This is a genomic window from Pseudomonas sp. MYb2 (assembly GCF_002979955.1).
In the GTDB taxonomy this organism is placed as follows: domain Bacteria; phylum Pseudomonadota; class Gammaproteobacteria; order Pseudomonadales; family Pseudomonadaceae; genus Aquipseudomonas.
Window position 1 is genome coordinate 1 of sequence record NZ_PCQC01000009.1, and the last position, 114,565, is coordinate 114,565.

Genomic DNA, 114,565 nt, shown 5'->3' on the forward strand with positions numbered 1-114,565 from the left:
GGATTGATGGCATGCCACAAAACTGTGGGAGCTGGCTTGCCAGCGATGGCGGTGGGTCAGTCGATGGTGATGTTGGCTGGGCTGGCCCAATCGCTGGCAAGCCAGCTCCCACAAGGATTTCTGGTGTGCCGGAGATTGTCGGTATTCCACAAAACCTGTGGGAGCTAGCCCTGCTGGCGATGGCGGTCGGTCAGTCTACTTTGGTGTTGGCTGATCTGGCGCTTTCGCGAGCAGGCTCGCTCCTACAGTTTTTTGTGTGTTTTAGAACGCGTAACTGGCCTTGAGGCCGCCGTTGAAGCCATGGCTGTCGCCACCGCCGTTGGCGCCCACTTCTGCGCCGAGGCTGAGGGCGCCGAGGTTGGCCATGAGGTTGACGCCACCGCTGAACTGGTCGCGGTTGTCGAAGGCGGCGCGTTGTTCGATGTCGAGGCCCAGCAAGTGGCTTTGGCTGTCGACCTGGTTGTCGCCCAGTGTGCGTTCGTAACCGACTTGCACGCCGGGCACCAGTTGCCATGCGCCCATCGCCATTGGGGCGAAGGCGACGTTGAGGTTGGCGACGGCGCTGCGGCGGGTGGCGCTGTTGTCGTCGACGTCGAGGGAGAGTTCGCTGCCCGTCTCTGTGAAGCCGTTGAGGTCTAAGTGGCTGACGCGCAAACCCAGGCTTGGCTCGAAGGTCATGCCGTTGACCGGGGCGCGGTAGCCGAGGGCGACGGTGGCGCCGCTGAGGTTGCCGTGGGTGTCACCTTTTGCGGTGCCGAGGCCGCCGCCGAGGTCGCGTTTGCTGTCGTAGTCGATGTAGCCGGCGCTGGCGTTGGCGTCGAGGAACAGGCCTTGTTCGAGGCTGGTGAAACCGTAGCGGGCGCCGACGTTGAGGAAGGTGAAGTCGGTGTCGGCTTCGCCACCCGCGCCGCCGACAGTGCCTTTGCTGTAGCCGAATCCGCCGCGTGCGCTGAGTTGTTCGCTGAAGCGTTGGGTGATGCCGACCATCAGGCCTTGGCTGTGTTCGTTGCTGCTGTCGGCGTGGGCCGAGCCGTCGGTGCCGAGGTAGCCGGCGAGCGCGGTGGTCCAGAGGCGGTATTGGCCGACTTTGAGGTCGCTGCCGCTGGCGAACGGTGCGGCGGCTTGTTCGATCATCGCGTTTTGCCGCAGCAGGTAGCTGGCGGCGTCGGCGTGGACCTGACCGCCGACCTGGGATTCGACACCGCCGAGGGTGCCGGCATCAATGGCCGATTGCAGGTAGTAGTTGTAGGCGCTGTAGGTGCCAGACAAGTTGGTGTTCTGCAATTGGCGGAGCAATTCGGCACCGGCTGCGGCGTTGCCGATCAGCCCGGCCTGGCCCGGCAGGCTGTTGTATTCGACCAGTTTGCCGCGCAGGACGTAGATGGTTTCCTGCGACAGGCCGAGGCCCTGTTTGAGGTAGTTGTCCATGCTGCCGTATTGCGCGGTGACTTCGTCGAGGCCGGCCTGCAGGTAGCTGGCCTGAACGCCGAGCAGTGGCTCATACACGGCGGCCATACTGGCGGGCATCGCTTTCAACGTGGCGGCGACGCGGGCGGCGGTGTAGTCGTTGGTGGCGAGGTAGTTGGCCATGATGGTCGCGTTGTCGACACCGGCGATGCTCTGCAACACGGCGGCGGTCCAGCCGGTGCGGTCCTTGCCGGCAGTGCAGTGGAACAGTTGCGCGGCATCGACGCTGGCGAGTTCATTGAACAGCTTGCCGAACTGGCCGCGCATGCCGGCGTCGCTGACGAAGGCACGGTTGGTCTGCTCCATCATGGCGATGGCGTCGGCGGCGCTTTTGAACGAGACGGTGGTGATGTTCGCGCCGGAGGTGGTGCTGCCGATGATGTCGATGTTCTGCCAGGTCGCGCCGCTGATCATTGTGTCCGGCGTGGCGGCGATTTCGCTCGGGGTGCGTAGGTCGTAGACGGTTTTGATGCCGAGGCCGTTTAGGATCGCCAGGTCTGCCGCGGTCGGGGTCACGGCGTTGGCGCGGTAGAACACCCCGGCACGCATGGTGCCGTCGTGGGCGGTGGAGTACGCGGTGGTGGTGCCGGCGACATCACGGAAATTGTCCATGCCCTTCAGGCGCGGGGTGTCGAGCAGAACCGGCTCGGCGGCGTTGGCGGCGGCGATGGACAGGCTAAGTACGGACAGCGAACACAGCAGACGTTGGAACACGGTGCAGCCTCATTTCGATTAGCGTTGGGCTGCCTACTATCTGCACCGGATTTAGACCGAATATGACAAATTCGCGCTGCACGGAAATGCCTGCGCGAATGGGCCGTGGGGTGCGTGAATTGTCCATAGGGTCGGATGGTGGAGTTCGAGCGGCGACACTGTGGGAGCGAGCTTGCTCGCGAATGCGGCAGGTCAGTTAATGTGAGGTTGGCTGACAGGGCCCCTTCGCGAGCAAGCTCGCTCCCACAGGGTTCTTCGGGATGCTGGATATCTGGGTTTTCACACAAAAACTGCAGGAGTTCGGGATTGCTGGATATCCTGGATTTGACACAAATTTTGTAGGAGTGAGCCTGCTCGCGATAACGGTGGGTCATTTAGCAATGATGTGGCTGATAGACCGCGATCGCGAGCAGGCTCACTCCTACAGGGTTCTTTGGTCTATTGGAGATCTGTGGTTTGCCGCAAACCTGTGGCAAACCACAGGGATTGAAGGCCGGCAGTGGAATAGTTGATCTACAACAATATCCGCCGATCCCGGCGGCGTTATTGTGCAGTGGCTGAAAACAGCCGTGCTGTGCGCACGTCACAGGCCTTGTGGCCAAGGTGGCGCCAAATGAACAAAAAACGCATTGTCTGGGGGAGCGTTCTCCTGGGCCTTCCGTGTGTCTTGCTTCCGCTCCTTTTGATGGGTTACGTCGCCTGGATGTTGAATCTGGCGGCGGCGCAGCAGCGCCTGGAAACCCTCGCGGCGGTGGCCTCCAGCCGCGCCAATGGCACCTTCAGCGAAGCAGCCGGTGCGCTGAAGAGCATCGCCGGTTCGAACCTCGCCCCCTGCACGCCCGAGAGCATCGACGAGATGCGGCTGCTGACCATCAACACCCTGTCAGTGAAGTCGATCGGTTACGTCGAAGAAGAGATTTACGCCTGCGGTTCGTGGGGTACGGTCGGCCAGCATGCGGTGCCGTGGCAGGAAGACTTCATCACCGCCGACGGCGTGCGCGTATCCCTCGATGTGCAGTCGCGCATCGTCGCGGCCAAGCCGATGATGGCTCTGCAATACGCCGCGTTCAATGTGCTGGTCGATCCACAGCAGTTCCTGCATGTAACGCTCGATGAGGATCTGCATCTGGCCGTCGGCACCGCTGCCGGGCAACTGGTCAGCGCCTCGCGCCCCGGCGCGGAACACTTTCTCGCTCGGGTGCATTCTGGTCCGCACTCGGGGCTCGACGACGGCTACCTCTACACCCTCGTGCACAGCGGCGACTGGGTGGCGATCGCCGCGCTGTCCCGCCATGAGCTGATGCAGGGCTTGGTTCGCCGGGAAATGCTGATGCTGCCCATCGGCGGTTTACTCGCCGGCGTGCTTGTGTTGCTGATCGTGCGCCGCACTCGCCAACGCCTGTCGCCGCTGGCCGAATTGCAATTGGCGGTGCGCAACCGTGAGTTCGTCGTTCACTATCAACCGATTATTCGCTTGGACGACGGCGCCTGCGTTGGCGCTGAGGCACTGGTGCGTTGGCAGCACCCGGACGGTACGCGGGTCTGCCCCGATGCGTTTATCCCCCTGGCCGAGCACAGCGGTTTGATTCTGCCGATCACCGATCAGGTCATCGACAATGTGATGCGTGACCTCGGCCCGTTGCTGGTCAAGGAGCGCGGCTTGCACGTGGCAATCAACCTGGCGGCCAAAGACGTCAGCAGCGGCCGCTTTCTGCCGAAGCTGGAGGCCGCATTACGCCGCGCCGATGTGCAGCAACAGCAGATCTGGCTGGAAGCCACCGAACGCGGTTTCGTCGAGATCGACGCCGCGCGCACGACAGTCAATCGTGCCCGCGAGCTGGGCTATCTGGCGGCCATCGACGATTTCGGCACCGGTTTTTCCAGTCTTCAGCATTTGCAGCAATTGCCGCTGGATGTGCTGAAGATCGACAAGTCGTTCGTCGATAACATCGAGCAAGACGCGGCCACCGGATCAGTGACCGGCCACATCATCGAAATGGCCAAGAGTCTGCGTCTGCAGATCGTTGCCGAAGGCATTGAGACCGAAGCGCAGCGCGATTACCTGCGCGGTCACGGTGTGCAGTTTGGTCAGGGCTGGCTGTTTGGTAAGGCTATGCCGGCGGATGAGTTTTGGCGGTTCTATAGAGAGCGCGCGCACGTAGAGCACGGAGCGCTGGAAGCAGCGATACCGGTCTAAGCTCGAACTAAGCTCGAAGAACCTTGCGCATGAGCCAACGTCTGCTTCGCGCTTCAGTTGGTTTTGCCGACAACCGTTATTTGCGTAATCCCTACCCGCTCTGCATGTTCGAGAATCTCCTCGGCCGTCGAATCCGCAGTGGGCATGATCAGGCCATTTTCCGCGTCGCCCAGGTGCAACTCGAGCAGATGCATCGCGGCCTCGTGCTCGGCCAGCTGCTGTTCTTTGAGTTCAAGCAGAAAGGTGCGAGGCTCGCCGTTGAATCGGTAATCGATGTGATAGGTGTACATGATGTCATCCGCGTCAGTAGAAAAAGGCAACTGATTATCCTGACGCGGTGGTCAGTTTTTAGTTCAAATTGAATAGCCTCTCCGGTCAATCTGGATTTCATAGCAAACTTTTCGCGCGCCGGGGCGTCCTTTTCTTAAACCCCTTACCGGCTGCTTGCAGCCAAGGATCGGCGATGACCTTTTTTATTTTCCTTCTGGCCTGCGCAGCAGCGGCAGCCACCGGCGTGATGTTCAAACCGGGGCCGTGGTACGAAACACTGAACAAACCCGGTTTTACCCCGCCCAACTGGGCGTTCCCCGTGGCCTGGACGATTATCTACCTGCTGCTGGCCTGGGCCGGTTACCGTTTGAGCCTGATCCCCGGCAGCCAGACTGTGCTGGCGCTGTGGGCGGCGCAGATTGCGTTGAACACACTGTGGACGCCGGTGTTCTTCGGCGCGCATCAGGTGCTGGCGGCGATGGTGATTCTCACGGTGCTGTGGTTGGTGGTTGCGGCAATGGTGGTGCTGGCGATACAACTGGACCTGATCACTGGTCTGATCCTGTTTCCGTATCTGGCGTGGCTGTGTGTGGCCGCCGCGTTGAATTTCTCCATCCTGATCAAGAACCGCTGATGACCAATGCCAATTGGGGGACCGAAACACCGTGGCCGCAAGGCCCGCGCGAGTTGGCGCAGGTGCGCGCCTTCAACCGCAAACTCGCCTGGCTGCCGCGTTTCAAGATCCGCAATCGCCTGACGCCACGCTTGATTCAGGCACTGTTGCGCGTCAGTCAGGTCGGCGGTGCAAGGAAGTTGCGCGAGCATGGTCTGACGGCTGAGCAGAAGATGCTGGGGAATGTACCGGTGCGGATCATCCGCCCCAAAGGTCCGGCAAAAGGCGTGGTGCTGGACTTCCACGGTGGCGGCTGGGTGATCGGCAATGCGCAGATGGACGACAATTTCAACATCGCCATCGTCAACACCTGTCAGGTGACGGTGGTCTCGGTCGATTATCGATTAGCGGTTTCGACGCCGCTTGAAGGTCTGCTGGAAGACTGCCTCAGCGCCACTCGTGGGGTATTGAGTGATGCCGAATTTGCCGGTCTGCCCGTCGTGGTGGTCGGTGAGTCGGCGGGCGGTCATCTGGCCGCGGCGACCTTGCTGGCGCTCAAGCAGTGGCCGGAGTTGCTGCAACGCATCAGCGCCGCGCTGCTGTATTACGGCGTCTACGACCTGACCGGAACCCCAAGCGTACGCAGCGCGCCTGCCGACACACTGGTGCTGGACGGCCCCGGCATGGTCGAGGCACTGCGCCTGCTCACCCCGGAGATGACTGACGAACAGCGCCGTCAGCCACCGTTATCACCTCTGTACGGCGACTTCAGCGGTTTCCCGCCCGCCCTGCTGTTTGCCGGTGAACTCGATCCACTGCGCGACGACACCCTCGACATGGCCAAACGCTGGGCGCAATCGGCGCCGGTCGACATGTACCTGCTGCCCTCCTCGCCCCACGGCTTTATCCACTTCCCCACGGCCCTCGCTCAGGGCGTTCTGGCCTACAGTCGGCAATGGATTTCGGCGCGCATCGAGGCCGTTAAGGTGCCTGACGAACTGGCGTAAACGTTCAGGCTCAGGCGAGGTAAAAGAAGTACAGCGCCAAACCCAGCAACTGCATGATCAGCAGGATCGCAAGCACGTGATTGCAACCTTTCCACGCCTTGCTCACCGGGCGGTTTTTTGCCACTCGGTAACGCAGATAACTGTCGAGTGAAAGTGACGCCGTGGGGAGTTAATGATTAGCGGCTACCTGCTACCCAACTCATTTATCCTGAATGAGCTGCAAGGCGCGATCAAAGTCGAACAGTTCCACCTGCGCCGCGGCGAGTGCCAGCCGTTCTGCCAACGCTCGATCGAGTGGCATATTGCGCAGTGCCACCAGCACGTCCGAAGCCGCCGTATCACCTTCGTCCAAAAGAACAATAAGCCTGTTCAGTTGCTCGCTGATTGCCGAGTCGTCCAGCGGGTAGCCATCCATGGAGGCCGGCGTGTTTGTTTTAAGGTCGGCCAGAGCCGCCAGGGTCGGGAGCAAGCAATGCTCGACCTGCATCGCTAGCGCTTCCACTACCGTAGCCGGCTCGCCGTTCTGGCAGGCCTGTTCTAACAACGTGCAAGCCTGCGCCACAGCCTTGGCGCCGATGTTGCCAGCGGTGCCGCGCAAACTGTGCGCCAGCCGTCCCGCGGCACCAGAATCCGGATCGATTCGTGCGGCCTGGAATTGCCCGGCAAAGTCTGTCTGAGTATCGCGAAACTTGCAGAGCAGACGTAAGTAGAGATCCCGCCGCCCCATGCAGGTGGCGAGACCCGCCGCCAGATCAATGCCCTCAAGACGATCTGGCAAGCCATCGGCGAAGACTGCGTTCAGTGGTGCTTGAGCGGCTCGTGGCTTGATCCACTTTGCCATTGTGGCGAACATGGTTTCGACATTCAGTGGCTTGGAGATATGGTCGTTCATGCCGCATTCGAGCGCACGCACGCGGTCACCGTCCATGGCGTTGGCGGTCATGGCGATCACTGGCAGAGTGCTGAAGCGCGGTTGCTGGCGAATTTGCCGGGTGGCCGTGTAGCCATCCATCACTGGCATCTGGCAGTCCATCAGCACGCCATCGAAGTCGCCATCCTCGCCGAGGATATCCAAGGCCTCTTGGCCGTGCGTGGCGAGTCGCAAGCGTATTCCGACACTTTCCAGCAGCTCGCTGGCCAATTCCTGATTCAGTTCGTTATCTTCGACCAGAAGCAGCCGCGCTCCCTTGAGACTGGCGACGGTATCGGCATTCTGTAGGGAGCGTTCGCCAGCCCGAGTATCGCTGTTCGTGTCTCTGCCCAGCACGACACCGATGGCTTCGAGTAACGAGGACGGCGTAACGGGTTTGGTCAGTATCACCGGCAACTGGAGGCCCTGGCGTTCGGCTTCTTCGCGGGCTTCTTCGCGGCCAAAAGCGGTCACCATGATGACCGATGGTGTGCGCATCAGACTGGCGGAATGCATTCTGCTCACGGCCTCCATGCCATCCATGCCGGGCATCCGCCAGTCCATCAAGACCAGATCGTAAGGCAGGACCTTGTGCTCGGCGTCGGCCAACATGCGCAGCGCCAGACTACCGCTCTGCGCGACATCCACTTCCAGGCCAAAGCTGCGCGCCATGCCCGAGAGAATTTCACGGGCACTGGTGTTGTCATCCACGACCAGTACCCGCATACCAAGCAGTTCGCCGGCCTTGAACATACGGCGCGGCTGCACGTTTTGCTGCACGCCGAGTTGCACCTGGAAATGGAATGTGGAGCCGATCCCCGGTCCACTTTCGACCCAGATTCGGCCGGCCATCAGCTCCACCAGTTTCTTCGAGATAGACAGCCCCAACCCGGTGCCACCGTATTTGCGGGTGATCGAACTGTCCGCCTGGCTGAATGACTGAAACAGGCGTGAACACTGCTCGACGGTCATGCCAATGCCTGTGTCGCGGACCCAGAAATGCAGTTGCACACTGTCCGTATGCGCCCCCACTTCTTCCACTCCGACCACGATCTCGCCGTGCTCGGTGAATTTGGCTGCGTTGTTGCCCAGGTTGATCAGCACTTGCCCCAACCGCAGAGGATCGCCCAGCAGTGCCGTGGGCAAGTCGGGCGGGATCTGGAACAACAACTCCAGGCCCTTGTCCTCGGTCTTCAGGCCAATCATCGAGGTGAAGCTGTCGAATACGTCCTCCAGGCGGAAAGGCACGTGTTCGAGGCTCATCCTGCCGGCCTCGATCTTGGAGAAGTCGAGGATGTCGTTGATGATTCCCAGCAGGTTCTCCGCTGATCGGTGCACCTTTTCAATGTAGTTGCGCTGGCGTTTATCCAGTTCTGTACGCAGCGCCAAGTGGCTCATGCCGATGATGGCGTTCATCGGTGTTCGGATCTCATGGCTCATGTTGGCGAGGAACTCGCTCTTGGCCAGCGTGGCCTCTTCCGCTGCAGCCCTAGCCTCTGCCAGTGCGGTGACGTCGATGTTGATGCCGGTTGCGCGCAATGGCTTGCCGTCAGGTGTGCGTGAGAAGCGATTCAGCGAGCGGAACGTGCGCACCTGCCCGTCGTTTTTACGCACGATCCGGAAGTCGAACTCGACGCGATCATCGCCACTCTGAACGGCATTCTCGAAGGTGCTGCTGACTCGCGCCACATCCTCGGGATGCACCAGCGCCTTCCAGTGCGCCAACGAGCCACCGAAGCCGCCAGCCTCAAGTCCGAACAGCGTTTCAAGCTGAGGAGTCCAATAGTTTGTGCCGCTGACCAGATCGACATCGAATAACCCGATGTCACCGGCCTCTTGTGCCAGGTTCAGGCGATCGCTGGCAATTCGCAGCCTGGCTTCCATCGCCCGGCGCTCACTGACATCGCGCACCGAGGCGCACACACAGACGCCACGACCCTCGAGGCGGGGCAAATGGGAAAGGCCGATTTCCACGGAGAACAGGCTGCCGTCTTTGCGTACTCCGCTCAAATCGTCCAGATCGCCGCCCATCTGCCGGGTTCCGCCGCTGGCAATGAAGCCGTCGCGTAACCTGACATGCCGCTCGCGGGCAGCCTGCGGTACCAGACGCTCGATGCTGGCGCCAATCAGCTCGCCGGGGGCGTAACCAAACAAGGTGTCCATTTGCGGGTTGGTCATCAGGATGCGGCCGTCGGCTCCCAGCACCAGCATGCCGTCCGGTGCTGCCTCGATGATGCCGCGGTACCAGGCCTCGGTGGCGCGCAGTTCTGCCTGCTGGGCCTCCAGCTCTCTGGCCTGGTGTTCCAGCAGCAAGGTTTGCGCGCCCATTTCGTCAGCCTGGCGCCGTGTTTCCTGCAGCAGCGCTTGGGCTGCCTCGCTGCGTTCCATAATGGCCATCGCACCGGCCAGCCTCGGCAGGACTTCTTGCAAGAGCAACGCCTCTTTCTCCTCCAGCGAGTGAAAGCCAGCCATTTCCACAACCCCGAGCAGACGCTCGCCACGCAGCACCGGCTGCACCATCAGATGGCTGGCGGCTGCTGCGCCCAACTGCGCGCGCACATGCCAGAACGATTCGGGCAGATCATCAAGCTGACGGGGTTGGCGATCCAGTGCGCACTGGCCAAGCAACCCCTCACCGAGTTCAAGCTCGGCGGGCAAGGGGTGCTCACTGTCCACCGCATAACCGCCGACTAATTGCAGGCGCGACGCGCCCTCATAAAGCACGTAAAGCGCCCCTTGGCACATGCCCAAACGGGGCGCGATGCGGCTGAAAAAAGCCTGGGCCAACTGCTGTGGCGTCTCTGCCTGTTGCAGATCCACTTGCAGGAGCGAGGCATGGCCTTTCACCCAACGCTGGCGTTCAAGTTGACAAGCCTCCACTTGCAGCGTGGCAATGGCCCGCGCCAAGTCGCCGGTTTCGTTGCGCAGGTCGGTGTGGGGGATCTGGCCGTCCAGCTTGCCCGACGCCAATTCATCAACCGCCACGCGGACACGGTTGAGCGGCACACGAATGGAATAGCTGACCAGCCAGGTCAACAGCAAAGCCAGCGTTGAACCGCCCAACAGCAAGACATAGGTGATCATGCTGCTGCGCTGGGCGTACTCAGCGAGGTTCTTCGCCGTATCGTGGATGTCGGCTTCCTTGTTTTTCTCGATCTGGTTGAGCAACCCGTCGCCGCCCTGTTCCAACGCAAGAAAATCCTTACTGTTGAGCAACATCAAGGCCTGACCCAAGGACCCCTTGCCGGCGAACTCCAACGCTTCATCGCCATCTTTTTGCAGACGCTGTAATACCCGTTCGAATTCCAGCAGGCTGCTGATGCTGCTCTGTCTGCGCAGTGTTGGACGCACCTGCGCCAACGCTTCGAGGAGGCGCTCTTGGGCGCGGTCCATCTGCGCCCTGGCGCTGATGCGGATGTCGGCGTTATTGGTCGCGATCGCCCGTTGCATGGCCAGCAACAGATGCGGTAGTTGCACCCGAACTTCCTGCACATGCTGGATACCGGCAAGATCCTGTTGGTACAACTGCTGCATTTCATGCCTGAGCGAATACTGGGTGCGCAGGCTTTGCACGCCGAGTATCAGGATCAATGTCATCAACGCCGCGAAGCCGATGATCAATTTGCTGCGCAGGGACAGGCGCTCGAGCATCTCGAACAGTCTGTTCATAAACGGCCTCTTTCAGCTGGATGTGCAGAGTGATGCGCGGGGCTCAGGGACGATCAGCAATTTGCTCAAGCAGGGCTAACTGCCTGGCCATGTCCTGGTCGCTGTCGGCAAATCGCTCGGCAATTGCGCGAAACTGTTCGGCATTGGCGAGAAACGCGTCACAGATGTCCGGATCAAAATGCGAGCCGCGGCCTTCGCGGATGATTTTCACCGCCTGCTCGTGGGGCATGCCGGGTTTGTACACGCGGCGACTGATCAGCGCATCGTAGACATCCGCCACGGCCATCAATCGGGCGCTGATCGGGATGTCATCGGTGGCCACACCTTGTGGATAGCCACTGCCATCCCATTTTTCCTGGTGGCCGTAGGCAATTTCCTTGGCCAGATGAAGGAAGTCGACGTTTATTCCCAACTGATCCTCGGCGTGCTGGATGGCGTCGCGTCCCAATGTGGTGTGGGTTTTCATGATCTCGAACTCTTCGGCGGTCAGCCGTCCCGGTTTCAGCAGGATGCGATCAGGAATGCCAATCTTGCCGATATCGTGCAGCGGTGCCGATTTGAAGAGCAGTTTGATGGTGTCCTCGTCGAGGAAGTCCCGGAAGCGCGGGTGATTGCGCAACAGTTCAGCCAGGCGTTTGATGTAGTGCTGGGTGCGGCGAATGTGGTTGCCGGTTTCGTTATCACGGGTTTCAGCCAGCGAGGCCATGGCGTGGATCGTGACATCCTGGATGGCAATCACCTCGCGGGTGCGCCGTTGCACTTCCTGCTCCAGAAAATCGTTCTGATTGCGCAGGAAATCGGCAACGGCCTTGAGCTTGATCTGAGTCTCGACCCGGGCCATCAGAACCGGGGGAATGATCGGCTTGGTGATGTAATCCGCAGCACCGAGGCTCAAGCCGCGAATCTCGTCCTGCGTAGCGGTCATGGCGGTCAGGAAAATGATCGGTATGTGGCGAATGCGAGCGTCAAGCTTGAGCTGCTCGGCAACGTCATAACCGGACAGGCCCGGCATCATGATGTCCAGCAGGATCAGGTCGGGAAGCGGGTCTGCCTGTAGCAGGCGCAGGGCCTTTTCGCCGCCGTTGGCGGCCTTGACCCGATATTTGTCCTTGAGCAACTCTGCGATCAGCATCAGGTTATCGGGTGTATCGTCGACCACCAGAACGGTCGCTGATGGGTAAACGTCCTGCATGCTATCCATGTATGTTGGCTCCCGAGTCCGCAATTCAAGAGCTGGCGTACTTACGCCAGTCTCTTGCTGGCAAGCGTAGCTAGAAACGCCGCAATCGCTAGGTGAAGATCGGCAGGTTGGTTCGAAGAGGCACGCAATCGAATGTCTGCTATTGGCCGAAAGCAGTGGTTGGCAAGCCACTACCGACTACATGCCGTCATTCCACTGGACAACACTCATTCGATCAGCATCATGCTGTGGTCTGTGGACCAACGCCTTGATGGCCATGCCTTTTCAACCCATCGGCACCGCAAACACCGCACTGGCCCGCGCCACCGTTCGCTCCCCGACATGCAGGCTGACGGCGGCGAACGCCAGTTGGCGTCCTTTTTTCGAGTATTCCAGACGCACTTGCAGCCACTCGTTCATTTTTACCGCGCCGAGATAATCCAGGGTCATGCTCGCGGTGATCAATGGCTGTGGCGGGTCGCTGGAAAATGCCATGGCGTAACCCATACCGACATCGGCCAACGTCGCCAATACGCCGCCATGCAAGGTGCCCCGGCCATTGGCATGGCGTGAGTCAGTCAACAACCCCAGTTCCAATTGCAGCCCACTGCCCTTCGCGTAGATCGGACCAAGCAGATCAAGCAGCGGACTGCTGCGGGTAAACGGGGCGAAACCTTCGGGAATTGCGCTGGCGTCCATGATTCCTCCTTGTGCCGGTGACTCACCGGCTTCATTGACCTGAACAGGAGGGTTTATGGCCAACCGCCTGATGGCGCAAGAACTATACGGATGCGGAATCGGCAGTGATAAACCGTGAGTCCTGAATAGCGGCACTGACACGCAAGGAGATCTTGATATTTTGCTGCCCCCGAAACCGGCCAAGACTCAAGGAGGAAGAATTGCGGATCTACATTACAGGCGCTTCGTGTGCGGGCGTGACGACTTTGGGTCAGCACCTCGCCCTACTACTGGGCATACGCCAGGTCGATGTCGACGATTTCTTCTGGATGCCTACCAATCCTCCGTTCACAACCAAGCGTTCGGTCAGTGAGCGTGTTTCATTGATGCAGCAAGAACTCGGTGACGACGATTGGGTGCTGACGGGTTCTTGTATTGATTGGGGGGATGCGTTGATTGCCCATGCCGATCTGATTGTGTTCGTTGTCACACCAACGTCCGTTCGCCTCGAACGGCTGGCGGCACGGGAAAAGCAACGCTTTGGAGAGCGGATTGCACCGGGTGGCAACATGCATGAGATACATGTCTCCTTTCGAGAATGGGCCTCGCAGTACGACAATCCGGACTTTTCAGGACGCAATCGCGCCTGGCACGAGGCGTGGTTATCAGCGCAAACGGCCTCGGTGTTGCGATTGGACGGGACGATCAGTCCTGAAAAAATGACAGCCAATGTCGTTCAGGCTTTGACGCAAATCCGGGCGCCAGCGAAAGGTTCAGCGCAATGAGCTGCCGATTTTTTACCCCACCGACGTGACCGTCGCCGCCGGCGCAGGGTGACGCGACGTCACCAGGCCGATAAAGGAAATCGCAAGTGCCAGTCCGATGGTGGTGGTGACTTCGGTGCGATGCTCCGGGGTGATCATCATCACCGCCAGCGCGGCGCAGATAAACACGATCACCAGCCACGTCAGCCATGGAAACAGCCACATGCGAAAGGTCAGCTCGACATTGCGCTGACGCAAAATCCGCCGCATGCGCAACTGCGATACCGCGATCGCCAGATACACCAGCAAGGCAATCGCGCCGGAGCTGGCCAGCAGGAATTGAAACAGCCCGGCGGGCATGAAATAGCTCCATACGGTAATCGACGCACCGATCACCGTGCTGGCGATGACCGCTGCGCGCGGAACACCTTCCGAGGAAGTCGCCTTGAGCATTTTCGGCGCATCGCCTCGCCGGCCCAGCGAGTACAGCATGCGCGAGGCAATGTAGATCGAGGAGTTCATGCAACTCGCCACGGCGATCAGCACGACCACGTCGACCATGAACTTGGCGTGGGGAATGTTCATGATTTCCAGCGCGCGCTGATAAGACCCGACCGAGGCCAGCAACGGATCATTCCACGGCACCACGGAGATCACCACGAAGATCGACAACAAATAGAACACGGCGATGCGCCAGATCACTGAGCGCGTGGCCTTGGCAATGTTTCGCGAGGGGTCGTTGGATTCGGCAGCGGCAATGGTCACCGCTTCGGTACCGATGAAACTGAACATGATGGTGATGAACGCGCCGACCACCGCCGACAGACCGTTGGGCGCAAATCCGCCGTGGTCGGCCATCAACCCGCTCAACCCGCTGACTTGCCTGTCGGGAATCCAGCCCATCAACACGGCAAAACCGACACCGATAAAACCGATGATCGCCACAACCTTGGCCATGGCGAACCAGAATTCGAACTCACCGTACTTGGACACGCTGAACAGGTTGGTCACCACCAGCGCAATGATCGAGCCCAAGGCGAACAACCAGGCATCGACCTGCGGAAACCATTGATTCAACACATGCCCGGCCGCCAACGCTTCGATGGGAATCACCAATACCCAGAACCACCAGTAGAGCCAGCCGATGGTGAAGCCCGCCCAGCGCCCGATCGCCTGGTCGGCATAGGTCGAAAACGAGCCGGTGTCGGGATTGGCCACCGCCATTTCGCCGAGCATGCGCATGACCAGCACCACCAGCAAACCGGAGAACAGATAAGCCAGCAGCACCGCCGGCCCCGCTGCGGCAATGGCATGCCCTGAACCTACGAACAAACCGGCGCCGATGATCCCGGCGATGGACAGCATGGTGACGTGACGAGGCTTGAAGCCCTGCGCCAATTGGCTACTCGAATCCATGGAGTTAGGGCTGATCATTGGTTTTTTTATTCTCTGCTGATCGACATTCAAGCTAATTGATGCGGGCAAACGATCATCATCGTTGCCTGCAGGACTTCCCGAAAGAAGCCCCCTTCAACCGCCGCAGTTCTTATCAACCCCATGATCTTTATGAGGTTATCTTGACTTAAAGACACCTCACCTTACCCGGCCTGCCCGATGAGTCAGTAGCCTGATTGCGCCATGATCGTGTCTGATATCGACATTCGAGAACTATGTGTTCACGATAAACACCGACTGGTCACCTCGCGCACATTGCAACCTATGTTCGCTGCAGTGCCTCATAACTCGGCAACTCAATCGCATCCGCCTTCGGCGAAAGGACTTTGCTTATACCCCGGCAACGCCAACACAACCCGCGCCCCACAAGGCGCATTCGCCTCCGCCCACAAGCGTCCGCCATGCGCCTCAATGATCGTGCGGCAGATCGACAGGCCCATCCCCAGTCCGGTGGGTTTGGTGGTGTAGAACGCGGTGAAGACTTCTTCCGCGCGCTCGCAGGCAAATCCCGGCCCGGAGTCGCTGACGGTAATCCGCACGTTTCCACCGGCAACATCGCTGGTGATGGACAGCCGACGCACGCCCTCCGCCATCACCGCCATGGCTTCGAGGCCGTTGACGATCAGATTGAGCAGAACCTGTTGCAACTCAACCCGGTCGGCCAATACCGCCGGCAAGTCGCTGGCCAGTTGCACGGACACCATCGCCCCATATCGAGTCGCCTCACTGCGCGTAAACCCGACCATCTCCTCCACCACCGCATTGAGATCCAGCGCTTGCCGTTGCGGTGGTGTCTTGCGGATCAGCGCGCGGATGCGACCGAGCACGTCGGCCGCGCGGTTACCATCGTTGATGATGCGCTTGAGCCCCAGTTCGACTTCACCGGTGTTCGGTGGTTGTGCGCCGAGCCAGCGCAACGCGGCGTTGGCATTGGTCACGGTGGCGGCGATCGGCTGGTTGACTTCGTGAGCGATTGACGCCGCCAGCTGGCCCATGGTCGCCACGCGGTTGGCGTGGGCCAATTCCGCTTGCACCTCGCGATACCGGCGTTCGCCTTCGCGCACTTGTTCTTCCGCCTGTTTGCGTTCGCTTAAATCAAGCACGAATGCCACGCCCTGTTGCTGACTGGCTTCGAACGCGGCCAGACCGACAATCACTGGCAGCCGACTGCCGTCCTTGCGGATGTATTCCTTCTCGAACGGCTGGGCGCGCCCGGTGCGGATCGCCGTCGCCAGCGCCGCTTCGCTTTCGGCGCGTCGTGCCGGCGGGGTCATGTCGCGCCAATGCACGTTTCCCGAGAGCAGATCATCGCGTTGGTAACCGACCATGCGCAGGAAAGCGTCATTGGCCTCGATGATTTCTCCTTCGACACTCCAGACAATGATGCCGATGATGTTGGCGTCGACCAGCCGGCGAATCTTTGCTTCACGCTCGGCGACGTCGCGATACAGCCGCGCGTTGTCCAGCGAGATTGCCGCTTGTGAAGCGACCAGCCGCAAAACGGCAATGCGCACCGGGCTGAACACGCCGGCCGACAGATTGTTTTCCAGGTACAGCGCCCCAGCGACCCGACCTTGATTCATCAATGGCAGGCACAGGATCGAGCGGACGCCGTGCTGTTGCATGTACGGATCAGCGGCGAATGCCGGATCGGCGACGGCATCGTCCAAACATAGGTTTTCGCCGGTGCGCAGGGTCTGGTAGAGCACCGATTCAGCCAGCGCGGTTGCGTTGATCGGCTCATTGCAGAGTAATGTGCTGCTGTCGCCAATGCGGGTTCGCGCGGCGATATACGGCGTCTCGCCTTCGGTGAGAATCAGCACACCCTGCTCGGCGCCGGCCTGTTCGATGGCGGTGCGCATGACCGTTTCAATCAAGCGGTCGAGAACAATTTCGCCAGACACGGCCTGGGACACCTTGAGCACTGTGGCCAGATCCAGATGCTCAACGGCGGTGATGATGGTCGCTGTCGCGCTCGGCTGCGCGTCTTCCTGGCGCAGAAAACGGTGCCGCCGCTCCAGTTGCCGCACCTTGCCATCGGCCCCCCAACGCAGGTAACCGTAGCGCGCGTCTTGCAGGTAGACGCGGGCGATTTTCGCCAGACCGCGAGCACCGTAGAAACGCGACGCCAGTTCGTTGGCCAAAGCCTCAATGTGAACGAAGCCGCTATCCACCGCCAATTGAATCGCCCGCTCGTACAGCAACTCTGCTTCGATCGGTTGCCCCGCAACCCGAGCGATTTCGGCACCGACCAGCGCTACATGACTGGCGAAGGTTTCGGCACACTGTTGTGCCCAGATTTGCAGTTGATCGTGGTGCTCTGCCAAGCGTTGCAGTGGATCGGTATCGGCGTCGCCATGAACAGCCAATGTCAGCGCTGCGTAGAAGTGGTATTCGGCCTCCTCGAAAAACGAAGAAATTACCCACATCAATTCCCGGGCCTGAGCCGCGCAATCAGCCGCTGCCGCGTAATCCCCGGCCAGATAGCGCGCCTGCAACTTGCGCACCCAATATTTGCCACGGGCCAACGCCAGATCAGGCGCAGCGAGTTTCGCCTCGAAGCGCGTTTCATCAAATTGTTCATCGTTGAAACTGCCAAATTCCACAGTCTGCCCGCGCAGCATGCGGATCAATGCTCGTTGGCAACTCATGAAGTTCACCACCAGCCCGAAGCGGATTTTCTGCGCGTAGGCCAGCCCCGCTTCGGCCTGAACCTGCACCTCCGCCAGCGGTTCGCCAATAAACAGCAGGTCAGAAATCAGGCTGTTGCCGGCATACGCCGCGTAGGGCAAATCGCCGATGCGGTTGGCGGCGCTGAGTGCACGGCGCAGCAATTCGCGGCACTCGCGCACCGGGCGCATCCAGCGCACCACGAAGATCGAGAAGCACAGATAAGTGCTCGCCTCGTAGCGTGTCAGGCCACGTCGGTCGACCAGATCACACCCCAAACGGCCAAAGTGGTAGCCAGCGGCATAGTCGCCGAAGCGCCGCCCGGCGACGCGGGCGACGTTGGCATAAAGCACGCAAGAGGCATCGCAATTGCCATGTTGCAGGCTCAGGCTGACCGCTTTGCAAATGGTCAGGCAGGCAAGGTTGGCGTCCGACTGCAACGCCGGTGCGAACAGCTTGCTCAACGCATCCAGCGTCACCAGTGAGGCCGGATCTTCCATCAACGGCAAGTCGATCAGTTGTTCGATGCTGCGCTCACCCAGTTGCACCCAGATCTGCTGGTATTCCCGGCGTACTTGCTGATCGTCCGGATGTGCCGTCCAGTCGATGCCAACCTGACGCAGATAGGCCAGGCAGACGGCAACCGCGCGGTCGCTGCGATCGAGCAAAAGGTAGACATCCATGTGCAGACAGGTCACCGCCGCGCGCTCCACTGTGGTTGCCGCGCGCTCGGCCAGAACCTGTAGTCGGGCGTCGGCCAGCGCCAATTGTCCGGTAAGAAATTCGCACTCGGCGCGGTTCAGCTCCAGGGCAAACGCCAACTCATGGCGGCTGTCATAGCCTTGTTCGCCAAGCACCGTCGCGCCCGCGCCCAAATAGGTCAACGCAGAGGTGTAAGCGGTCGAAGCCTTGGCGCGCTGACCGGCGAGCAGGTTGAATTCGGCCAACTGCTCACGTTCGGCACGGGCGCTGATCAGGCTGGCGCCGCGATTGAGCTGGCCGACAATTTCAAAGATTGCCTCTTCGCGGCCTTCGTCCGACGTTTGCAGCGCCAACAGCCGGCCAATGCGCAAATGCGTCTGCGCACGTTCGGCTTCGGCGATCAGCGAGTAAGCCGCCTCGTGCACACGGTCGTGAGCAAACGCACAGGCACCGTCCAGACGTTCAACCAGATCCTGGCGCACCGCCGGCCACAGCGCCGCGTGCACGCGAGCCGGGGACAGATCGAGCACAGTGGCCAGCGTGTCGATCCGCGCGACGTTCCCCAGACACGCCAGCTGTTGCAGGGCCTGCCGGGTTTCCAGTGGCAAACGCGCAAGCTTGCCGACCATCAGATCGACAACGTTGTCGGTGTAGCCTTTGCCGTTGATCAGCTCCAGATCCCAGCGCCAACGGTTGAATTGATGGTCGTAAATCAGCAGTTCCTCCTCGGCGAGGGCCTGGAGAAACTGGATGACGAAAAACGGATTACCGCCGGTCTTGTCCAGCACCAGCCGCGCCAGGGTGACGATGCTCGCGGGTGGGCAGCGCAAGGATTCGGCGATCAGTTGTTCGATGTGCACACCGGCAAGCGGGGTCAGGCGAATCTCGTCGATGTGCGCGCCGGCACTACGAATGGCTTTGAGTTTGCTGCTGAGCGGATGGTCGGCATCGACCTCGTTATTGCGGTAGGCGCCGACCAACAGCAGGTGGCCAACCTCGGCACGGGTCAGCAGTTCTTCGAGCAGATCCAGCGTCGCCGCATCCAGCCATTGCAGGTCATCGAGGAACAGCGCCAACGGGTGTTCCGGTCGGGCAAACACGCTGATAAAGCGCTGCAACACTCGCATGAAACGTTGCTGCGCCTGTTGCGGTTCAAGCTCCGGCACCGGTGGTGGCTCGCCGATAATCAGCTTGAGTTCGGGGATCAATTCGGTCATCAACCGCGCATTCGGTGACAGCGCCTGTAAAAGCGCCGCACGCCATTCAACGAGCACTTCGCGGCGCTTGCCCAGCAGCGTGCGCACCAGTCCTTGAAAGGCCTGAACCAGCGTCGCATAGGGAATATCGCGCTTGTACTGGTCGAACTTGCCGGAGGCGAACAGCCCCCGCGACGGCACCAGCACTTTATGCAACTCGCTGACCACCGAGGACTTGCCGATGCCTGAGTAACCGGACACCAGCACCAGTTTTGGCGATTGGCTCTGCACTACGTGTGCGAACGCATCGATCAGCGTTTGCACTTCGCGCTCGCGCCCGTAGAGTTTCTCCGGGATCAACAGGCGATCGATCGCGCCCTGCTCGTTCAGCGTGAAAGTCTCGATGTGCCGGGCACGCTGCCAATCGTTCAGGCAACGGCGCAGGTCATGCTCGACCCCGGCAGCGGTTTGATAGCGTTCCTCAGCGGTCTTGGCGAGCAACTTCATGACCACCCGCGAGAGCATCGCCGGCACGGTGGCCACCCGTTCGCACGCTGGCATCGGTAAGCGCGCGATGTGGCAATGCACCCATTCCATCGGATCATTGGCGCTGAACGGCAGCGAGCCGGTGAGCATTTGATAAAGGGATACGCCAAAGGCATACAGATCACTGCGCGAATCGATCGAGCGATTCATCCGCCCGGTTTGTTCCGGTGCCATGTAGGCCAGGGTGCCAGCGATGGTTTCCGGCGGCTCCGGCGCTTGCCGTTCACGGGGCAGACGTGAGGCGAGGCCGAAGCCGGTCAGGCGTGCCTGGCCGTCGCTGCAATTGACCAGCATGTGTTGCGGCTTGAGATCTTTGTGCACCAGACCGCACTGGTGCAGGCGGCCCAGCGCCACGGCGATGTTGATCGCCAGCAACAGGCCGGTCTCGGTGTCCAGCGGCGCGATCAGCAAGCGCGACAGCGGCTCGCCGCCGGGATCGTCGAATAACAGGCGTGTCGTTGCGCCTGCGCGTTCAAGGGCTTGCGGTTGCAGCGCCCATTCAGCATTGAGATCGTCCTTGAGGCTGTATTCATGCGCCAGGCGATCAAGGGTCGCGGGCAGCGGTTGAGCGTGGGCCGGGCGCATCACCAGAACACTGCGACGACCCTCTCTCTGGTCGAGTTCGCGAGCAAACACCCGCTCGCCGTCGTCCCACAACATCTGCTTTTTGCTGGCCATCTGTGTCGACACCGTCATAGGGTTGCTGTTCAACCGTTGCGGCGCGCCGGCTCGATGCCCAGGGCTTCGGCGATACGCACCAGATCCGCCACTGAGCGGGCTGACAGCTTTTTCATCACCTGGCTGCGATGGACTTTCACCGTCACTTCGCTGAGGTTGAGCTGCGCCGCGATCTGCTTGTTCATCAGCCCGCCGATGACGAAGCTGAGCACCTCGCGCTCACGCACGGTCAGCGTCTCGTAGGCCAGGCGTATAACCGCACCAGACTGCTCGGCAACCAACCGCGCACTGTCGCGGGCCAACGCGCTGGCGACGGCGTCGAGCATGTCCTGATCGCGAAACGGCTTGGCGAGAAAGTCCACCGCACCGGCCTTCATCGCTTTGACGGTCATGGCGATGTCGCCGTGACCGGTCATGAATACGATAGGAATACGCACGCCGGTCTTTTCCATCTGCTCCTGAAAAGTCAGGCCGCTTTCACCGCGCAGGCGCACATCGAGCACCAGGCAACCGGGCACGTCACGTTTGGCCGCGGCGAGAAAATCCTGAGAGGTTTCGAAGGTCTGCACCTGCAGGCCAATGGAGCGCAGTAAACCGTCGAGGGCCTGGCGCATCGAGGCGTCGTCGTCGACCACATAAACCACTGGCTCGCGCAACGTCGGCGGGGTGGTGCTGGGGCTGGAATGCGACCACAGGGTCATGCTGTCTCCTCGGCGAGATCGCAACGCGTGCGATGTGCAGGTGAATAAATCTAGTCCATGATGGCAAACGCAGCCAGATGCCAGCCAAACGGTCGCGCAGCAGGCTAGCAGTCGGCGCGCGTTGCCGACAGGCCAGAAAACCCTGAATATCGGCCATGCCGTAACCGCCCCGCTTCAGCCGATTGAACAGGCAGATTTCGATGTCCAGTGTTTCCCCGCAGCCCGGCACTTCTACCGCGCAATCACGCGACGTGGTTTTCATCGCCTACCCGCGAATGAGCCTGCTCGACCTCAGCGGTGCACAAACGGTGTTCTGGGCCGCGAGCAAAGCAATGGCCGAACGCGGTCAAGCGGGTTATCAGCTGCACACCGCCAGCCTTGGAGGCGGCTTGGTGCACACCGTCGAAGGTTTGGCCGTCGACACCCGCGCGCTACGCGATCTGAACATGGCCGCACTGGATACCCTCGTCGTCCCCGGTGCCCCGGACATCTGCCAGTCCCTCAACGAGCATGGCCAACTGACCGACTGGCTGCGTCGCGAGGCGCCGAGCGCGCAACGCGTGGTCTCGGTGTGCAGCGGCGCGTTCCTGCTGGCCAAGGCTGGCCTGCTCGACGGCTGTCGCGCCGCAACGCATTGGGCCATGTGCGAGACGTTGCGCGAACGCTTCCCGACGATCGAAGTGGATGCCGATGCGATTTTCATCCAGCAAGGGGCGGTGTGGACATCGGCGGGTGTCACGGCCGGTATCGATCTGGCGCTGGCGCTGGTCGAGGCGGATGCCGGCCGCGAAGTGGCTTTGCAGGTCGCCCGCGAACTGGTGGTGTACCTCAAGCGGCCCGGTGGTCAGGCGCAATACAGCACGTTGCTGCAAGCGCAGGTGCAGGACAGCCCATTGTTCGAGCCGCTGCACCTTTGGCTGATGGACAACCTCGGCGATCCCAAACTGAGTGTGGAGCGTCTCGCCGAGCAGGCCAGAATGAGCCTGCGCAATTTTACCCGGGTCTACAAACAGAACACCGGCCGCACGCCATCCAAAGCCATCGAACTGTTCCGCCTCGAAGCGGCCAAGCGTCTGTTGGAAAACTCGGCGCACAACATCGGCAAGGTCGCGCGCCTCTGCGGTTTCGGTGATGAAGAGCGTCTGCGCGCCTGCTTCCAGCGTCACCTGTCGATTTCTCCGCGTGATTACCGTAGTCGCTTCACTCGTGAAGGCTGATCGCCGGAAGCGCTGACTATCAAAGGGTCTCGACGCGCTATACCTAGGTATAGTTTTGCCCCAGCGCGGACGGCGTATGGTGCAAGAACGACAGGAGTCGTCACGCATGCCCATCCGGTCAGGGAGCCCTATGCACAACACGGTTGTCATTGCAGTGGTTGACGACAACGAGGCCATTCGCAGTGCGCTGGAAAGCTTGTTGCGCGCCAGCGGTTATCGGGTACGGACCTTTCCCGACGCCCGCACCTTCCTTGAATCAACAGGGCCCGAGCAGGCGCACTGCCTGATTTCCGATATCCAGATGCCCGGCATGAGCGGCCTGCAACTCAATGAGGCGTTGCACGCGCAAGGCTGGCGCATTCCGGTGATTTTCGTCACTGCTCATCCCGATGACGTGAACACCCGAGTCCCCGGAGTGGTGGCTTGCCTGCCCAAGCCCTTCCAGGCCGATGACTTGCTCAGCCATATCAAACAAGCCCTGAATAGAACCCCTCCCGTGTAGGAGCTGCCGAAGGCTGCGATCTTTTGATGTTGCCTTTTAAAAACAAGATCAACAAATCGCAGCCTTCGGCAGCTCCTACCGTTCGATACCTTCGTATACCCCCCTTCAACGCATGCGTAATCGACGCACACCGATGGACAACTGCGCCCGCAGCCCCCACGCCATAACATCGTTTTCGACAGCGGGCGATTAAGCGCCATGCAGTACGGCAAGCAGTTTGCGGTGGCCAGTAACGTCACGCCAGAGTCGAAAACGACTCGGGTTTATCCATCCATCAGCGTCAGGGAGCACATTATGAAACAGCAATTATTGGTGATCGGTGCAGGGTTCGGCGGGCTGTGGAGCACATTGAGCGCCGCGCGTTTGCTGGATATGCATGACCGTCACGACGTGGAGATCACACTGCTCGCCCCGCAAGCCGAACTGCGCATCCGCCCGCGTTTCTACGAACCCGATGTGCACAACATGTACGCGCCGCTGGATGCACTGTTCGCTGCGGTCGGTGTGCGTTTCGTCCAAGGCACCGCCGAGAGCATCGACGGCCAGGCACGTCGCGTTGGTTATCGCGATGAAAGCGGTCGCCCGGGTGAGCTTTCTTACGATCGACTGGTGCTGGCCAGCGGCAGCCAACTGGCCCGTCCGCCAGTGCCGGGTCTGAAAGAACATGCGTTCGACGTCGACCAGATCGAATCGTCGGCGCGCCTGGAACGTCACCTGATTTCGTTGGCCAGTCAACCGGTCAGCAAGGCCCGCAATACCGTCGTCATCGCCGGGGGTGGCTTCACCGGGATCGAAACCGCGACCGAAATGCCGAGCCGTCTGCGCGCCATTCTCGGTGACGATCAAGACGTTCGGGTGATCATCGTCGACCGCAGCAAAGACATCGCCGCGACCATGGGCGACGGTATCCGCCCGTCCATCATCGAGGCCTCCAAAGAACTGGGTATCGAGTGGATCGTCGACGCCACGGTCGCTGCTGTGGATGCCAACGGCGTCACCCTCGCCGACGGTCGCCACATCGAGAGCAACACGGTGATCTGGACCGTGGGTTTCCGCGCCAGTCCGTTGACTGAACAGCTCAACGCCGAGCGCGATGGTCAGGGTCGGTTGCACGTCGATGGCAACCTCAAAGTGCAAGGCCTTGAGCACGTGTTCGCCGCCGGTGACGTCGCCCGTGCCGCCACCGATGACGTCGGCAACTTCTCGGTGATGTCCTGCCAGCACGCCATCAGCCTCGGCCGTCATGCCGGCAACAACGCCATCGCCGATCTGCTCGGAGTCGCGCCGACCACATACCGTCAACCGAAGTACGTCACCTGCCTCGACCTGGGTGCCTGGGGCGCGGTGTACACCGAGGGCTGGGATCGCCAGCTGAAACTGGTGAAAGACGAAGCCAAGGAACTGAAGACGCAAATCAACAGCGTGTGGATCTACCCGCCGGTCGCCGAGCGTAGCGCCGCTCTGGCCGCTGCCGACCCGGCGATTCCGGTGGCCTGATCTGCCCCGAGCGCCCAAGAACCGATGTCTTGCCTGATAAAAAGGAGAACACCATGACCATGCATCTGGATTCCTTCACCGCCAACAGCGCCACCCTGCAAACCCCGACCGAAGAGCTGGTGCCGTCGCGCTACGCGCTGCGCCTCGGTGACATCGACGTGATGGTAATCAGCGACGGCGTCCTGCCGCTGCCGACCCAGACCATGTCGACCAACGCCGATCCTGCCGACCGCGCTGAGTGGTTCAAAGAGATGTACTTGGGCCCCGACGCGTTCGACTGGGCACTCAATGTGCTGGTGGTGCGCAGCGGCGAACAGGTGATCCTCGTCGACGCCGGACTTGGCGGCCAGTTCCCCGGTTTCCCCCGCGCCGGGCAGTTTCCCAAACGCCTCGCGGCGGCCGGCATCGACCTCGCAGACGTCACCGATATCGTCATCACCCACATGCACATGGACCACATCGGCGGACTGCTCGTCGACACGGTGAGAAACCGTCTGCGCGACGACGTGCGCATCCACGTCACCGCCACCGAAGTCGACTTCTGGACCTCGCCGGACTTCACCTGCACCGACATGCCCGCACCGGTGCCGGATGTATTGCGCTCGACCGCCAACGCGTTCGTCCAGCAGTACCAAAGCAAACTGCGCATCTTCGAAAATGAGTTCGAAGTCGCTCCCGGCGTGGTCGCCAAACTCACCGGCGGTCACACCCCGGGCCATTGCGTGGTCTACGTGACCTCCGGCGAGGAACGCTTGACCTTCGCCGGCGACGCCCTGTTCCCGGTGGCCTTCGATCACCCGGACTGGCACAACGGCTTCGAGCACGATCCCGATGAAGCGGTGCGCGTGCGTGTGCGCTTGCTGCAGGAAGCGGCCGCCAGCGGCGAGCTGTTTGTCGCCACACACTTGCCCTTCCCGTCGGTCGGCCGTGTTGCCATCAATGGTGAAGCGTTCCGCTGGATTCCGGCGATTTGGGATTACTGATTGAGCTAGCGCCACACCGCTTCGCCCGGCCTTGGTCGGGCGAAGTTGTTTTCGCCTGTTACAGATCCGTTCCGGGACAACCGCTACCTTTCCTCTTTTACATGGAACGACGGTCGATCCTTGTTCTCTACCGCTGAACCTACAGCGGAGGGATTGACCATGATTGCCCCTGAAACCGGTATGAAACCGGGTGAGCGTTATCGCATTGAAAGCGTCGAGCGCGCGCCGCAATTCCCTGGATTTTTCCTCGACGGCAAGTATTACCTGGGCCCCGAGTTGCAGACGGCCGTGGGCTGGCTCGAAGGGCAGAATTTCCTGTATGACCAACTCGATCCCAATGGCGAACCAGTTTATCCGGACAGAATTGTTGGAACGATTACTTCGCTCTCCCTGGAACTGACAGACGGCCTGCGTTTGAGTATTGAGGAAGTGCCCTATCAGGAAGAGTCCGTCGCGCCACTCCGGACGCTCGACGAAATGCCCACTCAAACCCGTGCAATGCCGCTCTCCCAGCGGCGTAAACACGGCACGCCCCAGCCAATGCGTCCTTCTGCGCTGCTGGTTGCAGGCGCAGCCTTGCTGGTGGGGATTTGCCTTCTGTCGATCAATCGCGCTCGCGGGCGAGTCAGGTAGCTGAGAAATGAGGCAGGCAGTGACCAGAGTTTGGCCACTGCCCGAAATTTGCGGCACTACTGAGCCGCATCCCCTTGCGACATTCTTCTCTGGCCAGGAATGAAGCTATTTGTTTTCGTCCGTTTTGCCCTGCTGTATCTGCAACGAGGCCTTGCTCTTGTCACCGTCCTTGTTGGGTGAGTCATGCGGGCTTTCAAAGCAGCCCTGCAATAAAAACATCGAACAAATACCTAGACATGCGCATATCTTTTTCATGACCTTCTCCTTAGGAAAGGTAACCCGTCACCGAGTCGATTAAAAAAGCACCGCACTCGCCTCCCGCATGAAAATCTCCACGGTTTTCGGACCGATGCCATCAAATTCCGCCAGGCGTTTTTCGAAAGCCTGACGGTCAGTACTCGCCTCCAGCATATTGCTGACCTTGCCCGCATATTCGTCGTTAAGCCGGCGTGCCAACGCCAGCAGGCGCTCCGCCGTGGTCTCGTCATAACGCACGTAATGCGCCTCCCCGAGCATAGCCACCAATTCACGATGGCTGCAATGCGCGAGCTTGCGAGGCGTGTCGCGGCCGTGTTGATCGACGATCACCCGATAAGCTTGCGCGGCAATTTCGGCCTGTATTCGCTTACCCATCAAGAAACTGGCAAGCAACCATTTGAACAGGCCGTCTTCATCGTTGCGCCGAAGTTGGATGTTCAGATGCTTTGCACTGATCGTTTTGTTCACCACTTAGCCCTTGCTGTGCTCCGGTGACGAGGGGCCTTGCTTGATACCGCGTGGGCCGGCAACACCCCACACGATCAGCCCCAGGACCTTGCCTCGTTCATGGCGCACTCCTCCGAGACCTATAGGCATTGGGCTGCGCTAACGAAACAGTGTTCAAAAAATCTTCTGCTGACGCAGCGCCTGCTTGATTCGGGTGCCTGACCCCAGCAAAAACAAACAGCGCAAAATCCTTTGAATTTTTTTCGTCGGCAAAACTCATTTGCGTATGAGCGTAAGGAGGAACTCATGAGCAACGTCGACATCTTCGTCATCGAATACAAACTTCACGGCCAGCCAAGATCATTCGTCATCCGCGCAAAAACCATGCGCAATGCCGATGCCTGGCATTGGGCGAGTTGCGATGCCGGCATCGCGCCGATTCCCAAACCCGGCAAACCACCGTTGAAAGTCATCTCCAAACCCCAGGCCGAGCGCTTCGGCATCACCGACGTGAAATGGCGCGAAACGGCAACGGTGGACTGGATGGAGGCATAGTCATGCTCAAACAAATCGGCAACACGCTGATCCGTTGCGACCACCGCGCGAGTTGCCATTGCGGTGCGGTCATCCTCGAAATCCATTTGCCCGACGGCCTGCCCCCGCCGCACCGCTGCGACTGCTCGTTCTGCAAACGCCGAGGTGCGATTGTGGCGGCGGTGCCGGCGGCGGATCTGAAGGTGATTCGCGGTGAATCTGCATTGCTGAAGTACAGCTTTGGCCAGCAAGTGGCCGAGCATTTTTTCTGCGGGAATTGCGGTATTTACACCCACCATCGGCGCAGTACCAATCCGCATGAGTTTGGTTTCAATGTGGGTTGTCTTGAAGGGATCAACCCTTATGATCTGGGTGAGGTGCCGGTGGCAGATGGTGGGGCTTGGCAGTCGCCTTAAGGGCAAAGGTCCGCTGGCGAGCACATCAAGGCTTGCCAGCGGATCTATCAGAACGCTCGGCATTAACGAAGGAAACTTGCCTTAGTGCATTTTTAATTCCAGCAGCTCACCGCCCTCTTTACTCAAACGCTTCAGATACGCACCGGCATCGAGCAACTGATAAGGGAAGTACAGACCTGCCGGAGTGGGTGGTTTGCCATCCAGCCCAAGCAGTCGTTCCAATAACATGGCGACGCTGAGCCCTGTCAACGCTGCGGCGCCTGCCGGGTGAACGACGGCATGCCGTGTGTGCAACGCCCGCCCCTTGCGATCCTCGCCGACCATTTCGATGAGGATCTCGGTCGACATCGGCCGACCCGCGCGTCGCGAAGAGCTCACCCCGCTGGCCAGATTGAACTGCACATTGGGCGCATCGGTGGCGGCAGCCAGCCCGGTCACATCGATGGACGAGAAGCCAGAGGCTTGCATCGACGTGCCATCCAGCGCACGGAAGCTGACGTTCTGCTCCTCACCTTCACGCCAGACGTAATTGCCATCGCGCCGCGTCAGGGCGGCGGGCAGCATTTTGCTCAAGTGTTCAAAATCTTTGGCCACGGTCGGCCCGCCGCCGTCCTGCTCGTCAACCAACGCATCAATGCGAATATCGCGCACCCGGGCAAACGCCTCAGCAATGTGCAGCGCCGCCACCGTCGTTGCACCGACCATCCACTCGTAACCCAGCACGATGGCAGATGCGTCAGGGCGATGGATGTAACTGGCGATTTGCGGCGCAATCTCGAAAATGCCGGACGAAATGCTCAGGTGCGGCACCTTGCGCTGCTGCGCGAAACGCAACCCGGCCAGGGAATGATCCATATAGAAAACCGCCACGGCGCTGACCGGGCGATCGCCCAGTCCCAGATCATCGGCCGCAGGATCAATGACCACGCCCTGCGCCCCGCCCATTTCCTCGGCGGCTTGTTGAGCCTTGGCCAGGTCGCGGCCGCCGATCAGCAACGGTACGTCGGGGTGGGCGGCGCGCAGGGCTTTGGCAGAACGGTGGCCGATGGCGCCGGAGCCACCCAGAAACAAAATGGGTTGAAGTGACATGGGTATCCCTCCTCGTCTTTTTTGGGTTGCAACCTAGTGTTGGTGCGTGCCCGGGCGTGAGGGTTCCAGGCCATTGCCTGAGCTGGAGGGCGGGCCGACGAATGTCATTTTGAACGGCGTGTTGATGAGGCGTGTTTAGGAGTTTTTTGTGGTTGTTTAAAAGACACGTCGCGTTACTTGCTTGAGGCTACAACTTCTTGCGCCATTGCCTACGACTGCGCCAGAATCCGCCGGCTTGTGCGTCTGGGATGCAGGTTTTATCGTTTCCGGGTCACTGAACAACAGTGATGGGGTTTGGTAGCCCGCTTCCATATGACGCATAACGTCACCGTACGCAGATGCTCTTTCAGCGTTTGTCTTATGGTGGCCATGCGCAGGGCGTCCTCGGGCGCGCCGGATTTTCCATATGGGCCGGTCTACCAACCTTCGTATGGCCACCACCTTTCGTTTGGTAGCGAAGGTGATGGCTCCTTAAGTCCCATATGGAGCTTCATCTATGTTCAAACCAACGCCGAATCCCCCGGAAACAGATCCGGCCTCCCCGTACGAATCTCCCGATTCCAGGAAATTCCACGAAGCCGCCGAACGCGCCCTCGACTACTACCTGACGCCAACCCAGCGCATCATGGGCAGCGACAAAAAACACGTTCCCATGTTTCTGGCCAACGCCGACTACGACAGCGAGTCCCTACTCGTTAACGCCAGCGAATCGCTCAGCTCAGCCACCGAAATGCTCTGCAACTTCGCCGCCCTCCTGGACCCAGGCCAACGCAAAACTGCGCTGGGGATTGCGCAAGTGGTGATGCTGGGGGAACTGGCGGTGAATAAAGCACTGGATAAAGTTGTGCCGGTGGATTGAGGGGTAATCCCTTTGTGGCGGTCATGTCGCAGCCACAAAGGAAGAATATCTAACGCGTCTGCTATCGGCCAATGACTGCGACTCCTGGCCGATAGTTTTCGAATAAAACCAACCGGCCAAAAACATAAACCAAGATCGTTCCTAAAGACTCGCCGCAGCCGGTGCGGTAATCTCCCGAAGTGTGAAAAGCACTTTCAGTCTCACGCTTTGACATTTTTATTGCACGACAAGGATGCCGTATGACTCCCTCCGCTCGATTGGGTGACAAGCATGTCTGCCCATTGCCCGGTCACGCCACTACACCGATTGCTTCCGCCAGTGGCGACGTAAACATTAACTTCATGGGATCTGCTCGCGTTGGCGATACCTGTGGCTGTGGAGCTGTGATCACCACAGGATTCCCATCCATTCAGGTGAACGGGCGCCCCATGGCCCACTTGGGCAGTCCGACTAGCCACGGCGGGACGATCATTTCCGGGTCAGGCGATGTAGGTGGTGGTTTTGCCATGGGTGATGCGGGTGGTGCGACCATCATCAACTTCATGGCGCTCGGCGCGTTCCGTCCAGATGGCACTGTGGATGATGAGAAAATGGCCACGCTGCTCGTTGACCCAAAATTAAAAGAGAAAGCAGTAGCCGCAAACGCTCTTGTAACGCCCAAACCCACCCCGAAAAAGCCCAAGACAAAGCCTGAACCCAAAGCTGCCGTCACGTGCAAAGACCCTGACTTGATGGAACAGGTGGCCAGCTATATCGCCGGGGAAATGAACCGAAACATCACCCATCCCTCCGTGCTCAAAATGAAAAAGCTGTTGAGCTTCGACGCAGCAGCCGAAAACGCAGAATTTCAAAAGCTACCTTTGTATGCACGCCTTGCCCCCCCTAATTTCCAAGCAATTGCACTTGCTAACACTGTCACTGCAATGGGCCTTTGGGCTGAGCGGGTAGGTCAAAATCGGCCTTGGGATCATAAGGTGACAATTGGACAAAAGTTCGGTGGTCCTTGGCAGAAGCAAGGTCAGGTCGATTACTTCTACGACATCTGGTCGAACATTCACTATGGCTACGTTGGGCGCTTCGGAGGCCTTTCTGAAGAGGTTCTTCTGGACGGCGCGGGGCTTGAGCAGGTGGCATCAGACTCCCTTCGGAAAATTCAGAAATGGAACGAACGAAAAGGACCTCACCGCTCAGCAGACATCGAAGGCATGCGAGCTTGGGACGACATCGGCGACCGAGTCTCGATCAGTATTGGAGTCAAACTCTACAAGCAGCTCCCCAATGGAGGGATTACGGCAAAGATGGTTATGAATGAAGTTTTAGCACTACCACTTTCAAGCTGGGGGGACGGCACACGTGACCACGTCTGCAAATAAATCAAAACGGCATTTCTCGCGCTGGGCGGTGGCGTTGTTACTTGCACCCATCGCCTTTTGGTATGTCGCGACTCCACAAGTGAGCTTCCACTTCTCTGAGAAGGGACAAGGGCGCCTCGGTTACATTTTGAATGTTCAACACGACATCTCAAAAGGCGAGATCTACCCGGGTGAAGTTACTGGTGGTGCAGGACATATTTTCCCGAACAGCCAGTTTTTTATGGAGTTCGACTGGAACAACGGAGGGAAATCTCATTGCATCCGGGTTAAGCCGAAATGGCGAAATACTGATGTTTATATCGGGGAAGATGGTGGTATCGATAGCCGTACCGATGGCAGATTCATTGGCGCGTGCGGGCCATTCCCAGAATAGAATAAGTCGAAATAAAATATGACCTAGACAACTAACCACTGCGCCATTGACTTCATAATTAAAACCACTGGACAGGTTCGTTTTTTTAAACCAATAACACTTGAAGGAACGCCCATGATTAAGACCGCTGCAGAACTGCACAGACATCTAACTACAAACAGAAATTTTGACTTCAAACCAGATCTAGGTCGTGACTCTGCGCTTTATAATGATCTGAAGAGAATTCTTGGACTGCCACCCGGCAAATTTCTAGAAGCACTAAGTGCGCAAAACGTTTCCGCTGAACAATATCTCCGAGCTCTACTCGAGATAGCGGAGCCATTATCAAAGATGTATCGCGACATATTCGACTACTGCAGTCGCACCAATTTTCTGCGATCAAAAAATAGCAACAAAATCGAATGGGAAATAGGCTTAGGGCAAGATTCAATTAGTCTATGTCTCGAAAATTTCAGATTATTTGATGAAATAAAGACCCGAATACAACCCTCATTCGACCTAATGTTTAGCACAAAGAATGACATCATGAATTGGTTGGCCCATGACGTTTTTAAGCCTAATCATAGTGGACTTCTTAGCAGTGATTACGACTGGAATGGGATCGAAATATTTAGAATCCTCGCGAGTGCGAGAGATCGACTCGGCTCAGAATTCGAAGGAATTTTCAAAGGCCTCAACAACTATTATATTGGCAACAATACAAAAAAATTACCACGGAGCCAAGCGAGCAGTGTTACTGGGCACAAAGATTATCAAGAAAAGCTTTCAGCTGTTTCCATAGCATTTGACCCTGTCGACATTGAATTGATAGCATCAAATCTTATAGAACTTCCATTTTGGAAATTTCGCTGGCAAATCTACGAGATTTGGATAATCACAGTATCATTATCAGAATTCGAAAAACTAGGATTTCAACTTTCGGCCAGTCGTGATGGTAATTCATTGGTAGAATTGGGTCGACAAACTACTCTTGCCATCCATGAAAACACCCCCAAAACCTTCATCTACCAACCAACTTATCAAAATAGAAACCACGCCGAAATACGCCCAGACATAGTCATATCAAGTGCCGCCAACGCCACCTCAAATAACGTAGAATTAATAATTGAGTGCAAGCAACGAGTCAGCCTGGATACACCTCACTTAGATAGTGTTAAAGACAAGTACGAATCCGGAGTCTGCCAATTGACTGGCGAAGTACTCATCGTAAACTACGACGACGCAACTCCATGGTCTCGATCGAGTCAAGACAAGACTACACTTATAGCTAACGTGCGACCTGATTCGAGTGGCGATATCGAATTCAGAAAACTACTTAGATCTACATTAATAGCAAAATCATTACGCAAAGAAATTTGGCTCATCGACATTTCGAAAAGTATGGAAATTTTGCTGAATGATGATTTTCGGCAGCTTTTGGAAAAGCGCATGGACTCCCTCAGTCCTAGTATGATGGAGCTTTACGGATTTGCGCAGAAGATCGAGGCGCGGCAGCCATCCGATATCCGCGGAGAGGTTTCAATGTCTGTCTCGCCAAATGATCCGAATTGGGAGGTTCTCGGAATTAACCGTCTGTGCGATAAGGTACGTGAGTATCTTAAGGAGAAAAACGTCAGGCTTTTTATCGTTTCTGACCTCGCCAGCAAGATAAATATGCAACTATCACTTGGAGAGGACGAGCGAGATTACGTGAGTTTCATCGATCCGATAACCATCGATTCGATTAACGAAAGCATAATCTGAGACGCTCCTCTGGAGTCGACTAAGCTCGGGATGGTGTTGCAGCTTATGCGGCAGCCCAGAGGTATCGACCGGCCACCGCGGCAGGCCGCCCTCCGGAGTTGCGTTGGCGGCAGGACCAATCCAGCGTTTCAGCGCCGCGCGCGCCTGAGCCCGCTGGCAAATCAGGTCGTCCTGCTGCTCGGTCAATAGCGCCGCTACCTGTTTCGGTGTCACGACATCGGCCGGTTGCGCGCGGACGGTGTCGCCCAATAAGCGATTCTCTTTATAGAAGTCCTGAAACAGCGCGTCCTTGCGTTCCACCGAATAGCTGCTGATCCAGGCCAGCGCCGTGGCCTGGCGAACGTTCAGGCGTTCGACCTGACGCTCGGCCGCAGCACGATCGACACCAGCGTTGGCTACGTCGATGCGCGCCTTGCGTTTGTCAGCATTGAGCATGTCTTGCCTGACCCCGACCATTTGCATGGTCATGAAGTCGTCGTTGACACTCCAGCGGTCCGGGCCGCCTATGGGATAGTTCTGCAGGCCGGCAAGCAGCTTCGGGTCGGGTAATTCCCCCGCTGGAACGGCCGCACTGCTGGCAGCCTGAATCTTCGCATCCTGCGCCGCCAGCGATGGTGCGGTGTTTTCCGCCAGTCGCAAGGCTTCATCTAGCGTCAAAGCGGCAGTGAGGCTCGGCAAGGCCAGCACGCTTGCCAGCAGGCCGGCCACGAGGGACCAACCTGTGCAACAGCACTTGGAGTTCATGTTTGCGATTCCTGTGATGATCCGCTGCGCGCGTCAAGCGACCTGCGCACAGCCATGCCATCCCGTTAAAACAGGATGAGGTTCAATAACGGACAGGAATCAGACGCGGGGCGGTCGCCAGACCCCGGACGGGGTCGACACAGGAACGAAATCGCTGGCAAAGGCCAGCACGACGGGGCTGAACAGGGTCACGGGCGGCTTGACGATCGAGACTTGCAGCATCCCGCCCGTCTTGCACTCCTGACCCGGCTTGCAGGGTTTGCCATGCTCGGTCGGGCTTTTCATGTCATTGCAACATTCCATGCCCATGTCGTCCATCATCGCCATGCCCATCGTCTTCATCGGGCACGGTTCTGTCGGCGCCTGCACCCCCGCCATCCCGCTGAGGGGAAGCGCCAGGCTGATCACGAAGATGAGGCAAAGCCGCAGGTAGCGTTTCATGGGGTTGGAGTGTAGCCGTCGGAATTGGCGCGAACAATCGATTGGACACGGTCTCTCGATTTCGTAGAACAAGGCGCTGAGTTCGCGGATATAAGCGCATGAGTATTAAGCGAGTATTAGTTTTTCCGTCATTGAAGCATTCACGAACGGGGTCCCCTGAAGCTATGCTTGCGACACCCAATCCCCTTGAACGCACACCCATGCCGAGTTCAAAACCCCGCCCAACCCCCGCCCCGCTCCTCAACCCGGACGAATCCGTGGTCCTGTTCGATGGCGTGTGCAAACTCTGCAACGGCTGGGCGCGTTTTTTGATTCGTCATGATCATCAACGCCGCGTACGTCTGGCCGCCGTGCAATCTCCCGAAGGCCAGGCGCTTCTGGCGTGGGCCGGTCTGCCAATTGATCAATTCGACACCATGGCGGTCATCCGCGACCGCCACTACTGGGAACGTTCAGACGCGTTCCTCGAAGTCATCAGCCAACTGCCCGCCCGCTGGCAGCCATTGCGGCTATTGCGCATCTTCCCCCGAGGCCTGCGCGACTGGGCTTACGACCGCATTGCGCTGAACCGCTATCGCCTGTTCGGCAAATACGACACCTGCCTGCTGCCCACGCCTGACCATGAACAGCGCTTTCTCAAAGCAACGGCGCCTACAGCAGAAAGCTGAACAACTGCACTGGTGTCATCTTCGTCACCATCATCAGCACGATGACAAACATCCCGGCAAACCCGAGCACGCCCATCCAGAACCATTTGCGGTAAACCAATTGATATTGTTCATCAAGCCCCGCCCCCACCTCGCTCGCACTCGTCGCCATCACACACAGCCGCTTCTGCAACAGCAACACCGGCAGCCACAGCGAGCCGACGCAGAAGAAGATGATCAACGACGTCAGCACCCACTCAGTGCTCATGCTCAGCCCGGAAAGTCGCATCAACAGATAACCCGTGATGATCTGCACGAACCCGGCCGGCGTGGTGATCCACGTGTCAAAGCCCACGACCATGCGCGCGACGTGGGCAATCACTTGCGGGTTGCGTGTGCGGCTGGCGGCGATCAGGTAGAGGTAGGAGCCCATGCCGAAGCCGAACAGGAAAATCGCCGCGATGATGTGCAGGTACTTCAGGCACAGATAGAGCATGTCAGCGCTGCCCGTCCGAGAAGTTCACGGCCAGGCTCAGGTTGACCGGATCGTTGATCGCGGCCATGTACTCGGCGACGCTGATTTCGCCCACGCACGGTCGGGCTCCGGGTTGCGGCACGTAGCCTTGGGCCATTTTCGTCGCCAGGGCTACGGCGGCGCAGCTGGGGATTTCCGGGCCCTTGTCATTCATTGCAGTGAGTTGCGCGGTCATCGACAGCGGTTTGCCGTCAGCACCAAGGCCCAGCACGTCGATGTACATCGCGCTTTTGCCATCGCCGAAACGCTCGAATCGCTTGCCTAGGCGATGCAATCGGGCAGCCCAAAGAGCATGGTCGCGCACCAATCCGATCTTCAACGCCTGAGCCAGCAGACCGTTGGCGATGCCGCCGAGTTTTAGCCCGGCGCCTGCTTTGAACTTCAGGGTCTGCGCACCATAACGACCGGCGAAAATATCCATGTCCGGCACATCGACGTTGGCCAGCAGCCGCGTGCCCATCTGCGGCATTTTGCGCAAGGTCAGGTCCAGCCAGCCGGACACTTCGTGTACCTTACCGTTTTTCAGTTGCTTGATCGGTTTGCCGGCGTAAGCCAGTACGCCTTCGATTGTCGACAGCCCGGGCATTTTCGCTGACGAAGAAATGCCGTGTTCGATCGAGTCGATGCGTGAAAAACGCTGGCGCTGTTCATCGATGATGGCGGAGGACAGCGTCGGCACCGAGCTACAACCGCTGAGGATCGCCACACCGGCCTGCTTCGCCCGTGTGTCGAGAACGTCGATGCCGTTGACGAAAGTGCGGCAGTCCGCCAGATCGCAGTAGTTCACGCCAGCGTCGATGCAGCTCTCGGCGACGGCATAGGATTGCCCCTGAAACGGCCCGCCGGTGTGCACGACCAACTGAATGTTCAGCGTGCGCAATGCGGCTTTGAACTCGCTGCCCATGGCATCGCCGCACCAGCCTTCGCAGACATTGTCCGATTGACCATTCAGTTCATCGACTTTGCGCTGCAACTTGCGCGGATCACGGCCCGAAAGCACCAGGCCGATGTCCGGCATCAGCGCCAGATGCCGGCACACGATGCTGCCGAAGTTTCCGTAACCACCGACCACCATCACCCTGAACGGCATGCAATTCTTCCCTAAATCAATCCATCAAACAGGCGTGCAGGATATAGGGCTGAACGTCAGCAAGCCATTCAAGAGTCTGGCGAAAAGGATGTACACGGGTTTTGTGCATACCACGAAACCTTGTGGGAGCTGGCTTGCCAGCGATGGAGTCAGATCAGCCAACAATGATGGTGGCTAAACCACCGCTATCGCTGGCAAGCCAGCTCCCACAGGCTTCTTTGGTGTATGCACGGGACTAGAAATTGATCTTGAACCCCAACATCGCGTCATACCCATGACTGTCTCCATCGAACCCCTGCCGATAACCCGCCGAAGCGGTAAACGTGGTGCGCTGATTGGCCTGGTAGTCCACCCCCACATTGACCTCGCCCCACGTGCCCTGCAGGTCTGACTCGAACGGGATGTATCCCGACTCGGAAGAAAACTCGGTCTTCGGCTGCCCCTTGAACTCATGCCAGACACTCGGCCGGATCCACGCATTGGTGCGCCGTGCAGTTTTATCGACGCCCTCGGTGTCCCAGTCCTTGGCGATACGCACACCGGCGCGGCCGATCAAAGAATCCACGTCCTTGAAGCGAATCTTCGCGCCGACGTCATCGCTGCTGTCCAGATCGACGTAGCTGTAGATCGCCTGCAATTGCGGCTCGATGTACCAGTCCTTGTCGACTTCAAACGGGTAGCCGTTTTCCAGCGACGCGGTGTAGCCCCAGCCACGGGTTTTCAGTTTGGCCAGGTCGTTGGGTTTGGCTTCGATGTCGAAGCGGTTGAGCTGCAATACGCCGTCCAGATACCAGCCGGAGGGGCCGAAGTGCGTCCAATACGCGCCGAGGCCGTAAGCGCGCACGGTGTCTTCGCCGGCGGCGCGCCGGGTGTAGTGGCTGACGCCGGCATCGATGGTGCCGGCGGACAACGACAGCCCGGCCTGTTCGTGACTGCCGTCAGGCCGGTCCTTGCGGTAGAGGTCGGTGCCGACCTGAAAGGCCGTCAGGTCGTAGTTGTATTCGGGGGTGTTGCCCAAAGCGTTTTTGCGATCACCATCCTGTTTGCCGCTGCGGTAGATCACCCGGCCCCAACCCATCGACGGCGCCAAGGTGGATTCGTCTTCCTTGGGCAACGGATCACCGCGATTCAGTCGCTCCTCGCCGACCCGCTCGTGAAGAGTGTCGACCATCGTCCGGCCGTAAACCAGGGCCAGCGCCGGAACGGCGCCGTACAGCGATACTTCCGGGCGGTAATTCGGCACCGGGGATGGATCGGGATCAGGATCAGGACCGGGAGGACCGTCCGGAGGCACGGCGTCCGAACGCAGATACCAAGTGTCCTTGCCGCTGCCATCCTCGGCACCTTGTTGCAGGCGATATTCGTAGGGGCCGGCGACGACACGCCGGGCCAGTTGAAACGCATTGGCGTCACTCGCGGCTTCGGATTTATTGAGCAGTTCGACCACCGCAATGCCGTTGCCCTGAGTCAGCTCGCCCTGCCCGCCGACGTTGCTCACGATCACGCCGGTGGTGCGGCCACTGGCGGTGGTCGTCGAATCCACCACCAGCATGTCGGAGAGACTGTTCGCGCCGCCGCCATTCAACGTGGTGTTAAGCAGCAGCCTGCCGCCATTGGACACGAACACCCCGCCGCCATCGGTGCCGGCGGTGTTGGCCCCGCTGATCAGCAACACATTGCCGACCGTGTTGCTGCCGGCGGCAAGGTCGAGCGTGCCGCTATGGGTGAATCGGTTTACACCGAGCAACTGCCCCTGCACGGCACCGCCCAGCGTTGGGCTATTGGCCGTTTGCCCCAAAGGCAGATAGGCGCCGCTGGCGTTGAAGTTGACGATGCCCGTCGCCGGTTGCGCCGCCAGACGAATCACACCGCTGTTGTCGATGCTGTTGGCGCCCGATGCGCCGAGATCACTGACGGCAACGCCCCAGCTATCGCGACTGCCACTGCTGTCAGTAAAATTGCGCAGCGTCCAGGTGCCGCTGTTGGCCACTGAACTGGCCGCGCTGACGGCATTCACGGCGCCAGTCATTTGCCCGCTGTTGTTGAGCGCAAATGTCGTGCCCGGCGTGGTCGCATCGGCGCGTACGGCGACATCGCTGAGCGCGCTGATCACGCCAGAGTTGTTCAGTGTCTGGCTCGCACCACCGAGGCCGACACCGCGGCTGTCGCCCCGCCCGCCCTGAATGGTGGCCGTGTTGATGACGTTGGCGCTGCCTCCTTCGGTCAATGCGTCAATCGCCGACGCCCCTGTGCCTTGGGTGGTGATCGCGCCGCTATTGCTCACCGAAACACTGGCCGCACCCGAGGCCTCGGCGAGAATGCCCTGACTGTTGTTGGCGCCGAGTGTCTGGATCGAGCCGCTGTTGACCACGCTCTGCGCGCCAGTAACCGACAGCGTACGGATGCCGCGCTGTTGATCGCCCCGCGCAATCAACTCCCCGCTGTTACTGACACTCAACGTGCCCAGCCCGCTGCCCGAGTTGAAGGCATTGCCGGCCAGAATCGCCGCGCCCTGGCCGTTGACGTCGATCAGCGCGCCATTGAACACGACACCCACGTCGCCGCCCAGCGTCAGCGCCTGGATACCAAAGGAACCAATGCCCGTGCCGTCGCCCGAACCGGCGTTCGAGTGGGTGATGATCGTGCCGCCGGAATTGACGTTGACCGTGCCCGTCGGCGACTGCGTCGAGGCATAGATGCCGTTGGCGTTGCTGTGCAGGGTTTCGATACGGTCGCCGCGATAGTTGACCTGAACATTCCCCCCGGTCGAGTCGACCCGAATGCCGCCCGCGCCGAAACCGCTGGCGAACAGGTCGCCCGAGTAATCGATCAGCACATTGTTGTTTTCGGCGCTGACAATGATCGCGTAGGCCCGGGTGGTGTTGATGTCGCCGAGGACGTTGATATTGCCGCTACCGGTGATCGAGACATCACCGGTGCCGCGCTTGATCACATAGATCGCCCGCGAACCGGCGGTGTTGGCAGTGCTGCCGACGTTGATGGTGGCATTGTTCTCGATGCTGATCGAACCGCTGCCGCCGACGTTGTCGTTGGCATAAATGCCGTGCGCGGCGCCGCCGGTGGTGGTGATCGCGCCGTTGTTGACGATGGCGATGCTGCCGACCGTGGCAAACGAACGAATGCCAAAACCGTTGAGGCCGCTGGTGCTCAGCGTTCCGCTGTTGGTGAGGCGGGTAATGCCATTGCCACCTTCGGTGAACAAGCCAAAAGCGTTCATGCCGATGCTCTGCACGTTCGCCGCGCTGATCAGTGTGGTGTTGCCATTCACCGCCCGGGTGTGGACACCAGCATGGTTACCAATACCAGCGGTGGGCAAAGTGTCGTCGATGATCGGAAGCCCGGCCGACAGTGCATCATCGTTATTGACCAGAATGCTCACGCCACTCCCGACACTAACGTTGGTCTCGCCGCTGCCCGTGGCTTTGGTCCAGATACCGTTGCCGCCAAGCAAAGTGATCTGGCCGTTGCCCTGATGATTGAGGTTGATCGCCCCGCCGCCGCTGGCATTGATGTCGATGCCGTCGTGCTCATTGCCGACCACGGTGTTGAGGATGTTCAGCGTGGTACCGGAACTCACCGAGAACGTCGACGACCCGGCGCCAGCATTGGTTATTGCCAGTGCATCGAGGCCACTGCCACCGACATTGACCGTGTTGGTGGCGCCATTGACGCTCAGGCTGGCGTTGCCGGTGGCGCCGATGACATTGGCAAACACTGCGTTGGCTGCCGTGGGTGGCGTGCTGTCCACCGTGGTGCCGCTGAGTGTCAGCGTGGTGTTGGCATTGTTGCCACGACTGTTCAGCGAGGAACCGGCGGTGGTGGTAATGGTGGTGCCCGTCTGAGTGCTGATCGACGCATCGACACCGGAGGCAGGCAAGCAGGTTTGCGAGACGTTGTAGGCTCCCGCCGCCAAGGGCCCGCATGCTGCTTGCGCGTCGGTCAGCGCCAGCGCATTGGCCATGGCGACCAGCAAGGCATTGCGAATGAAGTGCGGGGCAAACCCGCCGTGAACATGGTCGCGGGCAGCATGCATGAAAACCTCCTTGTTCGATTGCTTCTCGAGCAACTCGCGCCTGTCGACACCACAGAATATTGCGTTGTGGTTACCGTCATAGACCTTAGTTGTTATTTCGAAAGTTGGTAATTCGCGGTTCGAGAGTCGGCACCGGCAAGTTGACGAACGGTCTGTCGAATGTTCAGATGCCGCCCAGTTTCAGGTGTCCCATGCCGCCGTGCATGGGGTGAAACGGGAAACCGGTACGTTCTTTTCGAACAAGTCCGGTGCTGCCCCCGCAACGGTATGCGCGTGATGCTTTCGATACACCACTGTGGCCGCACGGCCATGGGAAGGTGAAAGCCTCGATACGCGCGAGCCCGGAGACCGGCCTGGAATTTCGTTTGGCAAAATCCTGCGGTGGGCGGGCATGGGCCGGTATTGGCTGTGCGCGATGCCTTCTCCTGCATGCTCTTCTGCGAAGATCCTTTTCGAGAAGACAATGATTCGACCTTTCAACACTTCTGCTCCAACCCTCTTGTTTGGCTGCCTGTTCAGCCCTCTGCTGCTGGCCGATGACGCGCCACTGGAACTCAATCAGCAAATCGTTTCCGCACCGTCGGTGGAGTCCACCACGGTCGCCGACATGGCCAAGTTCGGCAGCAAGGTCGAAATCGTCACCCGCGAACAGATTGAACGCGCCGGGCCCAGTGCCGATGTCAGCCGCGTGATGCAGATGTTCATTCCCGGCTTGTATGTGGCGCCGAAAAACGGCCCGTTCGACTACGGCACTTATTCGCTGCTGGGCGGGCGCAACGACGACACGCTGATCCTGCTCGATGGCGTGCGCCTGAACAATCGCCTGTACGGTGGCCTCTATCTGGACACCCTGCCGGCTAACGCCATCGAACGCATCGAAGTGCTCAAGGGTGGCCAGAGTCTGTTGTTCGGCACTCAGGCCGTTTCCGGCGTGATCAACATCGTCACCCGCAGCCCGCAATTGCGCAAAGCCTCCGGCGAGGTCAACCTGGGCGTCGACAGCTTCGGCGGCACCACCGAAGATGCGCGGGTCGAAAATATCTTCACTAACGGTTTCGGCGATCTCGGGTTGTTGGCGTATGTCAGCCACAACGTCTCCGACGGTTATCAGCCGTATCGCAACCGCGACATGAAAAACGTCAGTGAGAAAAACCGCGCCTACGAAGTCACCACGTTTGGCGGCAAGGCGATTCAGTCGTTCGGCGATGACGCGAGGCTGGAGCTGTTCTACCAATACGCCGACGCCAACCTCGACTTCGCCCGCCCGGTGGACAACCACACAACCACCAACGATCGCGTACAGCAGATCGCCACGGCGACTTTCGAGCAGACCATCAATGAGCGTCTGAGCTACTTCGTCAAAGGCCATATCAACGACTGGGACACGCGCTACACCCGCGTTAACAACGTCGAGGGCGGCGGTACCAGAGTGATCAACCACAACGACTATTGGGGCTTCACCGATTGGGGCGTGCAGGCCGAAGGCAAGGCTGAACTGCCCGGCGGCCATGTACTGGTGTTCGGCAGCGACAACCAGTGGTTCAAGGGCCAGGACGATGTGCTGATCATCGACAACGACAAGGCCGAAGCCCACGCGCTCTACACGCAATTGCGCCCGCAGATCGACGCCCTGCCCGACTGGCACCCGAGCATCGGTGTACGCCACGAAGCCATGGGCGGCGGTGACAGCGCCACGGTCGGCATGCTCACTTCGCTGTATGACCTCAACGACAACTGGTCGGTGCGCGGTCAATACGGCAGCGCCTACAAATTGCCGAACGCCGAGCAACTGTTCGTCAACGAGCCGGGCGACGAGATCGGCAATCGCAACCTGAAACCGGAAAAAAGCCGCAACGCCGAACTGGGTGTCGACTACAAAGGCTTCCTGCTGGATCGTGAATTCAGCGCCAGCGTGACCCTGTTCAAACGCAAGATCGACGACCTGATCACCCTCGATGACATTCAGTGGGTCAACGGCGAAGGCACGATCCAGATGCGCGGTTTCGAGGCCAACGCCAAGCTCGCGCTCAACGAGCAGTGGAGCCTGCAAGCAGACATGACCCGCAACCTCACCGAGTCGCGCACGGGTGTGACCATCAACGATATTCCGAGTTTCTTCGCCCGCTCGCGGGTCGGCTATGAATCGGAAAACCGCCTGTGGGGTGCCGGCGCGGCGATCCGCTACATTCGCGACATCAAAAGCTCGAAGCAGGTCGAGTACGGCAACTATTCAGTGGTCGACGCCGACGCCTATCGCTACCTCGACCACGCCCACCAGCACCGCGTGAGCCTGCAGGTGGAAAACCTCTTTGATCGCGATTACGTCACCAGCCGTTCGAGCAACGTCAATAACCTCGGCCGGCCGTTCACCTCCGAAGTGCGCTACACGTACCGCTTCTGATGAGTGAGATCAAAACCGTCGACGGCGTCGACACGCACCCGGACTGGTCGCACGTGCCCGAGCACGCGCGCCATGTGTTCCTCTGCACCGGCCCGCGCTGCACCCAGCGTGGCGCCTTGCAGTTATGGAAAACCCTGCGCCGGCATTTGCTCGCGCATGACCGCATCGAAACGCCGGGCGGGGTCTTGCTGACACGCACGCACTGTCAGTTTCCGTGCAACCAAGGACCCATCGTGACGGTGTATCCGGAACGCTGCTGGTATGGCGTGCACAGCAAGGAAGATGTACAGCGGCTGGTCGAGGGGCATTTGGTGGGCGGTGAGGTGGTCGCGGATCTGTTGATCAAGGCGCGGACATGAGCCGGTTGTGGCTGTTGTTGGGTGCCCTGCTCTGCACGACACCGGCGCTCGCCGACACTTACCGTAATTGCGGCGAGGACTGGCGCGCCGCTGCGCCCTCACGCATCGTCGCGCTCAATCAGCATGCGGCAGATCTCGTGCTGGCACTGGGTGCCGGGCCAGCACTGGTCGGCGTAGCCTATCTGGATGACACCGATGCCGGGCAACTGCCATCCGAGTACTTCGGCGTACCGGTGATCGCGCGGCAATACCCGGCCAGCGAAGTGCTTTACGCACAGAGACCGGATCTGGTGATTGGTGGATTTGCCACGGCATTCGGCGACGGGGTGACCTCACGCTCGGGACTGGCGCGCAATGGCGTCGGTTCGTATCTGCTGGAATCGGCCTGCAACGGGCATTCGCTGGATTACTTCGCGCATGTGCGCAATGACTTGCTGACGCTGGGCAAGCTGCTGCACCGACAGCAAAAAGCCCAGGCGTTGATCGAGTCCATGGCAGCCGACCTCGCCAGCGCCCGTACCTTGACCGGCACAGGCAAACCGCTGTCAGTGTTCTATCTCGACAGCGAAGTCAAAGGCCTCGACAGCGAAGGCCAGCGCGGCTTCGTCACGCCGCTGCTGGCCGCCGCCGGCGCACGCAATGTGTTCGCCGACATCGACCTGTACCGAGTCACCGTCAACCGCGAAACCCTGCTGGACAGCGACCCGGACGTGATCCTGCTCGCCGATGCCGAATGGTCTCCCGCCCGCCGCAAACGCTACCTGTTGACCCACGACCCGGTGCTGTCACAACTGCGCGCGGTGCGCGAAAAGCGCATCCTCGAAATCCCCTTCACCCACCTGCTGCCGAACTTCAACAGCGGCCGCGTCGCTTTGGATCTGGCCCGTCAACTCAACGCATTGAAGAAAAATAAATGAACCCGCCGTACCACGCGCCACCTAACGAACAGACCATCAGGAGGTAGCCAATGCAAATCGAAACCGTGTGGATCGTACTGGCGGCAGTTCTTCTGCTAATCGAACTCTGGGCCATCAATCGGGTGCGCAAGAGCGAGGGGAAATCGAGCAATAAAGGCGTGTGGATTGTGTTGATCGTGTTTGTGCCGTTGTTCGGCTTGATTGCCTGGGCATTGGCGGGGCCCAAGCATGTCAGCCAGCGTGCAACGTGACCTGCGCCGCAACTTCGATAACGTTTAGACCGTGGCCGGCATTTGCTTGTCGGGGTCAGTGATCCCCTCGCCCAGTCGACGAATCGTCGACTTGGGCAGAGTGGGTGCGTCCGCCAAAATGGTATCCAGGCGTTTACGCATATCGGTCACCACGGCAGCCAGCGAGCCTTCTGGGCTGCCAGAGGCCAGTTGCTCCTGAATTTCCCTCGCCAGCGCTCCCAGTTTCTCCGCCGTATCCTGATGCGCCGAGGCTCGCGTCTCGAAATTCAGGAAGGTTTGCACCGAGCTCAGCACCAAGGTCAGGATCGAGACAAATCCCGCCAGATAACGCAGCCAGACCAGCGATTGGTCATTGATCGAACTGAACACACTGGCGCTCACCACTGCCGAAAGCGCAACACAGGGAATACCCAGTTTCCAGCTGACTCGCTCGAAATCCCGCGCACTGACCTCGTGTTCAATCTGCAGCCTTACAGCCATGCGGCGCCATTTTTCAAGCAGTTCAAGCTGGCCCATCGGTGCAATCCTCTACGTGCGTTGCGAAGAAGAAACCGGCGCTTGCGGCAATCGGTTGCAGGTCGGATCAGGTCATATTCGTGGGCGCAACTTCAACTCCGGCAAGGGTTTGGGTACACGCTTGTCCAGGCGGGTACCGGGCGTTGTCTGTTGGCTTGCCGCAGCCATGCGCGGCACCGACAGCAGTTGCTCGAGCGTCCACTTGGCCAATCCTGCCTGACTGCCATACAAGCCTGTCGCGGGGTCCGCTGACCATTGGCCAAGACCCGTGAAGCGATAGGATTGCGGGCCGACAGGCTGGCTGAAGAACCTGCTGTAATCGCCCGTCGTGCCGGCTGTCACTTGCAGCCCTTTGTCCAGATGCTGCAATTGTTCGCCAAGCGATGCGAGCAGCAGCCGCAAACGGATCAGTTGATGGTTTTCCCAGTTCATTTCAAGGGTTTTACCAGGCGCGCCGAAGCGGGCCACAAACTCGCGCCCGGCGGTCGCGCCATATTCACTCAGTTGCAAGATGCGGCTCTGCGGCATGGCGAGGTTCAGCCCGCCTTCGTCGGCGGTCAGCCGAACAAGGCCGATACGGTCACGAAAACCCGGCAGGTGTGAAAGGGTTTCATGATTCCAGTCCTTGGCCACACTGAGCGCAGCGGACAAAAATCCGATGATCGATCCCGCCCCGCCTCCTTCGGTAAAACGCCGCCAGTAGGTCAGCCGTGCACCGCCGTTATCCTGCGCGAACACGACCCGCTGATCGCTTGCCGAGTCGGCCACGCCGAGGTCAAGACCGAAGGTCGGTCGAGTCGGCAGTGGCTTGTCGAAGAAATGAATGGGGAAGTTCGAGCCCACTCCACCGTCGGTAAACCAGCAACGCTCAGGGGCAACGTACTGCTGCGTCTGAAGCTTCTTGCGGTAATCGATGCAGTACAACGGAACCGCGCTGAGCAACAACGGAAAACTGAGGCTCATGCGCGCGGCCAGAATGACTGGGAGATCACCCGGCTCTGGCAAATTGAACAGATCGTCGACATCTGCCGGGGCAGCGTCCGTGCGCCGTTGATCTTCGGCTGGCGGCCGAGCGTTGGCGACCATCCAGGTGACGACGTGTGCCGGGAATAACTTGGCGAACTCGGAGCGCCTGAACATGAACTGTTTGTTCTCGCGCACGTTCTCGTCATCATCGAATGGCAGTCGAAAAGGCCTGCCCAACGTCAGACAAGTGGTCATCATCTGCAGGTCGATGCCATGTGCCTGGAGATCAGAGAAGGTCAGTGGTTTCTGTTGCCCGGGAAACGCCTGTGCCTGGCCGGCCAGATCATCGATGTAGCCGCTCAGCCACTGGGTCAGCGCTTCATCTTGCTGCGGATCGTCGTTTTCGGGCATGCCCGAGCAGAGGCCGAAGCCATTGTCCGGCAGTTCCTGAAAAAGCAGTCGGGCGGATCGCCAGATCAGGGTGCCCGCCACCAGCAAAGCGCTGAAGCCCAAAAGCCAGAGCGCCACAGCCCAACTCGATGCGCTGAACCACAGGGGCAGCGTTCCCACGATCAGCGCCAGTCCTGCGGCCAACCAATGACGACGCAGCAAAGTCGCCAGCACCGCCAGGATACGTGCGCCGGGCTGCTGATCAGACACACAGGCCATCAATACATCGAAGATTGATCGCAGCGCCGGCAACGGTTTGAACAGCGCTGAGAGTTTTGTGCCCCGCCCGTCCGCAGACGGCGAACCCAGGTACCCAGGCAGTTTGGCCAGTTTGACGAAACCCTCGGGGTCGGCGGCTACCAGCCCGGCATCGAAGCGCTGTCGCCCCAGTTCTGCCGCCGCCGCAGCAGCGGCAGCAATGGCGCCTGCGCTGGTACCGCCAATGGAGCGCAGCCGGAACGCGCTGGACAGTTCCTTGATCGCCAATGGGTAGACGATGCCGCTGGTGATGCCTCCTTTCATCACCAGATCGCACTCGGTTGCAAATGGCTGCGGCGGCTGACTTTGCGGGTCAATGGCTTCGCTGTCGACAGCTTGATTTAACTCAGGCATCTCGCTCCCTTACCCTTCAAAGAATGATTTCGCTCAGCTCGGCGAGTTGCATGAACACTGGCTCGCCGTGGGCAACGGCTTCCTGTCCGGCCTGAATACCGGTCAACGGGTCACTGGCGACATAGGCACTGAAGTCATAACCCGTCGCCTCTGCCAAATCGACAATCGCCACCTGGAATGTGCGGTAAGGACCCAGTTCGATTCCTTCCACCGCCTCGTGCCGGGAGCGTTTCTCCAGAAGATCGCGTAACAACTGGCCCTGACTCAGAACGTAGGCCGTGGTGTGCAACGCTTTGCCCTCAGCATCGAGGGTCGCGACCAGTTTCCAGAACTCCAGCGGCGCAATGGCGCCGTCAATACATACTTCAATCTCTTCTGAGCCTTGCTTGCGCAGGATCGGACCGGTAAACACGCAGGCCTTGAAACCATGGGTGCGTGCGCTGTCAAGAATGTAGTTTTCCAGACCCTGCCAGAGTGCCTTGCCCTGGTTCAACCGCGAGTGTTGCGCGGCGGCATTGACGTAGTGAAAGGTGTCGAAGTTGGCCTGTTCGGCTTCCTGCTGGCTGCCCCAGTTCGGGTCTTCACGTCGAACCATGTGGCCGCGGTCGATCTCTTCGTCCTGGAAGTTTTGCGCCCCGAGTTGAATGTCCCGGGGAATTCGCTCGTCGGCAAACCACTTGTCGGTACCCCGCTTGATCCGCACGGCTGCCGCGCCATCGATGTTCACGGCAGTGATCAATGGCAGTTTGTGGGTGGCTGAATACTTGACGCCGAAATGGGTGTAGCGCAGCTCATTGGGTTGCTCGGGGGTGTCACTTGGCACGGCAAGAGAAAGCTCCAGATCTGCGCTCAATACGGGCCAAGGGGTTTTGACCGTCTGCGTTGTCTCAGCAGTTTTCAGAAAGGCTGTATCGAAGCCTTTTCGTTGACTGAACCAGGCGGCGTTGTGGCTGCCATCGGCGGCTTCAACCAGTGCAGTCGTGTGCGCCTGCGCCTGCAACTGCACGGAAACCGGACGCAGACCCCGTACCAGTTCCCGTATCCGCGCCGCTGGAACCGCACTGTTCTCCTGCAGGTAAGCCCCGCTGAAATGCAAGCCGACAACCTTGCCGTCGCTCAGGCGGATCACCGGCGAACCGGAGTTGCCGCCCAGGCTTGTGCAGTCATAGGACAGTACCTGATTGGCGCCTGGCGGCTGCATGATCAAACCCGGAGCGAAGCGCTTGACCTCATAGAGTTGGCCGAAGTAGTTCGCTTGTGCATCGGCGTTATTGCGTGAGTCGTAGGCCGGATAGCCGATCAATGCGACCAGATCGTTTATTTGAACAGACTCAGTGTCTTCAATCAGTTGCATGGGGGTAGGCAAGGCAAAGTCTGCCGCCTCGATCAACAGCAAGGCGACGTCGGCGGAGGCATCGTCGGCCAGATACTGAACCTTGGTCAGCGCTACAGTACGGCTGTTGTCGCCGACCTGGCTGTGGACTTCTTCGCGAAAATCGATGGCGGCGCCCATGCGTATGCCGGATGTGTTGCGCAGGAACACCCCGGTGCCATCCGCGTTACGGAGGGCGACCAGTTTGGCAACATGACGATTAGTCACGACCAGCGCGCCCGCCCCGGAATGCTCTACCACCCAGCCTGTACCGCCCCAAGCCATATGATGATTGCGAAACTCGATGCGACCCACCGAGGGAATCCACTGCTCGACACCACGGATCAAGGTGGAGGTTTGCGGCGGCAATTTCGGCAAAGGTTGCAGCTCCACGCGGTCATTACTGACCAACATTGATGGGCGCCCGACCAGTTTGATTATCGCCTCGAAATTACCCGGGGTACCCTGCCCCAGTATCGGCTCAAGGCCACCACCGGCTTTTATGGACTCAAGACTCGCGTCGGAGAATCCGCCCCATAGCGATTCCGGTAGCCGGCCGCTATTGAAAGCTTCTTGAACCGCCGCTTCCATCTCTGGCGTCAGCTTCGCTTTCAAGTTGTTTATCCGCTCTTCGTTCGTCATGCCAACCTCCCCTGTTTCACAGTTCACCGTGCAGGATCAAAACTGTCAGTGCAGGCGCGAATAGTGCGGGGATTGCGCGCGACAGCAGTTGACGGGTAATAACGCGAGGTAATTCCGGATCCGCAGACTGGCCTTTTTGCACAACCAATGGTGCATTGATCCGTTTGCGTAACAACGACCACAGCGCAGCAGAGGGCATGCTTTCATCCCACACCCGCAGCTGCTCCTGGGCCTGTTGCAAAGGATTTTTCGAACCGAGCAGGAAACGCAAGCGCGCCTCGACGGTGTTATCCAGCAACGGGCGCTGCTTCCAACGGCCAAACCGCCGCCCGATCGACCAATTACCGGCCATGGTTCGTCGCCAGCGCTCGGCGGCGCGGCCAATCAGCAAGAGGTTTTCGTCGCGGCCGACAAATGCACTGGCCTGTGCCCAGTCGGCAAAAAGACCTATGTCGGTCAACGTACCCAAAGGGTCGTTGGAGTTCATCCGTACAGGTTCTGGTGGCCACTGTTCAATCAGCCCGCCAGCCCGGCCGACCATATCGGCAAAACGCTCGGCGGCACCGAGTAACTCGCGATTCTGCGGTATTACCATCAGGTTTTTGGCGAAAGACGCATACGGCGTCAGTGTGGCGAGTACCCGGCCGGTCTCGAATGCATTCTGTGTAGCGTTCTGCGGGATGAAGCGAGCCATGCGCTGATAACCGAAATCGACCGCCCCGGCTGCTCTGTCGCCCGAACCGTCAAGCCAGACATTGCGAGCTGCTGCGGCGAAATTACCATTGCGTTTTTGCCGATAAGTGAACTCGCAAGGCGTGGACAGATTGTCCATCAACAACGCCAGCGCCCCAAGATGAGCACAGTCGTCACTCGCCGAATCCGCCGCCTGGGCGAGGCGTTCTATGCCAGGCTGCCATTCCCGCCAGCGCTGACGCAGCCGATCCGGGCTGAATTCGGCACGCATTTCCAGCCGAACCAATGCCAGCTCTTCTGGCAACTCATAAACGTCAGCGTCTGAGTCGGTGAAGCGATCGCGCTCCGCCAGCCAGCGCTTCGCCTCAGCCCACTGCCCCGATCGCCAAAGCAGCATGCGCACCGCGTCTGCCGCCGGTGAGCGAACATCCAGGTCGCCCTCACTGACAATGCTGCGCGCCAGATATGCGCCCTCCACCCAGTCCTGACGTTTGAGTATCGTCAGGCTTTCACGCACGATCACCGCCTCGCGACCCGGTGAACCGGTCGACCAGTCTCCACGCAACTCGCTGGTGCGCTCGCCGCGAATGACGCGCAAGCCGTCAGCCACCGGGCGGGGCAACTCTTCCAGCGTCTGTTCATCAAACTGCGCGGCAATTTGACTGGGCACGCTCGGCAGCGTATTTCCCACGCGAGTCAGTTGCAGTTGGTGATACACCGTTTCAACCTGAGCCCAAGGCTGATCGAGCTTGGCAAACCAGCGCAGCGCCGCCGCATCCACTCGTGCCGATTTGACCGCGCTGGAGCTGTAAAGCAGAGGCAGCAACAATGCGCGCATATCGCTGCGATGTTTGAGAAACCCCGGTGCGCCGGGATCGGGCTCGACCAGCCAGTGCTGCGTCGCCAATTGTTCCCAGAGCTTTTCCGCGTGCTCAATGGTCAGCTTGCCAAGGCCCAATGCCGGTGCCAGAACTTCGCGAATCACTTGGGCATTGATACGCCTGACGATCAGGCCCGGGTGGGCCAGCCGTTTGAGCAGCGGGTCGTCGATACGCGACAGGAGCAATCTGTAGAGGAACGCCGAGCTGATCTCTTCGCCGCGTTTACGCCTTGGCAAGCGTTTGTCGCCGGTACGCTTGGCGATTTCAGCCCCCAAGCGCAGCTTGAGCGGATTGCCTTGGGCCAGTTCAAGTAATTCACGCCAGTAGCGCTGCGGTGCACCGAGCTTGAACAGAAACTCACTGGCCGCAGGGTGATCCAGCCCCATCAGTTCGAAATGCTCAAGGTGTCGGGGACGGCTATTCGACAGTTTGTCGGCTATGCGCTGCACACTGTCGAGCGCGTCACCGCGCCCCGCCGCCAGTACGTGCATTGGCTTCACGCCGTGCTCCAGCAGACTGTCGAGCCAATCGAACAGTCTGACCGGATGGGTTTCGCCGCGACTGCGCAGCACCTCCAGCGTATCGAGAACCACCAGCACCGGGCGCCGTGATGAGGCGACCGCCGCGCCCAACCGGCGGACAAGGGTGGTTGGCAGCGCATGACGTTGGGTCGAATGGCTGGCCTTTTCCTTGTCGAACACTTCGCCGGCCTTGAGTCGAGCGTCTTGCAACTCCTTGATGCCGCTATCCATCTGGTCTGCGAGCTGTCGCGTGGCCTCCATGGTCAGGCCCAGTAAATCCTGGACATCGAGCCCGGCGCGGTCAAAATCAAGCCGCAAGATCAACGGCCGCTGCTGCGCGTAAGTGCGCCGAACCGACTCCGCCAACAGCGTCGACTTGCCAATACCCGGTGCCCCACTCAGAAACAGACAACTCGCAGGCGGCGCCAACGCAGGAAAGTCCAGCCATGCGGCGACTCGCGCATACTCCATTTCTCGGCCGAAAAATCCGCGCTCGGCAACCTGCGCCATTTTCTTTTCCCGGTCCAACCTGACCAGCGCCGCGCGTGCCTGTGCCAGCAGATCGTGGCTCGGCGCACGTGCCCCTGCTCGATCAAGCGCAAGAATGATGCGCTCGAATGCCTCCCGTTCACGCGCCGTTTGCAGAGTTTCCTCAATCTGTGCGCGTGACAGCGGCGGCTCGTCCAGCAGTACGGCGAGAAGGTCCCGGGTTTGTTGATCAGTCTCGATACGACGCCGTTTCGCCACGCCTGCGACCAATGCCGGCTCGCTCAAGGCTTCGAGAAGTGCGTGGCGAGCTGGTGTGCGAATGAGCCAGAAGCCTTCTGCATCGGCGGGTCGGGTATCGCAAAAGTCAGCCAAACGGGTCGCCGCCATCGCGAACTCCCCAGGCCCGCTCGCAGCTTTTAGCGTCGTCAGTGCCTGGCCTGGCTTGAAAGGCCCGGACAGCGCAGCAAACAGTAAGGCATCCTTCTCCTTGGTGGAATTCATGGCCGAGGTCCTTTTTTGCAAAGTTTTTGCAGGCGTTTCTGCAACCGTTCGGCAATCGTGGTGCGCAAAGTGCTGCCGTACTGTCCGTTGACAGGGACAAGCCCTTCCAGTGCCTCCTCCACCCATTCCTCGGCGAACTCCCTGCTGATGGGGCGTCTCAAGTCGCGAGTTGCGGTATCGATAAGGCTCAAGAGATCTTTGGCATTAACGTGTGACAGATACTCGGTCATCAGCCCGGGCGGCCCCTCACCGAGGGCGTCGCCGGGAAACTCGAACTGCGCACCGGGCATCTGCACGGCTTCAAAACCTGCGAGGGCAATCCTCAGGTTTTCCAGGCGCATAGCCTGATCGACGAAGGCGGTCAACGCCCACCGGGGCTCATCGCCGAACATGACCGCCGGGTGATCGAAGAAGACCCAAAGGCGAATGCCCTGCTCATGCGCACGTTCATTGAGTGATTGCGCCACGCGCCGGGCACGATCAGCGATCATCGCCTCAGGCTCGGTCTGGTCGATGCCTGCGCCAGCCTGGGGCGTCGGCGGCTGGACGCTCAGCCCGGCGTCGGTTGCGCGGCGGGCGATTTCATTCGGCAGGTCATGGACAATCGCATCGAAACTGATGCGGATCAGACGAGTGCTCGGGCTGCGTGCCACGAGGCTTTCGAGCATCAGGAAGGTGAAAGGCAAACCGGACAGATCATTGACTAGATCGACCCGGCGAATCCATAACCCTCTGGCGCGTGGCGACCCGCGCATGGCGGTCTGGTAGCCAATGAAAAAGTCGTCGCGCCCGACAATCAAATTGCTCTGCGGGGTGCCGTCAAGCGACCAGAGCATTGGGGGCAGTTCGTCGTTGGCGATGGCCTCTTTGACGTGCTCATGGAAACGAATCAATGGGATCAGCCGGCCAAGGCCTTGCGCTCGTCCTTGATGTATACCTGTCAAAGCGAATTGGTTGTCGAAGCAACCGCCGCCCGAAGAGCCTGTCTTGTTTGTGCGCGTGCTATAGCCCCAGCGCGCCGTCAAATTACGCAGCCGTTGCAGTCTGGCGAACTCAATACCATCCCACTGGCCTTCTGGGTAGGAAACCAACATTACATCGGGAGTCCCCTTGAACGCATAGGGCGGTGCGGCAAGGTTCGCGTAAGTCAGATGAATGCCGGCCGGCTTTTTCAGACGCAACAGCGCAATATCGTGCGCATGTTCGACTTCGCTGTCATTTTTGGGTGCGCGGCCACCCACTGGAGGCCACTCCACCTCACCACAAGGCGATGAGGCCGACAACAATGCAACGTCGATCTTGCGCCCGTCTGCAAGCACCACATCGATTTTCGATAACAACTCCTGCTCGGGCTTTTGCCCCGCCTTGGCAATGACATGCCAAGCGGTCAGAACCGAACTTGGTCCGACCAGAATGCCGGAGCCTTTCACATTCCCTTGAACGCGGATCGTGCATCGAAAGGATTCCAGCCGGACTAGAAAATCACCTAACTTTTTAGTATCGAATGACGTTGCAGAATCGTCGGGGTCTACGGGAGGATCAACGGCTGGTGCAGGCCAGACACCTCGCCCGCGTAGCCCCAACAGGAACGAGGAAAGACAATCCTTGAGCTTGAGCACTTCGATCCAGTTGCTGGCCCGATCTACATCGACGCCATCGGCACCGGCATTCAGACCGTCAGCGCTTGGGGTATCGTCTCGCCCCAGCCGCATCTGCGCCAACACCTCGACAGCCTGGGCATAAGCGACAGGGTCATTGAAGATTCGCTCAAGATCTTCAGCCTCAAAATTCAGCTGATCTGCAACATCATCCGGGACAGGCATCTCACGTCTAGCCTCCAGCGCACAGGAAAGCAATCAAGACAGAGGGAGACGCAAGACTACGGCGAGGCCCTGGTCCAGTGTTTCTCGGATCCTTCCCTACTGCGGCGCTGATACTTGCGTAGGCGTCTTTACCAAAGGGCACTGCGGATGAGGTCCTATGGTAATAGCACAATGAAATCGCACCCGCCAAAAAATAACTGACGATCCCCTGCTCGGTGACCGCCAGCCTCTTGAAAAACATCGCTACAACCTGAAAATCATTCATCATCCGCTTTAGTCAGTTTTTTCTTCCAGGCATCCGCTGCAACCGGTCCCAGTGCGTCGGTCCACGCCTTGAACTCGGCCTTGGCTTTGGTGTTCAAGCCGGCCATCGAACCGCTTTCGACAATGGCAAACTTCAGATAGACACTCGCCGCATCGTCTTTCGCGTAAAACTGCAAAGGGTCCGAATACTGGTCATCCGTCACTGACTTGACGTGAAGCGGCGCATTCTCTCCTGGCGTAGACACAACAATGCCGCTGACACTGATCGGGTCACTCGCCTTGACCGTGAACTCACCCTCCTTGAAAGATTTCGCCGCTACTGACAGCGACAGTCCGATGGTGCCGGCCTCTCCTTCGCGCTTGGTCAGCGCCAGACTCGTTCGCGACGCAACCAATAACGGCGCCCACTGAACCGCTGGCGCATTTGCGTTACCGGTATTGACGCCCTTGATTTCGAACAGGATCGCCATCTGCGCTTTCGGCACCTTTTCGGCACTGACGCGCACCACCGCAAAGCATTGCGGGACTTTCAAGCCACCTCTGGTTCCCGTCCATGTCGCTGCCCAGGACTTGACGGATCGCTCTTGTATTTCATCTATTTTGGAGTTGACCGCATCAACGGCCAGCCCCCACACGACACCACCCACCGCTGTTAACACTGCTGCAGGAACCGGCGCCGTCTCTAAGTTGCGATCAGGCAATGAGACATGGCACTTATTTGCCCATGCGTATTGATCAGCGGTTCCGAATAGCTGTTCCCACTGCGAACCGTTTCCTTTGAACGTTTCTACTACAATCGGAATAACCCGGGTTTTCTCGCCTTCGCCACTGGCAGGCTCCACGGTATCGGTCATCAGAATCTTTATTGACTGACACCCCCCTAACGCCAGCAACGAAACGGCTACCAGCAGTTGATTTCGCATATTCACGCTCCATGCTTGTAACTTGCACGGATATGGCACTGCGCCATACCCGGTTAGGGTATAGCCGACTTCGAAGATCGTTGCCGGAAGTGACGTTTCTGGTATTTGCCCATGCCAGTAGAATTCTGACCGACTCGCCCCTTAAGGATCACCGCGTGACGACACGCAAGGACGCTTCTTTCGCCTATCAGGCGGTCTATCACTATCTCGTCGGCCTGATCGAGACAGCCACTGGCGCGAACGAGCAGAAACTCCCGTCCCTGCGGCAACTGGCCGAGCGTCTCGGCGTTTCAGTGTCGACAACCAAATACGCCTATGCGCTGCTCGAAGACGAGGGCCGAATCCACGCCAAAGCCAGATTCGGTTATTTCACCCGAGCAGTGTCGGCGATGCCTGTGACGCCCCGCTCAGGCAATTTGCTGGATAACGTCTTCGCCAGCGCCCGTCAGCCGGGCATGCTTGCGCTGAGCAGCGATGCCCCGGCGATGCTGCTGTCTCTGCAGCAGCCGTTGTTGATGATCGAGCGCGAACTGACTCGCCAATACCCGCAGTCTCGCGCGCCGCTGTATCAGCCATTTGGCGAGGCCGAATTACGCGCTGCCGTGGCCGAACGCTACACCCGTTCCGCTGAAAATCATTGGCAGGCCGAGCAGGTGTATATCGGCGCGGACTTGCGCAGCGTGTTCGAATTGTCGCTGACTGCATTGGACCTCAATGGCAGCGTCGCACTGGTGGAATCGCCCTGCTCGTGGGCGATTTTGCGTCAGTTGCAGGCAGCGAGGATTCGTGTGATCGAAATCCCGCTCGGCGACGACGGGCGCTTCGACTTGCCCGCGCTCAACGAAGTGCTCACGCGCGAACCGGTGCGCCTGGCCGTGCTTTCCTCAACGGTGAATATCCCCCAGGGCGCGCTGATGCCGGCGCAGGATAAACAGCAGATCTGTCGCTGCCTGGCCGAGCGCGATATCTGGCTGTTCGAAAATGACACTTGGGGCGAGTTCTGTTTCTCTCCCACAGCCGCGCGCTATCGCGACTTTGCCGATCCGGACAGGCTGTTGGTGTTCTCGACCTTCGATAAGATCATCGGTGCCGAAGCCCCTTACGGCTATGTTCTGTGCCGCCAGCAAGGGCCGCAATTGCAACGATCCTTTCTTGAGCGCGGCTTTCGTCTCTCGACGATTCGACAGAAAGCCATCGCCAGGCTCTACCTGTCCAAGCGCATTGACCCGCACCTGAAAACGCTGCGAACGATATTGCTCCAGCGCATGCACCAGATGCAGACGTTGCTGGAGCAACACGCCAATGGCCGCTGGCAAGCGATCGCCCCGCACGGCGGTGCCAGCTTCTGGCTCAAAGCGCTGCATCCGGTAGACATGCAACGGGTGTTCGAGCGTTTGCTGGCTGAGCGCATCGTCATCGCCCCCGGGGAAATCTTCAGCCAGCAAGGGGCATGGCAACAGCATCTGCGCCTGAGCTACACCGTCGACTGGGACAAGGACATTGCTCAGGCGCTGAAGACACTGGCGCAGGCTATCGGCGCCGAACCCTAGCCGCGCTCAAAGCCCATAACAATGGCGCGCCTCCGGGAAGCGGCCATCGCGCACATCGTCGGCAAAACGCGCACACGCATCACGAATCACCGCGCCGACGTCGGCGTAGCGTTTGACGAAGCGCGGCAAATGCTCACCGCCAAGGCCCAGCACATCTTCGGTGACCAGCACCTGCCCGTCGCAGGCAGGCGAGGCGCCAATGCCGATGGTGGGCATTTTCGAGTCCAGGGTAATCTGCCGGGCCACGCCTTCAGCGACGCCCTCCAGCACCAGGCTGAAGGCGCCGGCGTCGAGATTGGCCCGAGCGTCTTCGGCAATCAACGCACCCGTTTCAGCAGTCAGGCCCTGTGCCTTGAAGCCGCCCATGACGTTGACGAACTGCGGCATCAGCCCGACATGCGCCATGACCGGAATACCGCGCGCCACCAGAAACTCGACCGTCGACGCCAAAGCCTTGTTGGCTTCCAGCTTGACCGCATCGCAACCGGTGCGCGCCAGCACCTGCGCGCAATTGCGAAATGCCTGTTCATGGGATTCCTGATAACTGCCAAACGGCATGTCGGCAATCACGCAGGCCAGGCGCGTGCTGTCGACCACCGCGCGGGTGTGGCCGATGATCTCCTCAAGCTGCATGCTCAGTGTCGAGGCTCGGCCGTAACCGACCATGGCCGTGGAATCACCGACCAGAATAAAGTCGACGATCGGGTCGATCAACTTGGCGATGGGGCTGGAATACGCCGTGAGGGAAACGATTTTCTCCTGACCTTTCATGGCCACCAGTTGCGGCACAGTCAGGCGTCTGTTGCGAAGATGAAGGCTCATGCGCACCCCCAGGAGTCGATTGCCGGTAAAGCGTGATCAATGCGTAGCGTTTCCATACAGTGCCCAATATCCAAGAATTCGAGCGCTTGATTATTGGTTTATCGCCGAAGGATTCAATGTACAGATTTGCCTGAAAAAGCGACCCAGGTTCAGGTCCGGCAGCGTGTCTGCACCTGCTGACTTGCAACCTTGGTAAAGTGTTGCCTGCCAAGCCATGCAGGATTGCAGCTGGACACGGCCCAAGCCGCACACCCGCGCAGACCAGCCCCCAACATGACCAAGGAGCGTCACCCGTCATGGATAAAGACATAACCTATCGAACTGCCACCGTCGAAGATGCACTGGCGATGTGCGAGCTGGGCCAATTGCTCAATTCGGTACACCATGCAGCCCGGCCCGATATCTACGCCGCCGCGACTGGGGATTTCGCACGCGACTTGCCGCACTGGTCCAGCGTTTTCGAAAAACCGGGCCAGGTGGTATTCCTCGCGAGCGTGGGCAATCATGTCGTTGCGTTTATTACGGCCAGCGTGTCGGCCAGTACCGGGCCATTGGTGCAACCGCAAAATGTCGTGCGCATTGGCTCGGTGTGCGTGGCCGAGCCGTTCTGGGGTAAAGGCATTGGCCGCGCGTTGATGCACCGGGTCAAACACTGGGCCATCGAGCAGGATGCCCAGGACTTGCGCCTGACGGTCTGGCCGTTCAACGAACGCGCGGTGCGTATGTATGCGGAATTCGGGTTCGAGACGCGTGCGCTGGAAATGGGCATGCGCTTGTGAGCGGCGGACAGCTGCGACAATGAACAATCGTGAGCCTGCGAAATATCCGCATGGCCCCTATCGAATGGTTCGATCCTGCCGACAACACCCTGATGGACAGCGCCAGATTGAACGACGCAAGTCCCATCCCTCATTTTTGATGCAAGAGGCTGCACCTATGAGCAACGCCTGGAACGAAGGTTATTTCACCGACGAAGGCTACACCTACAGCTATAGCCGGGAAATCAATCCGGTTTTCCAGCGTTACTGCCTGTTGTTGCGCGGCTTTGCCAGTCTGGACAATCCCGACGGCTACCACTGCGAACTCGGCTTCGGTCAGGGCGTGTCGATCAACATCCACGCCACAGCCAATCCTGCCGGTTTCGTCGGTACGGACTTTCATCCAGGTCAGGCGGCCCATGCCATTGAACTGGCGGAACTCAGCAACAATGGCGCAAAGCTGTATGACGACAGCTTCGAGCAACTGCTGGCGCGCCATGATTTGCCGCAGTTCGACAGCATCAGCCTGCATGGCATCTGGAGCTGGGTCAGCCGTGACAACCACAAACTGATCGTCGAGTTCGCCCGCCGCCACCTCAAACCGGGTGGTCATCTGTACGTCAGCTACAACGCTTTGCCGGGCTGGTCGCCTTCAGCGCCGTTGCGCCAATTGTTCAGCCTGCATGACCGCTTTGCCAGCCACTCGGCCCGCCCGGATCAGCGCATCGATGCCGCGTTGCAGTTTTCCGAGGCGCTGCTGGCGGCCAATCCCAAGTACGCGATCGCCGCGCCGCACCTGGGCGCCAGGCTACAGACCATCAAAGGTCAGGATCGCCAATACGTCGCCCACGAATATTTCAATCGCGACTGGAACTGCATGTTTTTCGCCGACATGGCCGATGCGTTGGCCCCGGCCAAGCTCGACTACGTCACGACGGCGGTGCCGATGGACTCGGTCGATGCGCTCAATCTGAGCGCCGAGGGGCTGGCCTTTCTCGACGGTATCGAGCATCCGATCATGCGTGAACAGGCGCGTGACTACTTCGTCAATCAGGCTTTCCGTCGCGATCTGTACGTGCGCGGTGCCAACCGACTTAGCGCTGCCGAGCGTCGGTCGCGCATGCTCAAGACCCGATTTATCCTGATGCAGCCGGCAGAAAACGTGGCGTCCAGCGTCACTGGCCCTGCTGGCGAAGCCTCGTTGCAACCGGAGATTTACCGCCCGGTCCTCGATGCGCTGGCGGGCCAGACGTATGAAGCAAAAACCATGCAGCAGTTGCTCGCCGACGTGGCGCCGATGGCCTATGACGATCTCGAGCAAGCCCTCGCCATCCTGGTCGGCATGGGCGCCGTAGCCCCGTGCCAGAGCGAAGCCACCGAAGCGCTGGTGTACGAACGCTGCGCCGCGTTCAACCTGCAACTGTGTAAACGCGCCCTGTTCAACGCCGACATTCAGGTGCTGAGCAGCCCGGTCACCGGCGGTGGCGTCGCGGTCAGCCGCTTCCAGCAACTGTTCCTGATAGCGATCCGCCAAGGCAAACAGCACCCGGCGGAATGGGCGCAACTGGTGTGGAGCGTCATCTCCCAGCAAAACGAAGTGCTGCTCAAGGACGGCAAAACGCTGACCACCGCCGAAGCCAATATCGCCGCGCTGACCGAACAGGCCCAGGCCTTTGCCGAACAATCGCTGATCGTGCTGAGCGCTTTGAAAATCGTTTGATCGGGGTGGTGCAAGGATGCACCGCCCGTTCAGCCAAGCGGCAACTTAATCAAACGCGCCATTGAGCACTTCATAAATCAGCCCGGTGGCCAGCGCGACCAGGATCAGATCCGTGCCCGCCTGTTGCCATTCGTAGCCATCGTAATGCGGCAGTTGCCCAATCAGACGTCCATCCAGTTTTTTCGCGATCCCCGGCGGCAGCGGTTTGCCCCGGGCGAGGTTCTTTTGAATACCGGGAGGCAGCGCAGGCCCGGGGCTCCAGTAGTCGCGGTAGCCGCCGACAATTCCGAGCACATTGCCGCGATCAATGCTGGGACCATGACCCCAGTCGCCACCGCCGTTGTTGCCCTTGCTGGAATTGCCTTTCTGGTTACCGTGGCCCTGCATGTTCTGGGGATTGCCCTTGCCGTTGCCCTGGCCTTTGCCATTGCCATTACCATTGCCGGGATCGGCTGACGTTGCTGCGCTGACAATCAGCGCAAGCGATGCAACCGCTGCAATCAATGCCCGTGATCCAATCATGCGGCGTTCCCTCTGCGTTAAGTAAACCGATATCTTTTGGTCGCTGTGAGACAGTTTAGTTGATCGGGGCAGGAGCGGCGTTGCCAGCACGGATGTAACGCGCCGGATCGAGGCCGCGCTCCTTCACCAGACGGTCGATCAGATAGCTACCGGCAGTCTGTGGCTGATCCGGGTATTCGGCGTAGTGCCATCGGCCCGGGTACAGCGGCTGCACATCGACGCCGGGAAAGTACGGCGCCAGCGCATCGACCACGTGCACGCCGATTCATGCACAGCGCCTTCACAGGCGCAAATGGCGGATACGACTACGCTCATTCCATTCCCCACACGCTTGGACTCGTCCCATGACCCGCCTGTTTTTCACAACGCTGACCTTGCTCGCCCTCAGCCTGCCAGCTCACGCTGACGTCACGCCGTTCCCCGCTGCCTTCAAGACCCAGGACATCAAAGTCGAAGGCGCAACAATGCACGTGCGCGTTGGCGGCAAAGGCCCGGCCGTGGTGCTGTTGCATGGCTTTGGCGATACCGGCGACATGTGGGCGCCGCTGGCGGCGGACCTGGCGCGGGACCACACCGTGGTGGTGCCGGACTTGCGCGGCATGGGCCTGTCGTCGATCCCGGACGGCGGCTACGACAAGAAGACGCAGGCGGCAGACATTCGTGGAGTATTGAGCGCGCTGAAAATCGAACATTCGGTGGTGATCGGCCATGACATCGGCACCATGGTCGCGTTCGCCTATGCCGCGCGGTATCCGCAACTCACTGATCGGCTGGTGGTGATGGATGCCCCCGTGCCCGGCATCACGCCGTGGAACGACATCGTGCGTTCGCCGATGCTCTGGCACTTCGACTTCGGCGGCGCCGACATGGAGCGTCTGGTGGCCGGGCGCGAGCGCATCTACCTCGACCGCTTCTGGAACGAGTTTGCCGGCACGCCCGCCAAGGTCGACGAAGGCACCCGCCAGCATTACGCCAAACTCTACGCCCGCCCTGGCGCCATGCACGCCGCATTCGCCCAGTTCCGCAGCATCCGTCAGGACGCCATCGATAACGCGCCGGTTCTGCAACAGAAACTGACCATGCCGGTGCTGGCCGTCGGCGGCGAAAAATCCTTCGGCAACAACGAAGCCATCGTCATGCGCAACGCCGCCGACAACGTCACCGAAGTGGTGATCCCGGCCGCTGGACACTGGCTGATGGAAGAAGCACCTACCCCAACCATCAAGGCCGTACGCGACTTTATCGCGATGTGAGCAATTGACGTTGCCTGAACCCGATCCATGCGTCAGGATTCGCCCCTTTTGATCGCAAGGAACACACGTGGAGCATCTATTCGTTTATGGAACCCTTGGCCCGGGGCGACCGAATGAGCACGTCATGTTGAACATCGGCGGCACCTGGCAACCGGCCTCACTCAAGGGCCGCTTGGCGCAAGCGGGCTGGGGCGCGCAAATGGGCTTTCCGGGGTTGGTCCTGGCCGACGATGGCGATGTGATTGAGGGCTTCGTGTTTTCTTCCGGGAATTTTCACGCTCATTGGGCAGCGCTTGATGAGTTTGAAGGGGCTGAGTATCAGCGTGTCTTGACGCAGGTGACGTTGGCTGATGGCACCGCGCTGGAAGCCTGCGTTTACGCCCTTCGATAGTTGGTTTTTTACCTTTGCTTACTGAGTAACACACATGAATCGTCAGAAGAAACTGAAACAGTTGTTCAAGGAAAAGGCCAAGAAGGCTAGCGCGAAGTTGGCGCCGAAGAAGCCGAAGTATATTAGTAAGGCTGAGCGGGCGAAGATGGAGGCTGAGGGGCTGGTGGTTGCGGATTCGGGGGAGTCGGCTGAGAGCTGATCCAGCCTGCCTGCAAAAATCGACCTTGTGAAATGGAAGTCACCTAATGTTCGAGCGTAACAAACTGGTTCCGGAGTTAATGGTCACCCACCTGGAGAGCAGCCTGGCCTTTTGGGTTTCCTGCATCGGTTTCAAGGTAGTTTATGAACGCCGGGAAGATGGGTTTGCCTACCTTGATTTGAATGGTGCTCAAGTCATGCTTGAGCAGGTTGAATCACAAGTGGGGCAATGGCTGACGGCTCCGTTGACTGCACCGTTTGGAAGAGGCATCAACCTGCAGATTGACGTTGTGGCTGTCGCCCCCCTCATCAAACAGCTTGATCAGGCCAGACATCCACTCTATCGAGAATGCAAAGACACTTGGTATCGGGCCAATGATGTAGAAATAGGCCAACGCGAATTCATCGTCCAGGATCCCGACGGTTATCTCGTCAGGTTGGTAGAGCGGCTGGGTGAAAGACCAGTTTGATCAATCTCAATCTGAGCGAAGCCAACCGCTGCTTGTTGCGACCGCATGCATTTACTGCCAGAAGCAATGAACCGCCCGAACTTGTACTGATTTCCTGGCCAATTCAGCCCGAGCGTTTCAGGGACCTCGGGTCGAATGACACATTTGCCATACTTTGAGCATCAGGGACTGGCTGCCACTCAGCAGCGGTGGAGCCGATTTCGCGCAGGGTCCATTGCTGCGGACCGGACCACGACAGTGCTATATAGGGGCCTTCAAGTACTGCGTTCGCTATTAACATGTCGACTTCGTCGGCAGGTCCCGGGACCATGCCACCAACAGCAATGGGCACGCGCTGACGCAAAAGACTATTGAGCATGCACAACAATTCGGCACGTGATGTGTACTGAACTCTGCACTCCCCGACTTCAGTGCAGGCAAACACCAGGCTACCAGTAGCGGAGTCTGCGCAGTTGATCAATGTCAGATGCGTCGGTGGCAGACCTGACCCTTTTGAATAACGTAGTTTGATGACTGCACCCCATCATGTATGTCGCATTCTGAACTCGGCGAGTTTCGCGGCTTCATTGCGTGATTCATCGAATCGTTCGTCTAGCTCGACATGACCCGGTTCCCGATAAAGGACGCCATTCTCAGTGCATGCCAACAGGTGTGCCATGCGCTTTGCAGCGACTGGCGACAGTCCGCAAGACTCGCTGACTTCGTCTAGCCGTACTCGGCATACATCGAGGTGGCGTCGAACGCCTGAAAACCCGCCAAGATAGAGATAGAACTCGTCGAGAACGATACCCACGCCTGAAATACCCTAGGTGCCGGCCACACCCGGCGCCACCTCATAAATAGCCTCAACATTATGACCTTCCAAGGTCGCGACAGCGGTTAGTACCTCGCAAAAAGCATCTTTCATGCTGTTGCTGACCCAAAGGTCATAGTTGTTGCCGATAATAATGGGCGCGCCCATGAGCGGTCATGGGTATCCGGCACACTCAATACATAGGGTTCGGTCAGATCCAGCACCGCACTCATGTAGTCGGTGTCATCGTTGGCGGTCGGCATGTCCTTGGCGGAAGGTGAAGCCAACGCAGTGGCCCAGCCAATCTGGTTCAGACCTGCGCGATCACTAGGTCAGCTTGCACGCTTCGACGCATATTTTTTATGCCTTCCAGGCATCGTCCGCGCAGCCGTTGATCCATCGGCCATATGCCACAAACGAATAAACAGCATATTTTTAAGTATTTTATTTCCGCATCAACACGCCGCTATACCTGCGTCTTCGATCCGGCACCACGCCGGCATTTGCAGGAGCAGACGCGTGATTCGAACCCCTTCGTTATCCTTCCCAAGAGCGGCTCTCACCCTCGCCGCACTCCTGGTTTCCAGCCTGGCACTGGCCGAACCGGTCAAAGAAATCCGCATCGCCGTGCCGGACATCAGTGCCGGCCCCACGCCTAGTGGCGCCGGGATCGTCGATGTGTTGCGCGACCGGCAAACGCTGGAGAAAGAGTTTGAGAAGGACGGCATCAAGATTCGCTGGGACTTCTTCAAAGGTGCGGGGCCGGCGATCAATGAAGCGTTGGCCAACAATCAGGAAGACTTCGCTTACCTCGGCGATTTGCCGGCAATCATCGGCAAGGCCGGTGGTCTCGACACGCGCTTGCTCAGTGCAACCGCCCGTGACGTCAAACTCTATCTGGCGGTGCAGCCGGGTTCGGGCATTACCACGCTCGAAGCGTTGAAGGGTAAACGTGTGGCGATCTTTCGCGGCACCGCCACCCAGTTGTCGTTTGCTTCGGCGCTGGCCCATCAAGGTTTGAAAGAGAGCGACTACAAGGTGGTCAACCTCGACTACAACGCCGCCAACGCGGCGCTGGCGGCCAAACAAATCGACGCGACCTGGTCCGGAGCCGGGGTGATTGCGCTCAAGGCACGCGGTCTCGCCGAGCTGCCGCTGACCACTGTCGACCTCGATGGCGCCGGCAGCATGCAAGCCGTGCTGTTGGGGCGCGGCGCGTTTGTCGACGCGCACCCGGAACTGGTCGCGCGATTGATCAAGGCACAGCAACCGGCGATCACCTGGTTGCGCAACGACGAGCACAAACAGGACTACATTAATCTGGTGTCGAAACTGGCCAGTTTCCCCGCAGATATCCTCACCACCGATGCCAAAGATCAGTCGCTGGTGAAAATCTTCGCGCCGCAGCTCGACGCGCCGTTCCTCGACAACTTGCAGCGCAGTGTGGATCTCGCGCTCAACGCGAAACTGATCCGCAAAGGTTTCGAGGTGAAGAACTGGGCTGAACCGAGCTTCATCAATGCCGCACTGCAAGCCACCGACAGCGCTTCGCAAACCCCACAAGCCAGCCGTTAAAAACAAGGACTACCCATGACCACCCTGTTCATTTTTCCTGGTGCCTGCTCGTTCGCCGCCCATGTCGTGATTCACGAATTGCAACTGCCGATCGATGTCGAGCGGGTGACGTTCGGCGACCAGGACTCGCCATACCGGCAGATCAACCCGACCGGCCGCGTACCCGCGCTATTGCTCGATAACAAAACCCTGCTGACTGAAAATACCGCGATCCTGCCGTACCTCGCCGATTTGAAACCCGGCACGGAATTGTTTGCGCCGGCAGGTTCAGTCGAGCGTGCACAGATTCAAGGCTGGCTCGGTTACGTGGCGACCGAGGTGCACGTCGCCGCGTTTCGGCCGATCAATCGGCCTGAGCGTTACAGCGCCGATGAGGCGGCATTCCCCGGCATCCGCGAGCGCGCGTTGCAACAACTGGCGAACGCACTGAAGCCGATTGAGGCGCATCTGGCGCAGGCGGAGTATCTGGTCGGCAATCGTTTTACCGTGGCGGACGCCTACCTCGGCGTGTTCCTCGGCTGGAGCGCCCGCGTCGGTGTGTTAGGCGACTTCCCTGCGTTGCAAGCCGCGCTCGGGCGCTTCCGTGCACGCGAATCGGTGGTGCGGACACTGGCTGCCGAAGGCCTCGCCTGAGTCATCCCGAGGACAGATAACCGAGCCAACCGGAGAAACAGCATGCCAAGCACCGATACCATTGCCACCTGGGCCCAAGTCATCGCCCGCACGCTGGAAGCACAGGGCATCGACGCTGCCCCGCTGCTGCGCGAGGCCGGTATCAGTCGTTGTCATCTGCATGATCCCGACCAGCGCATCGCCCTCCCCGTCATGAGTGCATTCTGGCGGGCGGCGCGGCGCGTCAGTGATGACGAATGCTTTGGCTTGCAAGTGGCGCAGTACAGTTATCCGACCGACTTCCATGGGCTGTTTTTCGCCGCGCAAAGCAGCTCGACGGTGATCGAGGCATTGCAGCGCGGCGTGCGTTTTGCGCCGGTGATCACCACGTCGGCGGCGATGAGTCTGGTGCGCGGCCCGCACACCACGCGCATGGTTTACGGGGTGGCCGTCGGCGCCGAGGTGGAGCAGATCGCCACCGAAGCGTCGATTGCCTGCGCGGTACGCTTCACCCGCCAGACCTGGGTCAATCTGCCCATCGTGCACGGCGTGCGCCTGGCTCGCCCGGCGCCACAGGATCCGCAGCGCTGGACGCGATTGCTCGGTTGTCCGATCCGCTTCAATGCCGGCGAAAACGCCATCGAATACAGCAATCGCTGGCTGGATGCACCGCTGACCACGGCCAATCACGCCGTGGCCCAGGGACTGGACAACGTGCTCAACGCTTACCTTGAACGCCAGCGCCGCCTGAACCTGCCGGAGCGGGTGCGCGGTGCGATTATTCGCTACTTGCCGGTGGGCGAAGTGCAGCAAAGTCGAGTCGCCGATGAACTCGGCATGAGCGTGCGCAACCTGCATCGACACTTGCTCAAGCACGACAGCAGTTTCAAGGCATTGCTCGACGATTGCCGTCGACAACTGGCGTTCAGTTACCTGCGCCAGACCGACTGCTCGATCAACGAAATCTGCTATCGACTGGGCTTCAATGAACCGAGCAGTTTCAATCGCGCGTTCCGTCGCTGGACCGGCGAAAGCCCCGGCAAATGGCGCCGCGATGATGCGCCGTCGTTACCCGAACGCTATGTGCCACGACCGCCTGCTTTAGCCTCCGGGCGGGCGATCTCGATAGCCGTTTGAATCAATTGTCTGCGGCGGACCACAGGTTGTCCGCGCAGGCCCCTTTTCCCCTCTTCACACGCTCTAGCATGGCCCTCCTACCGAGCCCGACCGATAGCGTCGCGCGGCCAAACAAGGAGCTTTGCGTCCATGCTGTTACGTTACCCGGCCACCACGGCCCATCGCCTCAAGCCCCTGGGTTTTTCCTTATGGCTGGCGCTGCCCGCTGTCCTTTGCTCGACCGTCAGCGTTGCCGCCGATCAACGCGAAAATCCAACGGCCAACGCCGACGACGCCGCCCCACGGCTTGAACAGGTCACCGTGACAGCGCGGCGCCGCGAAGAACAGTCGCAGGACGTACCGACGCCGATCACCACCCTCAGCGGCGCCAATCTGGAAAGCCAGCGCATCTACAAGATTCAGGACCTGCAACAGGCGTTGCCCAGCGTCAACGTCGCTTACGTTCACGCACGGGTTTCCAGCTTCGCGGTGCGCGGGATCGGCAATAACCCAGCCAGCGATGGACTGGAAGGCAGCGCCGGGATTTATTTGGATAACGTCTATCTGGGCCGCCCCGGCATGGCCGCGTTCGACATGCTCGACGTTGAGCAACTGGAGCTGTTACGCGGGCCGCAAGGTACGTTGTTCGGCAAGAACACCACGGCCGGTGTGCTCAACATCACCACGCGCGGCCCGACCTTTACGCCCGAACGCAGCCTCGAAGTGTCGGGTGGGCAGGACGGCTATTTTCAGGGTAAAGGCACTGTGTCCGGGCCGTTGACCGACACCCTCGCCGCGCGCCTGTCGTTCTACCGCACCCGCGATGACGGCTACTTGAACAACCGGCATGACGATCGCACGTTGCTCGGCGGTGAACGCGAAGGCCTGCGCGGGCAGTTGCTGTTCAAACCCAACGATGATTTCAGCCTGCGCTGGATCAACGAATACAACACGGAAAACTCCAGCAGCGGCAGCAGCGTGATCTATGGCGCCGGCCCACTGTTCTGGCGCCGGGCGGCATTGGTCGGGGCTAATCCGCAGGTGGGCGAAAGCAACATCGACGGCCGGCAGAATGTCAGCGTCCACCAGAACGCCAGTTCCGTCGAAGCCAATTGGAACCTCGCCGGCGGCTATACCCTGACGTCGATCAGCGCCTATCGTAGCTGGCATTTCAACCCGGCCAACGACGCCGACCAACTGGACGTCCCGGTGATCAACGACTTCGGCTACGAAGTGCACGACCGGCAGTTCTCCCAGGAAGTGCGTCTGGCCTCGCCCAAGGGCGAGTTTTTCGACTACGTCGTCGGCGCCTATGCCTTCAAGCAAGACCTCGGAAATCGGATCTTTACCAATCTCGGACCGCTGGCCGATCTCAACCTGATCGGCACCAATCTCAATGCGCTGAACAACGTCAACAGCAAGGTCAACGGCAAGATCGACACCGAGAGCTACGCCCTGTTTGCCCAAGGCACCTGGCACTTGAGTGAGCGCCTGGATTTCAGCGCCGGCATCCGTGGCACCTATGAAGAAAAAGACGCCAACGTGAAACGCCTCGCCCCCGAGGGCGGTGGCGCGCCGGTGGTGATTCCGGGAGTCGTCAATGGCAACGCGGTGCGCGCAAGTCAGGTCGGCGCCTATGACACTGGCGACCTGCACATGCACAACGCGGCGCCATCGTTCCTGACCAGTTTGAGCTATCACTTCAGCGATGACGTGCTGGGCTACACCTCGCTGTCCCACGGCGAGAAATCCGGGGGCGTCAACCTCGCCGTCGGTTCGGCGCCCAGCGCTGGCGCCGAGTCATTGTTGGTTGGCCCGGAACGCGCGAACGATGCTGAGCTGGGCATTAAAAGCCAATTGTTCGATCACCGTTTGCAACTCAACGCGAACGTATTCTGGACCGGGGTGAACGGCTATCAAGCCACCACTTATTACCAGCCGCCCGGTTCGTTGACCGGTTATCAGTTGCTGACCAACGCCGGCACCGTGCGCTCGCGTGGCTTCGAGTTCGAGGCGACCACCGTTCCGGTTCGCGGCCTGACGTTAAACGTCAACGGCTCGTTCAACGACGTGACTTACCTGTCATTCAAAGACGCGCCCTGCCCTTCGGAAAATCCGGGGCAAACCAACTGCGACCTCAGCGGCCAGCGCGTAGCCGGCGCCTCGCGCTGGATCGGCAACGTCAACGGCGAATACAAATGGCCGCGCATCGACGGTATCGAACCCTACGCCACCGGCAGCTATGCCTACCGCTCCGACAGCGAAGGCACGCTGGACAATTCCGACCTGGCGAAGATCGATGGCTACGGCCTCGCCAACTTCTCATTCGGCGCACGGGTGGACTATGGCGACGGTTTGCTCGACGCCTCGCTGTGGGTCAAAAACGCTTTTGATCGTGAGTATTACCTGGCTGTTGGCAGTGGTTCCAATGGCCTCTACACCGCCTCGCCAGGCCAGCCGCGCACCGCCGGCGTGACCTTGCGTTATGACTTCTGAGGACACTATGAAAACAGCACAAATGAGCCTTGGCGCGTTTCTCATGAGCAGCGGCCATCACCTCGCCGCGTGGCGCCATCCACGTGCATGGTCGGGCGGCGGCCTGGATTTCCAGCATTTCAGGAAACTCGCCACCACCGCCGAGCGCGGCAAGTTCGACGCGATATTCTTCGCCGACAATCTGGCCCTGATGGGCTCGCCGGAACTCGGCCAGTTCACCACGGCCGGCGACGTCTTCGACCCGTTGGTGCTGCTTTCCGGGCTAGCCGCAGTGACCGAACGTATTGGCCTCGTATCAACGGTGTCGACCAGCTACAACGAACCCTATCTACTGGCGCGCAAATTCGCTTCCCTCGATCACTTGAGCGGCGGGCGCAGCGGCTGGAATCTGGTGACCTCAGCGACCGATCTGGAAGCGCTGAACTTTGGCCGCGAAAAACATTTCGAGCACGGTGACCGTTATCAGCGCGCGGAAGAATTCATCGATGTCGTCACCGGTCTGTGGGACAGCTTTGAAGACGACGCCTTCGTCCGCGACAAAAGCAGCGGGGTGTTTTTTCAGCCGGACAAACTGCATGTACTCAATCACTATGGCGATAACTACCGGGTGCGCGGCCCCCTGAACATTCCTCGCACGCCCCAGGGTTATCCGGTGCTGATCCAGGCCGGCTCGTCGGAGCCGGGCAAGGCACTCGCCGCACGCACCGCGGAAGTGGTGTTCACCGCACAGCAGACGCTGGCCAACGCCCAGGCCTTTTATGCCGACGTCAAAGGTCGTCTGGCCGGCTACGGACGCCGCCCTGAGCAATTGAAAGTCATGCCGGGGATTTCGCCAGTCATCGGCCGCACGCAAAGCGAGGCGGAAGATAAATACCAACAACTGCAGGATCTGGTCGAGCCGCGTGTCGGGCTGGCGATGCTGGCAGGCATGGCCGGCGGTTTTGACCTCTCCGAATATGATCTGGACGGCCCGTTGCCGGAGCTGCCACCGAGCAATTCGATGCAGAGTCGTCAGGCCTTGTTCATCGATCTGGCGCGGCGCGAGAATCTAAGCATTCGCCAGCTGTACCTGAAGGTCGCGGGCGCGCGCGGCCATCACACGGTGATCGGTACGCCGAAAACCATCGCCGACACCCTCGAACAATGGTTCGTCGAACAGGCCGCCGACGGTTTCAACATCATGCCGTCGTTCCTGCCTGAAGGCCTGGATGAATTCGTCGATGACGTGGTGCCGTTGCTGCAACAGCGCGGGCTGTTCCGCCATGAATACAGCGGCACCACCCTGCGCGATCATCTGGGACTGGAGCGGCCGGACAACCGTCACCGGCGTTAACTTCGATCCGAAGCACGCCTTGATTACGGCCCTCGGGGACCACCTTTCGGTGGCCCCTGAGGCGGTCGGTTTTAGCCCAGGCGCATTGACAGCTCGATGTCGTCGGCAAACGGTACGGACAGGTAACCGTTCTCCGGCGCGCGCACGTATGCCAAGTATTCCGGGCAATAGTCAGTGTTGTCGGCGACGACCATTGCACCCGGTTTCAGGTGCTTTTCGAGCAGGCTCAAGACATCGCCATACAATGCCTTGGCGCCATCGAGCAACAGCAAATCGACAGATTCCGGGAGGTCACTGGCCAGGGTGATCAACGCATCGCCCTCGCGAATTTCCACCAGATCGCTGACCCCGCCGGCAACAAAGTGTTGGCGCGCCAATTGGATTTTCGCCGGCTCGAATTCGCTGCCGATCAGCACACCGCCACCGTTGTCGCGCAGTGCGGCGGCCAAGTGCAGGGTGGACAGACCGAACGATGTGCCGAACTCGACAATCGCCTTGGCCTGGGTATTGCGCGCCAGCATGTAAAGGAGTTTGCCGGTGTCGCGGGAGACCGGCAGCCACAGGTCTTTGAGTAATCCGTAGAGTTTCAGGTAGTCGGTTTTGCTGTGCATCAGGCGATCGCGTTCTTCGCCGGATACATCGTTCAGCGCCGTGCTGGTGGCGGCGCTGGCTTGGCTGTAAAGGCGTTCGATCAAGCTCGCCAGTGGTTCAGAGGTCAGGGTGGTCATGCTTGTTTTCCGTCAGTTGGGGACTAAAATGCGAGTGATTCATCGCGTTTAAATGATGCGAGTGATTCGTCGCATCCGCTATTCGCATTCCCCAGGACGTCCGAGCCAGCCATGACCGACCGCCAGACCGCCCGTATTTCCTCGCGTAAACAGCCACAGCAAGCGCGTTCGACAGATCTTGTCGCAGCGATTTTGCAGGCGGCTATTCAGGTTTTGACCGAGCATGGCGCCACCCGCTTCACCACCGCCCGAGTCGCCGAAAAGGCTGGCGTGAGCATCGGTTCGCTGTACCAGTACTTCCCCAACAAGGCGGCGATTCTGTTCCGCTTGCAGAGTGATGAGTGGCTGCACACCACGCAAATGCTCCAGCAAATTTTGCAGCAGCCGGAACAACCACCACTGGATCGCCTGCGCACGCTGGTCCAGGTATTCATTCGTTCGGAGTGCGAGGAAGCGCAGATGCGCGGCGCGCTCAACGATGCCGCGCCGCTCTATCGCGATGCGCCCGAAGCCCATGAGGTGCGCGCGGCAGGACGGCAGATCTTCGCCAGCTTCATGCTCGAACTGTTGCCGCAAGTCACTGACGCGATTCGCACAGCGGCCTGCGATTTGATCCTGACCACGCTGAGTTCTACCGGAAAAGACTTTTCCTCCAGCCCACGCAGCGAGCAGGAAATCAGCGTGTTTGCCGACGCGCTGGCAGACATGTTCAGCGCTTATGTTGTGTCGCTGAATCAGCCGCAAGCTTGCGATTAGACGGCGCCGGGTTGGAGAAGGTGTTCGGGAAAATTCTTTCGCCGAAGGCTGATGCGATTGAGTTGCCGGGTTATGACAAGAACGCAGGAAATTGGATAACCAGCGGCACAGCGCGATAGCGTCAGCCACTCAAATCGGAGGCTGCGCCATGGACGTGGCTGTCATTCACTACATAAAAGAAAAACCTTATGAGCTATAACGAAAAAGCCCCTGATCTCAGGGGCTTTTCGGTTTGCGGCGAAGTAACACGCGCCCTGCTGAAGTCTCTCAGCGCTTCGGCAGTTTCCAGTTCGGCCGGATGAAGTGGCAGGTGTAGCCATTCGGGATACGTTCCAGGTAATCCTGATGCTCCGGTTCCGCTTCCCAGAACGGCCCGGCCGGTTCGATTTCGGTCACCACTCGGCCTGGCCACAGGTGCGACGCGTCGACGTCAGCGGCGGTGTCTTCGGCGATATCGCGTTGCGCTTCACTGAGGTAATAAATTGCCGAACGATAGCTTGGCCCCAGGTCATTGCCCTGGCGGTTGGGTGTGCTTGGATCGTGGATCTGGAAGAAGAACTCGAGGATCTGCCGATAGCTGATCACCGCCGGATCGAAGACGATTTCGATGGCTTCGGCGTGGTTGCCATGGTTGCGGTACGTGGCATTCGGCACATCGCCGCCGGTATAGCCGACGCGGGTTTGCAGCACGCCGGGATAACGGCGCAACAAATCCTGCATGCCCCAGAAGCAGCCGCCGGCGAGAATGGCAGTTTCGGTTTGACGGGTCATGATCTGTGCTTCCTCTTGAGGGCATTGGTATAGCCATTACTATGAGGGCGCGTTTGCAGATTCCAAGGTGGCGCGACGTTTGATCGGTCCACTAGCGGCCAGGTGGATACTCAAGTTCTTCCCTAAATGCCACATCGCCCCGTCAGCGATGCTCAGGCCATTCGCGCACGACGGCGCGAACACACGCCCTGCAAGTACCCTGAACCCAATACGATCGCCACCAGCACCAACAGGATCAATCCCCATTCCGCGGGACTCGGATGTTGGCCGAGAATCGCCATCGAACTGAAGATGCCAAACACCGGGATCAACAGCGACAGCGGAGCCACGCGCGAGATCGGGTATTCGCGCAATAGCAGGTTCCAGCCCCAATAACTGAAGTGCGTCGCTGCATACACCTGGAACGCGAGTGAAAACACGGTCATCGCATTGAGCTGCGCAGGCAGTGCGATAAAGGGTGCCGAGCCATGCAGAGCCCACGTCAGCAACATCAGCGGGATCGGCGGAAACAGGCTGGCCCACACCACGAACGCGAAGATCTCGCGCACCTTCGACACTTTGATGATGACGTTGCCGACGCTCCAGGCCATCGCGCTGCCAATCACCAGTGCCAGCCCTGCCCTCGACGCGGCGCCAGGGCTGCACAAGACGATGCCCAGCAACCCTGCGGCCGCCAACAGCGCGCCGAGCAATTGCGGGCGCCCGAGACGCTCGCCAAAAAAAATCACGCCCCAGCCCAAAGTGAAAAAAGCACTGCACTGGATCAGCAGTGATGCCGTGCCCGGCGGCACTCCCCATGCGATGCCCTGATTGATCAACGCCCACATCGCGACGCCAAAGATCAGTCCGTAAGCGGCTAGCCATCGAAACGCTACCCGTGGGCGCTCGACGAAAAACACCCAGGGCAACGCCGCCAGCGCGAAACGCAACGCGGTCAGCAACAACGGATCGATGTTGGCCAGGCCCAGCTTGGTCACGGGGAAATTCAGCCCCCACACCGCTGTAACCAGAATCGCCAGTAGAAGGTGTTTCTTTTGCATGTTCAATCGTCCCCACGCCGAGCGGAAGTGCTCGTGCCGGGAGAAATATGCAAGCAATCGAGCTGACCCGCTTTCAGCCACAGGCCATCTTTCATTAGAATCGGGCCATGCGCACATTCACCGGTCATCCCTACCAGAACACACCACGCGATGCGGTCGTGACCGCCGTTGATTACGCGGACGGTACGTTGTTCCCGTTGCACGATCATCAACGGGGTCAGTTCGCTTACGCCGCCAGCGGCGTCATCACCGTGTTCACCGATGACGGCAACTGGGTCGTTCCACCCCAGCGCGGCATCTGGGTGCCCGCGCAACTCCCCCACTCCATGCAAATGCGTGGGCCGGTGACCCTGCACAACACCTATATCCGCAAACAGGCGGCGCAGCGACTGGGGTTGTCGGACCAATGCCAGGTACTCGACGTGTCGTCATTGCTGCGGCAGTTGCTGTTGAAAGCCATTGACGTGCCGGCGCGCTATTCCAGCCAAGGGCGCGACGGTCATTTGATGAGTCTGCTGCTGCACGAGATTGCCGCGATGCCCGTACTGTCGCTGAATGCGCCGCTGCCGGCAGAACCCCGTCTGGCGTCGGTGTGTCGCGAGTTCCTGAACCTGCCTTCGCTGGAAGTGGGTATCGATGAGATGGCCGTACGTGCGGGAATGAGCCGGCGCACCTTTACCCGACATTTCCGACTGCACACCGGGATCAGTTTTATCGAATGGCGGCAACAGGCTTGTCTGCTCGCAGCAGTGGTGATGCTGGGCAAAGGTCAGTCGGTCACTCAGGTTGCCATGGCGTTGGGGTATAGCAGTTCAAGCGCGTTTGCCACGGTATTCAAGCAATTGCTGGGGGAAGTGCCGAGCCGTTATGTCGTCGAGCAGCATTTTTAAAGATCAAAAGATCGCAGCCTTCGGCAGCTCCTACAGTTAACTCTATTCCAATGTAGGAGCTGCCGAAGGCTGCGATCTTCTGATCTTGCCATCCCAAACCGGCAACACGAGACCGATCTGAATCAGCCGCAGAACCCTGTAAGACCCGCGCTCAGAGCGTTTTACACACCAGCCAGGCGCCCCAGAAAAGACTGCTGAAAAATCGCGTTGCATCACCAAACCCGGCGTCATGCAGCAACTGCTGAACCGCAGCTTCGGAATGCGGAGGATCAGCGCCCTGCAGAATCTTCCCCAGCCTGGCCTGTACCTCCTGCGCACTCGCACCCTGCTGCCGCCAGCGCTGGCCCCACGCCTGAAGCAACAACGGTTGGCTGGCGTAGGCGTAATGATTGCCCGCCACAATCAATGGCGCGCCTGGCTTGAGTCGAGCCTGAACCGCGCGCAGGATTTGCTGCTTGGCCGCATCGCCCGGCAGGTGATGGAGCACGCCGATCAAGGTCGCTGCATCAAAGCTCTCATCCGCCGGCAGATCCTCGACCTGCCCCAGATGCACCTGCGTTCTAGGCAACAGATCGTTAGCCTGTAACTGCTGCGTCGCGGCCTCCAGCATCGGCTCAGAAGGATCGACAGCGGTGAACGTCCAACCCGGCTCCAGCGCGCCCATCGCAATGATCTCCTGCGCCGTACCACCCGCGCCGACCACCAGCACCCTGGCCGATCGAGACTGGCCGAGACTGGCGGCCAACATGCACGCGGCCAGATCGTGACAGGCGTCATAACCGGCCAGGGCGATACGACTTTGCTGGGCGTATTCGTTGGCGCGGGCGGTGTCGAATTTTTTTGCGGAGGTCGATTGCATGGCGTTGCTCCTTGTTATTTGAGCAACTTACGCCGTGAACGGAGACAAGCAAAATTCATTAATTTTATGCTTGGCATTCCCCTGAGGAATGCCCCTCACCAGCGATTGGCGCTTATTCACAGACTCGCGGTTTTACGCCACGGATAGCGTTGCGGCAGTCTTCCAGTAATTGTTCGCGGAAGGGTTCGATTTCCTCCCAATCCATCAACTGCATCAACGCTGCAGCTGTGGTCCGAAGTGGCTGCCACTCTTCATGATCGAACATGAACCAGTCGTCACAGTGAAAAGCCGCGTCAGTCAGCGCATTACACTGCTCCCAGAGAAGTTGCAGGCGCGTTCTGATCTCTACGGATAACGCGCTGCCGCAAGCGGTGAGCGTTCTTTCCAGTGGCAACATCACTTCAGACCAGGTTTCACAAGCCGGGCAGTACGGAATCCCACATCGCTGCAAATCCGCCGTCATGGCCAAAAAATCAAGCGCCTGCAACCCTTCGCAAACGGAAAAAACCCGGCCGTACTCATCCTGGCCATACCAGCCCCACAATATTTCTGAAAACTTCATGACGCCCCAAAGAACACTCCAGCCGAAACACCGTGCCGCATGCACTTTATCAGCGTGCTGGCGGCGACAGAATACGCCCGGCCCGGCTAAAATTCGCAGCCTGCTGACCCCGCATCAAGAGGTAGTGCTAAGTGTTGAACCGTTTTATCGCCTCGCGTGAAAGGATGGCCGTGGATTTAAGCCAGGCACGCTTACTGGTAGGCCAGACACTTCACGCGCTACTGCACGACCAGTACTATTTTAACGGTGAACCGTGCCCGCGAGATGCAGGTTCACTGCTATGGCGGTTTGGCGAAGATCAAACCCTTGCGATGTACCTGCTCAGCGATGGTGAAAGTGTCGGCGCCGATCAAGCGGAGCTGCAATTGCCGGCATCTTTTCGCATTGAGGAGGATGGCGAGTGCTCGTGGCGTCGTGAAGATTTGCTGGCCGAATTATCCCGCCTCGCGATTGCAGCCAAGCTCATCACACAGGTTCAAGGCGTTATCGACAAGTGGCCGGATCAGCAGAGCCGGCTGGTCGCTTTCAAAATCACGTTCGAGACTGGCGACTACTTGGTCTATCTGAACCGTGGGGATGACGCCGTTGTGTTGATCAACGAAATGCCCCCGGAGGTGGTGGGTGTCGACACGCGGGTATTGGACGCGTTTTAAATAACGCCGTAATGACAAACCAGTGGCGAATGAAATGCCGCTCGCCACTGGCCAGCGTCGTACATTACTGAAACAGCAATGCCTGAAGCCCCTTGTGTCCCTCGACAATCAGGCTGCGAATCAACGCCTGATACTGCTCGGCCGTATTCGGCTGTTGCAGGTCGAAACTTGCTGACCAGGTAACGAGCGTCTGGCTGCACTCCGTCAACGCAACCAACCGTACCGTCGCCACGTAATTATCCAGCGGCAAGGGTGCTTCCTCGAAACGATAGGACAGCGTTAATCCTCGATCATCGACCGACAACAAGCGCTCCCTGACCACAGCGCCATCGGCCAGGACCAGTCTGCGAACGCAACCTGTCAGGCCATCAGGCACGCCGCCTTCGATCTCGCTGTTCACAATCGAAGGATGCCATTTATGGATCTCGCCAAATTTCTTCAAGACGTCCCAGACCTGCTCTGCACTGCGCTCCAGAACAGCGGAATAATCAACCATCGTCATCGTATAAACCCTTCAAATAGACAGTTCGCCGATCCCGGCAACAGGCCTGCCGGGACCGGTTGATGCTTACGCGTCGAACTGGTGATACACCTTGGCAATCACCTTCCAGACGCTGTCCATTTTGATCAGCGTCAGATAGTCGTTGTAGTCGGCGCCAATCGCATCGTTCTCCATATCGACACGCACCACGGCGGTGGTCGGGGTGATTGCCAGTACGTCCAGGCGCGTGGTGATTTCAGGGGCGCCACCGTTCTTCTCGACAAAATCGAACAGGTTGCTGATCGGGCCACCCAGCAGTTCGCCGTTGGTGAAACCGTACATCACTGCATCTTTATGGAAGGCCTGTGCAACGCCAGCAGCGCTGCCGACCCGCAAACCTTCGACATACTGATTGGCGGTGGCGATGACAGCGTTGTATTCAGCGGTCGATACTGCCTTGATGTTTTTTGACATGGTTGTTTCCTCTTGATGTAGACGAGCGATCAGAGTCGCTTTCTGGTAAAGCAAATGGGGCAAAACAGCCGCTATAAACGTCACCAATCCTGGCGCGTCGGCGAGATGATCAAGTCGTTGACGGTGACGTTTTCCGGCTGGTTGAGTGCGTAGATCACCGCGCGGGCGATATCGTCCGGTGCGATGGCGATCCGGTTAAGCGCCTGGGCCGCTTTGCGCCCCTCGGGATCACTGACCTTGTCCGCCCAGCCGGTATTGATCACGCCGGGGCTGACCGTGTTGACGCGAATGCCATGCTGCACACCGAGTTCCTTGCGCATGGACTCGGTCATGGCCTGGACAAAGAATTTGGTAGCGCTGTAAACGCCTGCTGCCGGGCCGACCTGATGGCCCGCCACCGAGTCCATGTTGAGGATCTGCCCGGACTTCTGCTCGAGCATCACAGGCAGCACCGCCGCGATGGCGTTCAGATAGCCTTTGATGTTCACGTCGATCATCTTTTCCCAATCCTGTACGGCCAGGTCGACCCAGTTGGAAAACAGCATCAGCCCGGCGTTGTTCACCAGAATGTCGACGGTGCCGTAAGTTTCCCGGGCGAATCTGGCCAGTGCCTGGGTCTGCTCCGCTTGAGTGACGTCAGTGGTGAACGCGAGCACTTCATGGCCGGCTTCGCGCAATTGGCCGACGAAGGCTTCCAGGCCCTCTGTATCCACTGCCGCAGCCACCACGCGGACACCCTCTGCGGCCAGCGCGCGGGTGGTTGCCGCGCCGATACCAGACGATGCGCCCGTGACGATGGCGACCTTGTTTTGCAGATAATTCATGCTCACACCTCTTGGCGATAATGCGTTGGCGACCCTGCGTCGTACCGGGCGCAGGTCGTGGTTTTTCAGGCGTTGGCGGTTGGCCAGTCGGTGTAACCCTTGGCGCCACCGCCGTAGTAACTCTCGCGTGGCGCGATGGTCAGTTCGAGCCCACGACGCAGACGCGTCACGAGGTCGGGGTTGGAAATGAACAGACGACCAAACGCCACCGCATCAATCCGGCCCTGCGCCCGACGCTCCAGTGCCATCCCCAGGTCGTAGTTGTTATTGCCGATGAATGCCCCTGTGAACTGCGCACTCAATGCATCCAGATCCACACCTTCAGGCACGGTGCGCGAGGTGGCCGTGGCGCCTTCGACGAAATGCAGATAGGCCAGATTGAGGGGATTGAGTTGCCGGATCAGGTAACCGTAAGTCGCCATGACATTGCTGTCGGGCGGCGTATTGCCGGCGTCCGGCGTGACCGGCGAAAGACGAATCCCGACCCGCTCGCTGCCCCAGATCGAGACCACGGCTTCGGTGACTTCCAGAGTCAGTCGAGCGCGGTTTTCAATGGAGCCGCCGTATCGGTCCGTGCGCTGGTTGGTGGAGTCGCGCAGGAACTGGTCGAGCAGATAGCTGTTGGCGGAGTGGACTTCCACGCCGTCGAAACCGGCGCGCTTGGCATTTTCGGCGGCCAGCCTGTACTGCTCGATGATCCCTGGAATTTCCCAGGTCTCCAGTGCGCGCGGCATCGACACCTCGACAAAACCTTTCTCGGTGTACGTGCTGCCTTCCGCCTTGATCGCCGAAGGCGCCACCGGCGCAGCGCCGCCGGGCTGTAACTCGACGCTGGAAAAACGCCCCACGTGCCACAACTGGCTGACGATTTTGCCACCCGCTGCGTGTACGGCGTCGGTGACTTTTTTCCAGCCGGCGACCTGCTCTTCCGACCAGATTCCCGGCGTCATCGCATAGCCTCTGCCCTGCGCGGAAATATTCGTCGCCTCGGCAATAATCAGGCCGGCACTGGCGCGTTGGGCGTAGTACGTCGCGTGCATTTCATTCGGTACGCCGTCTTCGGCCATTCGGCTACGGGTCACCGGAGCCATGACAATCCGGTTGGCCAGTTGCAGTGCGCCCATGGTCACGAGTGAAAAAAGGTCGGTGTCTGAAGCGTAATCCGTCATAAATCCTCACAATCAATAGACCGGTCGTCTAGTAAACAAACCCAAAAAAAACGTCCCTGTGTCAGCAGACGTGCACGTGTGATCGGTGCAACCGCAAAGCTGCGTTGTCCCGGCTAGACCCTTGCCGCTGGGTGAGCGGGTAGCGGTTGCAGTTCGACCTTCTCCCACTTGGCGATCACCAGCGGTGCAATGGCATTACCTAATACATTCAACGTGGTGGTGCCGCTGTCGATGATCCTGAAGATGCCGGCAATCAGCGCCACGCCTTCCAACGGCAGCCCGGCTGAAGCCAATGTGGCTGACAGAATGATGATGGCAAAACCCGGCACCCCTGCCGCCCCTTTGGAGGTCAGCACCATCGTCACCACCAGCAGAATCTGCTGAGACAACGACAGGTCGATGCCATAAAGCTGCGCGACAAAGATTGTCGCCACGCCGAGAAAAATCGACGCGCCATCGAGATTGAATGCATAGCCCACCGGCACCACGAAACTGACGATCCGACGCGGTACACCGTAGCTCTCCAGCTTGGTCATCAATTGCGGCATGACCGCCGCTGAGGCTGCACTGGAAAACGCCAGAATCAACTCGTTGCGGAAGTAGCGGATCAACTTGAAAATGTTTTCGCCAATCAAGTAGCAAATGCCACCCAGCACCACCAAAGCGAAAACCATCAGTGCCAGATACACCACGCCAATCAACTTGAGCAGCGGCAACAATGAGGCGAAACCAAACGTCGCTACCGTCGCGCCGATCATGCCAAACACCCCGATTGGCGCGTAGGCCATGACAATTGAGACGACTTTGAACATCGCATCAGAGAGGCTCTGAACCACGGCGATGAAAGGCGCACTTTTGTCTTTCGGCAATGCGTTCAATGCCAGGCCCAACAGCACGGCGAAGAACAACACCGACAGCAACTTCGCCTCCGACATCGCCACGATCACGTTGTCTGGAACGATGTTCTGCAAAATCACCAAGGCGCCTTTCGAAGGCTCCAGGTTAATGGCCGCCGAACTGTGCGAGACGCCTGAAATATCGGTCCCGGTGCCGGGCTCGAAGAGGTTGGCGAAACACAAGCCTATGACGATCGCCAGCGCGGTAATCGCAAAGAAGTAGCCGAGCGACTTCGCCCCCATCCGGCCAAACGACTTGCTGTCGCCACCGCCTGCAATCCCCAGGATCATGCAACAGAACACAATCGGTACAACCACCATCTTCATCATCTTGATAAAGATGTCACCGAGCGGTTTTAAGATCTCGGCGCTGACCCATGTTTGATACTGCGGATGCGTATTGAAGTACCAACCGACGAGCACGCCAAGCAACAGCCCGGCAACGATTTGCCACACCAAGGGAATACGTTTCATGTCTAGCCTTCTTGTTGGAATGAAAGGTCTGCGGGTAACCGCAGTTGCTAGAGTCATGAGCTTCCAGCTCACTAGAGATCAAATGGCACAACGCGGTTGTGCCATGCCTGTTGTTACTTGGCGAACAGTTGGCTCATATCCTTGAAGGCCTTGAACTCGAGGGCGTTGCCGCACGGGTCGAACAGAAACATGGTGGCTTGCTCGCCCACCTGACCTTTGAAACGAACGTACGGCTCGATCACAAACTCGGTCCCAAACGACTTCAGACGCTCGGCCAACGCTTCCCATTGCGCCCAACCCAGGATGATGCCGAAGTGTGGCACCGGCACATCGTGACCATCGACCGGGTTGCTGTGAACGCTCTCTTGCGAGGCGGTTTTCGGGTGTTCGTGAATGACCAGTTGGTGACCATAAAAATCGAAGTCGACCCACTGTGTGCTGGAGCGCCCTTCTTCAAGACCAAATACCTCACCGTAAAAGGTCCGCGCTGAAGCCAGGTCGTAAACAGGGATTGCCAGGTGGAAAGGTGAAAGGCTCATCAGAACTCCAGATATTTTTGTTGGTTGGCGAATTCCCACCGTCATTGGCGCTCTCGGTTCAGCCGTTGCCGGGGATGGGAAACATCCTAGGACGGAAAACCAAACAGAAAAATCAATATATATTTCTTAGAAACACAATTAATATTTGTGAATGATCAAAGAACTCAAGACACTCATCGCTGTGGCGCGCGAAGGCACATTCGCTGCGGCCGGCAACAAGATCGGTCTCACGCAGGCCGCCGTCAGCGCACAAATCCAGCGGCTGGAGGCTGAACTCGGCTTCGAGATATTCGACAGAAAAGGCCGCTCGGCGCACCTCAACAAAATGGGCCACGAGATTCTTCTGCAAGCGCAGGAGTTGCTCAGGCTTTACGAAAACCTGGGCTCGACGACGATGGGCCAACCGCCCAGTGTGCTGGTCAACATCGGCGCGATCGCGTCCGTGCAGCGTTCCTATTTACCGGATGCGCTGGCGAAGTTTCACCAACATTGTCCGCAGTGCCGCACGCGTGTGGTCCCGGGGCTGTCGATGGAGATGGTGAACCTCGTCGACGCTGGCGAGATCGACATGGCCGTCATCATTCGCCCGCCTTTCTCGCTGCAGAGCGATCTGCGCTGGACGACTCTGACGCTGGAGCCCTACCGCTTGATCGTGCCGCGCGACGTGCCGGGAGAAGACTGGTCTGAACTGCTCTCCAGTCAACCCTTCATTCGCTATGACCGATCATCCTTCGGCGGCAGGCAGGTCGACCGCTTTCTGCGGCAAATGCATTTCACCTTGCATGAGGTGTGCGAACTGGATGAGCTGGAGGCGATTGTCAAACTGGTGGAAAACGCTGTCGGCGTTGCGCTGGTGCCGCAAACAACGCCCGAACCGCAATGGCCGGCAGGCGTGCGGGCACTCGACCTCGGGGCGCACACTTTTCACCGGGATATCGGCCTGGTCCATCGCTCTCGCCGCAGCATGACTGAACCGGTGCGGAAGATGGCTGACCTGATCAGTGAGCAGGTCAAGGCGGCTTCCTCTAGCAACACAACGCTCATTGCCAATGATCAAATCAGGATTGGCGAACCTTGAATCCGCTTACGTAAATTGGCGCATGTCCCTCATTACGCCGTGACGACGATCAACTCCGGCCAGATTTCCTGCCATCTCTTGGATTGAACCCGGTCCGAGAACAGCGCGTATTTTTCAGTGCGGAATCGCTCGGTTGGCCGCACCACCAACGAGAACAGATCGTCCAGTCCCAGCGGCGCCGCCACTTCTATTTCGTCGTCACCCCCCAACCTGACGCCCACCGCCGTGGCGGTTTCCGGCCAACAGGTCATCGCATCGGTGGCCGAATGATAGGGGGTATCGGCGTTGCGCTGATGCAGGTGATCCCAGACCAGACTGCGCACAAAACCTGCCGCGACCCAGCAGTCCGGCAATTCGAGACCACGAACAGTCCGCAGAACCTGCATTCGTACTCGATCTTGAGCCAGCAAAGCCTTGAGCTGCGCTTCGTGGTTCATCCGGTTCCCTCCCTTACCCATGGCTGTGCAGTGTTCAATGGCTGACGCCACACGCAGTCATTCGCAGCTTTGCCAAACGAGCTTTGCTACTCTGCCGCATCCACTTCATCAGGACAAACGGCATATGGATATTGCCCCGCAGTTCATTGTTCATGAAACCGACCACTGGCTTATCAACCACCACCTGGCAAGTGCCCTACCCGGCTATCTGATGCTGGGCTCCAAACTCAAAACCTCTTCATTGGCTGACTTATCGGCTGAAGCCCTGGCGGAAATGGGTGGCCTGCTCGCCAGGACCCAGCAGATCATGGAGCGGATATTAACTCCTGCGCATCTCTACATTGGCCGCTTTGGTCATCAACCGGACTGGCCCATTCACTTCCATTTCATTCCTGTTTATCACTGGGTCGAAGACTTGTTCTGGAAGGATGAGCGCTATCGACAACTGGCAAACTTTGCCTACGCTGAAAACGCTCTCGCGGCGACTGACGGTGCCGAGCTGACACTGTTTATCTGGAGGGAGTTTGGAGAAAACCCGACACCTCCAGAGGCGCCGGGGCTGTCGGTCGAAGAAGTGATCACCAAGCTGCAAACTGCGTTCCTGTAAACAAAACTGCGGTCCGATGCGTTGTTGTTACGGAGATGAAATGGCATTCCCCCCTCTGCACAATTTCAAAGTATTCGAGAGCGTCGCCCGCTTGGGCAGTCTGGCGGCGGCGGTTGAGTTGCATGTCACCATCGGTGCGGTCGCATCGCTGAAGGTCGTGATTGTTTAACGTTTTTTGCGTTGTGTTTAAGAACACTTGGCGTTACGTCTGAAAGGCGCTTGTGAATGCCTGCTTCCGGCCAATTGCGGCCCATCAATTAAAGGCGCTTTTGTCCGAAAAGCACCATTCAAAAATATTTGAAGCACGACGCGCAGGCACCGACCTCAAGGACGATGTAGCCCTGTCGCATCCCGCCAGTACATGGTTTGTTCGAACTGAAAGCTAACTAGAAAGAAGGCTGAACACGACTGAGATATTGATTGGGCGACTTTTTCCAAATCTTCCATAGCCGACTCTCCCTCTGGTTCAGGCCCTTTAATTCTGATGGTACAACGCACAGCGACAGGAAAGTCGATACCCATTGTATTCTCAGCATAAATCGTGTGGTCACCGAAGGCGTCATCGGTACTTAATTTAAGTCCTGAGCTAAATTCAGCGTATAGCCCATCTTCTGTTACCTCGACTTTTCGAGCACCAGCATTCTCAAGTGCATTGCTCAATGTCAAAATTGTGAGCGTACTATCAGCTTCCAAACATAGATCAAGACTCATCAATTCTCCCTTTTTCCCGCAGAACACTTGCACCAAATTTCAATGCAACCGTCGCGACAGTGTATTTGACTAGCGGTATGAATGTCCGCTTTTGGCCGATAGCAGCCATCCACAAACGCCCTGCGCCAATCAAAAACCGCGACCAAAATCCCCCCACACTGCATCCACTCCCTGCTCCGTAAATTCATCACCCTCACCCGAAGGGTCGAAGAATTCAGGAGATGCATCATGCACACGTTCATCAAACGCAGTGCCCTTACCTGCTCACAGTGCTGAGCCTTGGCGCTGGATTCGGTTTCGCCGCCGACACCGCCATGTATCCGACGAAAACCATCGTCGAAAACGCCGTCAACGCCAAGGATCACACGACGCTCGTTGCCGCGGTCAAGGCTGCCGGACTGGTTGATACGCTCAACAGCAAAGGCCCCTTTACCGTCTTCGCCCCCGACAATTAGGCCTTCGCCAAGCTGCCCGCCGGGACTGTCGATACGCTGGTCAAACCGGACCACAAGGCAGACCTGACGAAGATCCTGACCTGCCACGTCGTCGCCGGCACCCACACCGCCAAGCAGTTGATGGATGACGCGAAAATGCACAGTGGCAAAGTGATGCTGAAAACCGTTCAGGGCGAATCGCTGACCGTCATGTTGCACGACGGCAAACTGTGGTTGGTGGAAGCAAAAGGTGGCAAGGCTGCAATCACCGTCGCTGACGTGATGCAATCCAACGGCGTGATTCATGTCATCGATACGGTGCTGATGCCGAGTTGATTTCTAACGGCCTGGGCGGGCGTTCTTCAGAGCGTTCGCCATGGGTTGGAAGTGGCTCAGCAACCGCGATATATGGTTTGAATGACATCCGCGCTCTAACCATTGTCTGAAGTCGCCAGGGCGCGAAGCCCTGGCAGGCAGCAGAGACTACTTTTTCTTTTTCGCAGGCTTTTCTGCCTTGTCTGATTTCTTGGTTTTTTCGGGCTTGCTGTCAGCTTTCTTGGCGGACTTCTTCGGTTCAGGGTCTTTTTTCTTGTCTTTCTTGTCCTTGTCAGAGGATTTCGAAAGCGTCGAGGCCGCCGCAGCTTTCTTCGTCGGTGATGCCTTTTTGTCTTTCAACTCTTTGCTGGCTTTGGAAGCTTCACCTTTGCTTTTCTTATCGTCTTTAGCCACGTTGACCACCTCTCGGAGCATGCCGGTATTGGCACATCGCCTGTGGGAATACCCATAGGCTAATCATTAGGCGAGCGTGTCCGAGAGCGGTTCAAATTCTTTTGTGAAGCGTCGTGCAAGGGCCTCACCCCTGACCTGCATAGCCATCACCGCGAAGCCTTTGCGGTGCCTCGCTGTGAGACTGATCAGTTCTGACGAGCGGATACGCCCTTCAGTCGCTTCCCCCAATCGCCGCCATGAATGTTTTGACACTCTTGCTCCGAGTCGAAGCGGACATTGCGATCGGTAAGCTTCAGCTCGATACCGGCCTCACTCAACGCTACAGCCGTCAGCTCGAAGATGCGCACTTTCGCCTCAACCTGAGCGAGCTTTCTATCAGCGAGGGTTTCGAATACCCAGATCACGCTCAGGGTTTCAGCCAGTGCGCTCAGGTCAGCCGTGTGGGTGAGCCAGGTGAAGCCTTTGATTTCAGTTTTTGCTGTTTCGCACGCGTCCGTCAGCGTGGAGATCAGCCGGCGCTCCATGCGCGCCAGTTCACGTTTGCCTGCAGGCATTGCAAGTTCCTTGGAAGATCATCGGGGGAGCGGCATCTCAGGCTGTTTAACCCGGTCGCGGATAGCCTCGGCAACGTGCGCGTCAGTTTGATCGAGCAGTATACCGGCGGTATCTCTTATCAAGGTCCATGTTCACTGGCTGACCGCTGCCATGCAGACCAACCCTGCTAATCTCTGCCCCATGAAAATAGCCATCATCTCCGACACCCACGGCCTCCTCCGCCCCGAAGCCCTGAACGCCGTTCAGGGTGCCGAACTGATCATCCACGCCGGCGACATCGGTGCCGCCGAAATCCTCGCGCAACTGGCCGAAGTCGCGCCGGTAAAGGCGGTGCGGGGCAACAACGATCTAAATCTCCCTTGGGCCGCCGACCTCCCGGACCACCTCACCCTCGACCTCAATGGCTGGCCAGCCCTGCTGACCCACGACATTGCCGACGTCGCCGCCCTCCTCGACAGCTCCATCAAACTGATCATCACCGGCCATTCCCACAAGCCCTTGATCGAATGGCGTGGCGATCGGCTCTACATAAACCCAGGCAGCGCCGGGCGTCGGCGTTTCAAACTTCCGGTCACCCTCGCCCTGCTCGACATGGGCGCAGATGCTCTGGAGCCGCAACTCATCCATCTTCTGCCCTGAAGGTTTTTCGGCGCGGCGGCCTGCGGACGATTGCCTGAATTCCATGATGACTTTTCTACTGTGCCAGCGCCTTCGCCATGATGATCGTGCGCTCCGCCTGATGGTATTCATCCCGGACTTTCTTGAAGCCAAGTGCTGCATAAAAGCCTTCGGCGGTAATGGATGAGGGAACACGCAGCGAGTCGATACCTGCGCTCAAGGCAACTGTTTGAATCCGCTCCATCAGGTGTCTGCCTATACCTTGCCCCTGATGTCGTGGGTCGACGAACACGCTGCGAACCACGTCGTGATCAAGGCTCGCCGTTGCCACGATGTGATTGTTGACCGTGGTTACGAGTACCTGACGCCGGGCCAACAAATCCAGAACCGCCCGTGGTGAAAAACTTTGCTCAACCTGATCAATGATGTCGGATGAGTAGTCCAGCGCGTTGGACTGGCGAAGGGTATTGATGATGGTCCGGCTGATCGCCGAAGCATCCGCCGGGGTCGCGGTGCGAATCAGGTAATCCATTCTGGCAAGTCCTTCCGCTGGATCGTTTGAGCGTAGAAGGATTCGTTTGCTACGACACCCAAAAGCTGAATTTTCTGTTCGTTCGGCGGCAGTTACTACGAGCTATCTGCTGGGTGCCGTTGTATCTCGCAAGCAACATCGTGTCGGTACCGGCTCCAATCTAAGCTACGGATACTTGTATTGACATATCGGTAAATCTCGATATCCTCAGCGACATGGACCTACTCGAAATCTTCAAAGCCCTCTCCAACCCTACGCGCCTTCAAATCCTGAAGGGGCTGAAGGATCCCGCAAAGAACTTCCCGCCACAGGATGAAGGTGACGTTCTCACGGTGGGCGTCTGCGTCAGCAGTATTCAGGAAGGTATCGGGCTGTCGCAGTCAACGGTGTCTGGTTATCTGGCGACACTGCAGCGAGTGGGCCTGGTGGAAGTCCGGCGTATCGGTCAGTGGACCTACTACAAGCGCAATGAAGCAACCATCAGTGCCTTGGCCGAGATCGTAGGAAAAGAGCTGTAATTTTTTACCACAACATATCGAGATATCTCGATATCCCTTTTTATAGATATGAGGAACTACAATGAAAGCGATGGTGCTTAAATCATTTGGCGGTCCGGAATCGTTCGAACTTTGCGACGTTCCCAAGCCCGTACCGCAGGCCGGACAGGTGCTGGTGCGGGTGCATGCAACCTCTATCAACCCGTTGGATTACCAGGTCCGCCGTGGCGATTACCCCGATCTGGTGCCACTGCCGGCCATTACCGGCCATGACGTATCCGGGGTTGTCGAAGCGGTCGGGCCGGGTGTGATGGCGTTCGCTGCGGGCGATGAGGTCTGGTACACGCCGCAAATATTTGACGGGCCGGGAAGTTATGCCGAGTACCACGTTGCGGCTGAAAGCATTATTGGCAGGAAGCCGCCATCGCTAAGCCATCTCGAAGCGGCGAGCCTGACGCTGGTGGGCGGCACAGCGTGGGAAGCGCTGGTCGGGCGTGCGGCGCTGCAGGTGGGAGAAACCATCCTCGTGCACGGCGGCGCGGGTGGCGTTGGCCACGTGGCAATCCAGTTGGCGAAAGCGATGGGCGCGAAAGTGTTCACGACCGTGCGCGAAGCCAACGCTGAGTTCGCAAGAAGCATGGGCGCCGACGTGGTCATCGACTACGAGAAAGAGGATTACGTCGACGTCATCATGCGCGAAACCGCAGGCCAGGGAGTCGATGTCGTGTTCGATACCATCGGTGGCAACACCTTGTCGCGCAGCCCCGACGCGCTCGCGCAACTTGGCCGCGTGGTGACGATTGTCGACATTGCCCAACCGCAGAACCTCGTACAGGCCTGGGGCAGGAACGCCAGCTATCACTTCGTTTTCACCCGACAAAATCGCGGCAAGCTTGATGAGTTGGCCGCATTGGTCGCGCGCGGCCAACTACGCCCCCATGTGGGTGCCGTTTATGCGCTGGCCGACCTGGGGCTCGCCCACGCACGGCTGGAAAGTCCGAATAACGGCATTCGAGGAAAAATCGCAATCGCTGTCGAGCCATCCCTGATCGCGTAAGCACGGACTTTCAACCCGCGCATTCCTTCCTGAGGTACACCATGATTTACGAGATCGCTGTACTCCCCGTTCATAAAGAATGCATTGAACGTTTCACACACGCGTTTGCTGAAGTGGCGCCGTTGCTCACTCGCGCCAAGGGTTACCTCGGCCACGTGTTCGCACAGGGGATCGAAACGCCCGAAGTCTTCAACCTGATCGTGCGCTGGCGATCACTTGAGGATCACACCCCGGGTTTTGAAGCGAGCGAAGACCATCGGTTGTTCATGCTCGGACTGGAGGAACATTTTTCCGAAGAACCGACTGTCTATCATGTTGAAGGGCCGGGTTTTACTGATCCAGACAACACCGGTCCTGAAACTTTTCCGCCCCATCCGGCCTGATCACCTAACCTCATAGACTGTGTGTCCATCGAGAGTCGGCCAGTCCCATGCGCAACAGCTTGAAGTCGTTGTTTTCAGTGCTATTCGTCTTGCTCATCTGCAGCAGTCCGGTGCTGTGGGCAGCCGAATTGCCTGCGCCTTCGGTGGCCGCTGTCGCCCCGCTGCCGGTGATTTCACAAAACGACCTGCAAGCCTTGCAGCAGCGCCTCGACGGCCTCAAGCAACAAATTTCCTCGGCAAACAATTACAACCAGCTCGAAGGCCCGCAGGATCGGGTGCAGGCGTTCATTCTGGATGTCGATAAATTGTCGGCGGCGTTGCTGCCGCAGCAGGCGCAGTTGGCCGTGCAGTTGAGTGTGTTGGGCGCGGCGCCAGCGACCGAGGTGGCCGCCGAACAGGCGGATATCGTTGCGCACCGGGCGTCGTTGGCGGAACAGAAGAACAAAATCGATGCGTCGCTGAAGAGTCTGGCGGCGCTCAAGCAAAGCGCGGCGGAGCTGATTACGCAGATCGCCGGTATCCGTCGCACGTTGCTCGAGAGCGAGCTGACGCTGGGCACTCACAGTGTGTTGAGCCCGGACTTCTGGTCGCCGCTGGTCAATCCAACGCAAGATGATCGTCAGCGTTGGCGTTTTTTCGTCGCCCAGGTCAGCGAAACCTGGGCCACGGTCTGGGCGCCGGGGCAGCGTTTCTATACCAGTTTCCTGGTGTTGCTGGCGCTGGTTATCTGGACGTTCGGGCGCCGACTGGCTGAGCGCGGGCTGACGTGGGTATGCATTCATCGCATGCCGGAGGGGCGTTTGCGTCGTAGTGCGCTGGCGTTCGCTTCGGCGCTGGCGACAATTGTTACCACCGGCCTCGCCCTGCAATTGCTGTTCTATGCCTGCACGCGTCACGAGCCGTTGACGCCGGTGCTGGAGACATTTTCCGAGGAGTTCGAAAAAGCCGTTTATGCCTGTGTGCTGATCACCGGCCTGAGCCGCGCGTTGTTGTCCACCCAGCATCCGTCATGGCGGTTGCCGGCGATTGCCGACCCCGTGGCGCTGGCGATGAAGCCGTATCCGCGCATTCTGTCGGGCACGCTGCTGGTGCTGGTGACGCTGGTGCAGGTGAGCAACTCTACCGGCATGAGCAGTCAGATTGTCGTGGCCGGGCGCGGCGTCATCTCGATTGTGGTCATGGTGATTGTCGTGTCGTTGCTGTTGCGCGTGGGCAAGGTGCGCAAGGCATTGGTCGCCGCGAACGATGCCTCGGCCACCGGCAGTACGTTTTCCGGCGTGGTGTACACCATCGCCAGTATTTCGATGTTGGTCTCGGCGATTGCCCTGCTCACTGGCTATATCTCGCTGAGCCGGTTCATCACCTATGAAGTGGTCTGGGCCTACATCGTGCTGTCGGGTTTCTACTTGCTGATCCAGGTCATCAAGGACAGCTGCGAGCACGTATTTTCGCCCAAACACGCCAGTGGCAAGGCGCTCAAACAGTTGCTGGGAACCAGTGATCGACGGCTCGAGCAGATCTCGATTCTGTTGTCCGGGTTCAGCCGCGCAGCGCTGTTGCTGCTAGCGGTGATCGCGCTGTTTGTCGGCGGCATCGGCACCACGCTCGGGCAGTTGGCGACCAATATCATGGCGATCCTCGGCGGCGCCGGCTTGCGCAAGTTCAATATCGTCCCGGCGCATCTGCTCAACGCAGTGTTGGCGCTGATGATCGGCATCTGGCTGATCCGCGCCCTGCGCCGCTGGCTCGACAACGAGTTCCTGCCCAAGACCGACATGGACCCGGGCATGTGTGCATCGCTCAGCACGCTGTTTTCCAATATCGGTTATGCCTTCGTGATCCTCATGACCCTGTCTTCGCTGGGCGTGCAATGGACCAACCTGGCGTGGATCGTCAGTGCGCTGTCGGTGGGCATCGGTTTCGGTTTGCAGGAGATCGTGAAGAACTTCGTTTCCGGCCTGATTCTGCTGACCGAGCGCCCGGTGAAGGTCGGCGATCTGATCAGCATCAGCGGCGTCGAGGGCGACATCCGCCGGATCAACGTGCGTGCCACGGAAATCCAGCTCAGCGACCGCTCGATCGTGATCGTGCCGAACTCGCAACTGATCTCGCAGAACCTGCGCAACGTTACGCTGGGTGGCAGCGCTCAGGGTGTGGCGTCGCTGGAGTTGATGTTCCCGCTGGACATCGACCCCGAAGAGGTCAAGGACCTGCTGCTCAACACCTATCGCGAGAACGAAACCATCCTCGATAAACCCGCGTCGTTCGTGCGTTTCAGCAAGTTGTCGCCGGACGGTATTACCCTGACGGTGACCGGCTATGTCGGCAGCCCGAGGATCGTCGGGGTGACCAAGAGTGACTTGCTGTTCGAGATTCTCAAGCGCCTTGGCGCAGCGGGAATCGCCCTCGCCACTCCCCCACCCAGCAGCCCCTGACACCCCCTGCAGGAGCGGCGGCACACTGCGATCTTTTGATCTTGATCTTAAAAAACAGGATCAAAAGATCGCAGCCTCGTTGCACTCGATAGCTCCTGCAGGCTATGCGGTGTATTGGAGAGCCTGTTGGCGATGGCAGGGTAAAGTCTTCGTCGTCACTGCCGAAATGTTAATGTGCCATCACTTTTAATCCGACAGTGTGCCCTCCGCATGGATGCCTTGATCCGCCGTTTCAGTTGTTTGTCTTTGCTTGCCCTCGCCCTCTACGGATGCCAGAGCCCCCCGCCCCCCAAACAGACGAGTGCCGATCTCGAAGCGCTGGGGCGGATCGCGTTTGATGAGGCGATGCTCGGTCAACCCGACCCGAATACCATCGTGCGCGATGGCGATCACGTCAGCTATTACGTGATGGCGACTGAGGGGCGGCGAATACTTCAACTGGCGAACTTCAACGCCGACTGTCATCTGCCCGATGCGCAAATGGCGCATTTGACCAACAAGGGCATGCTTCAGTTTGTGGCTGTTCGAAACAGTGGCGCAAACGAAGACAAGCAAATGCCTGCCGAACAGAAAAAACTGTTTCTGCAGAGTCCTCAATTCAAACAGGTTTGTGCTCAGACACCGGCGGCGCAATGGCGGGTCATTTCGGCACCGGAGTTACGGGAATGGCAGCTGATTGATCGTGCCAGCCTGAATCAAAAAGACGGCCAGATATTCTTCTGGTCCGCCCGGGTACCCGCAGGCGAAACGCTTCTGCCCCGCGAAAATGGCCTGTATGCGCAGAAGCGTATGCGCTGGAGCGCTGATTGCGCTAAACAACAATTGACCTCGCTCAGTACCTTCTACGTTGATAAGCAAAGCCGCGTGATAGCCGGCGCGATCAGCGTTGACGCCGTCGCCGAGAAAACTCTGGACGCCGACAACCGTCAACTGCTGGCAACCGCATGTGCCACACCGCAGGTGTTGGCGGCACTGAAACCTTTCTCCGGCCGAGAGCAAACGCCATTCATATTGGCTGATCCAGTCCTGCCTGCCTCCGTGACGAAATCCATTGAAGCGTTGAAATTGCCGGCCCCGGAAAACAACATTCAACGCTTGCGCGTGATCTTCAAAGACCCAAACGAGGCTGATCGGCGCAGGCAGTTTCAGGAGGCGGGCATGTCGTACCTGCTCTCGAACAACCCCGAGCGGCTGGCGCTGGGACGTTTGGGCAGGGACAGCCGCTACCTTGGATACGAGCCGGGCAAGCAGCTCACAGAACGCTACAACGATAAAAACCATCAATCGGTCAACATCACTTTCCGAGGTCTGATCGACCTCGCCGACATCGATTACCGTACTGACCGTTACGGGATCACCGTGAAAAAAAACGCGATCACCGATCTGCGATTCACCGGTGACTGGACGAACATGCCTGTCGGTGCGCTTCTGAGCTACACCGAACAAAGATCCAGCCCCCGCTTCCAGAAAGCCCCAGAACCGGAGGACACAAGGTTTGACTGCGCCGTGGAAGCACAAAAGCCTGCCAGTGCGTTCTTTCCATCGTTGACGGGCAGCGCCAAAGTCATCACTTGTACAGGCAGGCACTACCGCTACGGTGAAAGCACTGCGATGTATGCCTATTTGCAGGCGTACGGGATGTTCGTGCCGATCGACCTCACCCAGAATCGCAGCTATGGCGAATTCAAGATCGAAGTGGTCGAGTGAGTGCCGCAGGCGTTTCGGGTTATTCCCGAAACGCCTGACTGCCTGCTTTTCAGGTCTTTATTGACGGTCGAACGGCAGCCTTATACTTCAGCGGTTCACCCACCGTTCAATAAGGATGTTCCATGCCTCAACGTCTTTTACTGGCGGCACTGTTCCTCGCAGTCGCCGGTTGTGCCAGCCCTCCTCCCGCTTCCGTTCACACCCATGATCCCGCCAGTTCGACGCTGCAAGGCGATGCCGCGCGGCCGGCGCAGGCGCAATGGCTGCGCACCGAGCTGTACTTTTCGGTGGGTTCGATCGATGGCAAGGAAGGTCTCGTCGGCCCGGCGCGCTGGCGCGAATTTCTCGACAGGGAAGTCACACCGCGCTTCCCCGATGGCTTCAGTGTGCTCGACGCGTATGGTCAATGGCGCGATAAAGGCGCTAAAGAGCCTGAGCGCTTGAGCACCAAGGTCATTGTGATCCTGCATGAGAACAGCGTGCAGCGTTCCCGTGACATCGAAGCGATTCGCCTGGCGTACAAACGCATCACCGGCGACCTGTCGGTGCTGCGTTTGTCGCAACCGGCCGAGGTGTCGTTCTAGTCCGATATCTGCCCAAGAGCTTGCCGAGGCGTCGACGCCACGCGGCTCACCCCCGCCAGAATCAGCGCCCCCACCAGCAACACAGCAATCCCCAGAAACGCGCCATAGCCGACCATTGTCACGCTGGAATACAGCATGTACAGGCACAACCCGAAAAACAGCAGCGGCAACAGCGGATACAACGGCACCCGCACCGGCCTCGGCACGTCGGGAAAGCGCCGCCGCAGAATGATCAACGCGACGCTGCTCAAGCTCAGAAACAGCCAGTACACCGGAGTCAAATACTCAACCATAGTGTTGAAACCACTCTGGGTAAAACTGCCGAACAACACCAACAGCAACGCCACCGCGCCTTCCGCGAGCAAGGCTTTGCGCGGCACGCCGTGACGGTCGTCCCAGTCACCGAAACTGCGCAGTTGCGGCACATCACGGGCGGCAGCGTAGGTAGTCCGGGCGCCGACCAGCAGGGTCGAGTTAATGCTGGCGATGGCGGCGATACCGACCATCAATAGAATCAGCATGACCCCGGGTGCGCCGAACGCGCGGTTCAGCAGCTCAACCGCCGGCGCGTTGCTCGCCGCCAGTCCGGCGAATCCCAGACCTGCGACGAACGCCCAATTGAGCGCCAGATAGATGCTCATCAGCACCGCCAGCGCTCCGATCATGGCGATGAAGATGCCCCGCCGACCGTCGCGCACTTCTGCCGATAATGTTGCCGCATCGCTCCAGCCACCGAAGGCCAGGAAAACGAAAATCATCGCCGCCGAAAATCCGGCCATACCGGTGTGCTGCGGCGTGACCGAAACGTCCGCTACCGGTGGTTCGATGCCCTGCCACTGCAGCCAGACACCGGCGCTGGCAATGCTCAGAAAACCCAACGCGAGCAAGCCCACCAACAACGTCTGAGTGATGAAACCAATGTGCTTGCCCGAGAGATTGAGCAGCACCAGGGCGGCAATGATCGCCCCGGCAAACAACCCCGAGCCGTACTGCCCCAGCGGAACTACCGCGTTGAAGTAATCGGCAAACATGAATGCCGACAACGCGATCCATCCGGTGTGCATCACCGAAAACCGCGACCAGGCGAACAGCAATCCCATGCGTTCACCGTAAGCCGTGCGCAAAAAATGATAGTCGCCGCCCGGGTGCGGAAATGCCGTGGCCATCTCGGCAAAACACAGCGCGCCGATCATCGACGCCACACCGCCGAGCCCCCACACCAGGTAGAAATGTTCTGGCGCGACGTTAAGTGCCACGGTCGGCGCGGTTTTCAGGATGTCGGTAGTGATCACCATGCCCAGCGTGATCAATAACGCCTGAAACACCGGCAGATGCCGCCCCGGCCCCGCGTTAGAAACCATAAGTGGCGCGGGCGTAGTAGTAGGCGCCGTTGGTGCCGATCGGCGAGAGCACGTCATACGGCAGGTTGCCGCCGTAGTTGATCGCCGAGCCGGAGCGTTCCGGGTAGTTGTCGGTAAGGTTGTTGCCACCCACGGCGATGTTGAATTTCGGGGTGAATTTATAGGCAACCTCGGCGTCCAGTTGCCATACCGCGCCGTAGGTCTGCTCCGGTTGCGAATCGCCGAAATCGAACACGCGGGTGGTCTCGCCCTGGCGCGTCAAACGCCCGAGCAAACCCCAATGCTCGCTGGCCCAGTTAGCGGAAAAGATCAAGCGGTCCTTCGGCGCGGCGTCGGTCAGGGTGTTGGTTTCTTCGACGCCAACCAGTGCGTCATTGCCGATGCCCAACGCCGTCAGTTGCGATGGCGTGCCTTTGGTGCTGGTGACTTTGGTGTGGTTATAGGTATACGCGGTGGTCAGGCCCAATTGCCCGTCATAGAACGGCTGATGGTAGTTGAGCACCAGTTCGGCGCCGTGGGTGCTGGTGTCAGCGGCGTTGGTGAAGAAGTTGACGTCGTGCACTCCCGCTACGCCGAAGTTGTCATTGATGTAGCTTTCCAGAGCATCGCTGCCAATGCGTTGTGACAGGGTAATGCGGTCTTTGACGTCGATGCGGAACACGTCCAGCGAGGCGTCGAAGCGTTCGTTCAGCTGGAAGGTCAGGCCGAGGCTGAAGTTTTTCGAGGTTTCCGGATCGAGCTTTTCCGCGCCCAGTGCACGGGCGATCGGATCGTTGACCGAGAGCACGCGAATATCGGTGAGCGTACCGCCATCGCCGAAGTTGCTGGTGGTGTTCTGGAAGCCGCTTTGCGCCAGCGATGGTGCGCGGAAGTTGTTCGAGACCGCACCGCGCAATGCCCACTGATCGGTCAGTTTGTAGCGGCCACTGAGTTTGCCAGTGAGCTTGCTGCCAGCGTCATCGTAATGTTCCCAGCGCGTGGCGCCGTCGACGAAGAAGCGGTCGGTAAGGTCGCCGGACAACTCGGCATAAGTGCCGAACACATTGCGGTCCAGATCCGATTCTTCACTCGGCCGCAAGCCATTGGCGCCATCGGCACCAGAGCCGATGTAGGAAGCCTCGTCGCCGGCGTAGGTCAGGTAATTTTCGTAGCGATACTCACCACCGACTGCCAGCACGAACGAGCGTCCACCGAGGCGCAATTCACGGCTGAAATCGAGGTTGCTGCTGGTCTGGCGCAGTTCGTAGTCGCCGGTATCGAATTTCGTCGGCGAGTCTTCACCGAGGCTGACATTGAGGGTGCGCCGGGTCGATCCATCGAAGCGGTTGCGGCCATGGGTGACGCTGCTGTCGAAGTCCCAGTCGTCGCCGATCATGCCTTTGAAGCCCGCCGTGGCGGAAACATCCTTGTTGTCGCCGAGCGATTGCGGCAAGTAGCCGTTGGGGTAGAACTGCGGTTGCTCGTACGGATAGCGATAGAACTCGGCGCCGGTGGTGTGACGCTGGTTGTAGGTACCGAAGCTGTAGGCCTTGCCGCCCGCCAACGGCAGCTCACTGTTGAACCACAGGTTGACGTCGCGGGCGAGGCCGTCGCCCATCACGTAGTTGCGCTGGTTCGGGGTATCGGCAAAGCCATCAAAACCGGCGCGGTTGGTCGGGTTGCGATCCTTGTACTCGGTGCCGCCGCGGATAAACCCACCCTCTTCGCCCAGGCGCGTGCCGATCTTCGCGGTGGTCACGCTGTTCTGGCCGTCGGTGGTAGTCTTGCCGATGGCGTCCTGGTGCGTGTGATAGGCGCCATAACTGGTCGAGACCTCGCCGCCCTCGGGCGCGTCATCGAGGATGATGTTGATCACTCCGGCGATGGCGTCGGAGCCGTATTGCGCACCTGCGCCGTCGCGCAGCACTTCGATACGTTTGATGGCACTGATGGGAATCGAGTTGAAATCCACCGGCGCGGTGCCACGACCGATTTTCGACGAGTCGTTGACCACCGCCGAGGTGTGGCGGCGCTTGCCATTGACCAATACCAACACCTGATCCGGGCTCATGCCGCGCAATTGCGCAGCACGCACATGGTCGGCACCGCCGGAGTTGGATTGGCGCGGCAGACTGAAGGACGGCAACAGCGTCTGCAAGGCTGCACCCAGTTCACCATCAGCGGCGCCGGCGGTTTTCAGGTCTTCAGCGGTGAGTACATCGACCGGCACCGGCGAATCCAGCACGGTACGCGAAGTGCCACGGGTGCCGGTGACCAACACGGTGCCGAGTCGCGATTCGCTGTCAGCACTTGCCGAAGTTTCTTCGGCGTTGGCCGGAAGTTGCCAAATGGCGGACACGACAGCGGCCGCCAGTAATGAACGGGAACGGTAATACATATGACAGCTCCTTGAATCGCAGTTAACACCCGGCCGTTGCCGACAATAAAGTTCGGCAAGCAATGCGCGGCAATGTCTGCTGTAGTTTTGGATTTCTGGAAGGCAGTGAAGGTTTTTTTACGATGAGTTGCAGTTTCCCCAGCTGAGACGTTTCCCCTTGGAGCCTGATGCTAGACGAGCTGCCGCAACTCGCAAAAGAACCAATAACGCTTAGGTTAGATCGCTCTAAAGGATTGTTCTTAGTTCAGCAGAAGTGTTGCTGAGCCAACACCTCAACCAACTAACACCAATTTTTCACACTGAAATGCAGTCCCCTGCAGGAGTGAGCCTGCTCGCGATAGCGGTGTGTCAGCTGACAACTTTCTTACTGATACACCGCTATCGCGAGCAGGCTCACTCCTACAGTTTTGATTTGCATCAGACGCTACTTAGTCGAACTCTTTTTCCAGCCAGGCATCCTCGGCAATATCCAGTTCATCACCACTGAAGCGCTGTTCGGCAAACGGATCGGCGTGCAGATGAAAGCCATTGCGCTCCCAAAACCCCGGTTGCTCCTCGTTAACAAATTCCAGACCGCGCAACCACTTCGCGCTCTTCCAGAAATACCGCCCGGCGACCACAAGGCGCAACGGCCAGCCGTGTTGGGCGGTCAAGGGCTGGCCGTTGTAATGAGTGGCCAACAGGCTGGCCGGGTGAAGTAAATCATCGAGTCGCAAGTTGGTCTGGTAATCGTGGTCGGCATGAGCCATGACGAACGCCGATGTCGGCTGGAGATTGAAAACCTGCAACAGATCCTGCAGGTGTACCCCGCTCCACTCGGTGTCGAACTTCGACCAGCGTGTCACACAATGGATGTCGCAGCGCAGTTGCCGTTGTGGCAGTGCCTGCAGATCGGCGTAACGCAATTCGATCGGTCGGGCGAGCGTGCCGAACAGGCGCAACGACCAATGGGCGAGGTCGTATTCGGGTATTTCGCCTTCGTGCAGGATGGGAAATCGCTCCGTCAGCACTTGGCCTGGGGGCAGTCGATTACCGAACAACGGATCCGCTGCCGGGGAACGGCTTTTGTGTAGGCGTGCAGCTTTGTTATGCATGTAAGCTCCAGAACTCCCTCAGTTTGCGCAACTACGCGTTACCCCTGTGGGAGCGAGCCTGCTCGCGAAAGCGGTGGGTCAGTCACCAGAGATATCAACTGATCAGACCTCTTCGCGAGCAGGCTCGCTCCCACATGGGCGATGTCGTGGCAAATGCTCTAGTTGACCACCGGAATCCACGGTGCCCGCGCGACGTTGGCGGTATCACCGAAGGCCGGGAGTTTCTGCGCCAGATCTCGAACGTTTTTCACGTCCAGATCCAGCAGTTGCTGACGGGTAATCAGTGTCGGCGGCACCAGCACCTGATGCCCAGGATTTTCCCCGGCAATCAACATCGCCAGACTGCGTACGCTGATCGCCCCGGCCACTTGCGGATTGACCGCCGCCGTCGCGGCCCAGGCGCTGTCCGGCTCTTTCATGATCTGGATATCGGCGGTGGAAATGTCCGCGCTGTAGATCCTCACTTTGCTCGCCAAACCCGCTTCATCCACGGCGATTTTCGCGCCTTTGGCGAATTCATCGAACGGCGCAAAGATCACGCTGATCCCCGGATTCGCCCGGAGCACCGCACTGGCCTGATCGGCCACTGAATTGGCAATCGGCGGGTTCAGCGTGCCGAAACGGGCCTTTTCGATGATCCCCGGGTTGGCTTGCTTCACTAGACTCCAGATCTCGTCGCGCCGCTCCATCGGCGTGAAGCCGCTGATGTAGACGTAGCCAGCATCGAAACGCGTGCCGTTGTCCTTCACCGCCTGATCCAGTGCCAGGCGTGCCAAAGCGTGGTGATCCTGCTCGACCTGAGTCACTTGCGGCGTGTTCAGGTCAACGTCGAAGGCGACGACTTTGATGCCTTTGGCAATGGCCCGGTCAATCGGCGCTTTCAGCGTTTCGGCGAGCCCGAGCTGGACGATGATGCCGTCGACGCCCAGATCAATCGCCTGATCGATCATCTCGCCCTGACTCGCCGCTTGCTGCCGCGCGTCGAACACCCGCAAATGGGCGCCCAGCGCTTCAGCCTGTTGCTCTACACCGCGCAAATACGCCTCGGGAAAATCCCCGGAAAACAGGTAACCCACCAACGCGATCTGCACCTGACCTTTATCGAACGGTGCCGGTGCACCGGGCAAGGCCTGTGCCTGAACACTCAGGGCCATGGCCGAGAGCAACGCACCGGCAACGAACTGTTTGATTGAACCGTGCATAGCACTTCCTTGAATGAATGCGGCTCAGCGCGCCCGATGCGCGAGGCCGAAGGTGAACATCAGGGCCAGCACCAGCACCAGTCCCTTGACGAAATCCTGCGCGTAATACGGCGCGTTGAGCATGGTCAGGCCATTGAGCAGCGACGCCACCAGCAGCGCACCGATCAACGTGCCGAACGCATTGGGCTTCTTTGCGCCGAGCACGGCAAAACCGATCAGCGCTGCCCCCAACGCGTCGAGCACCAGACCGTTGCCGGAACTGACATCACCGCGCCCCAGCCGCGCCGCGAGCAACACACCGCCCAGTGACGCCAGCACCGCCGAGAGCACGTAGGCCAACAACTTGAAGCGCTGCACCGGCGCACCGGCAAGCCGCGCCGCCTGCTCGTTGCCACCGATGGCATAGAACAGACGGCCAATGCGCGTACGTTCGAGAAACAGCCACACCGCCAGCGCAACCACGGCAGTGATCAACACCGGAATCGGCACCACCTCCCACAACCGCCCGCGCCCCAACGCGAGAAACGCAGCGCTGAAGGTGCCCTCGGTTTCTTCGCCGCTGGGCAAGGTCATGCCGACGGCAATCGAGCGTCCGCCCGTGGGAATCAGTTGCACACCGATCACCAGAAACATGCTGCCGAGCGTTGCGAGAATGTCCGGCACGCGCAATTTGACGATCAGCCAACCGTTGAGCAGCCCGACCAGCGCACCGCCGGCAAGGCTGATCAACACCGCCGGCACCGCGCCCCAGCCGAGCACGACCATCACGTAACTGGCAATCATCAGGCTCATCGCCGCCACCGCGCCAATCGACAGGTCGAGGCCGCCGACCGCCATGGTCAACGTCACACCCAGCGCCAGCAGCGCCACAATCGACACCGATTGCAGGATGCTGAACAGATTGCCGACCCGCAGAAACGCTGGTTCGGCAACGCTGAAAAACACCACGATCAGCGCCAGCAGCCACAGCAGGCCATAGCGGATCAGCCCGTGCAGCAGACGTTCGGCACGTGCCGGCTCGGTCGATAACAGTGAACTTGAATCAGGCACTCGCTCTGCTCCTTGGCGTGGCTTGAGGGGAATGTTCGGTCACGTCGCTGCCGGCCAGTGCGGCAACCAGATCGGCACGATTGAGGCCGGCACGCGGGTACTCGGCGACCACCGCGTGATCGCGCACCAGCAGAATGCGGTCGGCAATTTCCAGGGCTTCATCGACGTCGGCGCAAATCACTAAAGTCGCGCGCCCCTCGGCGCTGTCGCGCAGCAGTTGGCCGATGTCGCGGCGGGCGCGCACGTCGACGCCTTGAAAGGGTTCATCAAGGATCAATACCCGCCCTTCGCCGAGCAGCCAGCGGCCGAGAACGACTTTCTGCTGATTGCCGCCGGACAAAGCGCTCATGGGCACATCGATGCCGGTGGTCTTGATCCCCAGCGCCGCCACTTGTGCCTCGACCGCTGCCGCTTCGGCGCGGTTGCGGATGAAACCGCCGCGGGTAAAGCGCTCGAGAAACGGCAAAGTCAGGGTGCGACGCAGGGAGAAGTCCGGCACCAGCGATTGACTGGCGCGGTCTTCGGCGGCGAAAAAAACACCGTGCTGAATCGCCTCCCGTGGCGACCGCGCAAACCCTTCGACACCGTCCAGTCGCACGCTACCTGACGTCGCGTGACGCAAACCGAACAGCGCTTCGGCAATCTCGCTTTTACCGGCGCCCAACAGCCCGGTGAGCACCACCACCTCGTTTTCATGCAGGGTCAGATCGAAGGCTTGAGAGCGTGGCAGTATCTTCATCGCGGCAAGCTGCAACACCGCTCGCCCTGGCACGCGCGGCACATACGCATGCTCGCCAAGCGCCTGGCCGAGCATGGCGCTGACTGCCTCGGGCAATTGCTGTGCCGTGAAGTCACCCGCCATCCGTCCATCACGCAGGACAATGGCGCGATCCGCCACGCGTTGCAGGTCGGACAGTCGATGGGAGATGTACACAATCGCCACCCCACGACTACGCAAGGTGTCGATCAAGGCGAACAGGCGCTGCGCCTCGGCATCGGAGAGCGCCGCCGTCGGCTCATCGAGAATCAGCAGGCGCGGCTGCAGGGCAAAGGCCCGCGCCAGCACCACCAATTGGCGCTCGGCCTGCCCCAGATGTTCGATCGGTTGCTCCAGCGGCAAGGTCAGACCGAGGCCGGCAGCAATGTTCGCAGCGCGCGCAAGCAGGCGTTTACGATTGAGCCAGAAGTCCGCGTCCGGCTTGCACAACTCATCGAGCAGCAGGTTCTCGGCCACGCTCAAACCTGGGGCGATGCCATCGTTGATCTGCTGATGCACCGCGACAATCCCGACCCGGCGCGCAGACAACGGCGAGTTGAAACAGAGATTCTGACCCTCGACGCTGATCTCGCCGGCATCGGCAGTCTGACTGCCCGCCAGGATCTTCACCAAGGTCGACTTGCCCGCGCCATTGGCACCGAGCAAGGCCACCACTTCGGCGGGATAAATATCCAGACTGACGCGATCCAGCGCGCGGTTCGAAGCAAAGGATTTGCTCAGCTCACGCACACGAATCAGCGGCTCGCGGGCCACGGCGACAGGCGCACTCATAAAATTCCTTAGCGGCGATGAGCCAGCGAACGCACCAATCGATCGCCCAGGCTCTGCACGCCTTGAACGAGGATGACCAACACCACGACAGTGGCAACCATGACTTCATTGTTGAAGCGCTGATAGCCGTAACGGATCGCCAGATCGCCGAGCCCGCCGCCACCGATCACCCCGGCCATCGAGGAGAATCCGATCAGCATCACCAGCGTCAGGGTGATCCCGGCAAGCAACGCCGGCAATGCTTCGGGCAACAGCACTTTGAAGATCACATGGCCGATGTCGCCGCCCATGGCGAGGATTGCTTCGATGCGGCCCTTGTCGACTTCGTCCAGCGCGTTTTCGACGATGCGCGCGAAGAATGGAAACGCGCCAATGGTGATCGGCACTACGGCGGCGGTGCTGCCCAGGGTCGTGCCGACCACTAGTCGGGTCAGTGGAATCAGAGCAATCAGCATCACCACAAACGGCAGCGAACGGCCGAGGTTGACCAGTGCACTCAACGCGGTATTCAGCCGTGGCATCGGGTAAAGCCCACCGCGGCGGCTGATAAACAGCAACACGCCCAGCGGCAAACCGATCAGCAGCGTGAACAACCCGGCGAGTAGCACCATGTACAGGGTTTCCCCGGTGGCGTTGAGCACCAGTTGCAGGATTTCATACCAGTCAATTGAGCGATTCATGATTGTGCTGCCCGCACGCCGTACTGTTTGAGAAAACTCAGGCCGGGGGCCGCATGCCCCAGCGGTAATCCGCAGGTCGGGCGCAACGAACTGCCCAGGCTCGATTGTGGATCAGCCATCAGACGCGGCACCGGCCCAGCCTCCACCATCCGCCCGTTGGCCATGAACGCCGCGTGATCGCAGATCGACTTGACCACGTCCAGTTCGTGGGTGATCAGCACAATGGTCAACCCCAGTTGCCGATTGATGTCACGCAACAGTTCCAGAATCGATGCGGTGGTTTCCGGGTCGAGGGCACTGGTCGCTTCGTCCGACAACAAATATGCCGGCTCCGCCGCCAGCGCACGGGCAATGCCCACGCGCTGTTTCTGGCCACCGGACAATTGCGAAGGAAACGCCTGCGCCTTGTCAGTCAAACCGACCAGTTCCAGCAGCTCGCGTACGCGCACGTGACGCCACGGTTTGCCGACATTGGCGATCTCCAGCGGTACGGCAATGTTGTCGAAGACCGTGCGTGAATGCAGCAGGTTGAAGCCTTGAAAGATCATACCGATGCGCTGGCGTTGCTGGCGCAGATCGCTGGCGGATAGCTTCATCAGGTCGACGCCATCGAGCAGAATCCGTCCGCTGTCGGGACGTTCGAGCAGATTGAGGCAACGCAACAGCGTCGACTTGCCCGCGCCGCTGCGCCCGAGAATCCCATAGACCGCGCCGTCGGGAATGCTCAGCGATACCTGATGCAGTGCCGGTTGCGCCGCTGACGGATAGGTTTTGCTCAATTGCTCGATGGTGATCATGGCTGGCTGCCTGCCACTGGAATCACCGAACCGGCAAAGTGATCGGTGATGTACCTGGCGACTTGCGGCGAAGTCAGATCCTTGGCCAGTTGCGCGATACGTGGGTCGTTCTGCAGTTTCGGGGTGGTCACCAGAATATTGGCGTAAGGATTGTGCTCGGCTTTCTCCAGGCCCAAGGCATCCTTGGCCGGCACCAGGCCTGCGTCGAGCGCGTAGTTGCCGTTGATCACCGCCAGATCGACATCGTCCAGCGAGCGCGGGATCTGCGGTGATTCGATTTCGAGAATCTTCAGCTGTTTCGGGTTTTCGGCGATGTCTTTCGGTGTTGCCTGATCAGTGGCCGGATCGTTGAAACCGGGTTTGAGTTTGATCAAGCCATTGTCTTGCAACAGGTACAGCGCGCGGCTCAGGTTGGTGACGTTGTTCGGTACAGCGACGGTGCCTTTATTCGGCACGTCAGCGAAGCTTTTGTGGCGACGCGAGTAAATGCCCAAGGGTTCGATATGCACGGTGGCGGCCACCGCAAGTTTCTCGCCGAGCGCCTGCTCCTGGGATTTCAGATAGGGCAAATGCTGGAAGTAATTGGCGTCGACATCACCGTGCACCAACAGCTCATTGGAGTTCACACCGTTGGGGATTTCGATGACCTTGAGGTTGAGTTGCGGATCGATTTTCTGGATGTACGCAAGGATCTGCGCGTGAGGCACCGGGTCGGCGGCGACGCGCAACGGTTCCAGTGCCTGAGCACTGAATGAAGTCACCAGTGCGCCGAGCACGGCCAGGGTCAAACCGGCTTGTTTCAACATATCGATAATCCTTGAGCGAGTGATGAATCAGGCGGTTTTGCGCACTGGCGCTGGTGGCAGCAGCGCGTCGGCATAGAAGCGTTGCGCGACATCGGGGTGCGAGCGCAGACGTCCCTTGAGGTAATTCCAGCCGACGTCGCGAAACAGTGGATTGAGCGGATCACTCGCCGGCCCGCGCGCCTCGCGCAGCAGCGCGGTGGGCAATGGGTACAGCGGCACCGTGGCGTCGAGTTGTGCGCCGAGGAAGAACGCGATGGACAGGCGTTCGCTACCCTGCGGCGGCGACACGACGCGATGCACCGTGGCACGCAAATAGCCGTTGGAAGCGAGTTCGAGCAGTTCGCCGATGTTCACCACCAGCGTGTTCTCCCGTGGCAGCGCATCGATCCAGCGGCCCTCTTCGATCTCGACTTGCAGACCGGCCTGCTGGTCTTGCAACAGGAAACTCAAGAACCCGGAATCCTTGTGCGCACCGACGCCTTGATGGCTCGCCTCGCGCGACTGACCGGGATAGCGCATCAGCTTGATGTGTTCGTTGGGTCGGTCGCCGTAGAGCTGATCGAAAGCATCGGCACGCAGCGACAAGGCCTGAGCGAAGGCGCGCAGTAAACGCAGGGACATGTGCGTCATCGCCTGCTGCCATTCAAGCAACAAGGGTTTCAATTCCGGCAATGCCGCCGGCCACTGGTTGGGCCCTTGCAGCCGCGCCCAGAAGGGACTGTCCGCTTGTATTGGCAAGGCCTCGCGCTCGGCGCCCAGATCGAACTGTTCGCGCCAGTCGGGTTGGCCACGGGTGATCTCGGAGGCAGCACGGTTGTAACCGCGAAAGTGCGGCGAGTTGATCATGCCGACCGCTGCTTTGGCGCTGTCAGGCAAGGCGAAAAACTGGCGAGCGTGTTCTTGCACTTGCTTGAGCAAAGCAGAGTCGATGCCATGGCCGGTCAGATAGAAGAACCCAACGTCGCGGGCCGCCTGGCGCAAGTCATCGAGAAACGCATAACGCTGCTGCGCCGTGCCTTCGAACAAGGACAGATCAAGGGTCGGTAATGCGGTGATGTCAAGGGTATGCGGCATGATTCACTCCCGTGTGAATCAAACCTGAAGAGCCTGTGATCGATTCAGCGTGTGCCGTCATGGCAATCGGGGTCTGTCGGTTTGATGCGTTTTGGTTCGTCGTTGCGACAAAACTAAACGATCTTAAAAATACGTAGCCAATATCTTTTTCGCATTACCTTAGGTCTGATTTCCCCTCACCCCAGCCCTCTCCCGAAGGAGAGGGAGCCGACCGTGTTGTCCTGCGGTATGCATCGACCTGAACAACCGGGTTGGATTCGGCAAATATCGTTCAGGTCGACGTAGCACTCAAGATCACCTCGGTCACTCCCCTCACCCCCGCCCTCTCCCGAGGGAGAGGGAGCCGACCGTGTTGTCTTGCGGTATACATCGACCTGAACAACCGGGTTGGATTCAGTACAAACGTTCAGGTCGACGTAGTGCTCAAGATCACCTCGGTCACTCCCCTCACCCCAGCCCTCTCCCGGGGGAGAGGGAGCCGACCGTGTTGTCTTGCGGTATGCATCGACCTGAACAACCGGGTTGGATTCAGTACAAAACGTTCAGGTCGACGTAGCGCTCAAGATCCCCCGGTCAGTCCCCTCTCCCTCTGGGAGAGGGTTAGGGTGAGGGGCACTGACGACTCGGTATCAAGCGTCCTGCAATGCACGTGGGCGTTGGCTGCGTTGTTCGGCACTGGCATCCGGCGCCGGTTGCAGCTGAAAGTCGAACTTCAGCTCGGCATGGCGTCCAGAGACGTCGTCCTCGTGGAACAGCACTTCCCCGACCAGCCCTTCACGGGTCGCATAAGCAAAGTCGTCCCACAGATATTGGTCGCCCGACAGATTGATCTGCGTCGTCAGATGCCGATGCCCCGGGGCGCTGATGAAAAAGTGCACATGGGCCGGACGCTGGCCATGGCGACCAAGCAGGTTCAGGCATTCCTGGGTCGGGCCTTGCGGGTCGCAGCCATAACCGGACGGCACGATGCTGCGCGCGCGGTAACGGCCTTCGGCGTCGGTGATGACGCGTCGACGCAGGTTGTACTCGGACTGGCTCGGGTCGAAAAACGAGTAAGTGCCCTTGGTGTTGGCGTGCCACAGGTCAACCGTGGCACCGGCCAACGGTTGGCCGTGAAGATCGAACACCTGGCCTTCGAGGCGCATCACGGTGGCGATGCCCTCCTCGCTGCCATCATCCATGCGGCATTCGCCTTCGCACAGGGGTGCTCCGGCCACATACAGCGGCCCTTCGATGGTGCGCGGCGTGCCGCCGGTCAAACCGATCTGCGCGTCCTTGGCGTCCTGCAACAGGTCGAGAAAGTGTTCGATACCCAGCCCTGCGACCAGTAACCCGGCCTCTGAGCGACCGCCCAGGCGGTTGAGATAATCGACGGCTTTCCAGAACTCGTCCTCGCTGATGTCGAGGTCTTCGATGATTGTCGCGGTGTCCTGCAAAATGCGCAGGACGATGGTTTTCAGACGGGAATTACCCTCGTCGTAGGCAAAACCGGCGGCTTCTTTGAAGAAGGCTTGCAACTCGGCGGTGTGGGCAATTTTCACGGTCATGGTGGTTTACCTCATCTTGTTGTTTTGTCGACGCAGTTCTTGAGTTCCAGCACCGTCCCTTGTAGGAGTGAGCCTGCTCGCGATAGCGGTCTGCCAGTTACCATCGATGCTGAATGACACACCGCTATCGCGAGCAGGCTCACTCCTACAGGGACCGGGTTGGGTCAGCGATCGTCGCTGTGGATCGACGACGGATGCCGGCAGAGGCCATCGACCTCGATATCCATGTAAGGGAACAACGGCAAGCGCATCAGCGTGTCGTGCAGTGCCTCGACGCTCGGCACGTCGAACACGCTGTAATTGGCGTAGTGCCCGGCGATGCGCCACAGGTGCCGCCATACGCCTTCGCGTTGCAGCCGTTGCGCCAGCTCCTTCTCGTCAGCCTTGAGCCGGGTGGCCAGTGACGGGTCCATATCGACGGGCAATTTCACGGTCATTTTTACGTGGAACAGCATGGTGGCTCTCCTGATTCAGTGGCGGCGGAAACGCGCCAGACGCTCTTCATCCAGCGTCAGGCCCAGGCCTGGAGTTCGCGGGATGTGCAGATGAAAATCGCGGTACTGCGGCGTTTCGGTGACGATGTCTTCAGTCAGCAACAATGGGCCGAACAGTTCGGTGTCCCAGGTCAGTTGCCTGATCGTGAGGAAGGCGTGCGCCGAGGCCAGCGTGCCGATGGAGCCTTCGAGCATGGTGCCGCCGTAAAGCGCGATGCCGGCGGCTTCGGCGATTTGTGCGGTTCTGAGCACGGCGCGCGGGCCACCGTTCTTGGCGATCTTCAGGGCGAAGACACTGGCGGCGCCGTCGGCGGCGAGGCTGAAGGCGTCCTCGACACTTTCGATCGATTCATCGGCCATGATCGGTGCCGGGCTGCGCTGGTTCAGACGAATCTGTCCGGAACGATTGACCCGCGAGATCGGCTGCTCAATCAGGTCGATGCCGTTGTCACCGAGCACCTGACAGCCGCGAATTGCCTGGGACTCGTCCCAATACTGGTTGACGTCGACGCGCACACTGGCGCGCTCGCCGAGGGCCTTTTTGATCGCCACGACGTGTTTGAGATCCTGTTCGAGCGGGTTGGCGCCGATCTTCAGTTTGAAGATGCGATGGCGGCGCGCCTCGAGCATCTGTTCGGCCTCGGCGATGTCGCGGGCGGTGTCGCCGCTGGCCAAGGTCCAGGCCACTTCAAGGCTGTCACGTACGCGGCCGCCGAGCAGCTCGCTGACCGGCAGACCGAGGCGCTTGCCTTGGGCATCGAGCAGTGCGCTTTCGATGCCGGACTTGGCGAAAGTATTGCCCTTGGCGATCTTGTCGAGCCGCTGCATCGCCGCGTTGATGTTGTTCGCTTCCATGCCCACCAGCGCCGGGGCCAGATGCGCGTCGATATTGGCTTTGATGCTTTCCGGGCTTTCATAACCGTAAGCAAGACCGCCAATGGTGGTGGCTTCGCCGATACCTTCAATGCCATCGCTGCAACGCAGGCGCAGAATCACCAGGGTCTGCTTCTGCATCGTGTGCATCGCCAGTTTGTGCGGGCGGATGGTCGGCAAGTCGACGATGATCGTCGACAGGCTTTCAATCAGAATTCGCTGCATGTCTGTGTCCTTTACAGAGTGATCAACCGAGGTCGCCGCCACCGACCGGCAAGGTCACACCGGTGATGTACGAGGCGTCGTCGGAGGCGAGAAAGAGGATCGCGCCGACCTGTTCATCGAGGCTGCCGTAGCGTTTCATCAGGCTGCTGTCGAGGGTTTGCGCGACGATCTCCTGATACCAGGCCTGCTCCTGCGCCGACTGTTCGCCGGCATTACGCGGGATGCGTCGCGGCGGAGCTTCGGTGCCGCCCGGTGCGGTGGCGTTGACGCGAATGCCACGCTCGGCGTTTTCGAAGGCCAGGCACGCGGTGAGTGCGTTGATGCCACCCTTGGCCGCGCCGTACGGCACGCGATTGACGCTGCGGGTGGCAATCGACGAGACGTTGACGATGGCGCCGCGCCCTTGCTTGAGCATGTACGGCAACGCCGCGTGGCAGCACCACAGGGTCGGGAACAGCGAACGGCGCACTTCGGCTTCGATCTGCTCGACTTGGTAATGCTCGAACGGCTTGGCCCAGATCGTCCCGCCGACATTGTTGATCAGGATGTCGAGACGACCGAAAGTGTTGATCGCCTCGGCCATGACCCGGGCGCAATCGGCGTACTGTTCGAGGTCAGCCGTCAGCGCCAGAACCCCCTCGCCTTGCAGCTCGTGAACCAGTTCGGAGCGGTCAACGGCAACCACTTGCGCACCTTCACGCAACAGGCGTTCGCACACGCGGCGGCCGATACCCTGCGCCGCGCCGGTGACCAGCGCGACCTTGTTGGAGAATCTGTTGTTCATGACAACCTCGAAAATTGGGGTTCAGGCAGCCGCTGCGGCGAATTTTTCGTAGTAGAAGTTCGCCGGGGTGATGCCCTGCTCGCGGATGTATTGGCTGACCGCCTCAACCATCGGCGGCGGCCCGCACAGGTACACGTCGACGTCGCCTGCGTTGAGGTGGCGCGGCTCGATGTGCTGGGTGACGTAGCCCTTGAGCGGGTGCGCGCTCTGCGGGTTGGCCACGCACGCACCAAAGCTGAAATGACTGATGCGCGCGGCGAAGGCTTCGAGGCGGTCGAGCTCGACCAGATCGAAATCATTGGTCACGCCGTAGATCAAATGCACGGGATGTTCGCTGCCCTGCTCCGCGATTTTCTCCAGCATCGCGGTGAACGGGGCCAGGCCCGTGCCGCCGGCGAGCAACAGCAGTGGCCGCTTGATTTCCCGCAGGTAAAAACTGCCCAACGGCCCGGCCAGGTTCATGCTGTCGCCAGCCTTGGCCAGCCCGGTGAGGAAGCTGCTCATCAAGCCGCCGGGCACGTTGCGAATCAGAAAGCTGACCTCGCCATCCTTCTGCAACGAGCTGAAGGAGTAGGCGCGACTCTGCTCGCTACCGGGCACTTGCAGGTTGACGTACTGACCCGGCAGGAACGCCAGTTTGCTCAGCGCTTCGCCCTTGATCGACAGCGCGATAGTGCTTTCGGACAACTGCCGGACAGCGCTGATCGATGCCTGGAAGTTCGCTTGTTCGGTCTTGCACACCTGCGAACCTGCCGGCACTCGCACCACACAATCGCTTTCGGCGCGCATCTGGCAAGTCAGCACATAACCTTGCGCGAATTCGTCCGGGCTCAAGGCGTCTTCGATGAAGTTGTCGCCCATGTCGTAACGCCCGGCCTCGGCGAAACATTTGCAGGTGCCGCAGGCGCCGTCACGGCAGTCCAGCGGAATGTTGATGCCTTGGCGGTACGCCGCGTCGGCCACGGTTTCATGGCCGCCAGCCTCGATGAAACGGGTGACGCCGTCTTCAAAATTAAGCGCAATCTGGAAATTCATGGTGCACCTCGTCGTGTCGACTAGATGTGGTAAATGTCGATGACCTGACGGACGTAATCGTTTTTCAGCACGACTCTCTTGGCCTTGATCAGCGGCTGTTCGCTACGCAGATCGAGGGTGTAGAAACTGCTGCCGAAGTAGCTGTCGGTGACCTGGTAGCGGAAGCTCAGGGTGTGCCAGTTGAAGCGCACCTGGCACTGGTCGGTGCTGTGCTCGACGATCTCGATGTTGCTCAGGTTGTGCGAGGTGCGGGTGTCGGGAATGGTCGCGCTGGAGCGCTCGGTCTTGATCCGGAAGATGCGGTCTTCGAGGCCGCCACGGTTGCCGTACCAGATCAGCGAGATTTCGCTTTGCGGGTCTTCGGTGAGCGTGTCGTTATCGTCCCAGGCCGGCATCCAGAAAGTCGCGTCGGCGGCGTACAGTTCCAGCCATTGATCCCATTGGCCGTCATCGAGATAACACGCTTCGCGGTAGAGAAAATCGCGCACGGTGTCGTAGAGGTTGCTCATCACACGGCCTCCACAAGGATCAGTTGTGGCTCGGTGGCAGCGGCTTTGAGCATGGTTTCTTGCCAATATTTGTGTTGCAGCACGAACAGGCCTTCGTCCTCGGTGCGCATGCCGGAGAGCAATGGCTTGAGGTCGATTTCCTCGGCAGCGGCATCGGCGCCTTCGACCCAATGGGTCGCGCCTCGGGACATGTCGTTCCAGCCGCGCCCGGCGCCGTAACCGGTCTGGCACGAGCGGAACTCTTCCAGGTCATCCGGGGTGGCCATGCCGCTGACATTGAAGAAATCTTCGTACTGGCGAATGCGCTTGGCGCGCGCCTCGGCGCTCTCGCCTTTGGGGGCGATGCAGTAAATGGTGATTTCGGTCTTGTCGACCGAGATTGGCCGGGCGATACGGATCTGCGAACTGAACTGATCCATCAGGTACACGTTCGGGTACAGGCACAGGTTGCGCGAGTTTTCGATCATCCAGTCGGCGCGGGCCTGGCCGAAATCACGGGCCAGTTCGTCGCGGCGCTCATAAGCGGGACGGTCTTCGGGGTTGGCCCAGCGGGTCCAGAGCAGCAGGTGGCCGTGATCGAAGGAGTAGAAACCGCCGCCCTTTTTCGCCCAACTGCCGGCGCTCATGGTCTTGATCGCTTCGCCCGCTTCGCGTTGCTGGCGCTGATTTTGAGTCGCTGCGTAGTTCCAGTGCACGGAGCTGACGTGGTAGCCGTCGGCGCCGTTTTCGGCGGTGAGTTTCCAGTTGCCTTCGTAGATATAGGAACTGGAGCCACGCAGCACTTCCAGGCCTTCTGGCGACTGGTCGACGATCATGTCGATGATTTTCGCCGACTCGCCCAGATGCTCCGCGAGGGATTTGACCTCGGCGTTCAGGCTGCCGAACAGAAAACCCCGATAGGATTCGAACCGCGCAACTTTGGTCAGGTCATGGGAGCCTTCGCAGTTGAAGCCTTGCGGGTAACCGGCCTCGCTCGGGTCCTTGACCTTGAGCAGTTTGCCGCTGTTGTTGAACGTCCAGCCGTGGAACGGGCAGGTGTAGCTGGAGCGGTTGCCGGATTTGTGCCGGCACAACATCGCGCCACGATGGCTGCAGGCATTGAGGAACGCGTTGAGCACACCGTCCTTGTTGCGCACGATGAAGATCGGCTGGCGCCCCATGGTGGTGGTCAGGAAGTCGTTGTTGTTGGGGAGTTGGCTTTCGTGGGCGAGGTAAATCCAGTTGCCCTCGAAGATGTGCGCCATCTCCAGTTCGAACAGACGCGGATCGGTGAACATCTCCCGCTTGCAGCGGTAGGCGCCCTTCTCCTTGTCTTCTTCAAGCATGGCATTGAGGTAGTCGATTCCCAGGGACATGGCCGGGGCCTCCATTGTTATTGTTCAGGCCAGGTCAGATTAGGGAGGCGATGCGCGGGGCAATAGCCGAATCCTGCAGACCGCTATCCGTTTTGTGCAGGATGGTCCGGCAGATGATTCAGCGTGTTTCGAAGGGAGGTATCAGTGGCGGCGTTTGAAGGTCTGCGACGGCAGTTCGCCGAACTGTTGACGATAGCTTTCGGAGAAACGGCCCAGGTGCAGGAAGCTGTAATCCAGCGCCAGTTCAGTCAGATTGCGCACCGGGCAACTCGGGTCGCTGAGGCAGGCGTGGACGCGTTCGAGCTTGCGCTGGCGGATGTATTGCATCGGCGTGACGCCCAGTTGGCGTTCGAACAAGGTGTACAGCGAGCGCGGGCTCATGCTGGCTTGCGCGGCCAGATGTTCGGCGGGCAAGTCGCGTTTAAGGTTGCGTTCGATGTAATCGAGGATGCGTTCAAAACTGATGTTGGGCGAGCTCAGGCATTCACGGCTGACGTTAGTGTTCATCAGCGAAATCAGTTTGCTGCCGATGATCTGCGCGTAATGCTCCTGCACCCGCAACAACGGATCGCTGGCCTCGGCTTCCTGGCAGACCATTGCCAGCAGGTTGGTGAAACCTTCCAGCTCATTCAACTGATAGTGATTGCGCAGGAATCGAATACCGCTCGCCGGGCGTATCCAGCGCTGCTCGTCGCACACTGTTTCAAGGACACTGACCGGCACCTTGAGAATGAATTTCTCGCAATCGTCCGAGTAGGTCAGATCGACCGGATCGTCCGGGTTGATCAGCAACAGTTCGCCCGGCACCAGATGCTGCTCGTGTTTGTGCCCGCGCCACAGGCAATTGCCTTGCAGCAGGACTTGCAGGTGGTAAACGGTTTCCAGCGCCGGCGATGTCACGCGAACACTGCCGCCATAACTGATGCGTGCGAGATCGAGATCGGCAAGTTTGCGGTGATTGAGACTGGCTTGCGGATGGGCGGTCCTGGACAGGCCGATGAAGTGCTGGCCGACGTGCTGGTTGACATAGTCGGAGACGGCGTAAGGGTCAGCGTGACGAAACACGCTGCTGCGATCACTCAGCAGATGGCTGTCCATGGGGCAGTGCTCGATCTTGTCATTATTATGGTTTCACGGCTTCACCGGTCACAGTACGCCCCGGTTCTGATGTGGGCAATCGCACGACGGATCGGGTATCCGGTAATCGAACACTTTTACCAGCGTGTCGTGC

At 59.3% G+C, this 114,565-nt stretch carries 105 protein-coding genes, 3 pseudogenes and 1 riboswitch; of the genes and pseudogenes, 48 read left to right on the plus strand and 60 right to left on the minus strand.

What is annotated here, in order from left to right:
- Positions 1-284: pseudogene (locus CQ009_RS30140) on the plus strand (hypothetical protein); the annotation flags it as partial.
- Here CQ009_RS30140 and CQ009_RS16760 read toward each other — a convergent pair.
- Positions 262-2,181, minus strand: a complete 1,920-nt coding sequence (locus CQ009_RS16760) for a tyrosine-protein phosphatase (RefSeq protein ID WP_105707540.1) — start codon at positions 2,179-2,181, stop codon at positions 262-264. The pseudogene CQ009_RS30140 and the gene CQ009_RS16760 sit on opposite strands and share 23 nt — an antisense overlap.
- A 260-nt stretch (positions 2,182-2,441) precedes the next feature.
- Here CQ009_RS16760 and CQ009_RS29955 point away from each other — a divergent pair, with 260 nt between their 5' ends.
- Both CQ009_RS29955 and CQ009_RS16770 read left to right on the plus strand, forming a co-directional pair.
- Entirely contained in the window at positions 2,442-2,693 is a 252-nt protein-coding gene (locus CQ009_RS29955; RefSeq protein ID WP_158260944.1) for a hypothetical protein, read from the plus strand.
- A 173-nt stretch (positions 2,694-2,866) separates the two neighbouring features.
- Positions 2,867-4,378, plus strand: coding sequence for an EAL domain-containing protein (locus CQ009_RS16770; protein WP_256585444.1), 1,512 nt, complete (start codon positions 2,867-2,869; stop codon positions 4,376-4,378).
- A 53-nt stretch (positions 4,379-4,431) separates the two neighbouring features.
- Here the strand turns inward: CQ009_RS16770 and CQ009_RS30235 are convergent, their stop codons facing one another.
- Positions 4,432-4,698: a hypothetical protein gene (locus tag CQ009_RS30235; protein ID WP_105707547.1), complete on the minus strand. Its 267-nt coding sequence runs from the start codon at positions 4,696-4,698 to the stop codon at positions 4,432-4,434.
- A gap of 143 nt (positions 4,699-4,841) precedes the next feature.
- On the opposite strand from CQ009_RS30235, the gene CQ009_RS16780 reads away from it, so the two are divergent.
- Entirely contained in the window at positions 4,842-5,282 is a 441-nt protein-coding gene (locus CQ009_RS16780; RefSeq protein WP_064390328.1) for a TspO/MBR family protein, read from the plus strand.
- A complete protein-coding gene (locus CQ009_RS16785) occupies positions 5,282-6,268 on the plus strand; it encodes an alpha/beta hydrolase (protein WP_105707549.1) in 987 nt (328 codons plus the stop codon). The genes CQ009_RS16780 and CQ009_RS16785 overlap by 1 nt, the downstream gene beginning before the upstream one ends.
- 199 nt (positions 6,269-6,467) lie before the next feature.
- Here CQ009_RS16785 and CQ009_RS16790 read toward each other — a convergent pair whose 3' ends face one another.
- The 3 genes from CQ009_RS16790 to CQ009_RS16800 all read right to left on the minus strand — a co-directional run bounded on the left by CQ009_RS16790 (position 6,468) and on the right by CQ009_RS16800 (position 12,726).
- Complete coding sequence (locus tag CQ009_RS16790) at positions 6,468-10,847, minus strand: response regulator (protein WP_105707551.1); 4,380 nt, start codon at positions 10,845-10,847, stop codon at positions 6,468-6,470.
- A 43-nt stretch (positions 10,848-10,890) separates the two neighbouring features.
- Positions 10,891-12,048 (minus strand): HD-GYP domain-containing protein, encoded by a 1,158-nt coding sequence (locus CQ009_RS16795; RefSeq protein WP_105707553.1) that lies wholly within the window; start codon positions 12,046-12,048, stop codon positions 10,891-10,893.
- A gap of 264 nt (positions 12,049-12,312) precedes the next feature.
- Positions 12,313-12,726: a PaaI family thioesterase gene (locus tag CQ009_RS16800; RefSeq protein ID WP_064390333.1), complete on the minus strand. Its 414-nt coding sequence runs from the start codon at positions 12,724-12,726 to the stop codon at positions 12,313-12,315.
- 200 nt (positions 12,727-12,926) lie between these two features.
- On the opposite strand from CQ009_RS16800, the gene CQ009_RS16805 reads away from it, so the two are divergent.
- Positions 12,927-13,490, plus strand: a complete 564-nt coding sequence (locus CQ009_RS16805) for an adenylate kinase (RefSeq protein ID WP_105707555.1) — start codon at positions 12,927-12,929, stop codon at positions 13,488-13,490.
- 12 nt (positions 13,491-13,502) lie between these two features.
- On the opposite strand, the gene gabP is transcribed toward CQ009_RS16805, so the two are convergent.
- The 3 genes from gabP to CQ009_RS16820 all read right to left on the minus strand — a co-directional run bounded on the left by gabP (position 13,503) and on the right by CQ009_RS16820 (position 21,417).
- On the minus strand, positions 13,503-14,903 hold the full coding sequence (gene gabP, locus CQ009_RS16810) for a GABA permease (RefSeq protein ID WP_105707557.1): 1,401 nt from the start codon (positions 14,901-14,903) through the stop codon (positions 13,503-13,505).
- 317 nt (positions 14,904-15,220) lie between these two features.
- Positions 15,221-20,716, minus strand: a complete 5,496-nt coding sequence (locus tag CQ009_RS16815) for an AAA family ATPase (RefSeq protein ID WP_105707559.1) — start codon at positions 20,714-20,716, stop codon at positions 15,221-15,223.
- Between the two features lie 29 nt (positions 20,717-20,745).
- A complete protein-coding gene (locus CQ009_RS16820; RefSeq protein WP_105707561.1) occupies positions 20,746-21,417 on the minus strand; it encodes a response regulator transcription factor in 672 nt (223 codons plus the stop codon).
- 200 nt (positions 21,418-21,617) lie between these two features.
- Between CQ009_RS16820 and CQ009_RS16825 the strand changes: the two genes are divergently transcribed.
- The 5 genes from CQ009_RS16825 (at position 21,618) to CQ009_RS16845 (ending at position 26,249) form a co-directional block, all read left to right on the plus strand.
- Positions 21,618-22,634: a GlxA family transcriptional regulator gene (locus tag CQ009_RS16825; RefSeq protein ID WP_064390338.1), complete on the plus strand. Its 1,017-nt coding sequence runs from the start codon at positions 21,618-21,620 to the stop codon at positions 22,632-22,634.
- Positions 22,635-22,764: 130 nt separating this feature from the next.
- Positions 22,765-23,136: a response regulator transcription factor gene (locus CQ009_RS16830; protein WP_064390712.1), complete on the plus strand. Its 372-nt coding sequence runs from the start codon at positions 22,765-22,767 to the stop codon at positions 23,134-23,136.
- A 294-nt stretch (positions 23,137-23,430) separates the two neighbouring features.
- The gene (locus CQ009_RS16835) at positions 23,431-24,633 is read left to right on the plus strand and encodes an NAD(P)/FAD-dependent oxidoreductase (protein WP_105707563.1); all 1,203 of its coding nucleotides are present in this window, start codon (positions 23,431-23,433) and stop codon (positions 24,631-24,633) included.
- A gap of 53 nt (positions 24,634-24,686) precedes the next feature.
- Positions 24,687-25,616: an MBL fold metallo-hydrolase gene (locus CQ009_RS16840; RefSeq protein ID WP_105707565.1), complete on the plus strand. Its 930-nt coding sequence runs from the start codon at positions 24,687-24,689 to the stop codon at positions 25,614-25,616.
- A gap of 159 nt (positions 25,617-25,775) precedes the next feature.
- On the plus strand, positions 25,776-26,249 hold the full coding sequence (locus tag CQ009_RS16845; RefSeq protein WP_105707568.1) for a short chain dehydrogenase: 474 nt from the start codon (positions 25,776-25,778) through the stop codon (positions 26,247-26,249).
- A gap of 294 nt (positions 26,250-26,543) precedes the next feature.
- Here the strand turns inward: CQ009_RS16845 and CQ009_RS16850 are convergent, their stop codons facing one another.
- Positions 26,544-26,975 carry a DNA methylase gene (locus CQ009_RS16850; RefSeq protein ID WP_105707826.1) on the minus strand — a complete coding sequence of 144 codons (432 nt, stop codon included), beginning with the start codon at positions 26,973-26,975 and terminating at the stop codon, positions 26,544-26,546.
- Between the two features lie 285 nt (positions 26,976-27,260).
- On the opposite strand from CQ009_RS16850, the gene CQ009_RS16855 reads away from it, so the two are divergent.
- Together CQ009_RS16855 and CQ009_RS16860 are read left to right on the plus strand one after the other, a co-directional pair.
- On the plus strand, positions 27,261-27,509 hold the full coding sequence (locus tag CQ009_RS16855) for a DUF6555 family protein (protein ID WP_105707570.1): 249 nt from the start codon (positions 27,261-27,263) through the stop codon (positions 27,507-27,509).
- A 2-nt stretch (positions 27,510-27,511) separates the two neighbouring features.
- Positions 27,512-27,904 carry a GFA family protein gene (locus CQ009_RS16860; protein WP_105707572.1) on the plus strand — a complete coding sequence of 131 codons (393 nt, stop codon included), beginning with the start codon at positions 27,512-27,514 and terminating at the stop codon, positions 27,902-27,904.
- 81 nt (positions 27,905-27,985) lie between these two features.
- Here the strand turns inward: CQ009_RS16860 and CQ009_RS16865 are convergent, their stop codons facing one another.
- Positions 27,986-28,993: a saccharopine dehydrogenase gene (locus CQ009_RS16865; protein ID WP_105707574.1), complete on the minus strand. Its 1,008-nt coding sequence runs from the start codon at positions 28,991-28,993 to the stop codon at positions 27,986-27,988.
- A gap of 496 nt (positions 28,994-29,489) precedes the next feature.
- On the opposite strand from CQ009_RS16865, the gene CQ009_RS16870 reads away from it, so the two are divergent.
- The 4 genes from CQ009_RS16870 (at position 29,490) to CQ009_RS16885 (ending at position 33,341) form a co-directional block, all read left to right on the plus strand.
- Positions 29,490-29,852, plus strand: coding sequence for a DUF6124 family protein (locus CQ009_RS16870; RefSeq protein ID WP_105707577.1), 363 nt, complete (start codon positions 29,490-29,492; stop codon positions 29,850-29,852).
- Positions 29,853-30,091: 239 nt separating this feature from the next.
- Entirely contained in the window at positions 30,092-31,225 is a 1,134-nt protein-coding gene (locus tag CQ009_RS16875; protein ID WP_105707579.1) for a polymorphic toxin type 44 domain-containing protein, read from the plus strand.
- On the plus strand, positions 31,206-31,598 hold the full coding sequence (locus CQ009_RS16880) for a hypothetical protein (protein ID WP_256585446.1): 393 nt from the start codon (positions 31,206-31,208) through the stop codon (positions 31,596-31,598). Before CQ009_RS16875 ends, CQ009_RS16880 begins: the two co-directional genes overlap by 20 nt.
- A gap of 114 nt (positions 31,599-31,712) precedes the next feature.
- Entirely contained in the window at positions 31,713-33,341 is a 1,629-nt protein-coding gene (locus CQ009_RS16885) for a hypothetical protein (protein ID WP_105707584.1), read from the plus strand.
- Between the two features lie 18 nt (positions 33,342-33,359).
- On the opposite strand, the pseudogene CQ009_RS16890 reads toward CQ009_RS16885, so the two are convergent.
- Positions 33,360-34,085: pseudogene (locus CQ009_RS16890) on the minus strand (TolC family protein); the annotation flags it as partial.
- 99 nt (positions 34,086-34,184) lie between these two features.
- Positions 34,185-34,526, minus strand: a complete 342-nt coding sequence (locus CQ009_RS16895; RefSeq protein WP_105707586.1) for a hypothetical protein — start codon at positions 34,524-34,526, stop codon at positions 34,185-34,187.
- A gap of 200 nt (positions 34,527-34,726) precedes the next feature.
- Here CQ009_RS16895 and CQ009_RS16900 point away from each other — a divergent pair, with 200 nt between their 5' ends.
- A complete protein-coding gene (locus CQ009_RS16900) occupies positions 34,727-35,194 on the plus strand; it encodes a thiol-disulfide oxidoreductase DCC family protein (protein WP_105707588.1) in 468 nt (155 codons plus the stop codon).
- Here the strand turns inward: CQ009_RS16900 and CQ009_RS16905 are convergent.
- The 3 genes from CQ009_RS16905 to CQ009_RS16915 form a co-directional block, all read right to left on the minus strand.
- Positions 35,178-35,669, minus strand: coding sequence for a DUF2269 domain-containing protein (locus CQ009_RS16905; RefSeq protein ID WP_105707590.1), 492 nt, complete (start codon positions 35,667-35,669; stop codon positions 35,178-35,180). The two genes, CQ009_RS16900 and CQ009_RS16905, sit on opposite strands and share 17 nt — an antisense overlap.
- A gap of 1 nt (position 35,670) precedes the next feature.
- Positions 35,671-36,798, minus strand: coding sequence for a saccharopine dehydrogenase family protein (locus tag CQ009_RS16910; RefSeq protein WP_105707592.1), 1,128 nt, complete (start codon positions 36,796-36,798; stop codon positions 35,671-35,673).
- Between the two features lie 235 nt (positions 36,799-37,033).
- Complete coding sequence (locus CQ009_RS16915; RefSeq protein ID WP_105707594.1) at positions 37,034-40,852, minus strand: autotransporter outer membrane beta-barrel domain-containing protein; 3,819 nt, start codon at positions 40,850-40,852, stop codon at positions 37,034-37,036.
- Between the two features lie 165 nt (positions 40,853-41,017).
- Positions 41,018-41,224: riboswitch (cobalamin riboswitch) on the plus strand.
- A gap of 91 nt (positions 41,225-41,315) precedes the next feature.
- Here CQ009_RS16915 and CQ009_RS16920 point away from each other — a divergent pair.
- Genes CQ009_RS16920 through CQ009_RS16935 form a run of 4 tightly spaced genes read left to right on the plus strand, consistent with a single transcriptional unit; the run spans position 41,316 to position 44,780 of the window.
- A complete protein-coding gene (locus CQ009_RS16920) occupies positions 41,316-43,253 on the plus strand; it encodes a TonB-dependent siderophore receptor (protein WP_105707596.1) in 1,938 nt (645 codons plus the stop codon).
- The gene (locus tag CQ009_RS16925) at positions 43,253-43,612 is read left to right on the plus strand and encodes a ferredoxin (protein ID WP_105707599.1); all 360 of its coding nucleotides are present in this window, start codon (positions 43,253-43,255) and stop codon (positions 43,610-43,612) included. Before CQ009_RS16920 ends, CQ009_RS16925 begins: the two co-directional genes overlap by 1 nt.
- Positions 43,609-44,529 carry an ABC transporter substrate-binding protein gene (locus CQ009_RS16930; protein ID WP_105707601.1) on the plus strand — a complete coding sequence of 307 codons (921 nt, stop codon included), beginning with the start codon at positions 43,609-43,611 and terminating at the stop codon, positions 44,527-44,529. Before CQ009_RS16925 ends, CQ009_RS16930 begins: the two co-directional genes overlap by 4 nt.
- Positions 44,530-44,579: 50 nt before the next feature.
- Positions 44,580-44,780 carry a PLDc N-terminal domain-containing protein gene (locus CQ009_RS16935; RefSeq protein ID WP_064390357.1) on the plus strand — a complete coding sequence of 67 codons (201 nt, stop codon included), beginning with the start codon at positions 44,580-44,582 and terminating at the stop codon, positions 44,778-44,780.
- 24 nt (positions 44,781-44,804) lie between these two features.
- Here CQ009_RS16935 and CQ009_RS16940 read toward each other — a convergent pair whose 3' ends face one another.
- From CQ009_RS16940 to CQ009_RS29850, 6 genes are all read right to left on the minus strand, one after another.
- Entirely contained in the window at positions 44,805-45,296 is a 492-nt protein-coding gene (locus CQ009_RS16940) for an SLATT domain-containing protein (RefSeq protein ID WP_064390358.1), read from the minus strand.
- Positions 45,297-45,368: 72 nt separating this feature from the next.
- On the minus strand, positions 45,369-47,324 hold the full coding sequence (locus tag CQ009_RS16945) for a patatin-like phospholipase family protein (RefSeq protein WP_105707603.1): 1,956 nt from the start codon (positions 47,322-47,324) through the stop codon (positions 45,369-45,371).
- Between the two features lie 16 nt (positions 47,325-47,340).
- Positions 47,341-49,338, minus strand: a complete 1,998-nt coding sequence (locus CQ009_RS16950; RefSeq protein ID WP_177431000.1) for a DNA/RNA non-specific endonuclease — start codon at positions 49,336-49,338, stop codon at positions 47,341-47,343.
- Positions 49,339-49,354: 16 nt separating this feature from the next.
- Positions 49,355-52,423 carry an ATP-binding protein gene (locus CQ009_RS16955; RefSeq protein WP_105707605.1) on the minus strand — a complete coding sequence of 1,023 codons (3,069 nt, stop codon included), beginning with the start codon at positions 52,421-52,423 and terminating at the stop codon, positions 49,355-49,357.
- Positions 52,420-54,246: a serine protease gene (locus tag CQ009_RS16960; protein ID WP_105707607.1), complete on the minus strand. Its 1,827-nt coding sequence runs from the start codon at positions 54,244-54,246 to the stop codon at positions 52,420-52,422. Before CQ009_RS16960 ends, CQ009_RS16955 begins: the two co-directional genes overlap by 4 nt.
- A gap of 257 nt (positions 54,247-54,503) precedes the next feature.
- Positions 54,504-55,433 carry a hypothetical protein gene (locus CQ009_RS29850; RefSeq protein ID WP_146117550.1) on the minus strand — a complete coding sequence of 310 codons (930 nt, stop codon included), beginning with the start codon at positions 55,431-55,433 and terminating at the stop codon, positions 54,504-54,506.
- A gap of 155 nt (positions 55,434-55,588) precedes the next feature.
- Here CQ009_RS29850 and CQ009_RS16970 point away from each other — a divergent pair, with 155 nt between their 5' ends.
- On the plus strand, positions 55,589-56,983 hold the full coding sequence (locus CQ009_RS16970) for a PLP-dependent aminotransferase family protein (RefSeq protein ID WP_105707610.1): 1,395 nt from the start codon (positions 55,589-55,591) through the stop codon (positions 56,981-56,983).
- Positions 56,984-56,989: 6 nt separating this feature from the next.
- On the opposite strand, the gene panB is transcribed toward CQ009_RS16970, so the two are convergent.
- Positions 56,990-57,805, minus strand: coding sequence for a 3-methyl-2-oxobutanoate hydroxymethyltransferase (gene panB / locus CQ009_RS16975; RefSeq protein ID WP_064390364.1), 816 nt, complete (start codon positions 57,803-57,805; stop codon positions 56,990-56,992).
- Positions 57,806-58,101: 296 nt separating this feature from the next.
- On the opposite strand from panB, the gene CQ009_RS16980 reads away from it, so the two are divergent.
- Positions 58,102-58,584 (plus strand): GNAT family N-acetyltransferase, encoded by a 483-nt coding sequence (locus CQ009_RS16980; RefSeq protein WP_064390365.1) that lies wholly within the window; start codon positions 58,102-58,104, stop codon positions 58,582-58,584.
- A gap of 157 nt (positions 58,585-58,741) precedes the next feature.
- Positions 58,742-60,283 (plus strand): class I SAM-dependent methyltransferase, encoded by a 1,542-nt coding sequence (locus tag CQ009_RS16985; RefSeq protein WP_105707613.1) that lies wholly within the window; start codon positions 58,742-58,744, stop codon positions 60,281-60,283.
- 45 nt (positions 60,284-60,328) lie between these two features.
- Here CQ009_RS16985 and CQ009_RS16990 read toward each other — a convergent pair whose 3' ends face one another.
- Complete coding sequence (locus tag CQ009_RS16990; protein ID WP_105707615.1) at positions 60,329-60,805, minus strand: anti-virulence regulator CigR family protein; 477 nt, start codon at positions 60,803-60,805, stop codon at positions 60,329-60,331.
- Between the two features lie 55 nt (positions 60,806-60,860).
- Positions 60,861-61,064 (minus strand): hypothetical protein, encoded by a 204-nt coding sequence (locus CQ009_RS16995; protein ID WP_064390368.1) that lies wholly within the window; start codon positions 61,062-61,064, stop codon positions 60,861-60,863.
- A gap of 85 nt (positions 61,065-61,149) precedes the next feature.
- Between CQ009_RS16995 and CQ009_RS17000 the strand changes: the two genes are divergently transcribed.
- The 4 genes from CQ009_RS17000 to CQ009_RS17015 all read left to right on the plus strand — a co-directional run bounded on the left by CQ009_RS17000 (position 61,150) and on the right by CQ009_RS17015 (position 63,117).
- Positions 61,150-62,058: an alpha/beta fold hydrolase gene (locus tag CQ009_RS17000; RefSeq protein WP_105707617.1), complete on the plus strand. Its 909-nt coding sequence runs from the start codon at positions 61,150-61,152 to the stop codon at positions 62,056-62,058.
- A gap of 67 nt (positions 62,059-62,125) precedes the next feature.
- Positions 62,126-62,449 carry a gamma-glutamylcyclotransferase gene (locus CQ009_RS17005; RefSeq protein ID WP_105707618.1) on the plus strand — a complete coding sequence of 108 codons (324 nt, stop codon included), beginning with the start codon at positions 62,126-62,128 and terminating at the stop codon, positions 62,447-62,449.
- A 34-nt stretch (positions 62,450-62,483) separates the two neighbouring features.
- A complete protein-coding gene (locus CQ009_RS17010; protein ID WP_082355447.1) occupies positions 62,484-62,648 on the plus strand; it encodes a DUF2986 domain-containing protein in 165 nt (54 codons plus the stop codon).
- Positions 62,649-62,694: 46 nt separating this feature from the next.
- A complete protein-coding gene (locus CQ009_RS17015) occupies positions 62,695-63,117 on the plus strand; it encodes a VOC family protein (RefSeq protein WP_064390371.1) in 423 nt (140 codons plus the stop codon).
- A gap of 805 nt (positions 63,118-63,922) precedes the next feature.
- Here CQ009_RS17015 and CQ009_RS29965 read toward each other — a convergent pair.
- Both CQ009_RS29965 and CQ009_RS30450 read right to left on the minus strand, forming a co-directional pair.
- Entirely contained in the window at positions 63,923-64,078 is a 156-nt protein-coding gene (locus CQ009_RS29965; protein ID WP_158260942.1) for a hypothetical protein, read from the minus strand.
- Positions 64,021-64,173: a DUF1254 domain-containing protein gene (locus CQ009_RS30450; RefSeq protein WP_371920164.1), complete on the minus strand. Its 153-nt coding sequence runs from the start codon at positions 64,171-64,173 to the stop codon at positions 64,021-64,023. Before CQ009_RS30450 ends, CQ009_RS29965 begins: the two co-directional genes overlap by 58 nt.
- Positions 64,174-64,432: 259 nt before the next feature.
- Here CQ009_RS30450 and CQ009_RS17030 point away from each other — a divergent pair, with 259 nt between their 5' ends.
- From CQ009_RS17030 to CQ009_RS17050, 5 genes are all read left to right on the plus strand, one after another.
- Positions 64,433-65,485 carry an ABC transporter substrate-binding protein gene (locus CQ009_RS17030; RefSeq protein ID WP_371920165.1) on the plus strand — a complete coding sequence of 351 codons (1,053 nt, stop codon included), beginning with the start codon at positions 64,433-64,435 and terminating at the stop codon, positions 65,483-65,485.
- A 15-nt stretch (positions 65,486-65,500) separates the two neighbouring features.
- Positions 65,501-66,118: a glutathione S-transferase C-terminal domain-containing protein gene (locus tag CQ009_RS17035; RefSeq protein ID WP_105707629.1), complete on the plus strand. Its 618-nt coding sequence runs from the start codon at positions 65,501-65,503 to the stop codon at positions 66,116-66,118.
- A 42-nt stretch (positions 66,119-66,160) separates the two neighbouring features.
- A complete protein-coding gene (locus tag CQ009_RS17040) occupies positions 66,161-67,234 on the plus strand; it encodes an AraC family transcriptional regulator (RefSeq protein WP_064390373.1) in 1,074 nt (357 codons plus the stop codon).
- A 129-nt stretch (positions 67,235-67,363) separates the two neighbouring features.
- Positions 67,364-69,709: a TonB-dependent receptor gene (locus CQ009_RS17045; RefSeq protein ID WP_064390374.1), complete on the plus strand. Its 2,346-nt coding sequence runs from the start codon at positions 67,364-67,366 to the stop codon at positions 69,707-69,709.
- Positions 69,710-69,716: 7 nt separating this feature from the next.
- Entirely contained in the window at positions 69,717-71,042 is a 1,326-nt protein-coding gene (locus CQ009_RS17050) for an LLM class flavin-dependent oxidoreductase (protein WP_105707632.1), read from the plus strand.
- Positions 71,043-71,113: 71 nt separating this feature from the next.
- On the opposite strand, the gene CQ009_RS17055 is transcribed toward CQ009_RS17050, so the two are convergent.
- Positions 71,114-71,770: an O-methyltransferase gene (locus CQ009_RS17055; RefSeq protein ID WP_064390376.1), complete on the minus strand. Its 657-nt coding sequence runs from the start codon at positions 71,768-71,770 to the stop codon at positions 71,114-71,116.
- 111 nt (positions 71,771-71,881) lie between these two features.
- On the opposite strand from CQ009_RS17055, the gene CQ009_RS17060 reads away from it, so the two are divergent.
- Positions 71,882-72,526: a TetR family transcriptional regulator gene (locus tag CQ009_RS17060; RefSeq protein WP_064390377.1), complete on the plus strand. Its 645-nt coding sequence runs from the start codon at positions 71,882-71,884 to the stop codon at positions 72,524-72,526.
- 267 nt (positions 72,527-72,793) lie between these two features.
- On the opposite strand, the gene msrA is transcribed toward CQ009_RS17060, so the two are convergent.
- Positions 72,794-73,297 (minus strand): peptide-methionine (S)-S-oxide reductase MsrA, encoded by a 504-nt coding sequence (gene msrA, locus CQ009_RS17065; protein WP_105707634.1) that lies wholly within the window; start codon positions 73,295-73,297, stop codon positions 72,794-72,796.
- Between the two features lie 152 nt (positions 73,298-73,449).
- Entirely contained in the window at positions 73,450-74,337 is an 888-nt protein-coding gene (locus tag CQ009_RS17070) for an EamA family transporter (RefSeq protein WP_105707636.1), read from the minus strand.
- A gap of 107 nt (positions 74,338-74,444) precedes the next feature.
- On the opposite strand from CQ009_RS17070, the gene CQ009_RS17075 reads away from it, so the two are divergent.
- Entirely contained in the window at positions 74,445-75,227 is a 783-nt protein-coding gene (locus CQ009_RS17075; protein WP_105707638.1) for a helix-turn-helix domain-containing protein, read from the plus strand.
- A gap of 151 nt (positions 75,228-75,378) precedes the next feature.
- On the opposite strand, the gene CQ009_RS17080 is transcribed toward CQ009_RS17075, so the two are convergent.
- Positions 75,379-76,086 carry a class I SAM-dependent methyltransferase gene (locus CQ009_RS17080; RefSeq protein ID WP_105707641.1) on the minus strand — a complete coding sequence of 236 codons (708 nt, stop codon included), beginning with the start codon at positions 76,084-76,086 and terminating at the stop codon, positions 75,379-75,381.
- A gap of 112 nt (positions 76,087-76,198) precedes the next feature.
- A complete protein-coding gene (locus CQ009_RS17085) occupies positions 76,199-76,648 on the minus strand; it encodes a hypothetical protein (RefSeq protein WP_105707644.1) in 450 nt (149 codons plus the stop codon).
- 131 nt (positions 76,649-76,779) lie between these two features.
- On the opposite strand from CQ009_RS17085, the gene CQ009_RS17090 reads away from it, so the two are divergent.
- A complete protein-coding gene (locus tag CQ009_RS17090) occupies positions 76,780-77,301 on the plus strand; it encodes a hypothetical protein (RefSeq protein ID WP_105707647.1) in 522 nt (173 codons plus the stop codon).
- A 64-nt stretch (positions 77,302-77,365) separates the two neighbouring features.
- Here the strand turns inward: CQ009_RS17090 and CQ009_RS17095 are convergent, their stop codons facing one another.
- The 6 genes from CQ009_RS17095 to CQ009_RS17120 form a co-directional block, all read right to left on the minus strand.
- Entirely contained in the window at positions 77,366-77,803 is a 438-nt protein-coding gene (locus CQ009_RS17095) for an SRPBCC family protein (protein WP_105707650.1), read from the minus strand.
- A gap of 66 nt (positions 77,804-77,869) precedes the next feature.
- The gene (locus CQ009_RS17100; protein ID WP_064390384.1) at positions 77,870-78,256 is read right to left on the minus strand and encodes a nuclear transport factor 2 family protein; all 387 of its coding nucleotides are present in this window, start codon (positions 78,254-78,256) and stop codon (positions 77,870-77,872) included.
- Positions 78,257-78,336: 80 nt separating this feature from the next.
- Entirely contained in the window at positions 78,337-79,080 is a 744-nt protein-coding gene (locus CQ009_RS17105; protein ID WP_105707652.1) for an SDR family oxidoreductase, read from the minus strand.
- Between the two features lie 65 nt (positions 79,081-79,145).
- Positions 79,146-80,249: an alkene reductase gene (locus CQ009_RS17110; protein ID WP_105707655.1), complete on the minus strand. Its 1,104-nt coding sequence runs from the start codon at positions 80,247-80,249 to the stop codon at positions 79,146-79,148.
- A gap of 113 nt (positions 80,250-80,362) precedes the next feature.
- On the minus strand, positions 80,363-81,619 hold the full coding sequence (locus CQ009_RS17115; protein ID WP_008085680.1) for a cation:dicarboxylate symporter family transporter: 1,257 nt from the start codon (positions 81,617-81,619) through the stop codon (positions 80,363-80,365).
- Between the two features lie 113 nt (positions 81,620-81,732).
- Positions 81,733-82,158 (minus strand): VOC family protein, encoded by a 426-nt coding sequence (locus tag CQ009_RS17120; RefSeq protein ID WP_008085681.1) that lies wholly within the window; start codon positions 82,156-82,158, stop codon positions 81,733-81,735.
- Between the two features lie 151 nt (positions 82,159-82,309).
- On the opposite strand from CQ009_RS17120, the gene CQ009_RS17125 reads away from it, so the two are divergent.
- Complete coding sequence (locus CQ009_RS17125; protein WP_105707657.1) at positions 82,310-83,236, plus strand: LysR substrate-binding domain-containing protein; 927 nt, start codon at positions 82,310-82,312, stop codon at positions 83,234-83,236.
- Between the two features lie 32 nt (positions 83,237-83,268).
- Here CQ009_RS17125 and CQ009_RS17130 read toward each other — a convergent pair whose 3' ends face one another.
- On the minus strand, positions 83,269-83,673 hold the full coding sequence (locus tag CQ009_RS17130) for a nucleotidyltransferase family protein (RefSeq protein ID WP_105707659.1): 405 nt from the start codon (positions 83,671-83,673) through the stop codon (positions 83,269-83,271).
- Positions 83,674-83,797: 124 nt separating this feature from the next.
- Between CQ009_RS17130 and CQ009_RS17135 the strand changes: the two genes are divergently transcribed.
- Positions 83,798-84,280 carry an HIT family protein gene (locus CQ009_RS17135; protein ID WP_105707661.1) on the plus strand — a complete coding sequence of 161 codons (483 nt, stop codon included), beginning with the start codon at positions 83,798-83,800 and terminating at the stop codon, positions 84,278-84,280.
- A 40-nt stretch (positions 84,281-84,320) separates the two neighbouring features.
- Complete coding sequence (locus tag CQ009_RS17140; RefSeq protein ID WP_256585447.1) at positions 84,321-84,449, plus strand: hypothetical protein; 129 nt, start codon at positions 84,321-84,323, stop codon at positions 84,447-84,449.
- Between the two features lie 155 nt (positions 84,450-84,604).
- On the opposite strand, the gene CQ009_RS17145 is transcribed toward CQ009_RS17140, so the two are convergent.
- The gene (locus tag CQ009_RS17145) at positions 84,605-84,991 is read right to left on the minus strand and encodes a hypothetical protein (RefSeq protein WP_064390347.1); all 387 of its coding nucleotides are present in this window, start codon (positions 84,989-84,991) and stop codon (positions 84,605-84,607) included.
- A gap of 314 nt (positions 84,992-85,305) precedes the next feature.
- Here CQ009_RS17145 and CQ009_RS17150 point away from each other — a divergent pair.
- Positions 85,306-85,761: pseudogene (locus tag CQ009_RS17150) on the plus strand (fasciclin domain-containing protein).
- Positions 85,762-85,908: 147 nt separating this feature from the next.
- Here CQ009_RS17150 and CQ009_RS17155 read toward each other — a convergent pair.
- Positions 85,909-86,163 carry a hypothetical protein gene (locus tag CQ009_RS17155; RefSeq protein ID WP_064390717.1) on the minus strand — a complete coding sequence of 85 codons (255 nt, stop codon included), beginning with the start codon at positions 86,161-86,163 and terminating at the stop codon, positions 85,909-85,911.
- Between the two features lie 176 nt (positions 86,164-86,339).
- Complete coding sequence (locus tag CQ009_RS17160) at positions 86,340-86,708, minus strand: hypothetical protein (protein ID WP_105707664.1); 369 nt, start codon at positions 86,706-86,708, stop codon at positions 86,340-86,342.
- 181 nt (positions 86,709-86,889) lie between these two features.
- Here CQ009_RS17160 and CQ009_RS17165 point away from each other — a divergent pair, with 181 nt between their 5' ends.
- Positions 86,890-87,348, plus strand: coding sequence for a metallophosphoesterase family protein (locus tag CQ009_RS17165; protein ID WP_105707666.1), 459 nt, complete (start codon positions 86,890-86,892; stop codon positions 87,346-87,348).
- Positions 87,349-87,403: 55 nt separating this feature from the next.
- Here CQ009_RS17165 and CQ009_RS17170 read toward each other — a convergent pair whose 3' ends face one another.
- On the minus strand, positions 87,404-87,859 hold the full coding sequence (locus tag CQ009_RS17170; protein WP_105707668.1) for a GNAT family N-acetyltransferase: 456 nt from the start codon (positions 87,857-87,859) through the stop codon (positions 87,404-87,406).
- Between the two features lie 215 nt (positions 87,860-88,074).
- On the opposite strand from CQ009_RS17170, the gene CQ009_RS17175 reads away from it, so the two are divergent.
- From CQ009_RS17175 to CQ009_RS17200, 6 genes are all read left to right on the plus strand, one after another.
- Positions 88,075-88,377: a helix-turn-helix transcriptional regulator gene (locus CQ009_RS17175; protein WP_064390718.1), complete on the plus strand. Its 303-nt coding sequence runs from the start codon at positions 88,075-88,077 to the stop codon at positions 88,375-88,377.
- 61 nt (positions 88,378-88,438) lie between these two features.
- Positions 88,439-89,413: a zinc-dependent alcohol dehydrogenase family protein gene (locus tag CQ009_RS17180; RefSeq protein ID WP_064390393.1), complete on the plus strand. Its 975-nt coding sequence runs from the start codon at positions 88,439-88,441 to the stop codon at positions 89,411-89,413.
- Positions 89,414-89,454: 41 nt separating this feature from the next.
- Positions 89,455-89,796 (plus strand): antibiotic biosynthesis monooxygenase, encoded by a 342-nt coding sequence (locus CQ009_RS17185; RefSeq protein WP_105707671.1) that lies wholly within the window; start codon positions 89,455-89,457, stop codon positions 89,794-89,796.
- A gap of 47 nt (positions 89,797-89,843) precedes the next feature.
- On the plus strand, positions 89,844-92,231 hold the full coding sequence (locus tag CQ009_RS17190) for a DUF3772 domain-containing protein (RefSeq protein ID WP_105707673.1): 2,388 nt from the start codon (positions 89,844-89,846) through the stop codon (positions 92,229-92,231).
- A 210-nt stretch (positions 92,232-92,441) separates the two neighbouring features.
- Positions 92,442-93,938: a hypothetical protein gene (locus tag CQ009_RS17195; RefSeq protein ID WP_105707675.1), complete on the plus strand. Its 1,497-nt coding sequence runs from the start codon at positions 92,442-92,444 to the stop codon at positions 93,936-93,938.
- Between the two features lie 122 nt (positions 93,939-94,060).
- Positions 94,061-94,522, plus strand: a complete 462-nt coding sequence (locus tag CQ009_RS17200) for a DUF3574 domain-containing protein (RefSeq protein ID WP_105707678.1) — start codon at positions 94,061-94,063, stop codon at positions 94,520-94,522.
- On the opposite strand, the gene CQ009_RS17205 is transcribed toward CQ009_RS17200, so the two are convergent.
- From CQ009_RS17205 to CQ009_RS17295, 18 genes are all read right to left on the minus strand, one after another.
- Positions 94,519-95,883, minus strand: a complete 1,365-nt coding sequence (locus CQ009_RS17205; RefSeq protein WP_105707680.1) for an APC family permease — start codon at positions 95,881-95,883, stop codon at positions 94,519-94,521. The two genes, CQ009_RS17200 and CQ009_RS17205, sit on opposite strands and share 4 nt — an antisense overlap.
- Complete coding sequence (locus CQ009_RS17210) at positions 95,873-98,260, minus strand: TonB-dependent siderophore receptor (protein ID WP_105707682.1); 2,388 nt, start codon at positions 98,258-98,260, stop codon at positions 95,873-95,875. Before CQ009_RS17210 ends, CQ009_RS17205 begins: the two co-directional genes overlap by 11 nt.
- 428 nt (positions 98,261-98,688) lie before the next feature.
- Complete coding sequence (locus CQ009_RS17220) at positions 98,689-99,354, minus strand: sulfite oxidase-like oxidoreductase (protein ID WP_105707684.1); 666 nt, start codon at positions 99,352-99,354, stop codon at positions 98,689-98,691.
- Positions 99,355-99,512: 158 nt separating this feature from the next.
- The gene (locus CQ009_RS17225) at positions 99,513-100,556 is read right to left on the minus strand and encodes a substrate-binding domain-containing protein (RefSeq protein ID WP_105707686.1); all 1,044 of its coding nucleotides are present in this window, start codon (positions 100,554-100,556) and stop codon (positions 99,513-99,515) included.
- A 24-nt stretch (positions 100,557-100,580) separates the two neighbouring features.
- Positions 100,581-101,606, minus strand: a complete 1,026-nt coding sequence (locus CQ009_RS17230; protein WP_105707688.1) for an ABC transporter permease — start codon at positions 101,604-101,606, stop codon at positions 100,581-100,583.
- Positions 101,599-103,155: a sugar ABC transporter ATP-binding protein gene (locus CQ009_RS17235; protein WP_105707690.1), complete on the minus strand. Its 1,557-nt coding sequence runs from the start codon at positions 103,153-103,155 to the stop codon at positions 101,599-101,601. Before CQ009_RS17235 ends, CQ009_RS17230 begins: the two co-directional genes overlap by 8 nt.
- Positions 103,156-103,163: 8 nt before the next feature.
- Positions 103,164-103,835 carry a methionine ABC transporter permease gene (locus tag CQ009_RS17240; RefSeq protein ID WP_064390404.1) on the minus strand — a complete coding sequence of 224 codons (672 nt, stop codon included), beginning with the start codon at positions 103,833-103,835 and terminating at the stop codon, positions 103,164-103,166.
- A complete protein-coding gene (locus CQ009_RS17245) occupies positions 103,832-104,632 on the minus strand; it encodes a methionine ABC transporter ATP-binding protein (protein WP_105707692.1) in 801 nt (266 codons plus the stop codon). Before CQ009_RS17245 ends, CQ009_RS17240 begins: the two co-directional genes overlap by 4 nt.
- Positions 104,629-105,438, minus strand: a complete 810-nt coding sequence (locus tag CQ009_RS17250) for a MetQ/NlpA family ABC transporter substrate-binding protein (protein ID WP_105707694.1) — start codon at positions 105,436-105,438, stop codon at positions 104,629-104,631. Before CQ009_RS17250 ends, CQ009_RS17245 begins: the two co-directional genes overlap by 4 nt.
- Positions 105,439-105,465: 27 nt before the next feature.
- The gene (locus tag CQ009_RS17255; protein ID WP_105707696.1) at positions 105,466-106,512 is read right to left on the minus strand and encodes an isopenicillin N synthase family oxygenase; all 1,047 of its coding nucleotides are present in this window, start codon (positions 106,510-106,512) and stop codon (positions 105,466-105,468) included.
- 629 nt (positions 106,513-107,141) lie between these two features.
- Positions 107,142-108,059 carry a catechol 1,2-dioxygenase gene (gene catA, locus CQ009_RS17260; protein ID WP_105707698.1) on the minus strand — a complete coding sequence of 306 codons (918 nt, stop codon included), beginning with the start codon at positions 108,057-108,059 and terminating at the stop codon, positions 107,142-107,144.
- A gap of 164 nt (positions 108,060-108,223) precedes the next feature.
- Complete coding sequence (gene catC / locus CQ009_RS17265; protein WP_105707701.1) at positions 108,224-108,514, minus strand: muconolactone Delta-isomerase; 291 nt, start codon at positions 108,512-108,514, stop codon at positions 108,224-108,226.
- Positions 108,515-108,529: 15 nt separating this feature from the next.
- A complete protein-coding gene (locus CQ009_RS17270; RefSeq protein WP_105707703.1) occupies positions 108,530-109,651 on the minus strand; it encodes a muconate cycloisomerase family protein in 1,122 nt (373 codons plus the stop codon).
- Positions 109,652-109,673: 22 nt separating this feature from the next.
- The gene (locus CQ009_RS17275) at positions 109,674-110,435 is read right to left on the minus strand and encodes a 1,6-dihydroxycyclohexa-2,4-diene-1-carboxylate dehydrogenase (protein ID WP_105707705.1); all 762 of its coding nucleotides are present in this window, start codon (positions 110,433-110,435) and stop codon (positions 109,674-109,676) included.
- 21 nt (positions 110,436-110,456) lie between these two features.
- Positions 110,457-111,470, minus strand: coding sequence for a benzoate 1,2-dioxygenase electron transfer component BenC (gene benC, locus CQ009_RS17280; protein ID WP_105707707.1), 1,014 nt, complete (start codon positions 111,468-111,470; stop codon positions 110,457-110,459).
- Between the two features lie 20 nt (positions 111,471-111,490).
- The gene (gene benB, locus CQ009_RS17285) at positions 111,491-111,979 is read right to left on the minus strand and encodes a benzoate 1,2-dioxygenase small subunit (protein ID WP_105707709.1); all 489 of its coding nucleotides are present in this window, start codon (positions 111,977-111,979) and stop codon (positions 111,491-111,493) included.
- The gene (gene benA / locus CQ009_RS17290) at positions 111,979-113,334 is read right to left on the minus strand and encodes a benzoate 1,2-dioxygenase large subunit (protein ID WP_105707711.1); all 1,356 of its coding nucleotides are present in this window, start codon (positions 113,332-113,334) and stop codon (positions 111,979-111,981) included. The genes benB and benA overlap by 1 nt, the downstream gene beginning before the upstream one ends.
- A gap of 141 nt (positions 113,335-113,475) precedes the next feature.
- Complete coding sequence (locus tag CQ009_RS17295; RefSeq protein WP_105707713.1) at positions 113,476-114,432, minus strand: AraC family transcriptional regulator; 957 nt, start codon at positions 114,430-114,432, stop codon at positions 113,476-113,478.
- Positions 114,433-114,565: the final 133 nt, after the last annotated feature.

Excerpts from the sequence above, each read along its gene's own strand:
- CQ009_RS30450 (WP_371920164.1), bottom strand. The coding sequence starts at position 64,173 with ATGCCGACCGCCAACGATGACACCGACTACATGAGTGCGGTGCTGGAT.
- CQ009_RS17000 (WP_105707617.1), top strand. The coding sequence starts at position 61,150 with ATGACCCGCCTGTTTTTCACAACGCTGACCTTGCTCGCCCTCAGCCTG.
- CQ009_RS17115 (WP_008085680.1), bottom strand. The coding sequence starts at position 81,619 with ATGAAACGTATTCCCTTGGTGTGGCAAATCGTTGCCGGGCTGTTGCTT.
- CQ009_RS29965 (WP_158260942.1), bottom strand. The coding sequence starts at position 64,078 with ATGGGCGCGCCCATTATTATCGGCAACAACTATGACCTTTGGGTCAGC.
- CQ009_RS17050 (WP_105707632.1), top strand. The coding sequence starts at position 69,717 with ATGAAAACAGCACAAATGAGCCTTGGCGCGTTTCTCATGAGCAGCGGC.
- CQ009_RS17130 (WP_105707659.1), bottom strand. The coding sequence starts at position 83,673 with ATGAACCACGAAGCGCAGCTCAAGGCTTTGCTGGCTCAAGATCGAGTA.
- CQ009_RS16785 (WP_105707549.1), top strand. The coding sequence starts at position 5,282 with ATGACCAATGCCAATTGGGGGACCGAAACACCGTGGCCGCAAGGCCCG.
- CQ009_RS16845 (WP_105707568.1), top strand. The coding sequence starts at position 25,776 with ATGATTGCCCCTGAAACCGGTATGAAACCGGGTGAGCGTTATCGCATT.
- CQ009_RS16855 (WP_105707570.1), top strand. The coding sequence starts at position 27,261 with ATGAGCAACGTCGACATCTTCGTCATCGAATACAAACTTCACGGCCAG.
- CQ009_RS16795 (WP_105707553.1), bottom strand. The coding sequence starts at position 12,048 with ATGGATAGCATGCAGGACGTTTACCCATCAGCGACCGTTCTGGTGGTC.
- CQ009_RS17235 (WP_105707690.1), bottom strand. The coding sequence starts at position 103,155 with ATGAGTGCGCCTGTCGCCGTGGCCCGCGAGCCGCTGATTCGTGTGCGT.
- CQ009_RS16950 (WP_177431000.1), bottom strand. The coding sequence starts at position 49,338 with ATGACGAACGAAGAGCGGATAAACAACTTGAAAGCGAAGCTGACGCCA.
- catA (WP_105707698.1), bottom strand. The coding sequence starts at position 108,059 with ATGACCGTGAAAATTGCCCACACCGCCGAGTTGCAAGCCTTCTTCAAA.
- CQ009_RS17220 (WP_105707684.1), bottom strand. The coding sequence starts at position 99,354 with ATGCATAACAAAGCTGCACGCCTACACAAAAGCCGTTCCCCGGCAGCG.
- CQ009_RS16915 (WP_105707594.1), bottom strand. The coding sequence starts at position 40,852 with ATGCATGCTGCCCGCGACCATGTTCACGGCGGGTTTGCCCCGCACTTC.
- CQ009_RS17180 (WP_064390393.1), top strand. The coding sequence starts at position 88,439 with ATGAAAGCGATGGTGCTTAAATCATTTGGCGGTCCGGAATCGTTCGAA.
- CQ009_RS17060 (WP_064390377.1), top strand. The coding sequence starts at position 71,882 with ATGACCGACCGCCAGACCGCCCGTATTTCCTCGCGTAAACAGCCACAG.
- CQ009_RS17165 (WP_105707666.1), top strand. The coding sequence starts at position 86,890 with ATGAAAATAGCCATCATCTCCGACACCCACGGCCTCCTCCGCCCCGAA.
- CQ009_RS16900 (WP_105707588.1), top strand. The coding sequence starts at position 34,727 with ATGCCGAGTTCAAAACCCCGCCCAACCCCCGCCCCGCTCCTCAACCCG.
- CQ009_RS16930 (WP_105707601.1), top strand. The coding sequence starts at position 43,609 with ATGAGCCGGTTGTGGCTGTTGTTGGGTGCCCTGCTCTGCACGACACCG.
- CQ009_RS17085 (WP_105707644.1), bottom strand. The coding sequence starts at position 76,648 with ATGAAGTTTTCAGAAATATTGTGGGGCTGGTATGGCCAGGATGAGTAC.
- CQ009_RS16770 (WP_256585444.1), top strand. The coding sequence starts at position 2,867 with ATGGGTTACGTCGCCTGGATGTTGAATCTGGCGGCGGCGCAGCAGCGC.
- CQ009_RS17160 (WP_105707664.1), bottom strand. The coding sequence starts at position 86,708 with ATGCCTGCAGGCAAACGTGAACTGGCGCGCATGGAGCGCCGGCTGATC.
- CQ009_RS16980 (WP_064390365.1), top strand. The coding sequence starts at position 58,102 with ATGGATAAAGACATAACCTATCGAACTGCCACCGTCGAAGATGCACTG.
- CQ009_RS17270 (WP_105707703.1), bottom strand. The coding sequence starts at position 109,651 with ATGCAGCGAATTCTGATTGAAAGCCTGTCGACGATCATCGTCGACTTG.
- CQ009_RS17255 (WP_105707696.1), bottom strand. The coding sequence starts at position 106,512 with ATGCCGCATACCCTTGACATCACCGCATTACCGACCCTTGATCTGTCC.
- CQ009_RS29850 (WP_146117550.1), bottom strand. The coding sequence starts at position 55,433 with ATGCGAAATCAACTGCTGGTAGCCGTTTCGTTGCTGGCGTTAGGGGGG.
- CQ009_RS17275 (WP_105707705.1), bottom strand. The coding sequence starts at position 110,435 with ATGAACAACAGATTCTCCAACAAGGTCGCGCTGGTCACCGGCGCGGCG.
- CQ009_RS16780 (WP_064390328.1), top strand. The coding sequence starts at position 4,842 with ATGACCTTTTTTATTTTCCTTCTGGCCTGCGCAGCAGCGGCAGCCACC.
- CQ009_RS16945 (WP_105707603.1), bottom strand. The coding sequence starts at position 47,324 with ATGCCTGAGTTAAATCAAGCTGTCGACAGCGAAGCCATTGACCCGCAA.
- CQ009_RS16835 (WP_105707563.1), top strand. The coding sequence starts at position 23,431 with ATGAAACAGCAATTATTGGTGATCGGTGCAGGGTTCGGCGGGCTGTGG.
- CQ009_RS16875 (WP_105707579.1), top strand. The coding sequence starts at position 30,092 with ATGACTCCCTCCGCTCGATTGGGTGACAAGCATGTCTGCCCATTGCCC.
- CQ009_RS17205 (WP_105707680.1), bottom strand. The coding sequence starts at position 95,883 with ATGGTTTCTAACGCGGGGCCGGGGCGGCATCTGCCGGTGTTTCAGGCG.
- CQ009_RS16885 (WP_105707584.1), top strand. The coding sequence starts at position 31,713 with ATGATTAAGACCGCTGCAGAACTGCACAGACATCTAACTACAAACAGA.
- CQ009_RS16800 (WP_064390333.1), bottom strand. The coding sequence starts at position 12,726 with ATGGACGCCAGCGCAATTCCCGAAGGTTTCGCCCCGTTTACCCGCAGC.
- CQ009_RS16825 (WP_064390338.1), top strand. The coding sequence starts at position 21,618 with ATGTCCAGTGTTTCCCCGCAGCCCGGCACTTCTACCGCGCAATCACGC.
- CQ009_RS16815 (WP_105707559.1), bottom strand. The coding sequence starts at position 20,716 with ATGGCCAGCAAAAAGCAGATGTTGTGGGACGACGGCGAGCGGGTGTTT.
- CQ009_RS16935 (WP_064390357.1), top strand. The coding sequence starts at position 44,580 with ATGCAAATCGAAACCGTGTGGATCGTACTGGCGGCAGTTCTTCTGCTA.
- CQ009_RS17140 (WP_256585447.1), top strand. The coding sequence starts at position 84,321 with ATGGCATTCCCCCCTCTGCACAATTTCAAAGTATTCGAGAGCGTCGCC.
- CQ009_RS17095 (WP_105707650.1), bottom strand. The coding sequence starts at position 77,803 with ATGACGATGGTTGATTATTCCGCTGTTCTGGAGCGCAGTGCAGAGCAG.
- CQ009_RS17295 (WP_105707713.1), bottom strand. The coding sequence starts at position 114,432 with ATGGACAGCCATCTGCTGAGTGATCGCAGCAGCGTGTTTCGTCACGCT.
- CQ009_RS17055 (WP_064390376.1), bottom strand. The coding sequence starts at position 71,770 with ATGACCACCCTGACCTCTGAACCACTGGCGAGCTTGATCGAACGCCTT.
- CQ009_RS16920 (WP_105707596.1), top strand. The coding sequence starts at position 41,316 with ATGATTCGACCTTTCAACACTTCTGCTCCAACCCTCTTGTTTGGCTGC.
- CQ009_RS16790 (WP_105707551.1), bottom strand. The coding sequence starts at position 10,847 with ATGAACAGACTGTTCGAGATGCTCGAGCGCCTGTCCCTGCGCAGCAAA.
- CQ009_RS17015 (WP_064390371.1), top strand. The coding sequence starts at position 62,695 with ATGTTCGAGCGTAACAAACTGGTTCCGGAGTTAATGGTCACCCACCTG.
- CQ009_RS16895 (WP_105707586.1), bottom strand. The coding sequence starts at position 34,526 with ATGAAACGCTACCTGCGGCTTTGCCTCATCTTCGTGATCAGCCTGGCG.
- CQ009_RS17200 (WP_105707678.1), top strand. The coding sequence starts at position 94,061 with ATGCCTCAACGTCTTTTACTGGCGGCACTGTTCCTCGCAGTCGCCGGT.
- CQ009_RS17070 (WP_105707636.1), bottom strand. The coding sequence starts at position 74,337 with ATGCAAAAGAAACACCTTCTACTGGCGATTCTGGTTACAGCGGTGTGG.
- CQ009_RS17040 (WP_064390373.1), top strand. The coding sequence starts at position 66,161 with ATGCCAAGCACCGATACCATTGCCACCTGGGCCCAAGTCATCGCCCGC.
- CQ009_RS17245 (WP_105707692.1), bottom strand. The coding sequence starts at position 104,632 with ATGATCACCATCGAGCAATTGAGCAAAACCTATCCGTCAGCGGCGCAA.
- CQ009_RS17125 (WP_105707657.1), top strand. The coding sequence starts at position 82,310 with ATGATCAAAGAACTCAAGACACTCATCGCTGTGGCGCGCGAAGGCACA.
- CQ009_RS17195 (WP_105707675.1), top strand. The coding sequence starts at position 92,442 with ATGGATGCCTTGATCCGCCGTTTCAGTTGTTTGTCTTTGCTTGCCCTC.
- CQ009_RS17110 (WP_105707655.1), bottom strand. The coding sequence starts at position 80,249 with ATGACGGATTACGCTTCAGACACCGACCTTTTTTCACTCGTGACCATG.
- benB (WP_105707709.1), bottom strand. The coding sequence starts at position 111,979 with ATGAGCAACCTCTACGACACCGTGCGCGATTTTCTCTACCGCGAAGCG.
- CQ009_RS17010 (WP_082355447.1), top strand. The coding sequence starts at position 62,484 with ATGAATCGTCAGAAGAAACTGAAACAGTTGTTCAAGGAAAAGGCCAAG.
- CQ009_RS29955 (WP_158260944.1), top strand. The coding sequence starts at position 2,442 with ATGCTGGATATCTGGGTTTTCACACAAAAACTGCAGGAGTTCGGGATT.
- benC (WP_105707707.1), bottom strand. The coding sequence starts at position 111,470 with ATGAATTTCCAGATTGCGCTTAATTTTGAAGACGGCGTCACCCGTTTC.
- CQ009_RS16820 (WP_105707561.1), bottom strand. The coding sequence starts at position 21,417 with ATGACCCTGTGGTCGCATTCCAGCCCCAGCACCACCCCGCCGACGTTG.
- CQ009_RS17190 (WP_105707673.1), top strand. The coding sequence starts at position 89,844 with ATGCGCAACAGCTTGAAGTCGTTGTTTTCAGTGCTATTCGTCTTGCTC.
- CQ009_RS16960 (WP_105707607.1), bottom strand. The coding sequence starts at position 54,246 with ATGCCTGTCCCGGATGATGTTGCAGATCAGCTGAATTTTGAGGCTGAA.
- CQ009_RS17045 (WP_064390374.1), top strand. The coding sequence starts at position 67,364 with ATGCTGTTACGTTACCCGGCCACCACGGCCCATCGCCTCAAGCCCCTG.
- CQ009_RS17225 (WP_105707686.1), bottom strand. The coding sequence starts at position 100,556 with ATGCACGGTTCAATCAAACAGTTCGTTGCCGGTGCGTTGCTCTCGGCC.
- benA (WP_105707711.1), bottom strand. The coding sequence starts at position 113,334 with ATGTCCCTGGGAATCGACTACCTCAATGCCATGCTTGAAGAAGACAAG.
- CQ009_RS17075 (WP_105707638.1), top strand. The coding sequence starts at position 74,445 with ATGCGCACATTCACCGGTCATCCCTACCAGAACACACCACGCGATGCG.
- CQ009_RS17240 (WP_064390404.1), bottom strand. The coding sequence starts at position 103,835 with ATGAATCGCTCAATTGACTGGTATGAAATCCTGCAACTGGTGCTCAAC.
- CQ009_RS17145 (WP_064390347.1), bottom strand. The coding sequence starts at position 84,991 with ATGAGTCTTGATCTATGTTTGGAAGCTGATAGTACGCTCACAATTTTG.
- CQ009_RS16990 (WP_105707615.1), bottom strand. The coding sequence starts at position 60,805 with ATGATTGGATCACGGGCATTGATTGCAGCGGTTGCATCGCTTGCGCTG.
- CQ009_RS17210 (WP_105707682.1), bottom strand. The coding sequence starts at position 98,260 with ATGTATTACCGTTCCCGTTCATTACTGGCGGCCGCTGTCGTGTCCGCC.
- CQ009_RS16905 (WP_105707590.1), bottom strand. The coding sequence starts at position 35,669 with ATGCTCTATCTGTGCCTGAAGTACCTGCACATCATCGCGGCGATTTTC.
- CQ009_RS16910 (WP_105707592.1), bottom strand. The coding sequence starts at position 36,798 with ATGCCGTTCAGGGTGATGGTGGTCGGTGGTTACGGAAACTTCGGCAGC.
- catC (WP_105707701.1), bottom strand. The coding sequence starts at position 108,514 with ATGCTGTTCCACGTAAAAATGACCGTGAAATTGCCCGTCGATATGGAC.
- panB (WP_064390364.1), bottom strand. The coding sequence starts at position 57,805 with ATGAGCCTTCATCTTCGCAACAGACGCCTGACTGTGCCGCAACTGGTG.
- CQ009_RS17105 (WP_105707652.1), bottom strand. The coding sequence starts at position 79,080 with ATGAATTATCTGCAAAACAAGGTCGCCATCGTCACGGGCGCATCGTCT.
- CQ009_RS16985 (WP_105707613.1), top strand. The coding sequence starts at position 58,742 with ATGAGCAACGCCTGGAACGAAGGTTATTTCACCGACGAAGGCTACACC.
- CQ009_RS17175 (WP_064390718.1), top strand. The coding sequence starts at position 88,075 with ATGGACCTACTCGAAATCTTCAAAGCCCTCTCCAACCCTACGCGCCTT.
- msrA (WP_105707634.1), bottom strand. The coding sequence starts at position 73,297 with ATGACCCGTCAAACCGAAACTGCCATTCTCGCCGGCGGCTGCTTCTGG.
- CQ009_RS16860 (WP_105707572.1), top strand. The coding sequence starts at position 27,512 with ATGCTCAAACAAATCGGCAACACGCTGATCCGTTGCGACCACCGCGCG.
- CQ009_RS16870 (WP_105707577.1), top strand. The coding sequence starts at position 29,490 with ATGTTCAAACCAACGCCGAATCCCCCGGAAACAGATCCGGCCTCCCCG.
- CQ009_RS16940 (WP_064390358.1), bottom strand. The coding sequence starts at position 45,296 with ATGGGCCAGCTTGAACTGCTTGAAAAATGGCGCCGCATGGCTGTAAGG.
- CQ009_RS16865 (WP_105707574.1), bottom strand. The coding sequence starts at position 28,993 with ATGTCACTTCAACCCATTTTGTTTCTGGGTGGCTCCGGCGCCATCGGC.
- CQ009_RS17250 (WP_105707694.1), bottom strand. The coding sequence starts at position 105,438 with ATGTTGAAACAAGCCGGTTTGACCCTGGCCGTGCTCGGCGCACTGGTG.
- CQ009_RS17080 (WP_105707641.1), bottom strand. The coding sequence starts at position 76,086 with ATGCAATCGACCTCCGCAAAAAAATTCGACACCGCCCGCGCCAACGAA.
- CQ009_RS17135 (WP_105707661.1), top strand. The coding sequence starts at position 83,798 with ATGGATATTGCCCCGCAGTTCATTGTTCATGAAACCGACCACTGGCTT.
- CQ009_RS17100 (WP_064390384.1), bottom strand. The coding sequence starts at position 78,256 with ATGTCAAAAAACATCAAGGCAGTATCGACCGCTGAATACAACGCTGTC.
- CQ009_RS16925 (WP_105707599.1), top strand. The coding sequence starts at position 43,253 with ATGAGTGAGATCAAAACCGTCGACGGCGTCGACACGCACCCGGACTGG.
- CQ009_RS16830 (WP_064390712.1), top strand. The coding sequence starts at position 22,765 with ATGCACAACACGGTTGTCATTGCAGTGGTTGACGACAACGAGGCCATT.
- CQ009_RS17120 (WP_008085681.1), bottom strand. The coding sequence starts at position 82,158 with ATGAGCCTTTCACCTTTCCACCTGGCAATCCCTGTTTACGACCTGGCT.
- CQ009_RS16955 (WP_105707605.1), bottom strand. The coding sequence starts at position 52,423 with ATGAATTCCACCAAGGAGAAGGATGCCTTACTGTTTGCTGCGCTGTCC.
- CQ009_RS16840 (WP_105707565.1), top strand. The coding sequence starts at position 24,687 with ATGACCATGCATCTGGATTCCTTCACCGCCAACAGCGCCACCCTGCAA.
- CQ009_RS17185 (WP_105707671.1), top strand. The coding sequence starts at position 89,455 with ATGATTTACGAGATCGCTGTACTCCCCGTTCATAAAGAATGCATTGAA.
- CQ009_RS17170 (WP_105707668.1), bottom strand. The coding sequence starts at position 87,859 with ATGGATTACCTGATTCGCACCGCGACCCCGGCGGATGCTTCGGCGATC.
- gabP (WP_105707557.1), bottom strand. The coding sequence starts at position 14,903 with ATGATCAGCCCTAACTCCATGGATTCGAGTAGCCAATTGGCGCAGGGC.
- CQ009_RS17035 (WP_105707629.1), top strand. The coding sequence starts at position 65,501 with ATGACCACCCTGTTCATTTTTCCTGGTGCCTGCTCGTTCGCCGCCCAT.